A 114,323-nucleotide genomic window follows, 5' to 3' on the forward strand; every position below is an offset into this window, starting at 1 on the left:
GGCAGAGATGCATTCGGCGGTTGAGACGGAATCGGAGGTCAAAAAATGCTCGCTGACGGCGATAGGGAAAGTGTCGACGCCGGCATCACGGATTCAGGAAATCGTCAGCGCTTCTCAGGTAGTGGCATCTCACTCTTCCACCAGCCTGTCCAGTTTCGAGACCAAGTCCTCAGCTCGCAGATGGGTATACCGCCGCAGCATCTGCATGGACTTGTGGCCACTGATCGCGGCGACTTCCTGATCGGATAGCCCAGCTTCCACCAACCGACTGACGGCCTCATGGCGTAGGTCGTGAAAGCGAAAGTCATCGAGCCCTGCTTGCTTCTTCGCCTGGTTCCAGAGCTTGGTGTAGGCATAGGGGCCGCGCTTGCCGTCCTTTCCAGGCTCACCGAAGAACACCAGGTCACAGTCAAGCGGGCGCACAGGGTTGTTCAGCGCCTGCTTGAAAACCTCGGCGGCGGCTTGGGTCAGCGGCACCAGGCGGGCTTCGTTGTTCTTGGTGTCCGTGAGGCGCACCACGCGGCGTTTCACGTCGACCTGTGAGCGAGTAAGGGTCAGGATCTCCGACGAGCGCATGCCCGTCTCCAGGGCGATTCTGGCGATCCAGGGCAGCATGGGGTTGCTGTGCTGTCGCAGCACGGCGAATAGTCGCTTCTCCTCGTCGACACTCAGGCGCCGGTCACGCCCCTCTCCCGGGCTGGGCTTGCGGATATTCTGGACGGGGTTGTAGGTCAGGCCCAGGCCCCATTCCTGGATGGCCACGGTGTAGAGGTGGCCAAGCAGGGCGAGCTCCAGGCGCACGGTATTGGGGCTGATGGGCTTCCCGCGGCGTCCCAGGCTGTTGAGCCGCGTGTCGCGGTAGTTGGCGATCAGTTCCGGCGTCAGGGCCGCGAGGGAATACTTGCCAAGGTGCTGGGTCAGCGTGCTTGCCTTGTGGCGCTCGCTCTTCCGGGTACTGGGCTTCTTGGTGGGAGTGACATCGGCCAGATAACGCTTGAGCGCGGCTTCGAGCGTCATGCGCTCCGAGGCGCTGCGCTGGATATAGACGCCACGCACCATTTCATCTTCGGTGCGGCGGCTCCAGTCCTGGGCGTCACGTTTGGTACGAAAGGTCTTGGCGGTAGTGGGCCAGCCGGTCTTGCGGATGACGGCCTTCCAGCTACCAGAGGGGGTCTTGACGATGGTGGCCATGAAAATCTCCAGGGGGCTGAAGGATCGGCACTGTACCGAAACTGTACCCTTGGACTATGGGACTCACCAAGCCAGACTCGTAAGATGCTGATTTTACTGGTGGGCCCAGCAGGATTCGAACCTGCGACCAAGGGATTATGAGTCCCCTGCTCTAACCGCTGAGCTATAGGCCCGGCAAACGCGCGGCGTATGATAGCGAATGCCAATGGCTGAGACCAGCGCCCCGCTGGTATTCTCGGCCCTTACCTGTTCAGGAGGCTTCGGCATGGACGTCCGCTTCGATCAACCGTGTTCCGCACGATCCCGCCGCGGGTGGGTGGCGGCCGGCGTCGCCGGCCTGCTGCTGGCGGCATCGCCCGTGCAGGCAGCCTGGCAACTGCTGGCGCCCGAATCCCGGGTGACCGCGACGCTGACCGAGATCACCGCCGAGGGCAGGCAGCCGCATACCCATCACATCGACCATCTGCAGGGCACGCTCGGCACGGACGGTACCCTGCGCCTGCCGCTGCGTCTGTCGCAGACCGATGTCATGAAGCGCATCGGTCCGTTGCCGGCGTGGCTTCAGGAGATGGCGACCACCCCGCTGGTCACCGTGGTCACCGAGTTCGATCCGCAGCGCCTGGACGCCCTGAAGGTCGGCGAGTCGCTGACCGACACGCTCACGCTGCGCATCGACGGCAACGGCGAGCCGCGCCGCGAGAGCCTGCCGGTGCATTTCACCCGCAAGAGCCGGGACCGTATCCGGCTCACCAATGCCGAGCCGGTGACGCTGGACGGTCAGGCGCTGATGGACAACAGCGTCGCCCGGCTGGTACTGCAGATGCTCGGCTACCAGCGCATCGACGACGCGGTGCCCGTCGCCCTCGACGCCGTTCTGGTGGACGCGCCCGCCGGCCCATGAGCCTCGGCGAGTCGCTCCCCCAGGGTCTCGGCCCCTGGCATGTCGACTGGCCCTGGCCCGCGCCGCTGGCGGGGGTCATCTGGCGCGGCATCGCCCTGGATCGCCATGCCTTCGACGGCGGGGCCTGGGAAGCGGTACCGGTCACACCCCCGGAATCCGTGCACCGAGCGGCACCCAAGCGCCAGCTCGAGTATCTGGGCGGTCGCCTGGCCGCCCGCGCCGCCCTGGCCATGCTCACCGGCACCCCGGCGGTGCCCGGCATTGCCCCCAGCCGGGCGCCACTATGGCCCGCCGGTATCGTCGGCTCGATCACCCACAGCGGCCGTCTCGCCGCCGGCGTGGTGGCCTGCGCCGAACGCTGGCAGGGGCTGGGCGTGGATGCCGAAGCGATATTGCCCGTCGCACGCGCCGAGCGGCTGGCCCGGCAGATCCTCACTCCGGGGGAACAGGCCCTCATGGATGCCCTGCCCCGCGACGTCCGCGGCGTCTTCGCCACCCGGGTTTTCTCGCTCAAGGAAAGCCTGTTCAAGGCGCTGTTTCCGCTCACCGGGGTGCGCTTCTACTTCCAGGATGCCCACCTCGTCGCCGATGCGCACGACCCGCTGGATGCCACCACCCTGGAACTCGACCGCACGCTGTCGCCCGCCTGGTCCGCCGGGCGGCGCCTGACCGGCCAGGTCGGCCAGGTCGACGCCTGCCTGGTGAGCCTGATCGCGGTGCCGGCGGCGACCGGCTGATCACCACGGGGCCTCTCAGTAGCGCCAGGTCAAGGCTGGCCATCATGTCGACCCGTGCCAGGCGCCCTGCCCGCTCCTCCCGTCAGCGTAATCACGCTCGCGGGAAATGGCGCCTCGCCAGCGCCGCCGACCTGCTTGCCGTGGAGACTGCGCAAGCGGCAGGCACTCACCCGCGCACAACAGACTGCAAAGAATGAATACCAAAGTTCACTAAAAAATCTCGCCGGCGCGCCGATAACCCATTCGGTTGCGAGGTAAGCATTCCACGGACGTTCCCTCCGGGCGACTGACCGCCCCACTGCCGCTGCTTCTTCTCCGCCATCACGGCGCCAGCGACAGCACCTCACCGGTAACCACACCCCGATTCCGCGCGACGACCCCAGGGCCGCCGGCGGTTTGTCGAACCCTTGATTTCGAACAGGTGGTCACCTTGCGCTCACTCATCGACCTGACTCTCGGCAGCCAATGGAATGGCGGTTACGTCATGGAAGTCTTCATCACCAACCTGGGCAGCGACCCGATCACGGACTACCGGATCGGCTTCACGACCCGCGGCACGCTCAGCGACGTCTGGGGCGGCAGCCTGCTGACCGCCGACGCCGGCTACTACGAAATCGGCGACGACGATGCCAAGAACGACATCGCGCCCGGCGAAACCGCCCGCTTCAAGATCAAGGTGGTCGGTGACGGCACCGAGTTCCCGGCCGGTTTCACCGTCAACGGCGAGACGCCGGACTTGACCGATGCCGCCGCCGCGCTCGTCACCCCCGTCGACCCGCTGGCCGACCTGCCCGAGGCCTATGCCTTCGTCGACGGCGTGTCCAGCGTCGACACGAACATCACTGCCGACCAGCTGCAGACGCTGATCGACAACGCGCCCGACGGCGCCAGCATCCACTTCGCCGCCGGCGAGTATCATTTCGACGCGGCGCTGGCCATCGAGCGCAGCGACCTGTCGCTGGTGGGTGCCGGCTCGGCCGAGACCCGCTTCCTCTTCAGCGAGGCGGCGCTGGCCGACGGCGCGAGCCAGGCGATCCGCGTCCAGGGCGGCGATGCCGTGGCCGTCGGCACCCTGCAGGACGCCGTCGGCGAAGGCAGCGACACCCTGGTGCTCGGCGACGGCCACGGCCTGGCGGCGGGCGACACGATTCGTCTCTACCAGAACAACGATGCCGCCTTCCTCGATGCCATCGGTGACAGCCAGTGGCGCGAGACCGATTCGCCGCTGCGCACCAGCATGGCCCGGGTGGTCGCCGTGGATGGCGACACCGTCACCCTCGACCGCGGCGTTCACTTCAACTTCGCCGCCGGCGACACCCACGTCGAGCGCATCGACGCCCTCGACAACGTCTCGCTGTCCGGCTTCGGTGTGAATTTCACCCTCGGCGAGCCCGACGCCGGCGACTTCGTCAACCAGCGTACGGACCTGCTGCGCTACCACGCCATCGAGTTCGACGCCACGGTCGGCGCCGAGATCCACGACGTGGCGGTGACCAACGGCCCTTCGACCGCCTTCGAGTTCACCCGCTCTCTCGACATGAGCGCCGGCAGCCTGAGCGCCCAGGGCAGCTTCAACAAGGGTGGCGGCGGCAACGGCTACGGGTTCGAGCTGCGCGAGAGCTACGACGGCCAGTACGACGACCTGACCAGCCTGGGCATGCGTCATGGCGTACTGTTCGCCTCCTGGAGTTCCTCGGTGGGCAACGCCATCAACGTCGCGCTCACCGATCGCGACATCAACTTCCACGGCGGCCGCGACCACGACAACACGGTGCACGTCGAGCAGTCGCTGCGCGATGCCGACCATGACGAGATCTCGACCACGCTGTGGGTCAACGACGGCGAGAGCTTCGGCGCCCCGACCGACGGCGACGCCAACACCGTGACCTTCGACTACGTGATCGGCTCGCGTCGCGACGACACCATCCACGGCACCGACGAGGGGGTCTATCTGGATGGCGCTCTCGGGCACGATCACCTGTATGGCGGCGCCGGCGACGACATCCTGCGCGGCGGCGACGGCTGGGGCGACGACGTCCTCGACGGCGGCGACGGCTTCGACATCGCCCTCTTCGATCAGGCATTCGGCGACTACCACATCGCCAATCTCGGCAACGGCCGCTGGTACCTGGACGGCCCCGGCGACGACGACACCCTGATCGACATGGAAGAAGCCCACTTCGCCGACGGCCGGATCCTCGATCTGCGCACCGGCGAAGTGCGCCAGGGCGAGGTCTTTCAGGTGCCCTCGGCGGAAACGATTCTGGGCGACGGCGATACCACGGTCGATCTCTCCTCGTCCCTGACGCTGACCGGTGGTGACGCGCTGCAGACCGGCACGACGGTCACCGACACCGGCAGCGAGGCATTGAGCTACACCCTGACGCCGGTCAGCCGCTGGTCGAGCGGCTATGTCATGCGAGTCACCCTGAGCAACCACGGCGACCACGCCGTCGACGCCTCGGACGTCGCCTTCGACCTGAACGCCGACCTGACCCAACTGTATAGCGCCACCCTGACGAGCCAGGACGCGGGCCACTACACGGTGACCCCGGACGGGGATGGCATGCTGGCCGCCGGCGACAGCCTGAGCTTCTCGTTCAAGGCCTATGCCGACGAGTCGGAGCTGCCGGAATCCCTGACCCTCGGTGGCCAGGCCGTCACGCTGGACGACACCGGCCTCTTCGCCACCACGGCGGTGGGCACGGTGGATGCCGACGCCCTGACCCGCGTTACCACACAGATCAAGAGCGAATGGTCGAGCGGCTACGTCGGCGAGGTCATCGTCGAGAACACCAGCGATGCCACGCTCGACGACATCTCCCTGGGCTTCGACCTGCCCAGCGGCTTGAGCGCGCTGTGGAACGCCCAGGTCGTCGACACGGACGGCAGCGGCCATTACGTCGTTACCGACGATACCCCGCTCAGCCTGGCCCCCGGCGAGACCTGGCGCTTCAGCTACAAGACCTACGACGCGGCCAAGTCACTGCCGACACAGCTGGATGTCGACGGCACGGCCACGGCTACGCTGGCGACCACGGCAGGCGGCGACGAATGGGTCGGCACCGACGGCGCCGACACTTTCGCCTTCCGGGCCACGCAGGCCTCGAACCCGGAGGCGCCGGACCGCATCCTCGACTTTCTGCCTTCCCAGGGGGACGTCATCGACCTGTCCGCCATCGATGCCGACCCGGCACAGGACGGTGATCAGGGTTTCATCTGGCGCGGCACCGACAGCTTCACCGGCCAGGCCGGCGAGCTGCGCCTGGCCGACGGCATGCTGCGGGGCGACGTCAACGGCGACGGCGTGGCGGATCTGGCCATCGAACTGACCGGAATCGGCGGCTGTCAGGACGACCAGGGGCTGATTCTGTAACGGGGAGTCTGTAACGAGAATGTGGCCGAGCGGTTGAAATTCGTCACTCACTTCCTATGGTGAAGGGGCGACGCGGTAACACGGCACCGGAGCCGGGACGGCTCCGGTCGCCACACCGAGCACCGGCCCGCTCGCCACCTCGGGAATGGGGTGACCCCACAGAAACGGATTTTGCACAAGGAGCGACACATGGATATGCGCCCGACTTTTACCCAGCCTGCTGGCAAAGCCCTTCTCGCCGCCCTGATCGCCGGCGGCCTGACGCTGGGCACCAGTGCCATGGCCGCCCCGCAGGGCCTGTATTCCGCCGACGAACTGACCGATGCCGAGGTCTACAGCAAGAGTAACCCGTCCGAGGACATCGGTGACGTCGAGGATGTGCTGCTCGACGACAACATGCAGGTGCGTGCGCTGGTGATCGACACCGGCAACCTGCTCGACCTGGGCGCCAAGCAGTACGTGATCGAGACCGGAGACTTCACCGTCGAGACCGTCAACGGCAATGATCTCGAGAACATCGCCTACAAGGTCCACGTCGACATGACCGAGAAGGAGATCACCCAGCAGCCCGAGTACACCAACGACTGGTGGACCCAGACCAAACAGGCCACCGCCAACGCCTGGGAAAACACCAAGCAAACTGCCCAGAGCGCCTGGCAGAGCACCAAGTCGGCCACCGCCTCGGCGCTGACCAATGCCGGCCAGGCACTCGACACGGCCGGCGAGAAGACCCAGCAGGCTGCCGAGGACACCGCGGACAACATGGACGGCGACAAGACGCAGTAAACGCTCGCCGACCTGCTTCTGCTCTAGAAAACGGAGCAAACAAGCAGCTCATAGAGAAGCACCGGGCCCGGCCACCGACCGGGCCTTTTCGTGTCCGCAGGCCTCGCCGGTGAGAGACGGTCACGTCAGGCGAGCGAGCGCATCCCGACCGGCCTTCTCGCGCTGGGCACCGGTAAGCTCGACGAGCCGGCCCTCGCGCATTTCCAGCAGGCGATCGGCATGCCCGAAGTAGCTGTCGTCGTGGCTGATCGCGAACACCGTGAGCCCCTGCGCGCGCAGGGCCGGCAGCAGGTCCCGGTAGAACACGCGACGAAACTGCGGATCCTGATCGGCGGCCCATTCGTCGAGCAGCAGGATCTGGCGTTGCTCGCAGACTGCCAGCAGCAGCGCCAGTCGCTTGCGCTGGCCCTGCGAGAGCCGGGTGGAGGTCACGCGCTGGTCGACGAACGCCAGCTTCTCGCGCATGCCCAGCCGGTCGAGCCAGGCATCGAGCAACTCGGGGTCCGCCGCGTTGCCTTCCGGCCCCAGCAGCCGGTCAAACAGATGGAAGTCGGTGAAGACGCTGGCGAAGCGCTGGCGGTAGGCCGTCCACTGCGACGCCGTCACGGCCACGCCGTCGAGGCGGATCTCGCCACCCTGCGGCCGGTAAAGCCCGGTCAACAGCCGGGCCAGCGTCGACTTGCCGCTGCCGTTGCCGCCGATCAGGAAGACCTGCTCGCCGCGCTGGAGGGTCAGGTTGATCGGCCCCACCGTGAACCCCGGCGTTGCACCCCCGTCGGGATAGCGAAAGGTCACGTCGCGCAGCTCCAGGGTCTGCCACTCGGCGTCCGGCTCTCGCGCGTCGAAGCCCTCGCGACGCTCGGCCAGCGCCAGCGATTCCAGCTTTTCAAAGGCTACCTGGGCGCTGAGCAGCGTGGGCAGCGCCCCCACCGCCTGGATCAACGGCGTGCGCAGAAACAGCAGGGTCAGCGAGTAGGTCGCGGCGACCGCCGTGTTCGCCCAGCCCAGGCCATTGGCCAGGTAGAACACCACGCCGATGGCACCGAGCATCATGATGTTGGCCCAGTTGTTGGCGCCGAGATGGAACGTATCGGCACGAATCACGTGATGGCGATACAGCCGGGCATCGCGATCGTAGGCCTCGTGGTAGAGCCGGCGGGCGCGGTGGCGGTTGAGGGCGAGCTCCTTGCGCCCCTCGATGACCGCCTCGTAGTCCTGTTGGAGCCGATCCTCGGCCTCGCGCACCGCCCGCAGATGCGCATATACCCGCGACACCAGCAGCCAGCCGACCAGCAGCGTCCCGGCGATCCAGGCCCCGGTGACGGCGAGCATCGGCCCCGAGAGATAGCCGAGATAGCCGATCGCGGTCAGCGACAGAACCACCCCCTGGACCAGTTCCGGCAGGCGCACGAAGGCGATGGTGACATTGCGCACGTCGCTCGCCAGGCTGGCCAGCAGTGAGGCACTGCCCAGCGCCTCGAGGCGTTCGATGTCGGTATCGAGGATGCGCTTGATCAAGCGTCCGCGCAGGCGATGCACGAAGTGATGGCCGAGCGTGGTCAGCGCCAGCTGGGCCGCCAGCGACACGCCCAGCAGCAGGGCCAGCAGCCCCAGGAACGCCGGCAGAGCGGATAGCGCCTCGGCGCTGGCGGCGATCAGCCGCTGGTTGATGAAGGCGATGATGCCGATGCCCAGCCCGGCGCTGGCCAGGCTGAGCAGCATCACGCCGATGAACGACCCGCGATACTCACGAAAGACGACACGCAGCAGCTCCATGGGACCCCCAATGATGTGACGCGCACACCATTGGGGAAAACACCACTCGCGTCAACGAATAATTCTCATTTGCAAAACAGGCACGCTGTTGTCATCTGTCCCGCCAGCGTGTCCTGCAGGCCAGATACGCCTGCCGTGCCTGTGCAGCCGTGGTCGGTGTCAGCCACAGCGACTCGCCCGGTGCCAGCTGGGCCAGCCGGGCACAGGCCAGCGGGGTCAGCGCCCCCAGCCGCGGATAGCCACCGATGGTCTGGCGGTCGTTGAGCAGCACGATGGGCTGGCCGTCCGCCGGCACCTGGATGGCGCCGAGCGGGATGCCCTCGGATACCATCCCCGACAGCCGGCAGTGCAGTTCGGGGCCGAGCAGGCGCACACCCATGCGATCGGCGCGGTCATCCACTCGCCATTCGCGGTTGAAGGCGGCGAACACGCTGTCGCCGCTGAAGTGGGCGATCTGCGCGCCGGGCACCAGCGCCAGAGTCGCCTCGGCCTCGGGCGGCAGCACCACGTCGCCGGGCAGCACGCGATCGGCGCGTCCCTGCCCTCGCCAGCCCAGGGTGTCGCCCGCAGCGAGCGCCCGGCCGTGGCCGTCCAGGCCGCCCAGCCCCTCGCGGGTCACGGTGGCGACACTGCCCATCACCGGCTCGGCGTCGATGCCGCCCGGCACCGCCAGATAGGCGCGCAGCCCGCGCACCGGTGCCGCGAAGGCCAGCCGCTGGCCTGCCTCGACGGCGAAACTGGTGTTGTTCGCCAGCGGGCGGCCGTCGAGCGTCGCCCCTAGGTCGGCCCCGGCCAGCGCCAGCGTGGCGGCGGCTTCGATGCGCAACTCCAGATCACCGATGGCGATTTCCAGCCCCGGCGCCTCGGGCGGGTTGCCCAGCAGCCAGTTGGCCCAGCCCAGCGATACCCAGTCCAGCGCGCCGCCCTGGGTCACCCCCAGGTGGCGCACGCCGAAGCGCCCGGCATCCTGGATCAGCGCCTGGGGACCGGCCCGTTCGACCCGCAGCCCCGGTGTTGTCGCGGCGGTCATGGACGCTCCTCCAATGGGGTCGGGTCGCCGCCCTGGGCGATGAAGGTCTCGCGATCGACAGCCTCGAAGCGCACCCGGTCGCCGGGACGCAGCAGGCTGTAGCCCTCGCGATCGCGGTCGAACAGCGTCACGGCGGTGCGGCCGAGAATGTTCCAGCCGCCGGGCGAACGCAGCGGATAGACGGCGGTCTGCCGATCGGCGATACCCACGCTGCCGGCGGCGACCTTCTGGCGCGGCGTCTTGAGCCGTGGCGTGGCCAGCGCCTCCTCGACCAGTCCCATGAAGCCGTAGCCGGGGGCAAACCCCAGCGCGAAGACGCCGTAATCCCGGGCGCAGTGGCGCTCGACCACGTCCGCCACTGTGGTGCCCAGCCGCTCGGCGATGCGCGGCAGTTCGGGTCCCACGCTCTCGTCGTACCAGACCGGGATCACGTGATGTTGGCCCTGATCCGCCGACGCCGGGGCCAGGTCGGCCAGCGCCGTGTGGATGCGCTCCCGGGCCTCGGCCGGGGTGAGCGCGGTGACATCGAAGTGAACCAGCAGCGTGGTATAGGACGGTACCAGATCGATCAGCGGCGGGCCGAATGCCTTGCGCAGCGCGCTATCCGCGGCGGCCAGCCAGGGCATGTTGGCCTCGTCGATGGCGTCGAAGAGCCGCACGATCAGAGAGTCCATGCCCACCGTCTCGAGTCGCGGCGTCATGCGGTCTCCAGCGCCTGGAAGGCCTCGCGGATGGCACGCACCGCGGCGATCGACTCGGCGTTGTCGCCGTGCACGCAGAGCGTGTCGGCGGACAGTCGCAGCTGGCTGCCGTCCTCGGCGGTCAGCGGCTCGCCACGGGCCAGCGTCACCGCCTGGGCGACGATCACCTCCGGGTCGTGGTGCACGGCGCCGGGACGCCGCCGCGAGACCAGATGGCCGTTGGCGTCGTAGGCACGATCGGCGAAGGCCTCGAACCACAGCGTGACGCCCATCTCCTCGGCCAGCGCCCGGGTCGGGGCGGGATCGGCGGTGGCCATCACCAGCAGCGGCAGTGCCGGGTCGTAGGCGCGGACCGCGCGCATCACGCCGCGCAGCAGTGCGGGGTCGCGGGCCATGTCGTTGTAGAGTGCGCCGTGGGGCTTGACGTAGGCGACCCGGCCGCCCTCGGCGCGACAGAGGCCGTCCAGCGCGCCGATCTGGTAGAGCAGCATCGCCTCGACCTCCTCGGGCGAGCAGGCCAGCGAGCGGCGGCCGAACCCCTGCAGGTCGGGATAGGCGGGATGCGCGCCGATGCGCACGCCGCTGGCCACCGCCAGGGCCACGGTGCGGCGCATGATGTCGGGGTCGGAGGCATGGAAGCCGCAGGCGATGTTGGCGCAGTCCACATAGGGCATGACCTCCTCGTCGAGCCCCATCGTCCAGTTGCCGAAGCTCTCCCCCATGTCGCAGTTGAGTAGCGGGACGGGCATGCGGTGTCCTCACGTGATTGTTGTATCGAAACCCGGCCGGGAGCGTCCATGCCGGGATTTCCACTGTAGAAATCCCGGCATGGGCGGGTCCAATCGTTTTTCGTGATGCCGAGTATCGAGGGAATTTTTCATTCCCGCGGACAGGACAAAAATCGTTGACGCCATGGAACGCCCGGGGGAAGAATTCCTGACATACGTATCCCCACCCGTCACCAGCAAGGAGCCGACCATGCCCGTCAGCGATCCGTTCCACCTGGCCGTTCAGGTCCACGATATCGACGAAGCCCGCCGCTTCTACGGCGAGTTTCTGGGCTGCCCCGAGGGCCGCTCCTCGGAGCGCTGGGTCGACTTCGACCTGTATGGGCACCAGTTCGTCTGCCATCTCAACCCGGCGATGAAGGACGCCCGCGAGAGCAGCCACAAGAACCCGGTCGACGGCCACGGCGTGCCGGTGCCGCACTTCGGCATCGTGCTGGAAATGGACGCCTGGCAGACACTGGCCGACAAGCTGCGCGCCCACGGCGTCGAATTCGAGATCGAGCCCTATGTGCGCTTCCAGGGCGAGCCCGGCGAGCAGGCCACCATGTTCTTCTACGATCCCTCCGGCAACGCCCTGGAGTTCAAGGCCTTCAAGGACCGCGACGGTCAGCTGTTCAGCAAGGCCTGACCGGGCGTCGCATGGTCGACTTCAAGGAACTCGAGGCCTTCGTCTGGGTCGTGCGGCTGGGCTCGTTCCGCAAGGTGGCCGCCCGGCTGCACCTCACCCAGCCGTCGATCTCCGATCGCATCAATCGCCTGGAGGCGGCGGTCGGCGAGACCCTGCTCGAGCGCAGTGCCCGCCCCATCCAGCCCACGCTGCGCGGTCGCGAATTCTTCACCCATGCCGAGCGCCTGCTGGAAAGCCGCGAGGAGGCCCTGCGGCTGTTCCAGAACGAGGAGACGTTTTCCGGCACGTTGCGCCTGGGCATCATCGAGACCATTGCCAACAGCTGGTTTCCCGAGTTCATGCGCCGGCTCGCCCAACGCTACCCGCAGCTGACGCTGGAACTGACCGTCGACATTTCCCCGCAGCTCCATCAGCGCCTGGCCGACAACGATCTCGACATGCTGTTCGCCATGGACGGGGCGGCGCCGGGCCTGGCCGTGGAGGAGACGCCGCTGTGTACCTACGCGATGGGCATGTTCATCGCGCCCCAGCATGTCGACCGGCTGCGCAACGAAGGGCCGGGGTCCCTGCCGTTCATCTCCTTTTCCAAGCAGGCCAGACCTTACACGGAACTGGTCACCTACCTGACCGAGCAGGGCCTGGATGCCCCCCGGATTCACTGTGCCAGCACGCTGATGACCATTGCGCGGATGAGCATCGAGGGATTGGGGATTGGCGTGCTGCCGGTCTCCACGGTCGCCGACAGCATCCGCCGGGGCGAGCTCGTGCGTCTGGGCTTGCCGCGCCCGCTGCCGGCCATGATCTACGAGGTCATCTGGCGCAGCACGAACTACCCCCGCTTCAGCCGCAGCGTGGCCGACCTGGCTCGACAATGCGCCGACCGTTACGACCGCGACCATGCCGATGACAGCACGTTGCCGCAGGTGAAAGTCTGGGCCGATACCGGGAATAAGAATTAACGATTTGACGCTCGACCGCGGGCGCCGGAAGAATGAATCGGCACCGTTATCAACAACAACATGAGGTTTCTGCCATGCGCTATTCGCTGTCTCCGCTGGCCGTTGTGCTGGCCGCCGGCGCCCTGTCCGCCACGACATCCGCCCTCGCCGCCGATCAATGGAACCTGGCCACGCCCTACGGCGATGCCAGTTTTCACACCCAGAACACCAAACAGTTCGCCGAGGACGTCAGAAAGGCCACCGATGGCGAACTGGACATCACCGTGCACAGCGGCGGCTCGCTGATTTCGCATGCCGAGATCAAGCCTTCGGTCCGCCGAGGCACCGTCCAGGCCGGGGAAATCTTCCTCTCCACGCTGTCCAACGAATCGCCGATCTACGAAGTCGACACCCTGCCGGGCCTGGCCAACAGCTACGACGACGCCTACGCCCTGTGGCAGGCGTCCAAGCCGATCATCACCAAGCTGTTCGCCGAGCAGGGACTGATGCCCCTGTACGCCGTGCCCTGGCCGTCGCAGGGCATCTACACCGACTTCAAGCTGACCGACGCCGACCAGTTCCAGGGGCTGCGCGTGCGGGCGCCGAACATCAACACCCAGCGCTTCGTCGAGAACCTCGGCGGCATCCCCACCGAGACCGAGGAAGCCGACATCCCCACCGCCTTCAGCACCGGCCGCGTCGACGCCATGATCACCTCGGTCTCCACCGGCAAGTCGATGGCCGCCTGGGACTACGTCTCGAACTTCAGCGACGCCAACCTGTGGTTCCCCAAGAACATCGTCTTCGTCAACAAGCGGGCCTTCGACCGGCTCGACGATGCCGAGCAGAAGGCCGTGCTCGCTGCCGCCAAGCAGGCGGAACGCCGCGGCTGGCAGATGAGCCGCGACGACCGCGCCGAGAGCGTCAAGGCGCTCGAGGCCCACGGCATCACCATCAGCAAGCCGCAGGGCGAGCTCAAGAAGCAGCTTCAGGCCGCCGGCGACAAGCTCTTCAAGAGCTGGCAGGAACGCGCCGGCGAGCAGGCCAAGCAGCTGGTCGCCGACTACCGCCAGCGCCAGCAGCCCTCCGAGTGATACCCCGGGGCGGCGCCCGGCGCCGCCCTTGCCCTCGCACGACGCATTCCGTGTCGTCCTGTCTGCCATCGACACGAGGCCTTCGTCATGACGTTTCGACTTGCCAAACTCTACAAGCTGGGCGCCTGGGGAGCCGCGCTCTGCATGCTGGCCATCTGTGGGCTGGTCACCTTCCAGGTCGTGCTGCGCTGCATGGACGGGCTACTGGTGCTCGCCGGTGCCGAGCGGACCGGCTGGGAAATCGGCGGGGTCTCGGAGATCGCCGCCTACCTGCTGGTCGGCGCCACCTTCCTGAGCCTGGCCTACACCTTCGTTCACCATGCCCACATCCGCGTCACGCTGGTCATTTCGCGCCTGCCGGCAACCGTGCGCGTCTGGGTCGAGGCGGCCTGCCTGGCCGTGGCCCTGGCACTGACCGTCGTCCTCGGCCGCGGTTTGATCACGCTGATCGGCGAGAGCCTGGAGTACGGCGACCTCTCCTCCGGCCTGCTGGCCATCCCCTTGTGGATTCCGCAGTCCGTACTCGCCATCGGCGTCGGCCTGCTGTGCCTGGCGCTGATCGAAGCGCTCATCGCCACGCTGCATACGGCGTTCACCGCCCCGAGTCACTACATCGCACCCGAGCAGCACGAAGAGGTCGGCGGCGAATAGCCTGCAACCTCACCACACCCACGGCTCGCTCCCACGCCAACCCACAACGAGGAGACCGCTTCCGTGCTGACCCTCAGCCTTGCCACGATCGCCGCCCTGGCCCTGCTGCTGGGAGGTGGCGTGTGGATCGCCTTCGCCCTGCTGGGCACCGGCTGGATCGCGCTGTCGTTCTTTTCCAGCTTCGACCCGGGGCCGATCCTGGCCTCCGACTTCTGGGGCGCCAGCTACGGCTGGGATCTCACCGCCCTGCCGATGTTCGTGTGGATGGGCGAAATCCTCTTCCGCTCGGGGCTTGCCGACAACATGTTCCGGGCCTTGGCCCCCTGGCTGAACCGCATTCCCGGCCGCCTGCTGCATTCCAACATCATCGGCAGCGGCCTGTTCGCCGCGGTGTGCGGCTCCTCGGCGGCGACCTGCGCCACCGTCGGCAAGATGACCCTGCCGGAACTCGAGCGCCGCGGCTACGACCCCAACCTAGCGATCGGCACTCTGGCCAGCGCCTCGACGCTGGGCCTTTTGATCCCGCCGTCGATCATGATGATTGTCTACGGCGTGGTCACCGAGCAGTCGATCTCGCGGCTGTTCATCGCCGGCATCGGCCCGGGGTTGCTGCTGCTCGGCCTGTTCATGACCTATCTGGTTGGCTGGTCGCTGCTGGTCGGCGAGCGTCAGGGCCGCGCCGGCCGGCGCGAGGCCGCCACCACCTTCGGCGAGAAGCTGCGCGGCAGCCTCCAGCTGATACCGCTGCTGATCCTGATCGGCGGCATCCTCGGCAGCATCTACGGCGGCTTCGCCTCGCCCACCGAGGCGGCCTCCGCCGGCGTGGTGCTGTCGATGCTGATCGCCCGCGCCAACGGCCACTTCGACAGGGCGATCTTCCTCGATTCACTGTTCGCGGCGATCCGCACCGCCTGCATGATCGCCTTCATCATCGCCGGTGCGTCCTTCCTTTCCTCGGCGATGAGCTTCACCCAACTGCCGATGAACCTGGCCAACGCCATCGCCACCCTGGGGCTCTCGCCCACCGCGCTGCTGGTGATCCTGACCCTGTTCCTGCTGGTGCTGGGCTGCTTCCTCGACGGCATCTCGCTGATCCTGCTGGTGACCTCGATCATCATGCCGCTGATCGAGGCCGCCGGCTTCGACCTGATCTGGTTCGGCATCTACCTGGTGATCGTCGTCGAGATGTCGCAGATCACCCCGCCGGTGGGCTTCAACCTGTTCGTCATCCAGGGCATGACCGGCAAGGACATCCTCACCATCACCCGGGCCACGATCCCCTTCTTCCTGCTGATGATCGTCGCTATCGCGCTGATGCGACTCTTCCCGGGGATCGCGCTCTACCTGCCCCAGGCGATGAACTGAACCGTTCCCGGCCCCCGGCGGGCATCAGCCGGGGGAACCGGCGACGCTCAGTCTTGCTCGACGACTCAGCGCGCAAACACCACCGTGCGCCCCTGGTGCAGGAATACCCGTCGCTCGATGTGATAGTCGATCGCCCGCGCCAGCGTCAGGCACTCGATGTCGCGACCCTTGGCGACCAGGTCTTCCGGATAGTGGGTGTGATCGACCGACGCGACGTCCTGGGTGATGATCGGCCCCTCGTCGAGGTCGTTGTTGATGTAGTGGGCGGTGGCGCCGACCAGCTTGACGCCCTTCTCGTAGGCCTGGTGGTAGGGCCTCGCCCCCTTGAAGCCGGGCAGCAGCGAGTGGTGAATGTTGATCGCCCGGCCGCTGAGCAGCTCGCACATCTCGGGCGAGAGCACCTGCATGTAGCGGGCCAGGATCACCAGTTCGGCGCCGGTCTCCTCGATCACCGCGCGGATCTGCGCCTCCTGCTGCGGCTTGGTGTCGGCGGTGATCGGGAAGTGGTGATACGGCAGATCGTGCCAGGCGGCGAGCGGTTCGAGATCGGGATGGTTGGAGACCACCGCGCGGATGTCGATCGGCAGCTGCCCGATGCGATAGCGGTAAAGCAGGTCGTTGAGGCAGTGGTCGGCCTTGGAAACCAGAATCACCGTGCGCGGCCGGGTGCCGGGCGCGGTGAGCTCGAACGTCATGTCGAATTCGGCGGCCCGCGTCGCGAAGGCCGCCTCGAAGGCGTCGGCATCGAAGCCGTCATGCTCGGGGCGGAATTCGGCGCGAATGAAGAAACGCTCGCCCAGACGCTCGTCGAAGGATTGCAGCTCGGTGATATAGCAGCGCTGTTCCTTGAGAAAGCGCGTGACCACATCCACGGTGCCCAGCCGGCTGGGGCACTGGGCGGCAAGGATCCAGGTATCGGGGGTGCGGCTCATGACGCCTCCTGCTTGTGATTGTTGATGGTCCGTCGTGCGACGGTACGCCAGTGCCGGCCGCCGTTGCCGGCAACCCGACGAAAGAACAAGAGGGCGCCGTGGCGCCCTCTCGAGGTGCTGCCTGGCGGGCTGGTGCGTCAGCGACCGGATGCCTCGACCGCCAGGCCGTACTCCTCGCCGGCATCCACCAGCCAGCGGTAGCAGTAGTCGGCGAAGCTGCGACGCAGGACCAGTTCCCAGCGGTCCTCGTCCGGCCGCCGCAGGATGGCGGTGGCCTTGCCGAAGATCGTGGTCACGCCCTTGCCGGCCGGGAAATGCCGAGGATGGACGTCATACGGCGTGGACTTCATCAGCACCTCGCGGGCCCGCGGCCCGGAGAGCTCGACGAGCGTCTGCCCGCCGCTGACGTCGACGATGGCGAAGTGGGCATCGCCCAGGGCATCACGCAGACGCTTCTCCAGGGAGTACGCCTCACCCTCGGGGACGATGACCAGCCACTCGTCCGGCGACAGCCACTGGATCGAACGTTCGCCGTCGGCATCGTGGACCAGCGCGCCGGGGCGTGCCGGCAGGCTGACACCCAGCACCTCGCGCACCGCCTCGTCGAGGACGATGGCCCCGCCGCGCAGGATCAGATGGCCGAGGAAGGCCCGCTCGCGCAGTGTCACCCCGGGGTCGGCGGCCGAGCGCCGGGCGCGCTCGGCCAGGTTGCTGACGGCCAGCGGCGACTCGGCGTCGACGGCAGTGGCCGGGCGGCTGTCGAACATACGCACATCAGACATGCTGGCGCTCTCCCTTGGGATCATAGAACACGGTGCTGACAATCTCGGCGGCATGGACCTTGCCGTCGACCATCGGCAGATAGACGGTCTCGCCCATGCGATGGTGGCCTCCCTTGACCACCGCCAGCGCAAAGCCGCTGTCGAGTATCGGGCTGTAGTAGCTGGAGGTGACGTGGCCGACCATGGTCATGGGGATCGACTGCTCGGGATCGAAGACGATCTGCGCGCCCTCTTCCAGCACCACCTTGGGATCGTGCGGACGCAGGCCGACCAGCTGCTTGCGATCGACACGCCGCGTGTCGGGGCGACTCAGCGCCCGCTTGCCGATCCACGGGAACGGCTTGTCGTAGCCGATCGCCCAGTACATGTTCAGGTCTTCGGGGGTCACCGAGCCGTCGGTGTCCTGACCGACGATGATCAGTCCCTTCTCGGCACGCAGCACGTGCATGGTCTCGGTGCCGTAGGGTGTCAGGTCGTATTTCTCGCCGTGCGCGAACAGCGTCTTCCAGACGTGCATGGCGTAGTTGGCCTGGACGTTGATCTCGTAGGCCAGCTCGCCGGTGAACGAGATGCGGAAGACCCGCGCCGGCACACCGGCCACGTTGCCTTCCTTCCAGTCCATGAATTTGAAGGCTTCCTTGTCGAGATCGATGTCGGTGATCTCGGCCAGCAGCTTGCGCGCCTCGGGACCGGTGACGGTCATGGTCGCCCAGTGGTCGGTCACCGAATTGAAGTAGACCTCGAGTTCCGGCCACTCGGTCTGATGCCAGATCTCCAGCCACTCCAGCACGCCCGCGGCGCCGCCGGTGGTGGTGGTCATCAGGAAGTGGTTGTCGCCCAGGCAGCTGGTGGTGCCATCGTCCATCAGCATGCCGTCGTCCTTGCACATCAGGCCGTAGCGGACGCGGCCCGGGGCCAGCTTGGCCCACTTGTTGGTGTAGACCCGACCCAGGAACTCGCGGGCGTCCGGCCCCTGGATGTCGATCTTGCCCAGCGTCGAGGCATCGAGGATGCCCACGCCCTGACGCACCGCCAGACACTCGCGGGCCACCGCCTCGTGCATGCTCTCCTTCTTGCCGTTGACCGTGCGCGGGAAGTACCAGGGGCGCTTCCACTGGCCGACGTCCTCGAACTCGGCGCCGTGCTCGACGTGCCACTCGTGCAAGGCGGTATAGCGCTCGGGATCGAACAGCTCGCGGCAGTGGCGGCCGACGATGGCCCCGAAGGTCACCGGCGTGTAGTTGGGACGGAACACCGTGGTGCCGGTCTCGGGGATGGTCTGGCCGAGACAGCGCGCGGCGATCGCCATGCCGTTGATGTTGCCCAGCTTGCCCTGATCGGTACCGAAGCCCATGGCGGTGTAGCGCTTGACGTGCTCGATCGACTCGAAACCCTCGCGGGTGGCGACATCGATGCCCGCCGCGGTGACGTCGTTCTGCAGGTCGACGAACTGCTTGGGCGCGCGCAGCGTGGGCTTCTCGTGGGGCACCTGGTAGAGCGCCACGGCCGGCGACTCGCGATGGGCACTCGCCCGGGGCAGGTTGACCGACGCCGCCGGGAAGCCACCCGCTTCGGCGGCACGGTTGCCGGCAGCGACGCCGTCCTCGAGTACCGCGTCCAGCGCGTAGACGCCATGGGCCCCGCCCGCCGGCGTCATGCCCGTCACGTCGCCGGGCACGAAGCCGAGGATGTCGTCGCGCCACACGGGCCGCGTGCCGGTGTGCGAGGACAGGTGGATCACCGGGCTGTAGCCACCGGAGCTGGCGATGGTGTCGCAGGCCAGCTCCTCGGCCTTGCCGGCGACGCGGAAGCCGTCGATGTCGATCTGTGCCACGCGGGCGCCGCTGACGCGCTTGTCGCCCTTGGCCTCGATCACCGCGCTGCCGGTGATGATGCGGATGCCGGCGGCCCGGGCCTGTTCGACCAGCTCGCCGTCGGGGTTGTCGCGGGCATCGGCGATCGCCACCACCTCGCGGCCGGCTTCCTGCCAGTCGAGCGCGGCACGATAGCCGTGGTCGTTGCTGGTGGAGAGCACCAGCTTCTGGCCCGGGGCCACGCCGTAGCGGCGGATATAGGTGGATACCGCACCGGCCAGCAGATTGCCCGGCACGTCGTTGTTGCCGTAGACCAGCGGCCGCTCGTGGGCGCCGGTGGCCAGCACCACCTGGGCGGCACGCACCCGGTGCAGGCGCGAGCGCGACTGGCGGCGACCGTCGACACGCGGCGCGACGTCGGCGAGATGCTCGGTGCGCCGCTCGTGCAGCGTCACGAAGTTGTGGTCGTGATAGCCGTTGGCGGTGGTGCGGGCCAGCAATGTGACGTTGTCCAGCGAGGCCAGCTCGTCGATCGCGGCATCCACCCAGCGGGTGGCCGTGTCGCCGTCGAGGGTCTCGCGGCTATCGAGCAGCGAACCACCCATCGCCTCCTGCTCGTCGCAGAGGATCACCCGCGCGCCGCTGTAGGCCGCGGCCAGCGCCGCCGACAGCCCGGCCGGGCCGGCACCGATCACCAGCACGTCGCAGTGCTGATTCATGTGATCATAGATGTCCGGATCGGACTCGACGGGGCTGCGCCCCAGCCCGGCCGACTTGCGGATGTATTTCTCGTAGGTCATCCACATCGACGCCGGCGCCATGAACGTCTTGTAGTAGAAGCCCGGCGGCATGAAGGACCCGCCCAGCTTGCCGACCGAGCCCATCAGGTCGCGCTGAACGTTGGGCCAGCCGTTGGTGCTGCGCGCTTCCAGGCCATCGTAGAGGGCCTGCTGGGTAGCACGCACGTTGGGCACCTGCGCCGCTTCGCTGGATCCCAGCTGGACCACGGCGTTGGGCTCCTCGGCGCCGGCGGCGACGATGCCGCGCGGCCGCGAGTACTTGAAGCTGCGGTTGACCACGTCGACGCCGTTGGCGAGCAGCGCCGAGGCCAGGGTGTCACCGGGATGGCCGGTATAGCGCTTGCCATTGAAGGTGAAGGTCAGCTTGCGCGTACGGTCGACCCGACCGCCCTGCGCCAGACGATTGGGCTGTGATGATGACTGGCTCATGCCTGCGCTCCCTTGACTGAGGCCACGGCGGCGTCACTGGCGCCCACGGTCTGCTGGCCACCGCTGGCGGCCTGCACGTTGCCGGCTTTCTCCCCACGCGCCAGGCTCTCGGCGGTGATCGTCGGCTGCTCGCCCATCTTGTAGGTCTCGAGGATGGCGTAGGTCACCGTGTGACGGGTGATGTTGAAGAACTTGCGGCAGCCCACCGCATGCACCCACAGCTCGTGGTGGATGCCGCGCGGGTTGTCGCGGAAGAACAGGTAGTCGCCCCACTCGGCGTCCGAGCAGGCGTCCGGGTCCGCGGGGCGGGCGATGTGCGCCTGGCCCTTGGCATGGAACTCCTCTTCCTCGCGGTGCTCCTCGCAGTAGGGGCAGTAGATATGAAACATGGTGATCTCCCTTAGTGCGCTACGCCCGCGGCGCCATGCTCGTCGATCAGTGCACCGGTACGGAACCGGTCGATGGAAAACGGCGCGGCCAGCTTGTGCATCTGGCCCTTGGCCAGCGACCAGGCGAACACGTGCCCGGAACCCGGCGTGGCCTTGAAGCCGCCGGTGCCCCAGCCGCAGTTGAAGTAGAGGCCCTTGACCGGCGTCCGCGAGAGGATCGGACAGGCATCCGGGCAGGTGTCGACGATGCCGCCCCACTGGCGGTTCATGCGCACCCGCGAGAACATCGGGAACATCTCGACGATCGCCTGCAGGGTGTGCTCGACGGTCGGGTAGCTGCCGCGCTGGCCGTAGCCGTTGTAGCCGTCGATGCCGGCGCCGATCACCAGGTCGCCCTTGTCGGACTGGCTGATGTAGCCATGGACGTGGTTGGACATCACCACGGTGTCGAGAACCGGCTTGAGCGGCTCGGAGACCAGCGCCTGCAGCGGGTGCGATTCCAGCGGCAGCTGGAAGCCGGCCATCTTGGCCATCACCCCGGAGTTGCCGGCGGTGACGCAGCCCACGGTCTTGGCGCCGATATCGCCGCGGTTGGTATGCACGCCGACCACCCGGCCGTCGAGGATCTTGAAGCCGGTGACCTCGGTGTTCTGCAGCAGGTCGACCCCCAGGCTGTCGGCACCCCGGGCATAGCCCCAGGCCACGGCATCGTGACGCGCCACCCCGGCACGCGGCTGCCAGGAGGCGCCCATGACCGGATAGCGGGCGTTCTTCGAGCAGTCCATGATCGGCACCAGCTCCTGCACGCCCCTGGCATCCAGTACCTCGCTGTCGATGCCGTTCAGGCGGTTGGCGTTGACCCGGCGCTGGATGTCGCGCATGTCCTGCAGGGTGTGGCCGAGGTTGAGCACGCCGCGCTGCGAGAACATCACGTTGTAGTTGATGTCCTGGGAGAGCCCTTCCCACAGCTTCATGGCGTGCTCGTAGAGCGCCGCGGACTCGTCCCACAGGTAGTTGGAACGCACGATGGTGGTGTTGCGCGCGGTGTTGCCGCCGCCCAGCCAGCCCTTCTCGATCACCGCGACATTGGTGATGCCGTGCTCCTTGGCCAGGTAGTAGGCGGTCGCCAGGCCGTGCCCGCCGCCGCCGACGATGATCACGTCGTATTCCTTCTTGGGCGTGGGGTTGCGCCACTGGCGCTGCCAGTTCTCGTGGTGGCTGAGCGCGTGCTTGACCAGCCCGAAACCCGAATAGCGTTGCATGGATTCTACTCCTGCTGGTGAAGGCGGTTAGAGAGCCGACTCGGTCTCGCGCGGCGCCGCGGCGACCGGGGCGTCGTAGACCGGATGCCGCGCGCACACGGCGGCAACCTTGTCGCGCACTTCGGCTTCCACGGCCTGGGTGTTGCCGCGCTCGGCCAGCACGTCGAGGATGTCGCAGATCCAGTCGGCCAGCTCGGCGCACTCCGACTCGTCGAAGCCGCGGCTGGTCACCGCCGGCGTGCCGATGCGCAGCCCCGAGGTCACGAACGGACTTTCCGGGTCGTTGGGCACGGCATTCTTGTTGACGGTGATGTGGGCGCGGCCCAGCGCGGCGTCGGCGTCCTTGCCGGTGACGCCCTGCTTGATCAGCGACACCAGGAACAGGTGGTCGTCGGTGCCGCCCGAGACCACGTCGTAGCCGCGCTCGAGGAACACCGCGGCCATGGCGCGGGCGTTGTCGAGCACGCGCTGCTGGTACTGGACGAACGCCTGGCTCATCGCCTCCTTGAAGGCCACCGCCTTGGCGGCGATCACGTGCATCAGCGGTCCGCCCTGCTGGCCGGGGAACACCGCCGCGTTGAGCTTCTTGACCAGCGCCTCGTCGGCGTTGGCGGACAGGATCAGGCCGCCGCGCGGGCCGCGCAGCGTCTTGTGGGTGGTGGTGGTCACCACATGGGCATGGGGCAGCGGGCTCGGATAGAGGCCGGCGGCGACCAGGCCGGCGACGTGGGCCATGTCGACCAGCAGGTAGGCCCCCACCTCGTCGGCGATGCTGCGGAAGCGCCGCCAGTCCACCACCCGCGCGTAGGCCGAGAAGCCGGCGATGATCAGCTTCGGCTTGTGGCTGCGTGCCAGGCGCTCGACCTCGTCGTAGTCGATCTCGCCGGTCTCCGGGTTCAGGCCGTACTGCACGGCGTGGTAGTGCTTGCCGGAGAAGTTCGGCGCGGCGCCGTGAGTCAGGTGGCCGCCATGGGCCAGGCTCATGCCCAGCACGGTGTCGCCCGGCTTGACCAGCGCCATGAAGGCCGCCGCGTTGGCCTGGGCGCCGGAGTGCGGCTGCACGTTGGCGTAATCGGCGCCGAACAGGTCGCAGGCGCGGTCGATGGCCAGCTGCTCGACCACATCGACATGCTCGCAGCCGCCGTAGTAGCGCCGGCCCGGATAGCCTTCGGCATACTTGTTGGTCAGCTGCGTGCCCTGGGCTTCCATCACGGCCCGGCTGGCGTAGTTTTCGGAAGCGATCAGCTCGATGTGCGCTTCCTGGCGCGCCACTTCATCGGCGATGGCGGCGGCGATCTGGGAATCGAAAGCGGCAAGACCCACCTGGTTCATGACGGACTCCTCATTGTTGTGGTGGTCAGACGGTCTCTTGAATCTATCGGCAAGCGGCAGGCGGTAAAAATTTGAAATCCTTATGCTCGGATAACCGCTGCCCGGCTTGGCCGGTCCATGCCTCGATTAAAGGGGAGCCGGCCCCGCGAGGATTGAATAAATGCGACAGGCTTGCTGAATATCCAGACCGCTTCGGCATCGGCGCATGATGGCGACCGACCGCCGACGCCGGGCCGGCGCCGATGCGCTATGGGCCGCATGAGCCGTGATGAAGAGGCGATACGCCTTAGAGCGCCGGGCGGCCCTCGACGTGCAGGAAGAAGGGATCGACTCGATCGCGGCCGGTCTCGCTGGCACGCTTGCGCATTTCCGACGGGGTCGCGCCGAACGTACTACGAAAGTGGCGGGAAAAATGCGCGGTATCGGCGAAGCCGCAGCGCTCGCCGATCTCGGTGATGCTCTTGCCGGTGTAGTGCAGCAGCCAGAGGCCGTAGCGCAGGCGCAGGTCGCGGGCGAACTTCTGCGGGCCGACACCCAGCGTCTCGCGGAAGCGGCGCTCCAGGTTGCGCCGCGAGGTGCCCACCCGCTCGGCCAGCACATCCATCGACATGGCCTCCCCCAAATGCTGTTCGAGCACCGCGAGAGCGCGACGCACCAGGCGGTCCTCGACCTTGCCGAAGACCACCGGCTGGGGCTGAGGCTGAGCGCCGGCCCGCGCCTCCTCGAGCAGCATGATGTGCAGGCTCTTCATGGCCCACGCCTTGCCCAGGTGGCGCTCGATCAGGTAGGCCGCCAGATCCGCCGACGCCGCCCCCCCGGCACAGGTGATGCGGTCGCCGTCGTCGACGAACAGCCGATCGGCCACCGGCTCGATGGCGGGAAAGCGCTGGATCATGTCACGGTGGTGATACCAGCTGACGCAGCAGCGCTGCCCGGTCATCAGGCCGGCCTGAATCAGGGCGAAGACCCCGGTGCACACCCCCACCAGCGGAACCCGGGCCGCCGCCGCCCGGCGCAGATAGGCCAGTGCCGTGGTATCCGTGCGGGCCTTCTCGTCCTGCACGCCGCCGATGACCACGATATAGTCGAACTCGGCCGGGTCGCGGAACGTCTCGCAGGGCGAGACGGCCGCACCGCAGCTGGACACGGCCGGCCCGCCGGTGCTGGTCATGAAGGTCCAGTGGCAGCGCAGCTGGCGCGAGCGGTCGCCCTCGTCGGCGGCCAGGCGCAGGCAGTCGACGAAGGCGGCGAAGGGCATCAGCGTGAAGCGGTGCAGCAGGACGAAGCCAACCGACAGGGGTTCATCCCGGGAAGAGAGGCTCATCGTCGCTCCTGGCAGCATGGTGCGGTGTCCCGCGGCCCGAGGCGGGCCGACCGATCGCCCTATCCTGCCATCCGGCCGCGTGGCACGGAAGCACACGACAGGACAGCACCGAACGACATGCCGTGCGGAAGGCGACTTCCAACAATGACACTCAGTATTCGCGTGGTCGAAAGATGACAAACATACCCACCGACCTGCTAAGGACCTTTGTCACGATAAAGGACCTGGGCGGGTTCACCAGCGCCGGCGAGTTGCTGGGCCGCTCCCAGCCCGCCATCAGCCTTCAGATCAAGAAGCTGGAGGAACTCCTCGACACCCGGATATTCCTGCGTGGCTCCAGCCTCGAGCTGACCGAGGACGGGGAGTATCTGTATCGGGCGGCCCGACAAATCCTGGAAATCAATGACCAGGTCATCGCCAAGGTCAGAGGGGAAAGCATCTCGGGGAAGGTCCGTCTGGGCATACCCAACGACTTCGAACTGGCCTTTCTGCCCAAGGCGCTGAGGAACCTCTCGAGGGTCTATCCCAATATCGTCATCGAAGTGGACTGCGAGATCAGCAAGGTCATCCTGCAGCGATACCAGAAGGGCTACTATGATATTGCCCTGGCCATGGAGCGGGTACGGGAGGACGAGGACCGGGATTCTCGAGACTACCGGGTGGACAAGCTCGAATGGGTCTACAAGGAGCGCCAGCTTCTCGACCCGCATGAAGGGCCGCTACCCCTGATCGCCTATCCCCAGGGGTGCATCTATCGCGCCATCATGGAAGAAGGGCTACAGCGCCAGCAGGCCCCGTATCGGTTCACCTACACCAGCACCAGCCTTCTCGGCATCTTCTCGGCCATCGAGGAGGGGCTGGGGATTTCGGCCATGGCCAGCTCGGTCATCCCCGACCACCTGAAACAGGCCAGAAGCAACTGCCTCCCCGACCTGGGCCAGGTATGCATCGGGCTCTACTACAAGGAACGGGAAATGAGTGTGGCGAGCCGCCATGTCCTCGACTTCCTGCGCTCCGGCCTTGGCAACATGTAGCCCTGGCAGGGCCTTTCCACGCCGTCGGGCGTCCGGAAAGGCCCGCCGTGTCAGCTGAAGGTGGCGGCTATCCGGCTGATGCATTCCTCCAGGATCCACTCCCCCTTCTCGGCGGAGGCCTTGAGCGGTGACGACAGGGTCCCCGACTCCGGCACCCAGCTGGGATCGGGCGGGAAGACATCGTAGGGCGGAAATTCCGCCGGCGGGATATCCAGGGCCCGGGACATGTCCACGAGCTCCGGATGAATCTTGAGCATGATCGAGGTTTCCAGCACCCCGCCATGCTCCACGGCCCATCCCGAAAACCCGTCGGGAAAGACCTTGCCGATCGTTTCCTCGCTGATGAAGTCCCAGTAGGAAAGCAGGATCACCTTGATGTCGATTCCCGCGAGCCTGGCCTGCCGGACGGCTCTATCGGCGGCCTCGACCAGGCACATGGAGTTCTCGAAATGCCCGTTGATCAACAGGAACTCCCGATTCCCGTGCTCGACGAAGGCCAGGATGACGTCATGAACGTAATTCTCGAGCGACTGGCTGCTGACACAGGTGGTTCCCGGGAAGAAGTTGCCGCCACCCGATTTCACCTGGGACTTGTACCCATAGGCGATCGGCGGCGACACCAGCATGTTCTGCGCGCTCTCGGCGACCCGGCAGGCAATGTAGTCAGGTATCAGCACGTCCGGGTTGAGCGACATGTGGGGGCCATGCTGCTCGATGGCCCCCACGGGGATGATGATTTTCCTGTCACCGTTCGACACCAGTCTTTCGTAGGAAACCCAATCCAGGTTCTCGACCTTGCACTTCATTGTTTTCGCCTCCGGCATACCCCATGCATTGAACGATCAGGTCATGCTTCCCTCCATGGGGCCGCGTGTTCACTGGCCCCATGGAGACAAGCACCACGGCCACGGATTCCTCAGACCTTCGACAGCGCCGCCCGACTTTCCACCGGATTCACCCGTGAATTTCCCAGCAGGTAATATGCCACACCGGAGACCAGGATGGTCGGCAGACTGGCCGTCGTGACCGCCGCAATCCCGGGGAAGCCGTAGGACAGGCCAAAGTACACGCACAGCCCCAGTGCCAGGCTGGTCACGCCGACCATGTTCCATCCATTGCCGTAGCTGTAGACGCCACCCTGCTCCCTGAACAGATCCTGTTCGTTGAGTCGCCCCCTGCGGATCAGAAGGTAGTCGACCAGGATCACCGTCCACAGGGGAATGAACAGTCCACCGATGACATTCAGGAAGGCCTCGAAGTACCCCAGGAAGGACGAGTAGAAGATGGGCGCAAAGCAGAGCGCCAGCTGAACCAGAGCCACGAACAGCAGGGCCTTCTTGGGGTTCCTGACGTTAAGGCTGCCCACGACCCCCATGCCGGCACCGTAGAGAACGGTCACATTCGTACTGATGGTGGCGAAGATGAGCACCAGGAAGGAGACCAGGCCCAGGCCCAGGGCGGCCATGGTCGAGCTGGGATCCGAGTTGTTGGGGTCGAAGTTGCCCGTCTGCAGGGCTACCCCGATCACCCCCAGGGCACCGATCACCATGAACCAGCCCTGGCCGATGTTGATCCCCAGCCAAGTGCCCACGGTCGCGCCCTTCGACGTCTTCGAGAAGCGCGAGAAGTCGGCGATCTGCGCCCAGGTCCAGCTGAAACCGAAGGCCAGGTCGATATAGAAGGCCCACGTATGACCGGGGTCGTCGATGGAGAATGCCATGACGTCGCCGAGATCCCACTGCGTGAACACGATATAGGTTTCCCAACTCCCCAGGATGAGAAGCAGGATGCCCGAGATCCGCTCGAGATAGCGGATGGCCTCATGCCCCACCAGGGTGATGACGCCCTGCACGACCGCGGTCAGCAGGATGCCGATCACCAGCGGCCAGGTATCACCCGGCTCGCCATAGGCGGGCCACCCCCAGGCGTGTGAAAACACGAATGTCAGCGAAATGGCAGCAATATAGCTGTTAACGCTGGGCCAGCCGATCAGCACCATGAACTGGGCCAGGCCGGTCATCCTGCCGCCTTTTGCCCCCAGACACGGCCTGGAGACCGCCACGGTAGTGGCCCCGTAGCGATACCCGATATAACCGATTGCCGCCCAGGGGATCATCATCAGCGGCAGCCAGAGCAGGCTGTACTGAAGCACGAAGCTCATGCCCAGCGCGGCGGCCATCCCGCCAAAAAACCAGGAACCGGTATTGATCCCTGAACCGAACCATGTCCAGACGGTATCCACGAATCCATAGGTTCTTTTATCGGTACTTATTTTTTCCAACCCATATTCACTATATTTCTTGTTATCACTCATGGCTTTCACTCCAACACCATTGGAAAAAAGGGGAGCCCGGCTCCCCTTTTAATCGTTCACTTGATGATATTGTGCTCCGGACCGTACGGGAATCCGGTGATATTCTCGGCCCCGTGCTCGTTGACCACCAGGATGTCGTGCTCGCGGTAGCCGCCGGCACCGGGCTGGCCTTCCGGGATCATGATCATCGGCTCCATGGACACTACCATGTTGGGCTCGAGCACGGTCTCGATATCCTCGCGCAGCTCGAGGCCCGCCTCGCGGCCGTAGTAGTGGCTCAGCGTACCGAAGGAGTGGCCGTAGCCGAAGGTGCGATACTTGAGCAGGCCATGTCGGGCGAAGATCTCGTTGAGCTCGTGGGCGATGTCGCAGCAGCGCACGCCGGGCTTGATCAGCTCCTGACCGCGGCGATGGACCTCGCAGTTGGCCTGCCAGAGCCGCAGGTGCTCGTCGGAGGCATGCTCGCAGAACAGGGTGCGCTCCAGCGCCGTGTAGTAGCCGGAGATCATCGGGAAGGTATTGAGACTCAGGATGTCGCCGGGCTGGACACGGCGGCTGGTGACCGGGTTGTGAGCCCCGTCGGTATTGATCCCGGACTGGAACCACACCCAGGTGTCCATCAGCTCGCTGTTCGGGTAGGTCCTGGCGATCTCGCGCACCATGGCGGCCTGCCCGGCCAGGGAAACTTCATACTCAGGAACCCCGGCGGCGATGGCATCACGCACGGCCACGCCCCCCACATCGGCGATACGCGCGCCCTGGCGAATCAGCGCGATCTCCTCGGCGGACTTGATCATGCGCATCTTCATCGTCGGCACGCCGATATCGACCAGTTCGACATCGCCCAACGCATCCAGCAGCTTCTGCTTGTTCTGCAGGGTCAGGTGGTCGAATTCGACACCGATTCGCCGGCGGCCTTCGCACAGTTGTTTGACGGCCTTAAAGAAGTTGTCCTTCTGCCAGTCGGTGTAGACGATGTTGTCGCCCAGGCGATTGCGGCGATAGGGCTGGCCGCCATCGATGTTGGCGGTGACGGTGGTGAAGGTGTCCTGAGTCACCACCAGGCCGTAATCACGACCGAACTTGCAATAGACGAAGTCACTGAAGTAGTTGATGTTGTGATAGGAGGTCAGTACCACCGCATCGACGGACTGCTGGGCCATGTAATCCCGCAGACGGCTCAGGCGCCCCTGCATCTCCTCGTCGGAAAAGGTGGGAACGACCTTGTCACCATTGGGGATGGAAATCAGCGAAGGGAGTTGCATCTTGTTCTCCTTGGGTCTTTCAAGCGACTTTCAGGGTGGGTCGGCTGTCGATCTTCACCAGCAGGTCATCGTCTTGCGGTGAAGAGGACTTTTCCGAAAACTCGAAGACACGCATCGTGTAACGCGCCTCGAGAATCTTGATCAGGCGACAGATATGGTTGAAATCCTCGCTGTCCGTCTCGAACTCGAATCCCAGAAACCGGGTCCCGAAGACGTCGACGACATAACAGCGAGTGAGCTTGCCGATCAGGGCCATGTCCTTGCGCAGACCTGCCGGTATCAGGTCCGCCTGCGGGGTGGCTTTCGCCCTGAACATGAGTTTCCAGACTTTCATCTCGGCCGCCTCGCCATGCGTGTATTACGACTATCGGCAGCCCGGGCAAAGCCGGCAAATGACTAGTCCAAATATGCTCATTTGCGTTCGCAAATGGGCCGCTTGCGGCCCATCCGGGGTGGCCCGCAAGCGGCTGAAATCGTGGTGGAAACGACGCGTTCATGAGGACAGGCGGGAGGCGCCGACCCAGGCTCGAAAGAGGACCGGGCCGGCAAGCGTCGGAATGGCGTGAGAGACAGGGGGCACAGCGCCCGCCATCGTGCCGAGGAATGCAAGTTGCGGCCGGGGCACCCGGTTGCCGACAATGGCTTCTCTCGCGGGCTGCGCCAGCCGCCCGCGCCCGCCTCGTCACGACACAGGAAGAAAAGGATCACGCATGCTCGGCGAACTCTTCGCGGTGATGGCCCCCGTCTTCTTCGGCGCCAGCCTGGGCTTCGGCTGGGTACGGCTGGGCCACGACTACCCGGTCGAGTTCGTCACCCGGCTGGTCTTCAACATCGGCACGCCGACGCTGATCCTGGCCTCGCTCAACGGCGCCGACATCGACCCCGGCAGCTTCGGTCGCACCCTGCTCGGCACGCTGCTGGTCATCGCCGCCATGGGGCTGGCCAGCCTGGCGATCGCCCGGATGCTGGGCAAACCGTGGCGCACCGTGATCCTGCCGACGATGTTTCCCAACACCGGCAACATGGGTCTGCCGGTCACCCTTTATGCCTTCGGCCATGCCGGCTTCGCCTACGCCATCACGGTGATGGTCTCGGTCTCGCTGGTCCAGTTCACCTTCGGTACTCTGCTGTCGAGCCGCAGCGGCCGCCCGCTGCGCTCGCTGGCCCGCACGCCGGTGGTCTACGCCATCCTGATCGCCACGGCAATGCTGCTCACCGGCACCACCCTGCCGGCCTGGCTGGCCAACACCGTGGAGCTGATCTCCGGCTTCAGCGTGCCGCTGATGCTGATCACCCTCGGCGTCTCGCTGGGGCGGATCCGTGTTCGCAACCTGGCCGCCGGCGTCCACTTCAGCCTGCTGCGCATCCCGGCGGCGGCGCTGCTGGCCTATGCCGTCGGCCACCTGCTGGGCCTGCCGCCCCTGGCCCAGAGCGTGCTGGTGCTGCAGATGAGCATGCCGGTGGCGGTGTTCAACTACCTGTTCGCCCAGCGTGCCCGCCGTGAACCCGAGTTCGTCGCCGGCCTGGTGCTATGCTCAACACTGTTGTCGTTTGTCTATCTGCCGGTGCTGCTGGCGGTGATGATGTGACGGCCGGCTCGGCGGCGTGGCATCCAGGCACCACCGGCGCGCTGTCGTGGAGTGTGCCGCCATGTCGCTTTCCCCTGCCCCGTTCGACGAGACGTCCGCCCCGAGGTTGACTCGCCGTCGTCTGCTGGCCGCCCTGCTCGCCCTCGGCCTGCTTCCCGTGTTCGGCCCGCCGGGGCGATCCGCGACGACCAATGCCATGCCGGTGCGGCTTGACGGCTGGCTGCTCGCCCCCGGGGATCGCTGATGCACATCGACCTGGCGAGCTACGCCGCCCGGGATCCGCTGGCGGATGTCTGCATCATCGGCAGCGGCGCGGCGGGGCTGACCCTGGCCACCCGGCTGGCCCGGCGCGGGCGGCACGTGCTGCTGTGCGAGGGCGGCGATCAGGTGTTCACCGAGCGCTCCCAGGCGCTCTATCGCGGCGAGAGCGTCGGCGATCCCTACATTCCGCTGGATGCCGCGCGACTGCGCTTCTTCGGCGGCTCGACCAACCACTGGGGCGGCATGTGCCGGCCCCTGGATGCCTACGACTTCACCGCCAAGCCGGCGGACCCGCGCACCGCCTGGCCGATCGGCCATGACGACCTGGCCCCGGCCTACCCGGCGGCCGCCGAGATCCTCGAGGTCTCGCCGATTCCGCCGGACACGCGCATCCCGGGACTGGCGCTCAAGCGCGTGCACTTCTCGATCGGCCCCGCCACCCGGCTCAAGGACAAGTACGCCGACGAGGTCGCCCGCTCACCGCACCTGCACTACAGCCGGAACACCAACCTGTTCGGCCTGGAGACCCGCGACGGCCGCATCACCGGTGCTGTGGTCAGGAACTACACGGGCGGCACGTATCGCCTCCGGGCGCGATACGTCGTGCTCGCCTGCGGCGGCATCGAGAACTCGCGGCTGCTGCTGTGGTGCAATCGGCAAAGCGGCGGCCGGGTGATCCGGCAAGCCGCGACGCTGGGTCGCTACTGGATGGATCACCCGCACGCCACCCTGGGCCGGGCCCTCGTCTTCGCGCCGGCGGCCCTGGGGCTCGACGCCAGCCAGAGCGTGTTCCTGGCCCCCACCCCGGCGATGCTCGCCACCCGGGGCGTTCTCAACTGCGGCCTGCGCCTGCACCGCATGAGCCCCGAGGACGGCGAGGCGCTGGCCACCCATCTGGCCCTCATCGCGCCCCGCCTCGGCGAGCGAATGCGCCGGCAGCCACCCGGCTCGCGCTGCGGCGTGGTGCTGCGCGCCGCCTGGGAGCAACAACCGCATCCCGAGAGCCGGGTCGAGCTCGACGACGATGACCGCGACGCCCTGGGCATGCCGCGCTCGAGCCTGGTCTGGCGCAAGACCGCCCTGGACCATCACACCGTGCGCGAATGCGTGCTGACCCTGAACGACTACCTGCGTCGCCGCGACATCGGCCGTGTCCAGCTCGAACCGTGGCTGGCCGACGACACCCTGCAGTTCCCCGAGGACGGCGAACTGGCCGGGCGTCACCACATGGGCGGCACGCGCATGGCCGACACCCCCGAGCAGGGCATCGTCGACCGCGACTGCCGGGTGTTCAGTCAGGACAACCTCTACATCGGCGGCTCCAGCGTCTTCCCGTCGAGCGGCCACGCCAACCCCACCCTGACCCTGGTGCAGCTGGCGGTACGCCTGGCCGATCATCTCGACGCCCGGCTGGGCTGACCCCGCCCCCCAACGACAAAGGGCCACGCGATGGCGTGGCCCGTGGCTCGGGAAACGGACGCTTATCTCAGCTCTCGCTTTCGGTCTCGTCCAGCACGTAGTCGGCCTTCACCGGACGGCGGATCCACAGCGGATCGCTCCAGGCAGTGTCGCCGTCGGCGTCGTCGACCTCCAGCGCCACCCAGCCGTCGGCATCGCCGGGGATGGTGAAGTCCAGGGTCGCCTTGTGACCGTCGAGCTGGCGGGTCTCGAGCACCTTGCCGCCCCGGCCGATCAGCCGCGCCTCGGCCAGACCGTCGACCGCCTGTACCTTGACCGACCAGTGGCCCTCGGCATCGCCGGCCAGGCGCAGGGTGTCGCCGAACAGCCGCTCGACGGGGAACAGCAGCGGCCCCTGAGTGGCGTAGGCATGGCCGTCCTTCAGCGCCCGCGCGAAGCCGTCGACGCTCAGCTCGCCCGGCACGTGCGCCATCATCCGCATGCGCCCGGTCAGCTGGTTCCAGACGTCATGGGTGTCGGTGCCGGCGGTCAGGTACATTTGCAGCCCCTGGTCCCACAGCTGGTGGACGCTCTCGAGCGTCCTGGCGTTGTCGACCTCGGCGTTGAGCTCGACCAGATCGAAGGCCGGCGTGAAGCCGCCGGGCACCTTGTCCTCGGCCAGGTTGCCCAGGTAGCCGTAGCCGTTGTAGGGATGGTTGGTGGGCACCACCTCGGCGCCCATGCGCCGTGCATCGGCGATGATCGTCTGGACGTCGGCGGTGCCGGGGTCGACCTCGAGCCGGCTGTCGAGCGCGATCGGGAAGGGGTTCATATGCCCCCACGACGGCGAGATCTCGATCGACGGAATGAACGGCACTCCACGCTGCTTCGACAGCGTCGCCATGGTGTCGAGGTTGGCGGTCGAGTCGTGGTCGCTGACGAAGGTCAGGTCGAGGTCGGTGGCCAGCTGCGCGCGCACCACCATCTCGGGCGGCGTCACCCCCTCGAGCATGTTGGCGTGATGGTGCAGGTCGGCGCCGTACCAGTGGCGCTGGTTGGGCTCGGCCAGGCGCTCGATCCCGACGTTCCGCTCGAGCGTCTGGCCGGCGTCGAGGCTCACGGCCAGAGTCTGCGAGCGAGCGGTGAAGCCCGCACCGGCGTTGACCGCCAGCCGATAGTCGCCGGGGGCCAGCGACAGCTCGGCATGGCCGACCGGGTCGAGCCGGGTGAAGAAGGTCTGCTTGCCGAGGAACTCCACCGGCGGCTGATGGCCCTCCTCGATCGTGATGCGCGCATCGCGCGGCGTGCCGCTGCCCGTTTCCGCCACGTCGAGCGACAGCGTGCCCGGCCCGGCCAGGGCGTCGAAGGTCAGCGAGCGCTGCGCCCCCTTGGCCAGCGAGACCTCGACCCTGTCGCTGTTGGCATAGCCTTCGCCCGTCGCATAGAGCGCGTAGTCGCCGACCGGCAGGTCGATGGCGAAATGCCCCGTGTCGTCGGCGAGCGTCCAGGCATAGGGGCTGCCGGCCTTCTCGACCATCACCAGGCCGCTGGCCGGCACCTCGCCGTCACGCCCCTCGAGGGTGCCCGCGACATGACCGCTGTCGTGCCCCTTGCGGGCGATCTCGCTGGCCACCACCGGTGCCAGGTCGCCCTCGGGCACCACCTGCAGCCCGCCCTCGAAGGTCCGCGACTCGCCCGGCGCCAGGCCGTGCTCGAGATACAGATCGCGCCCGCCGTAGTTGATGCGGTCGAAATAGGGCGCGTGCAGGGCGATCGCCCAGTCACGGTCATACCCCACGAAGCGGTCGGTCAGGGCGTCGTCGGCCGGGGTTTCCTTGGCATCGCCGAGGCCCGGCACGCCGAAGCGATAGCCGGTATCCGGCCACAGGGTGAAGCCCGAACGCAGCTTTTCCAGTGGCGTGTCGCCACGGTTGTCGAGGGTCGTCTCGAGATGCACCCGGTCGCTGCCCGCTTCCAGGGTGTAAGTGGTGGTGACCATCGCCTCGCCGAAGTTGCGGGCGATCTCGATCACCGCCCGCTCGGGGGAGCGCTCGACGACCCTGATCGTCTTGCCGTCGTTGGGCCACGCCGACCAGTTGTTGGGGATGAAGTCGGCGAAGGCGATGCGATCGAGGTCGATCTTGCCGCCCTTGACCGCCGCCAGGTCGACCAGGGTGCCGCGCGGCACGCCCCAGGGCGGCTGGGAGGCCACGGCGATCGAGAAGGCCAGATGATCGTTGGCCACGGTGATGTCCTCGGCGGCAGTCGCCTCGCCGTCGGGAATCGGCGTGGCGCCGCGGGTCACGCTGACCTGCGCCTGGGCACTCGCGGCAAGCAGGCCCAGGGCCAGCCCGACCCACACCGGGCGGGAAAGCATCGAAAAGCGTCCGTTCATGGCAGGACTCCCTTGCATATTGGTTTTTTATGGAAATCGTCGCCATTTATCATGCTGTATTTTGATCGAACGTTCAAATTACCCCGCGACGACGAGTCTCCCGCCCCACGTGCGCTTCCCGCGCCAAACGGGTAGCCTCGAGTAACGGCCCCGGAACACCCCGGGGCAGTACGCCAAGCCGTCACGACAAGGACAAGGAAGCGCCGCGATGGACCCGATGCTCTGGTTGACCTATGTGGGCGTGATCACCGCGCTGATCGCCTTTCCCGGGCCGGTGGCCCTGCTCTGCACCAGTCAGGGGCTGCGTCACGGCCGACGCCGGGCCCTGTTCACCATTGCCGGCGGCATCGTCGCGGCGCTGGTGATGATGTCGCTCTCGGCGATGGGGCTGGGGGCAGTGCTGGCCACTTCGGAAACCGCCTTCACGCTGCTCAAGTACCTGGGCGCAGCCTACCTGATCTACCTGGGCGTGCAGGCCTGGCGCGCACCCCCGGAGCCCCAGACCCTGGCGGCGCACGAGGCGGAAGACGCCACACCGGTCAGCGCCTGGCAGCTGTTCCGGCGCGGCTTCACGGTGGGTATCAGCAACCCCAAGGATCTGCTGTTCTTTGCCGCCCTGTTTCCGGGTTTCATCGATCTCGGCGCGCCCCAGGCGCCGCAGTTCGCGATCCTCGCACTGACCTGGCTGGTCATCGACGGTGGCCTGATGACGCTCTACTCCTCCCTCGGCGAGCGCCTGGGCCGCTGGCTGGGTACCCGCCGCCGGGTGCGCCGCTTCAACCGCCTCACCGGCGGGCTGTTCGTGGTGGCCGGCGGTTCGCTGGCCGGCACCCACTGAGAGGGTGCTTAAAAATTACTGCGCTAGCCCATACTGCGTTGAAATCAGTCTCGAAATGCTCATTTACCCGCTCGCAAACTCCGCGTTCTCGACTGATTTCGTCTTGTCTGGCCGTCGCTCGTGACTTTTGTAAACACCCTCTACGCATCCTGTACCCATGAAAAAACCCCCGGCCGAATGGCACGGGGGTTTCTGGCTGCCCGGAGGCCGGGCCGGCAAGTCCGCTTACTTGCGGCTGAGCGCGGCACCGAAGCGCTTGTTGAAGCGCTCGACGCGGCCACCGGTGGTCGCCTGCTTCTGCTTGCCGGTGTAGAACGGGTGGCAGTTGGAGCAGACGTCCAGGGAGAAGTCCTCGCCGGAGGTGGAGCCGAAGGTGTGAGTGGCACCGCAGGAGCAGGTCGCGGTAACCGTCTTGTATTCCGGGTGGATACCTTGTTTCATCGTGAGCCTCGTTAAACGGTGTGCCGCCACCCGATCCGGGAAACCGGCCCCGATCTGCTTTACTCGGCGAAGCGTCGTTGGAATCCCTCTCAGAATGCTCATTTACTTCATGTAAACTGCGCGTCTTCGAGGTATTCCGCCTAGCCGCGCCATCGTCAGCAACGATCGTGGCTCGGTTTCCAGCCCGTCGGGCACCGCACACGGGTTGAGATAACCGGTTATCGTTCTCGCCACCCCGGATGCGTCGACGGTCGACGACGGGGCGCAAGAAGGCGACGCATCATAGCAGAGACATCAGTGGAGGCCAATTGTCCAGCCCTTCTCCCGGCAGCGGCGTCGCCGTGCTCGGCGTGGCCGTGCCCACGCCGTTGCGCCGCCTGTTCGACTACCGCCCCGGTGCGGCGGCCCCCGAGGGCGGCTGGCAGCCGGGGCTGCGCGTACGGGTGCCGCTGGGACGCCGCGAGGTGGTAGGGGTCGTCGTGGAATGTCGCGCCCACAGCGAGCTGCCGCTCGACACCCTCAAGCCGATCGTCGCCTGCCTGGACACCCAACCGCTGCCCGCCGACTGGCTGTGGTTGTGCCGCTTCACCGCCCGCTATTACCAGCACGCGCTGGGCGACACCCTGCATCAGGCCATGCCGGTACTGCTGCGCCAGGGACGGCCGCTGGAAGCCCGCACCCGCGAGCGCTGGCAGCTGACCGCCGCCGGCCGCGACACGACCGCCACGCAGCTCGGCCGGGCCCGCCGTCAGGCCGAGCTGCTCGAACTGCTGCGCCAGCATCCACGCGGCGTGGTGCACTCGGTGATCAGCGCCCAGGGGTTCAGCCGGGCCCAGCTGCAGGGCCTGGCCGACAAGGGGCTGGCCGCCGCCACCGAGGAGCCGCTGACCGCCGCGCCGGCCCCGCGCCAGGGCGGCCTGCTCGCCGAGCCGGCACTGACCCTGAACCGCGAGCAGGCCGCGGCATTGGCGGCGCTCCATGACGGACTCGAGCGCTACCACCCTTGCCTGCTGCAGGGCGTCACCGGCAGCGGCAAGACCGAGGTCTACCTGCAGCTGATCGAGGCCGTGGTGGCCCACGACCGTCAGGCGCTGGTGCTGGTGCCCGAGATCGGCCTGACCCCGCAGACCCTGGCCCGCTTCCGGCGGCGCTTTCGGGTGCCGGTGGTGGCGCTGCACTCGCAGCTCACCGACGCCGAACGCCTGGATGCCTGGGAAGCCGCCCGCGCCGGGCGTGCGCCGATCGTCATCGGCACCCGCTCGGCGATCTTCACCCCGCTGGCCCGGCCCGGGGCGATCATCGTCGACGAGGAGCACGACGGCTCATTCAAGCAGCAGGACGGCCTGCGCTATCACGCCCGCGACCTGGCGATCATTCGCGCCCACCGCGAGGGCATTCCGGTGGTGCTGGGCAGCGCCACGCCCTCGCTCGAGAGTCTGGTCCAGGCCCGCGCCGGCCACTATCGTCACCTGCAGCTGACCCGCCGCGCCAGCCACCACGCGCCGGCCCGGCTGGAGCTCGTCGACCTGCGCGGTCGCCGCCGCCAGGGCGGCCTGGTCCCGCCGGTGATTGACGCCATCCGCCAGACACTCGCCGGCGGCAACCAGGTGCTGGTGTTCATCAACCGCCGTGGCTTCGCCCCCACCCTGGCCTGCCACGCCTGCGGCTGGCTGGCCGAATGCGACCACTGCGACGCACGACTGACCCTGCATCGCCAGCCACCGCAGCTGACCTGCCATCACTGCGAGCGCCAGCGCCCGCTGCCGGATGCCTGCCCCGACTGCGGTAGCGCTGACCTGCGCCCGCTGGGCACCGGCACCGAACGCAGCGAGGAGACTCTGGCGGCGCTGTTTCCCGAGGTCGCCGTGCACCGCATCGACCGCGACAGCACCCGGCGCAAGGATGCCCTCGAGCAGACCCTGGCGGAGATCCGCCGCGGCGAGCCGGCCCTGCTGGTAGGCACGCAGATGATCGCCAAGGGCCATCACCTGCCCCACGTCACCCTAGTGGTGGTGGTCAACGCCGACGCCGGGCTCTACGCCAGCGACTTCCGCGCCCTGGAGCACAGCGCCCAGCTGCTGGTGCAGGTGGCCGGGCGCGCCGGGCGCGCCGAACGCCCGGGCCGGGTTCTGGTCCAGACCCTGCACCCGGAGAACCCGCACCTGCGCCTGCTCGCCGAAAGCGGCTACGACGCCCTGGCCGAACAGCTGCTGGAAGAGCGCCGCGCGGCCGGCCTGCCGCCCTACCGCCACCTGGCCCTGCTGCGCCTGGAGAGCCCCCGCGAGGCCGACGCCACGCAGCTCGCCGGCGAGGCCGCCGCGGCGCTGCGCGACTGGCTGGCGTCGCACGCCCTGGCAGTGGACTGCCTGGGCCCGGTGCCGGCGCCCATGGAGCGACGCCAGAACCGCTACCATGTGCAGACAATGCTGCGCAGCGAACGCCGCGGTCCCCTGCACGATGCCTGCGCCTGGCTGGCCCGCTGGCTCGAAGCGCAGCCCGGCGCGCGCCGGGTGCGCTGGTCGCTGGACGTGGATCCGCAGACGCTGGCCTGAGCGCCGCGCGCATCAGGCCGGCCCGAAGCCAATGTTGTGGGTTTAAAGCCGGCCCGCAATTGCCGATAATGAGCGCCCATGCTCCAGGGCTCCCCCTGCAAGAGCGACGCTTTCCACGCCGGTGCCGCGCGTCACGTCCATGCTGTCGACCGCGCCGCTGACCCGGGCCACAGGACACTGCACGCAAGCCACATGAAAGAGACCATCATCGCGCTGCTCGACGAGGCGCTGGCCGCGCTCAAGCAGCAGGGCCTCGTGCCCGCCGACACCGCTCCCCGCTACAAGGTCGATCCCACCAAGGACAAGGCCCACGGCGACTACGCCAGCAATCTGGCGATGACCCTCGCCAAGCCGGCGGGCAAGCCGCCCCGCGAGATCGCCCAGGCGCTCGTCGACGCCCTGCCGGACAGCCCGGCGGTGCGCCACGTGGAAATCGCTGGCCCCGGCTTCCTCAACTTCTTCGCCGCCACCGACGCCGTGGCTCAGGTGGTGAAGGCGGTACTCGAGACCGGCGACACCTTCGGTCGCAGCCTGACCGGCGCCGGCGAGAAGGTGCAGGTCGAGTTCGTCTCCGCCAACCCCACCGGTCCCCTGCACGTGGGCCACGGTCGCGGCGCGGCGATCGGCGACTGCCTGTGCCGCCTGCTCGAGGCCACCGGCTACGACGTGACCCGCGAGTTCTACTACAACGACGCCGGCGCCCAGATCCAGAACCTGGCGCTCTCGGTCCAGGCCCGCGCCCGGGGGCTCACCCCCGATGACCCGAGCTGGCCCGAGGACGGTTATCGCGGCGGCTACATCGTCGACGTGGCCGAAAGCTACCTGGCCGGCGAGACTGTCGACGCCGACGACCAGCACGTCACCGCCGCCGCCGACCCGGATGACCTCGACGCCATCCGCCGCTTCGCGGTGGCCTATCTGCGTCGCGAACAGGACCTGGACCTCAAGGCCTTCGGCGTCGAGTTCGACGTCTACTTCCTCGAGTCCTCGCTGTACCGCGACGGCAAGGTCGCGGCCACCGCCGAGCGCCTTACCGACAAGGGCCACACCTACGAGCGGGACGGCGCCACCTGGCTGCGCACCACCGAGTTCGGTGACGACAAGGACCGGGTGATGCGCAAGACCGACGGCGACTACACCTACTTCCTGCCCGACGTGGCCTATCACCTGGACAAGTGGCAGCGCGGCTTTACCACCGTGATCAACGAGCAGGGCGCCGACCACCACTCCACGGTGACCCGCGTGCGGGCCGGGCTGCAGGCGCTGGAAGCCGGCATCCCCCAGGGCTGGCCCGACTACGTGCTGCACCAGATGGTGCTGGTCACCCGCTCCGGGGAAGAGGTCAAGCTCTCCAAGCGCGCCGGCAGCTACGTCACCCTGCGCGATTTGATCGACGAGGTCGGCCGCGACGCCACTCGCTACTTCCTCGCCGCGCGGCGTGCCGATTCGCAGCTGACCTTCGACATCGACCTGGCCCGCTCGCAGTCCAACGACAACCCGGTCTACTACGTGCAGTACGCCCACGCGCGCCTGTGCAGCGTGATGCGCAAGGCCGAGGCCGACGGGCGGCCCTTCGACCACGCCGAGGCCATGGACAGCCTGGCGAGGCTCGAGAGCGATCAGGAAAAGGCGCTGATGAACCGGCTGGCACGCTACCCGGAAGTAGTCGAGCATGCCGCCGCCAACCGCGAACCGCAGCAGATCGCCCAGTACCTGCAGGATCTCGCCGCCGATTTCCACACCTGCTACAACGCCGTCAAGGTCATGGTCAACGATGCACCGCTGCGCAACGCGCGCCTGGCGCTGGGGCTGGCGACGCGCCAGGTACTGCGCAACGGCCTCGACCTGCTGGGCGTGAGTGCACCCGAGGAGATGTAAGCCATGGCTCGCAGCGCCGCCGCCGGCAGCAATCGCCGCCGCAACGCCACGCCCCGCAAGGGCGCGACGACACGCAGCAAGAAGCCGGCGTCCTCGGCACCGTCACGAGGGCTGCGTGTGCCCGGCTGGCTGTGCGGCCTGATCGGCCTGGTCGCCGGTTTCGCGCTCGCGCAGTACTTTCAGCAGAGCGCTCCACCGGTGGCGGCGCTGATGCCCAAGCCGGCGACCCAGCAGGCCAGTGGCACGGCAGCCGCACCGGCCGGGAGCAAGGCCGCCGACAAGAGCGCGGCCGAGGCCGGCAGCAACGAACCGGCCATGCCGACCTTCGAGTTCTACACCCTGCTGCCGGAATCCGAGGTCGTGGCGCCCAAGGTCGAGGCCTACCAGTCCACGCCTCGCCCCGGAACCTCGACGACGACGAAGAAGGGCGACAAGGCCGCCAAGGCGGCCAGCTACATGCTCCAGGCCGCCTCCTTCCGCGACATGCCCGACGCCAAGCGGCTCGCCGGGCGCCTCAGCGACCTGGGCCTCAAGGCCAAGATCTCCGACGTCAAGGCCAACGGCAACCAGACCTGGCATCGCGTGCAGGTCGGCCCCTATGACGACACCCGCGAGCTCAGCCGCGCCAAGGACCTGATGGTCACCCAGGGCATCGAGCCGCTGATGATCCGCCTGCAGCAGTGACCCGGCCAGGCACCGTCCGCCCGTCTCGGCGGGCGGCCGCCGGATACTCCCCGATAGCGCGGCCCGGTGGCCGATTCCTCGCGACTGAAGTCGCTCCCACGGCCAGGCTCGGGATGACCAGCCTGCCGAAGAGATCGCGGCTGGCCAGCCGTGCCTGGCCGGCCGCACCTAACCGGCCGTGCTTGACCAGCCGTGCTTGATTTCAGGCCCTGCCGCCCGCATCTCCCCTGCTATCCATTTGAGCGAGCATCGGCCCGGCCCGATGCACCATTCGTCATCGGGCGACCCGTCGGCGTCGCCCAGCAACGGAGCTTCCCGCGCTATGACCACTATCGTTTCCGTGCGTCGCAACGACCAGGTCGCCCTGGCCGGCGACGGCCAGGTGTCCCTGGGCAACACGGTACTCAAGGGCAATGCCAGCAAGGTGCGCCGCCTTTACCGCGGCCAGGTGCTGGCCGGCTTTGCCGGCGGCACCGCCGACGCCTTCACGCTGTTCGAGCGCTTCGAGGCCCAGCTGGAGAAGTACCAGGGCCACCTCACCAAGGCCGCGGTCGAGCTGGCCAAGGAGTGGCGTACCGACCGCGCCCTGCGCCGCCTCGAGGCGATGCTGGTGGTGGCCGACAGGACCGCCTCGCTGATCATCACCGGCAACGGCGACGTGGTGGAGCCGGAGTACGGCGTGATCGCCATCGGCTCCGGCGGCAACTACGCCCTGGCCGCCGCCCGCGCGATGCTCGACAACACCGAGCTCTCGGCGAAGGAGATCACCGCCAAGTCACTGGATATCGCCGCCGACATCTGCGTCTTCACCAACCACAACGTCGTCCTCGAGGAGCTCGCCTGACCATGTCCCAGATGACCCCCCGCGAGATCGTTCACGCGCTCGACCAGTTCATCATCGGCCAGCACGACGCCAAGCGGGCGGTGGCGATCGCCCTACGCAACCGCTGGCGGCGCATGCAGCTCGACGACGAGCTGCGTCCCGAGGTCACGCCCAAGAACATCCTGATGATCGGCCCCACCGGGGTGGGCAAGACCGAGATCGCCCGCCGTCTGGCCAAGCTGGCCCGGGCGCCGTTCATCAAGGTCGAGGCGACCAAGTTCACCGAGGTCGGCTACGTCGGCCGCGATGTCGAGTCGATCATCCGCGACCTGGTCGAGATGGCGATCAAGATGGTCCGCGAACAGGCCAAGGAAGAGGTCGGCCACCGCGCCGAGGACGCCGCCGAGGACCGCATCCTCGACGCCCTGCTGCCGCGCCCGCGGGGCAGCGAGTACGACCACGGTCGCGACGACTCCGCCGCCCGCCAGGCCTTCCGCAAGAAGCTGCGCGAGGGCCAGCTCGACGACAAGGAGATCGACATCGAGGTCACGCCCCAGGGCGCCGGCGTCGACATCATGACCCCGCCGGGCATGGAGGAGATGACCAGCCAGCTGCAGAACCTCTTCTCGAGCATGAACAAGCAGAAGACCGAGACCAAGCGGGTCAAGGTCAAGGATGCCTGGCAGCTGCTGCGCGACGAGGAGGCCGCCAAGCTGGTCAACGAGGAGGACATCAAGCGTCGCGCCGTCGAGGCGGTGGAGCAGAACGGCATCGTCTTCCTCGACGAGATCGACAAGGTCGCCAAGGGCAGTGGCCAGTCCAGCGGTGGCGAGGTCTCCCGCGAGGGCGTGCAGCGCGACCTGCTGCCGCTGATCGAGGGCTCGACGGTCTCCACCAAGCACGGCATGGTGCGTACCGACCACATCCTGTTCGTCGCCTCGGGCGCCTTCCACCTGTCCAAGCCCTCGGACCTGATTCCCGAGCTGCAGGGTCGCCTGCCGATCCGGGTCGAACTCTCGGCGCTCTCCCCCGAGGACTTCAAGCGCATCCTCACCGAGCCCTCCGCCTCGCTGACCAAGCAGTACCAGGCGCTGATGGCCACCGAGGGGCTGGAGATCCGGTTCGCCGAGGACGGCATCGCGCGCATCGCCGAGATCGCCTGGCAGGTCAACGAGGGCACCGAGAACATCGGCGCGCGCCGCCTGCACACGGTGATGGAGCGTCTGCTCGAGGAAGCCTCCTACCAGGGCGGCGACCTGCAGGGGCCGCTGGTCATCGACGCCACCTACGTCGACTCGCAGCTCGGCGAGCTGGCCAAGGACGAGGATCTGTCGCGGTATATCCTCTAAGCCTGGCAGCGCGCCACAAGCGGCACGTTCCAGAATGCGGACCGCGCGGCGCCGGGGACAGGTCAAAGTGGAGGTCCGATGCCATGGATGGCATCGGTAACGCCCAGGGACGGGTTCACAGTGCCTCCACGACGACCTGTCACCGGGATAGCCGCGCTCCTCCATCACGCCAGAAGCGGAGGCATACCATGACCGCCCCGATCCCCACCCGCGTGCACTACCACCGTCAGACGCGCGAACTCGAGCTCGGCTACGCCGACGGCACCACCTATCGCCTGTCCGCCGAGTACCTGCGCGTCTACTCCCCCTCGGCCGAGGTGCGCGGCCACGGCCCCGACACCGCCAAGCTGCAGACCGGCATGAAGCACGTGGGCCTGACGAACATCACCCAGGCCGGGCGCTACGCCCTCAAGCTGCACTTCGACGACGGCCACGACACCGGCCTCTACAGCTGGGACTATCTCCACGACCTGGCCATCCGTCAGGAGGCCAACTGGGCCGACTACCTGAAGCGGCTCGAGGCCGCCGGCGCCTCGCGCGAACCACTGGGCATCCCCGTCCGGCAGCTGTAAGGCGGCGGCAAGGCGACGCAGACAAGCCACGCCCGGCGACGCTACAATGGCGCCCACTTCGCAACGACAGCGGCCCGCACGGCCGTCCCCCGCCGGGCCCGGTGCACCATGCCGGGCCCGGCGGGCGGTTCGCCGCCACAGACAAGGGAAGCCCATGACCAAGCGCACGACCCACTTCGGCTATCAGGAAGTGCCCGTGGAGGAAAAAGCCGCCCGGGTGGCCGATGTCTTTCACTCCGTGGCCAGCCGCTACGACCTGATGAACGACCTGATGTCGCTGGGTATCCACCGGCTGTGGAAGCGCCTGACCCTGGAGCGTGCCGGGGTGCGTCGCGGCCAGTCGGTCCTCGACATCGCCGGCGGCACCGGCGACCTGACCCTCAAGTTCTCCCGTCTGGTGGGCCCCAGCGGCCGCGTGGTGCTCGCCGACATCAACGCCTCGATGCTCAACGTGGGCCGCGACAAGCTGCTCGACCACGGCGTCGGCGGCAACGTCGAATACGTGCAGGCCAACGCCGAGTGCCTGCCGTTCGCCGACAACACCTTCGACTGCATCACCATCGCCTTCGGGCTGCGCAACGTCACCGACAAGGATGCCGCCCTGGCCTCCATGGCCCGGGTGCTCAAGCCCGGCGGCCGGCTGCTGGTGCTGGAGTTCTCCAAGCCCACCCATCAGCTGCTGTCGAAGGCCTACGACGAGTATTCCTTCCGCCTGCTGCCCAGGATGGGCGAGCTCGTCGCCAACGACGCCGACAGCTACCGCTACCTGGCCGAATCCATCCGCATGCATCCCGACCAGGAAACCCTCAAGGGGATGATGGAACGAGCCGGGCTGGAGCGTGTCGAGTACACCAACCTGACCGGCGGCATCGTCGCCCTGCATCGCGGCATCAAGCTCTGAGGTTCCGATGGCACTGACCCCCGTCCTGCTGCTGGCCTGCGCGGAAAAGACCTTCAATTCCCTGCTGGCCCGCGACCCCGCCGCGCCCGGCCGCCTGCGCCGGCTTGCCGGCAAGCGCCTGCTGCTGCGCCTGGAGCGCCCGAGCCTGGCCCTGCTGGTGACCTTCCACACCCAGGGCCTCGGCCTGCTTCACGCCCCCCAGGCCGAGGAGGCCGACGCCGACGCGGTCGTCGAGGCCGACTGCGAGGCGCTGGGCTCGCTGCTCGCCGGCGAATCCCTGGAACACCTGATGTTCAGCGGCCGGCTGTCGCTGCGCGGCCAGACCCACCTGCTCGAGGCGACCCGAGAGCTGCTGATGGATCTCGATCTCGACTGGGAGGCGGCGCTGGCCGAGTGGTTCGGCGACGTGCCCGCCCACAGCCTCGCCGAGGGCCTGCGGCGCTTCGCCCGCTTCGGCCTGCGCAGCCAGCACGAGCTGCGCACCGACCTGGCCGAGTATGTCTTCGAGGAAGCCCGGCTGCTGCCCGGCCAGGCCCAGCGCGAGGTGCTGCGCGACCATCTCACCGAGCTGGAAGTCGCCACCGACCGGCTCGAGGCTCGCCTGGCGCGCCTGCAGCGCAAGCTGGATGCCCGACGCCGGGAGCCGATGACGTGAACCTGCGAGCGCTGCGGATTCTCTGGGTCGTCGCCCGCTACCGCCTGGACACCCTGATTCCGCTCGACCGCCTGCCGCCCCTGCTGCGGCTGGCGGTCAGGCTGTCGCCGCTGCGCCTGCTGCCCACCGGCTCCCACTCGCGGGCACGGCGACTGCGGCTGGCGCTGGAATCGCTGGGCCCGATCTTCGTCAAGTTCGGCCAGATGCTCTCGACCCGCCGCGACCTGCTGCCGCCGGACATCGCCGACGAGCTCCGGCGCCTGCAGGACCAGGTACCGCCCTTTCCCGGCGAGCGGGCGCGCGCGGTGATCGAGGAAGAGCTCGAGTGCAGCGTGCAGACCGCCTTCGCGCACTTCGACGCCACCCCCATGGCCTCCGCCTCGGTGGCCCAGGTCCATGCCGCCCGGCTGCACAGCGGCGAGGACGTGGTGGTCAAGGTGATCCGCCCGGGCATCGACCGCGTGATGCGCCAGGACATCGCCCTGATGTACGCCCTGGCGCGGCTGCTGCGGCGCGTGCCCGAGGCGCGCCGGCTGCGTCCGGTGGAGGTGGTCTCCGACTACGAGGCGACGCTGTTCGACGAGCTCGACCTGCACAAGGAAGCCGCCAACACCTCGCAGCTCAAGCGCAACTTCAAGAACTCGCCGCTGCTCTACGTGCCGTCGATCCACTGGCCGCTGACCCGTCGGCGGATGCTGGTTCAGGAACGCATCCACGGCATCCCGGTGGCCGACCTGGAGGCGCTTCAGGCCCAGGGCACCGACCTGAAGCGGCTCGCCGAACGTGGCGTGGAGATCTTCTTCACCCAGGTGTTCCGCGACAACTTCTTCCATGCCGACATGCACCCGGGCAACATCTTCGTCGCCCGCGGCAAGCCCCGCGACCCGCAGTACATCGCCATCGACTGCGGCATCGTCGGCAGCCTGACCCGCGAGGACCAGGACTATCTGGCGCGCAACCTGCTGGCCTTCTTCCATCAGGACTACTATGAAGTCGCCGTGCTGCACATCGAGTCCGGCTGGGTCGGCGAGGGCACCCGCGCCAACGAGTTCGCCGCGGCGATCCGCGCGGTGTGCGAGCCGATCCTCGAGCGGCCGCTCAAGGACATCTCTTTCGGCCAGGTGCTGCTGGGGCTGTTCCAGACCGCCCGGCGCTTCAACATGGAGGTCCAGCCGCAGCTGGTGCTGCTGCAGAAGACCCTGCTCAACATCGAGGGGCTGGGCCGCCAGCTCTACCCCGATCTCGACCTGTGGCAGACCGCCAAGCCCTATCTCGAGCGCTGGATGAAGGAACGCGCCGGCCCGCGCGGGCTGTGGGCCTCGCTGCAGAAGCAGGCCCCCGAGCTGAGCCGCCAGCTGCCGGAGCTGCCGGTACTGGCCCACCAGGCGCTGGCCCGGGTGGAAAGCGAGCAGCGCCAGCGGCGCCAGCAGGTCGACTCGCTGACCCGCATCCACGACGACATGGCCCAGGAGACACGCCGCTCGCGGCGGCTGCGCGTCGGGGCGCTGGTGCTGGCCCTGGCGCTGGCCTGGCAGCCCCTGCAGGCCTGGGCCCTGGAGCAGCCCTGGCCGGTGCTGACCGCCGCGGCGCTCGGCGCCGTGCTGCTGGCCTGGCGCTAGGCAACTGATTTATCAGGCCCTTTCGACCACTGACTCAGGATTGTCATCGATGAGCGATATTCTCCAACAGCTCGATGCGGTACTCGCGCAACGCCGGCAGGCCGCCCCCGACTCCTCCTATGTGGCATCCCTGCATCACAAGGGGCTCAACAAGATTCTCGAGAAGGTCGGCGAGGAGGCCACCGAGACCATCATCGCCGCCAAGGACGCCGCGGATGGCGTTGACACGCAGCGTCAGGCAGTAGTCGCCGAAACCGCCGACCTGTGGTTTCATAGTCTGGTGATGCTGTCGCACCTGGGCATCGAGTCGCAGGCGGTGCTCGATGAACTGGCACGCCGCTTCGGCATCTCCGGGCTGGACGAGAAGGCCGCCCGCAGCAACGAATAAATCCGGGCGAGACCCGAGGGGAGAAAGTTCATGTTAGGTGGAATCAGTATCTGGCAACTGCTGATCGTTCTCGGCATCATCATCCTGATCTTCGGCACCAAGAAGCTGCGCAACATCGGCGGCGACCTCGGCGGGGCCGTCAAGGGCTTCAAGAAGGCCATGCACGAGGAGGACGGCGCCGACAAGGACAAGCCCGACGACAGCCAGCGTCAGGTGCGTCATGACGACGACGGCAACACCTATGACGTCAAGGCCGAGCAGCACGGCGACGCCCGGCGCGACAGCCACAAGGAAGAGCAGAAGTAAGCGCCCATGTTCGACATCGGCTTTCTCGAACTGCTGCTGATCGGCGTGGTCGGCCTGCTGGTGCTGGGCCCGGAGCGCTTGCCCCGGGCGGCCCGCACGGTGGGCCTGTGGGTGGGTCGCATCAAGCGCAGCGTGTCCGGCATGCAGCGCGAGATCAGCGCCCAGCTCGAGGCCGAGGAGCTGCGCCAGAAGCTCGCCGAGCAGGACCGCAAGCTCAACGCGGGGCTCGACAAGGCGCGGCGCGATGTCGAGCGCAGCGTCGAGGGCGAGCCGTCGCGTCGTGAGGCCGCCTCGCCGTCACCCGCTGACACCGCCGACCCGGCCGCCCACGAGCCGGTCGAGGCGTCGACCGCCCCCGAGTCGGCGCCGCCCGCTTCCGCCGACAAGGATTCCACGCCGCGATGAGCGAAACCTCTTCCCCGCGTGACGACGACAAGCGCCAGGACGACACGCCCCAGGCCCCGCTGATCGAGCACCTGATCGAGCTGCGCTCGCGGCTGATGCGGTCGGTGATCGCCATCGGCGTGATCTTCCTGGCGCTGTACGCCTTTTCCAACGACATCTACACCTTCGTCGCCGACCCGCTGATGGCGCTGCTGCCCGAAGGGTCGCAGATGATCGCCACCGAGGTGGCCTCGCCCTTCCTGGCGCCCTTCAAGCTGACCCTGGTGGTGGCGGTGTTCGTCGCCATCCCCTTCGTCCTGCACCAGATCTGGGCCTTCGTGGCGCCCGGCCTCTACGAGAACGAGAAGGTGCTGGCGGTGCCGCTGCTGGTCTCCAGCGTGGCGCTGTTCTACGGCGGCGCGGCCTTCGCCTACTACGTGGTCTTCCCGCTGCTGTTCGACTTCTTCGTCCACACCGGGCCGCAGAACGTGGCGGTGATGACCGACATCAACCAGTATCTCAACTTCGTGCTGAAGCTGTTCTTCGCCTTCGGCGTGGCGTTCGAGATTCCCATCGCCACCTTCCTGCTGATCTGGACCGGCGCCACCAGCGTCGAGAGCCTGTCGAAGAAGCGCCCCTACGTGGTGCTGGGCTGCTTCGTGATCGGCATGCTGATGACCCCGCCGGACGTGATTTCGCAGAGCCTGCTGGCCGTGCCGATGTGGCTGCTCTACGAGATCGGCATCCTGTTCGGCCGCCTGGTGCGTCGCCGCCGCGCGACCGATGGCGACGACACCCCCGACGACGCGGCCTGAGTCGCGCCCGGCCCTCGGCCGGGTGCGACAGGCGGTGGCATCCCCGGCGTTCACGGCCTTGTTATACTCGGGGGATGCCCGCCATCGTCACGTTCCTGTCATCGCTTTCGGGCAGGCTGCTTCCCTTGGCGGACGCGATCCCATCACCACTGGAGAATTCCGTTGAGTCAGCTAACGTCACGCCAGTACCCGACCACCCGCATGCGCCGCATGCGCAAGGACGCCTTCTCGCGGCGCCTGATGCGCGAGTCGACCCTGACCCCGGACGACCTGATCCTGCCGGTGTTCGTGCTCGAGGGCGAGGGCCGGCGCGAGGCCGTGCCCTCGATGCCCGGCGTCGAGCGCCTGTCGCTGGACCTGCTGATCGAGGAGGCCCGCGAGGTCGCGGCGCTGGGCGTTCCGGCCCTGGCGCTGTTCCCCGTGGTCGACCCGGCGCTGAAGAGCGAGTTCGCCGAGGAGGCCTTCAACGCCGGCGGCCTAGTCCAGCGCAGCGTGCGCGCCCTCAAGGACGCCTGCCCCGAGCTGGGCCTGATCACCGACGTGGCGCTCGACCCCTACACCAGCCACGGCCAGGACGGCATCCTCGACGCGCACGGCTACGTGCTCAACGACCGCACCGTCGAGACCCTGCTCAAGCAGGCGCTCTCCCACGCCGAGGCCGGCGCCGACGTGGTCGCGCCCTCGGACATGATGGACGGGCGGATCGGCGCGATCCGTGACGTGCTGGAACGCGAGGCGCTGCACAACACCCGCATCATGGCCTATTCCGCCAAGTACGCCTCGCGCTACTACGGCCCCTTCCGCGACGCCGTGGGCTCGGCGGGCAACCTCGGCAAGGCCGACAAGACCACCTACCAGATGGACCCGGCCAACAGCGACGAGGCCCTGCACGAGGCCGCCATGGACATCGCCGAAGGTGCGGACATGGTGATGGTCAAGCCGGGCATGCCCTATCTGGACGTGGTGCAGCGCGTCAAGCAGGAACTGCGGGTGCCGACCTTCGCCTACCAGGTCAGCGGCGAGTACGCCATGCACATGGCGGCCTTCGAGAACGGCTGGCTGGAGGCCGATGCCGTGATCCTGGAGTCGCTGATGTGCTTCAAGCGCGCCGGCGCCGACGGCATCCTCACCTACTTCGCCAAGCGCGCCGCCCAGTTGCTCAATCAATAATCGCGGAGGGCTGCCGGCCCTCCCGTCGCGCAGGAGTCTTGCGATGGATGCACCGCGCCGCCAACCCTCACCCCCCGAAGCGCTCACCGACGAGGCCCCGAGCGACGCCGGCGAGGCGCCGCCGCTGCGGGTCAACCGCACCCGCACCGGCATCCACGCCAAGCCCACGCCCTCGCCGGAGACCGAGCTCGACGATCCCTCGCTGTACTTCAATCGCGAGCTCTCCAACCTGCAGTTCAATATCCGCGTGCTCGAGCAGGCGCTGGACCCGTCGCATCCGCTGCTCAACCGGCTGACGTTCTTGCTGATCTTCTCGTCGAACATCGACGAGTTCTTCGAGATCCGTGTCGCCGGCCTCAAGCACCAGGTGATGCTGGGCAACGAGGACACCGGTGCCGACGGCATGGCCCCGCGCCGGGTGCTGGCGGAGATCTCGCGCATCGCCCACGAGCAGGTCGATCGCCAGTATCACATCCTCAACGACGTGCTCATCCCCGCGCTCGAGGAGCAGCGCATCCGCTACCGGCGCCGCGCGCAGTGGACCGAGGCCCAGCGCGACTGGGTCCGCGGGTACTTCGACGAGGAGATCATGCCGGTCATCAGCCCCATCGGGCTGGACCCCTCGCACCCCTTCCCGCGGCTGGTCAACAAGAGCCTCAACTTCATCGTCGAGCTCGAGGGCAAGGACGCCTTCGGCCGCGAGGGCGGGCTGGCCATCCTGCCGGCGCCGCGCTCGCTGCCGCGGGTGATCCGCTTGCCCGAGCCCCTGACCGAGGCGGGCTACACCGAGTACGTGTTCCTGTCGTCGATGATCCACGCCCATGCCCAGGAGGTGTTCCCGGGCATGGAGGTACGCGGCTGCTACCAGTTCCGCCTGACCCGCAATGCCGACCTGTCGGTCGACCCCGAGGAAGTCTCGGACCTGGCCTCGGCGCTGCGCGGCGAGCTGCTGGCCCGGCGCTACGGCGACGGCGTGCGCCTCGAGGTCGCCGACAACTGCCCGGACGAGCTGGCGAGCTTCCTGCTCACCCAGTTCGAGCTCGAACCGCAGGATCTCTATCGGGTCAACGGCCCGGTCAACCTCACGCGCATGATGTCGGTGATCGGCGATATCGACCGGCCGGACCTGCTCTACCGCCCCTTCACGCCGGGGCTGCCCAAGAACCTCAAGTCCGACACCAGCCTGTTCGAGGTCATTCGCCAGGGCGACGTGCTGCTGCACCATCCCTTCCAGTCGTTCACGCCGATCGAGGACCTGCTGCGCGAGGCGGCCCGGGACGCCGACGTGCTGGCGATCAAGCAGACGCTCTATCGCACCGGCGCCGACTCGCCGATCGTCGGCGCGCTGGTCGAGGCGGCGCGCAACGGCAAGGAAGTCACGGTGGTGATCGAACTGCGTGCGCGCTTCGACGAGGCCGACAACCTGGCGCTGGCCTCGCGGCTGCAGGAGGCCGGGGCGATCGTCATCTACGGCGTGATGGCCTACAAGACCCACGCCAAGATGCTGCACATCGTGCGCCGCGAGAAGGGCGAGCTGCGCTACTACGCCCACCTGGGCACCGGCAACTATCACGCCAAGACCGCCCGGCTCTACACCGACTACAGCCTGCTGACCGCCAACGAAACGCTCTGCGAGGACGTCCACATGGTCTTCCAGCAGCTCACCGGGATGGGCAAGCCGCGCCGCATCGAACGCCTGTTGCACGCCCCCTTCGTGCTCCACGAGCGGCTGGTGGCGATGATCGACCGCGAGGCGAAGGTCGCCGAGAAGGGCCGGAAGGCCCACCTGATCATCAAGTGCAACTCGCTGACCGAGCCGAAGCTGATTCGCGCCCTGTATCGCGCCTCGCGCGCCGGGGTACAGTGCGACCTGATCATCCGCGGCATGTGCTGCCTGCGTCCCGGGGTGCCCGGCATCTCGGAGAACATCCGCGTGCGCTCGATCATCGGTCGCTTCCTCGAACACACCCGCGTATTCCACTTCCACAACGACGGCAAGCCCGAGACCTGGGCATCGAGCGCCGACTTCATGGAGCGCAACATGTTCCACCGGGTCGAGACCGGCTTTCCCATCCTCGACAAGAAACTGGCCCAGCGGGTCCGCAAGGACCTGGAAACCTACCTGGTGGACAACTGCCAGAGCTGGGTGCTGCAGGAGGACGGCAGCTACCGCCAGCAGCAGCCGGGCGAGGCCGCACCGATCAGCGCCCAGGAAACCCTGCTCTACGCCTACGCGGCCCGCGCCTGATTCCCTGCACGGGGCGTTTGAGTCCGCCCCGTTCATCCTCTACGTTTAAAGACACTTCGAGACAAGTCCGATGGCCGCCGGTCATTCGGGCACGACGCGCCGGCATGGAAAGGTCGGCCCGGACCGCGCCGCCGCCTCATGGTCGGCCGGAGCATCGATACCGTCACGTGTCCAGACCGACAGGGATGTAGGGAGGCCCCCGTGACCGACACCACCCCGCCGTTCCCACGGCGGTTCGGCCGTTTCGCTGCCGGGCTCGCCGTCATGCCGGCCCTGGCCGGATGCAGCTATGCCAACCTGAGCTTTCTCGCCCCCCAGGGGCCGATCGCCGCGGCCCAGCGCGACCACTTCTGGCTGGTCATCGCCATTACCCTGGTGGTGGTGTTGCCGGTCTTCGTGCTCACGCCGGTCATCGTGTGGCGCTATCGCTATGGCCGCCGCGCCACCTACCGGCCACGCTGGAGCTTCTCGCGGCGGCTGGAATACCTCATCTGGGGGGTTCCCTTCCTGATCGTGGCGATCCTCGCGGTCTTTCTCTGGCGGCAGACCTACGCGCTGGATCCCTACAATCCCTTGCCGTCGGACAACGAGCCACTGCATGTGCAGGTCGTGGGCTATGACTGGAAATGGCTGTTCATCTATCCCGACCAGCACATCGCCACCGTCGACGAGCTGGTCTTTCCCGCCGACCGGCCGCTGGCGCTCGAGTTGACCTCCGATACTGTGATGCAGTCGTTCTTCATTCCCTCGCTGGGCAGCCAGGTCTATGCCATGAACGGCATGGTCACGCGGCTGCACCTGGCCGCCGACGGCCCCGGCCGCTTTCGCGGCGAGAACTCGCAGTACAACGGCAAGGGCTTCCACACGCAGCGCTTCTCCGCTCGGGCGGTGTCGCCAGCGGCATTCTCCGACTTCGTCGAGCGCGTACGCCGGCAAGGCCGTGCACTTGACCGCCCGACCTACCAGATCCTGGACGGGCGCAATACCGTGCCCGAGCTGACCCGGGCGCTGGATGGCATGGGCGACGACGCCCTGCGCTTCTCGGCCATCCCGGACGGCCTGTTCTCGGCGATCGTCGCGGGGGGGCCGGTGCAGGCCCTGCTGCCCGGCCCCGTGGTCACGAGTGCTCGCCAGACACCGCTTCATCAGCCGCAGGGAGGCACGCCGTGACGCTGAATCACTTCCTCGACCTCGCGCTGGGTCGCCTCGACTGGCATGCCCTGCCCTTCTGGGAGATGGTCGAGCAACCCACCCTCTCGCACATCGTCAACGGCTCGATCGTCACCGCCGCCGCCTCGCTGGTGGTGCTGGGGGCCCTGGCCACGGTGGTGCTGATCACCCGCTACGGCAAATGGAAGGCACTGTGGTCGGACTGGCTGACCAGCGTCGACCACAAGCGCATCGGCATCATGTTCATCGTCGTGGCCCTGGTCATGCTGGCGCGGGCGATCATCGAGGCGGCGTTCATGCGCGCCCAGCAGGCGGTCGGCCTGGACGGCGGCTTCCTCTCGGCCGAGCACTTCGGCGAGTTCTTCACCACCCACGGCACCATCATGATCTTCTTCATGGCCATGCCGTTTCTCACCGGGGTGATCAACTACGTGATGCCGCTGCAGATCGGCGCCCGGGACCTGTCCTTTCCGGTGATGAACTCGATCAGCCTGGGCCTGACCGCGGCCGGCGCGGCGCTGATCATGGTCTCGCTGGTGCTCACGCCGTTCTCCACCGGTGGCTGGAGCGGCTATCCACCCTTCACCGAGGCCTCCTTCAACCCCGGCGCCGGGGTCGACTACTGGATCTGGGCGGTGACGCTGTCGTCGCTGGGCTCGACGATGACCGGCATCAACTTCGCGGTGACGATCTACAAGGAGCGCGCCCCGGGCATGCACCTGTTCCGCATGCCGCTGTTCTGCTGGACGGCGCTGTGCACCTCGATCCTGATGATCTTCGCCATGCCGCCGCTGACCGTGGCCACGGCCATGCTGGCGCTCGACCGCTACCTGGACTTCCACTTCTTCACCCAGGACCTCGGCGGCGACATGATGAACTACGTCAACCTGTTCTGGCTGTTCGGCCACCCCGAGGTCTATATCCTGATCCTGCCCGCCTTCGGGGTCTTCTCGGAGGTGTTCTCGACCTTCTCGGGCAAGCGCCTGTACGGCTACAAGGGACTGGTCATCGCCACGATGTGCATCGCCGTGCTGTCGTTCACGGTGTGGCTGCACCACTTCTTCACCATGGGCCAGTCGCCCAGCATCAACGCCGCCTTCGGCATCGCCACCATGCTGATCGGCGTACCCACCGGAGTGAAGATCTACGACTGGATGCTGACCATGTTCCGGGGCCGGGTGCGCCTGACGATCCCCATGGTCTATGCGCTGGGCTTTCTCATCCTGTTCGTGATCGGCGGGATGACGGGCATCCTGCTGGCCAATCCGTCCATCGACTACCAGGTGCACAATACCCTGTTCCTGGTCGCCCACTTCCACAACATGCTGGTGCCGGGCCTGCTGTTCGGCATGCTCGCCGGCTACCAGATGTGGTTCCCCAAGGCCTTCGGCTTCCGCCTCGAACAGCGCTGGGGCTATCGCGCCGCCTATGCCTGGATCGCCGGCTTCATGCTGGCCTTCTTCCCGCTCTATGCCCTGGGGCTGCTGGGCATGCCGCGCCGGGCCGTGGGCTTCATCGAGCCGGCCTATCTGCCCTGGACGATCGTCGCCGGCATCGGTGCCCTGGTGGTGCTCTTCGCCCTGTTCAGCCTGGTCATGCAGTTCTGGCTGAGCCTGCGCCAGCGCCACGCCAATCGCGTGCCCGTGGGCGACCCCTGGGACGGTCGCAGCCTCGAGTGGGCGACCCCGGCGCCGGTGCCGGAGTACAACTTCCCGGTGATTCCCGAGGTCTCCAGCCGTGATGCCTTCATGCGCGAGAAGGACCTCGGCCAGGCCTACCAGCGCCCCGCCGAATACCGCGACATCACGATGCCGGCCAACAGCGCCCTGGGGCCGATCCTCACCGTGACCGGCTTCCTGATGGCCTTCGGCCTGGTGTGGTACCTGTGGTGGCTGGTAATTCTTGCCGGCGTGGCCTCCCTGGGCGCGCTGATCGCGCGCAGCTTCGTACGCCGGACTACCAAGGTCATCCGCGCCGAGGAGGTGCGCGAGACGCACGAGGCGTGGCTGCGGCAGGTCGCCGAGACCCCCGCCGTCACGCGTGACCGGGAGCAGGAAACCAGCAACCGCGGGCGGCCCGCCGCCCCCGTGTCGGGAGCCGTGCAATGACCGCGACGCCGTCCAGACATCCGGGCCTCAACCTGGGCCGTGCCCATCAGGAAGCCCATGACGCCTGCGAGGTGCTGGTGTTCGGCTTCTGGGTGTTCATGATGAGCGATCTGATCGTCTTCGGACTGCTCTTCGCCAACTATGTCACCCAGCTCGATGCCCTGGCCGGCGGCCCCGGGCCCGGCGAGCTCTTCACGATGAAGAGCGCCTTCATCGAGACGCTGCTGCTACTGACCAGCAGCTTCACCTACGGCCTGGCGTCCTACTGCCTCAAGTATCGCCATGGCCGCGGCTGGCTGACGGCCTGGCTGGGCGTGACCCTGCTGCTGGGGCTGGCCTTCATCGGCTTCGAACTGCATGACTTTCACAAGATGGCCGGCGAAGGCGGCGTGCCCAGCCGCAGCGGCTTCCTCTCGGCCTTCTTCGCCCTGGTGCCGCTGCACGGCCTGCACGTCGCCAGCGCCTGCCTGTGGATGGTGGTACTGATGGTGCAGATGTGCGTCCACGGCCTGGATACCGGGGTCAAGACCGGGCTGGTGCGCCTGGGGCTGCTGTGGCACTTCCTGGACATCGTCTGGGTGGGCATCTTCTCGCTGGTCTATCTGGGAGGCCTGGCATGAGCGACTCGCAACGCCAATCCGACACGATCGACGAGAACGAGCGCAGGCACGAACTGGGCAGCTACCTGTGGGGCTACGGCCTAGCGCTGGCGCTGACCCTGGTGCCCTTCGCCCTGGTCGCCTGGAGCGGCTGGCCGCGGGTGACGCTGCTCTGGGCGATCGGCGGCTTCGCGCTGGTTCAGTTCGTCGTCCACTTCCGCTTCTTCCTGCATATCTCGCTGGCCCGACAGAAGCGCGAGGACCTGCACCTGATTCTGTTCTCGACGCTGATCCTGATCCTGATGGCCGGCGGTACGCTGTGGATCATCTTCAACCTGTACGGACGCATGATGCCGGCCATGCTGCCCTGAACGGGGCGCGGTACAGGGCGCGAGGGCATGACAGCGCCAATGGGCGCTGTCGTTCCCCCCGGTTCAGCCGCTCAGCTGGCGGGCGGCCTCCTCGAGCAGCGCGGCGGTATCCTCCCAGCCCAGGCAGGCATCGGTGATCGACACCCCGTAACGCAGCGCGCCGGACACCAGCGGCTGCTTGCCCTCGGCGAGATGGCCCTCGAGCATCACGCCGATCAGGCCGCTCTCGCCGGCCAGGCGCTGGGCCAGCACGTCGCGCAGTACCTCGGGCTGACGGCGATGATCCTTGGACGAGTTGGCGTGGCTGCAATCCACCAGCATTCTCGCCGGCAGCCCGGCGTCCTCCAGCGCCCGGCGGCTGGCGGCGACGCTGTCGGCCGCATAGTTGGGCCCGTCGTGGCCGCCGCGCAGCACCAGATGAGTGTAGGGATTGCCGGCGGTCTCGCGCATCACCGGGCCACCGTGGGCGTCCATAGCGAAGTGGCGATGGGCATGGGCGGCGGAGCGCATGGCGTCGATCGCCACCCCGATGCCGCCGTCGGTGGCGTTCTTGAAGCCCACCGCCGCCTCGAGGCCGCTGGCCAGCTCACGATGAATCTGCGATTCGGTGGTGCGAGCACCGATCGCCGCCCAGGCGATCAGGTCATCGAAGTAGGCGGCCGCCATCGGCTGCAAAAGCTCCGTGGCCACCGGCAGGCCCAGCGCGGCGATGTCACGCATCAGCCGCCGCGAGATGGCGAGCCCGCCGGCCATGTCGTCACTGCCGTCCAGATGCGGGTCATAGGCGAGCCCCTTCCAGCCCACGGTGGTACGCGGCTTTTCGACGTAGACACGCATCACCAGCAGCAGGCGGTCCTCGACGCGGCGGTTGAGGGCTACCAGATGCTCGGCATAGGCCAGGGCAGCATCCGGATCGTGGATCGAGCAGGGGCCGACCACCACCAGCAGGCGGTCGTCACGGCCTTCGAGGATATCGCGGATCGCCTGGCGCTGCGTGGCGATACGCTCGGCCAGGGGCGGCTCGACGGGCAGCTCGCGACGCAGATCGGCGGGCGTGGGCAAGGCCAGGTGAGACCGGCTCTCGGTAGGGTTGGCGGTGTTCAGGGTCATGGGGGCGTTCATGGCGCTCTCTTGCAGTGGCGCCGCCTCACGGGCGGGCATGGGTACATCGGGACGGTCGTTGGCCACCCATGCTTGCCCGGTCAGAGGTGGCCGACTGCACTGACCGAGCGCCGCTAAATCGCCAATAGCCCCCGCTGCAATAACCGGCCTGGAACGCGTGGTCAGCAAAGGGCTTGCGGGTCATGAGTCAGTCTCCTCGTGAACATGTCGCGGCACCGAGGTGCCAATAAAAAACCCCCGCCGGGTTGCCGACGGGGGTTCTAGGGAGGCAACCCTGGCAGTTCAGGGTGCGCTCGCGGCTCGGCCTACAGGGCCGCGCCGGCGGGCGCACCGCCGGTAAACCAGTACCAATAACCGTAGCCACCACCCACGCGCGCGAACTCGCCGGCGGCCGAAGGCCGGGCAGTCGCAGTAATGCGGGTCAGGTGGCTGGGGGTCATGGTCGTCTCCGAAATCTGGTGAATTCATCCTACACGTTCAGCCGGCGTTGGCAACCCCGGCACACCGCTCACCCCTGTCGCTGCTTCACGGCTCTCTCAGGGGCAGCCGACGCAGCGGCGCCCGACGCACCGGCGCCCGACGCACCGGCGCCCGACGGAAACAACGGATCACGCGGTGCATAGGCGAAGACGTCGGAGTAGACGTGCGCCGGGTCGAGACCGAGCGGGGCCAGGGTGTCGATGCAGGCATAGACCATGCCCGGCGAGCCCGAGAGGTAGACATCGTGGCCGGAGACATCGTCGAGCGAGGCGGCCAGCGCCTCGTCGATGCGCCCGCGGTGGGCGAAGACGCGTTCGCTCTCGAATCCGGGCTCGAGCGGCTCCTCGGTCACGGCATGGAAGGTGAAGTTGGGATAGCGTTCGGCCCACTCGCGGGCCAGGCTCTCGAGGTAGAAATCGCGGCGCTCGCGCACCGCCCACCAGAACTGCACCGGCAGGGCGTCGTCGGCGGCAAAGACCGCCTCGAGCAGCGCCTTCATCTGGGCGAAGCCGGTGCCGGCGGCGATCAACAGCAGCGGCCGGCGGCTGTCGGCGTCGAGCACGCACTCCCCGCCCGGCAGGCGCACGGTGAGCGTGGCGAGGTGCTGCATCAGCTCGCGCAGGCGACGCGAATTGCTGCGCTCCGGCCAGTGCTGGATGTGCAGCTCGATGCTGCCGTCGCCGCGGTGGGCGTTGGCGATCGAGAACGGCACCCAGGTGTCGTCGTCGAGCTTGAGCTCGAGGTACTGCCCCGGCGCGTGGGCCACGGCCTCGGCACGGCCCTCGAGCCGCACACGGAAGACATCGGGAGTGAGATCCTCCACCGATGCCACCTGGAAGGTCAGGGTCCTTGCCGTCATGCTGTCCTCATGTCGATGGAATTCGGGCGCCGGCATTCAGCGGCCCTCATCGGGCAGCGGGATGCCCAGCTCGTTCCAGCGCGCGTCGACCCGGGCCTTGACGCCCGCGTCCATGACGATCGGCTGTCCCCACTCGCGCGTGGTCTCGCCCGGCCACTTGTTGGTCGCGTCGAGCCCCATCTTCGAGCCCAGCCCGGCCACCGGCGAGGCGAAGTCGAGATAGTCGATGGGGGTGTTCTCGACCATCACCGTATCACGCACCGGGTCCATGCGCGTGGTGATCGCCCAGATCACGTCCTCCCAGCGGCGCGCGTCGACATCGTCGTCGAGCACCACCACGAACTTGGTGTACATGAACTGACGCAGGAAGCTCCACACGCCCATCATCACGCGCTTGGCATGCCCCGGATACTGCTTCTTCATGGTCACCACCGCCATGCGGTAGGAGCACCCTTCCGGCGGCAGGTAGAAGTCGACGATCTCCGGGAACTGCTTGCGCAGGATGGGCACGAACACCTCGTTGAGCGCCAGCCCCAGCACCGCCGGCTCGTCGGGCGGCCGGCCGGTGTAGGTCGAGTGATAGATCGGCTCGCGGCGGTGGGTGATGCGCTCGACGGTGAACACCGGGAAGGTCTCGACCTCGTTGTAGTAGCCGGTGTGATCGCCGTAGGGGCCCTCCTCGGCAACATCGTCGGGATAGATGAAGCCCTCCAGGACGATCTCGCTTGAGGCCGGCACCTGCAGGTCCGCATGGCCGCACTTGACCAGCTCGGTGCGCGAGCCTCTCAGCAGCCCGGCGAAGGCGTACTCGGAGAGCGTGTCCGGTACCGGGGTCACCGCGCCGAGGATGGTCGCCGGGTCGGCGCCCAGCGCCACGGCCACCGGGAAGGGCTCGCCGGGATGCGCCTGCTGGAATTCCTGGAAGTCCAGGGCCCCGCCGCGATGGGAGAGCCAGCGCATGATCAGGCGGTTCTTGCCGAGCTTCTGCTGGCGGTAGATGCCCAGGTTCTGGCGCGACTTCTGGGGGCCCCGGGTGACCACCAGCGCCCAGGTCACCAGCGGCGCGGCGTCGCCGGGCCAGCAATGCTGGATGGGGATGCGGTCGAGATCGACGGCCTCGCCCTCGAGCACCACCTCCTGGACCGGCGCGGAGCGCAGCGTCTTGGGCCCCATGCTCATCACCTGACGGAACACCGGCAGCTTGTCGAGGGCATCGCGAAAGCCCCTGGGCGGCTCGGGCTCCTTGAGAAAGGCCAGCAGCTCGCCGACCTCGCGCAGCGCCGCCACACTGTCCTGACCCATGCCCAGCGCCACCCGCCGCGGCGTGCCGAACAGGTTGCCGAGCACCGGCATGGCGTGCCCCTTGACGTTCTCGAACAGCAGCGCCGGCCCGACGGCCCGCAGCGTGCGGTCGCAGATCTCGGTGATCTCCAGGTAGGGGTCGACCTCGGCGGTGACGCGATGCAGTTCGCCCTGTGCCTCGAGGGCCGCGATGAATTCGCGCAAGTCCCTATACTTCATGGGGTTTCTCGTATCCCGAACGACGAAAGGGGCAGCATAGCATGCCGCCCCTCCGCGATGCTGCGCCAGGCCGCCATGAACTCGAACACTCCGTGCATCCGATAAACCGCCACGGCGCCACGCCGAGCGAAACCCTGAGACTTCACTCGCGGCCTGCGCGTCGCGGTACAACATAATCCCTCACGGGTACCGCTCGCCCGCCATCCCTGGCGGGCGCCGCGCGCCGGCTTCGCTCAGTCGCAGCGCTCGGCTAGAGGCTTCTGTGGCGGCTTACCGGGCTTTCGAATACATGGGTGTTGCGAGCAGGCAGAATCAGCGCCGCTTCATGGCCTCGAAGAACTCGATATTGGTCTTGGTATCCTTCAGGCGATCGATCAGGAACTCGGTGGCCGCGGTGTCCTCCATCGGGTTGAGCAGCTTGCGCAGGATCCACATGCGCTGCATCTCGTCCTCGGAGGCGATCAGGTCCTCGCGACGGGTGCCGGAGCGGCGGATGTTGATCGCCGGATAGACGCGCTTCTCGGCCAGCTTGCGGTCGAGGTGCGCCTCCATGTTGCCGGTGCCCTTGAACTCCTCGAAGATCACCTCGTCCATCTTCGAGCCGGTATCGACCAGCGCGGTGGCGATGATGGTCAGGCTGCCGCCCTCCTCGATGTTGCGCGCCGCGCCGAAGAAGCGCTTGGGCTTCTCCAGGGCGTGGGCGTCGACACCGCCGGTGAGCACCTTGCCGGAGGACGGCACCACGGTGTTGTAGGCACGCGCCAGGCGGGTGATGGAGTCGAGCAGGATCACCACGTCCTTCTTGTGCTCGACCAGGCGCTTGGCCTTCTCGATCACCATCTCGGCGACCTGGACGTGGCGCGCGGGCGGCTCGTCGAAGGTCGAGGCCACCACCTCGCCGCGCACCGTGCGCGACATCTCGGTCACCTCTTCCGGACGCTCGTCGATCAGCAGCACGATCAGGTGGCATTCGGGATTGTTGCGGGTGATGGAGGTGGCGATGTTCTGCAGCATCAGCGTCTTGCCGGCCTTGGGGGGCGAGACGATCAGGCCGCGCTGGCCCTTGCCGATGGGCGCGGTCAGGTCGATGATGCGGGCGGTGAGATCCTCGGTGGAGCCGTTGCCCATCTCCATCACCAGGCGTTCCTGGGGGAACAGCGGCGTGAGGTTCTCGAAGAGGATCTTGTGCTTGGCGTTTTCCGGCTTGTCGAAGTTGATCTGGTTGACCTTCAACAGCGCGAAGTAACGCTCGCCTTCCTTGGGCGGACGAATCTTGCCCGAGATCGAGTCGCCCTTGCGCAGGTTGAAGCGGCGAATCTGCGAGGGCGAGACGTAGATGTCGTCGGGCCCGGCCAGATAGGAGCTGTCGGCGCTGCGCAGGAAGCCGAAACCGTCCTGGAGGATTTCCAGGACACCATCGCCGTAGATGTCCTCGCCGCTCTTGGCGTGCTTCTTGAGGATGGCGAAGATGATGTCCTGCTTGCGGGAGCGGGCCAGATTGTCGATGCCCATCTGCTGGGCGATCTCCAGCAGCTCCGGAACGGTCTTTTGCTTGAGTTCGGTTAGATTCATCGTTTGTTCAGAAGTAGCTCGTGTCAGCGTGGCCGCTTGCGGGCCGATGGGACAGGAGGCGGAGACAGTGCGCCGCGCGGTGCGTTCAGTGCCCGTCGAGCCTCTCGCGGATAGGACCCTCGCATGGCGGCTCCTGGCGGAGAACCATGGACACTATCGATATCGAGGGAGGCGCTGTTCCCTTCGCCTGGTTGATGTTCCTGACTTTCCTTGGTCCCTGACGTTGCCTGGCAACCGGGATCGTCCCGGGATCTACACAACCGATGACAGGGGATGAACAGCGGGCTTTCTGACGACTTGGCATGACCGCGTCGGTGGCACCGGGCGACGGTCGGGAAGCTTTCGGAACAGGCGAACGACTCGATGTTAGTGAAGCCCGGCGGTAAACGCAAGTCCCGCCAGGGCCGGATTCATCGCTCCCGGGCGCTGTCGAGCAGCTGCCGGAGCTGATCGTCGTCGAGTGCTCCGACCCGGGTGGCCACCAGGTCACCGTCGACGAAGAGCATCAGCGTGGGCATGCCGCGCACGCCGTACTTGCGCGCCAGCTCCGGTGCCTCGTCGACCTCCACCTGATAGGTCGCGAGAGGCGTCGGCTGGCGCTCGAGGGCCCGCGCCAGACGCGGCAGCAGGATCGAGCAGGGTTCGCACCAGTCGGCGACGAACACCACCAGCAGGGTGTCATGATCGGCGAGGCGCGCCTCGAGCGTGTCGCCGGAGATCGTTTCGAACGTGGTTTCGGCCATGGCCCATCCTTGTTGACGCATGCCGTCACGCGACGGCGGTTTTCCCTATTGGACGTCCCCGGCCGGCGATTGACAAGCCATGAGCGCCCCCGCAACCTTGCGCTAATCGTGCATCGACAGGGAAATCCCATGAGCAGGACGCCCGCCGCCCAGGCCCCGCAGCGCCTGGCCGCCATCGACCTGGGATCCAACAGCTTCCACCTGCTGGTGGCCAACCGGCTCGGCGATCACCTGCAGGTGGTCGCCAAGCAGGGTGAAAAGGTCCAGCTGGCCGCCGGCCTCGGCGACGACGATCACCTCGACGAGCCGGCCATCCAGCGCGCGCTGGACTGTCTGGCCCGCTTCGCCCCCTTCGTCGAGGGCATCCCGGCCGACGCCATGCGCGTCGTGGGCACCAACGCCCTGCGCGCCGCCGCCAACAGCCGCGACTTCATCGAACGCGCCGAACGCGTGCTGGGCCACGAGATCGAGATCATCGCCGGCCGCGAGGAGGCCCGACTGATCTACCTGGGGGCCGCCCACGCCCTGGCCGACGTCCACGGCCGGCGGCTGATCGTCGACATCGGTGGCGGCTCCACGGAGTTCATCATCGGTGAACGCTTCGAGCCCGAGGCCCTGGAAAGCCTGCACATGGGCTGCGTGGCCTACACCCGACGCTTCTTCGCCGACGACCAGATCACCGAGAAACGCTTCCGCCAGGCCGAACTGGCGGCACTCTCGGAACTGGCCAACATCCGCCGCCACTACCTCGCCCTGGGCTGGTCGGACCCGATCGGCTCGAGCGGCACCATCAAGGCGGCGGCCGCGGTGATCGCCGCCGCCGGCGACGCACCCGAGGGCACCATCACCCGTGAGGGCCTGGCGCGGTTGCGCAAGCGCCTGATCAAGTGCAAGCACCTCGACCGCGTCGAGATGGCCGGCCTCAAGGCCGACCGGGCCCGAGTCTTCCCGGCGGGCATCGCCATTCTCTGCGCGATTTTCGAAGCCTTCGAGCTCGAGCACATGCGCTTCGCCGACGGCGCCCTGCGCGAAGGCGTGCTCTACGACCTGATCGGCCGCAACAGCGCCGAGGACCCGCGCCTGCCGGCCCTGAACGGCCTGACCCGCCGTTACGGGGTGGACCATCGTCAGGCCACCAACGTCGCCGCCAGCGCCGCCAGCGCCTTCGATCAGGTCCGTGACGCCTGGCAGCTCAGCGAGACGATACGCCCCTTCCTGCTGTGGGCCGCCGAGCTTCACGAGATCGGCCTGGCGGTCTCCCACAGCCAGTTCCATCGCCACGGCGCCTACCTGCTGGAAAACGCCGACCTGCCCGGCTTCTCGCGCCCCGAGCAGCAGCTGCTGGCGTTTCTGGTCCGCGCCCATCGCCGCAAGTTCGCAGTCAAGGAGCTCGAGGCCCTGCCACCGGCCTATCAGCGCCGCGCCACGCGTCTGGCAAGGCTGCTGAGGCTCGCCGTGGTGCTCAATCACTCGCGCCCGGAACACCCGCCGACGACCTTCCAGCTGCAGGCGGAAGGCGACGCCCTGCTGATGATGCTGCCGGATGCACTGGCCGAACAGTCGCTGCTGCTGACCGACCTCGAGCAGGAGATCGCCTACCAGCGCGCCGTCGGCTTTCGCCTGGCCGTGGATCCGCTCACCCTCGAGATCTAGACTCCAGGACCCTGGCGCCAGCCTTCCGCCACGGCCACCCCCAGCACGGCGACCAGGGTGTCGCCGTGCCAGGCCAGCAATTGGCGCTCACGCCGCCAGGGCGGTACTCCGGCCTCCTGGAGCAGCCGCTTGACGTCGCGCCGCCCACGTCCGGCAACACGCAGACTCTCACCGCCCCGGCGCACGGTAAGCGTCAGCGCGACCGGCTCCCCCGTCTCGCAGGCCAGCCTCCAGTCGACGTACACCCCGGGCTGCGCTTCCGTCGCGCCCACCCGGCCCGGCTGGCCGTTCCAGGACGCACTCCAACCCGCCGGCAGCGGCTCGATGGGAGTCTGGAGATAGAGCGCCCCACGCCAGCGCCGCCCCTCGCCACCTGCCCAGCTCACGTGCACGGCGGCATCTTCCCGCGCCGCGAGCTGCCCGAGCAGCGTTTCGAGACGTACCGCCGGTGGCGTGGGCAGCGCCAGGCGCCGGCAGGCGTGGCGCACCAGCAGCCGCTGGCGCGGACGCGACAGGGCGACCAGCGCGGCGACGTCGAGTCGCGCCGGGTCACCGCCGGCAGCGGCCAGGTCGATCGCGGCCAGGTCGTCGAGCAGGGCATCGGCCTCCCCGGCGCGACGTGCCGCTTCGCCCAGCGAGCGCGCGGCACCGGGCCAGCGCGCCGCCAGCACGGGCAGCACGCAATGCCGCAGATAGTTGCGGTCGAGCGAGGTATCCGTGTTGGAGGGGTCATCGCACCAGCTCAGACCCAACTCGGCAGCGGCCGCCTCGAGCCGAGCCCGGCCAAGCCCCAGCAGTGGCCGCACCAAGTGTCGCCCTCGCCAGTCGCGACACTCGGGCATCGCCCCCAGCCCGCGTACCCCGCTGCCGCGCAACGCGGCGAGCAGGAAGGTCTCGGCCTGGTCGTCGGCGTGCTGGGCCAGCCACAGCGTCTCGCCCGGCGCCACCCGCTTGGCGAACGCCGCATAGCGCGCCTCGCGGGCCGCCGCCTCCAGCCCCCGGCCCACGGATTCGACCGCGACCGACTCGACGAACAGCGGGATGCCGTGGCGCGAGCAGGACCACCGGCAGTGACGCACGAAATCGGCGGCGGCGGACTGCAGCCCGTGGTCGACGTGCAGGGCATGGATGGGGCGCGGATGACGCCGCGCGGCATCGGCGACGAGCGCCAGCAGCAGGCAGGAATCGAGACCGCCGGACAGCGCCACCCAGACGACACGCCCCGGCGGGGTCTCCGCCAGGGCGTCATCGATCACGGCTTGCAGCGACATGAGGCCCTTATGCTGGCGCCCCATAGCTCATGAGCCTTTCATACCGCCGCGCCAGCAGCGCCTCGGTGTCCATGCTGCCCAGCCGGTCGAGACTCCCGAGCAACGATTCCTTGAGCCGGTCGGCGGTGGTCTGCGGATGGCGATGCGCCCCGCCCAGCGGTTCCCCGACCAGGTTGTCGACGAAGCCCAGTTCCTTGAGACGCTCGGCGGTGATGCCCATGGCCTGGGCTGCCTCGGAGGCCTTCTCGGCGCTCTTCCACAGAATCGAGGCACAACCCTCGGGCGAGATCACCGAGTAGGTGGAATACTGCAGCATGGTCAGCTCGTCGCACACGCCGATCGCCAGCGCGCCGCCGGAGCCACCCTCGCCGACCACGGTGGCAACGATCGGTGTCTTCAGGCGCGACATCACCGCCAGGTTGTAGGCGATCGCCTCGCTCTGGCCGCGTTCCTCGGCGTCGATGCCCGGATAGGCTCCCGGGGTGTCGATGAAGGTCAGCACCGGCATCCTGAAACGCTCGGCCATCTCCATCAGGCGACAGGCCTTGCGGTAGCCTTCGGGGCGCGGCATGCCGAAGTTGCGACGCACCTTTTCCTTGACGTCGCGGCCCTTCTGGTGACCGATGATCATCACCGGCTTGTCGTCGAGCCGGGCGACACCGCCGACGATCGCCGCGTCGTCGGCGAAGTGGCGATCGCCGTGCAGCTCGTCGAAGTCGCTGAAGATCATCTCGAGGTAGTCGAGGGTGTAAGGGCGCTGCGGGTGACGGGAAAGCTGCGAGACCTGCCAGGCGGACAGGTCGCGGAAGATCGACTCGGTGAGCTTCTTGCTCTTCTCCTCGAGCTTGGCGATCTCGTCGCTGATGTTGATCTTGCTGTCGTTGCCGACCAGCCGCAGCTCCTCGATCTTGGCCTGCAGTTCGGCAATCGGCTGTTCGAAGTCCAGATAGTTGGGATTCATAGCGCTTCAGCTTCTTGAAGTAGGCACGGCCAGCCTGGCGGCACGGCTGTCATGCGACGATGGGCGTGCAATGACCGGGCATTATCGCAGCTTGACGAGCGCACGCAAGACAACCGCTCGGCCGGACCCGGCTAAGGATGAATAGTGACCAGAAGGCAAACACCCTGCTCGGAGGGTGTTTGCCAATTCGGGGAGCGCAGGCATGGTGTAAATACCCTCTCAGCCACGGTACTTGAGCCGGATGCCATCCTGCCCCTCGACATCGCGCAGCGCGGCGAGCAGCTCGTCGGCGGGCGCCACCTTCCACTCGCTGCCCAGCTCCAGCCAGCCGCTGGCGGCGGCGTTGCGATAACGCACGCGCACCGGCAGGCCGGCCTCGTTGCGCCACGGCGTGAGACTGTCGCGCAGGGTGGCGATGAAGCGGCCGTTGCAGCTCGAGCCGTCGACCGACAGCTCCACGGCCTCGCCGTAGCGGCTGCGCGCGTCGACCATGGCGGTCACCTCCTTGCCGCGCAGGCGCAGGCCGCCGGAGTAGTCGTCGCTCTGCACCTCGCCCTCGACGATCAGCACCTGGTCGGTATCCAGACGGCCGCGGACCTGGTCGAACAGCTCGCCGAACAGCGAGGCCTCGATGCGCCCGGTGCGATCATCCAGGGTGACGAAGGCCATGGTGTCGCCGCGCTTGGACTTCATGGTGCGCATGGCCACCACCAGCCCGGCGACCCGCTGCGGCTCACGTGACGGCTTGAGGTCGCGGACCCGTGTCGACACGAAGCGCGCCAGTTCCTGCTCGTACTCGTCGATCGGATGCCCGGTCAGGTAGAGCCCCAGGGTGTCCTTCTCGCCGGCCAGGCGCTCCTTGTCGCTCCAGTCGCGGACCCGATGGTAGTCGGCATAGACATCGCCGGCCTCGGGTTCGCTGAACGCCTCGCCGAACATGTCCATCATGCCCAGGTTGGCGTTGGTGGTGCTCTGCTGCGCCGCCTTGATGGCGTCGTCCAGCGCGGCGGCCAGCACCGCCCGGCTCGGCCCCAGGGTGTCCACGGCGCCGGACCGGATCAGTGCCTCCAGGGTACGCTTGTTCATGCGCTTGGCGTCGACCCGACGGCAGAAGTCGAACAGGTCGGCGAAGGCGCCGCCCTCGGTGCGCGCCTCGACGATCGCCTCGATCGGCCCCTCGCCGACGCCGCGGATCGCCCCCAGGCCATAGACCACGCGCCCCTGTTCGTCGACGGTGAACTTGTAGCCACCGACGTTGACGTCGGGCGGGGTCACCGTCAGGCCCAGGTTGCGGCATTCCTCGATCAGCGGCACCACCTTGTCGAGGTTGTCCATGTCGGTGGACAGCACCGCGGCCATGAAGGGCCCGGGGTAATGCGCCTTGAGCCAGGCGGTCTGGTACGAGACCAGGCCGTAGGCCGCCGAGTGCGACTTGTTGAAGCCGTAGCCGGCAAACTTCTCCACTAGGTCGAAGAGGTTGCCCGCCAGATCCTTGTCGATGCCGTTGGCCGCGCAGCCCTCCATGAAACCGACGCGCTGCTTGGCCATCTCCTCGGGCTTCTTCTTGCCCATCGCGCGGCGCAGCATGTCGGCCTGCCCCAGGCTGTAGCCGGCCAGCACCTGGGCGATCTGCATGACCTGCTCCTGGTAGAGGATCACGCCGTAGGTGGGCTCGAGGACCGGCTTGAGCAGCTCATGCTGGTAGTCGGGATGCGGGAAGGCCAGCTCGGCGCGGCCGTGCTTGCGGTTGATGAAGTCATCGACCATCCCCGACTGCAGCGGCCCCGGACGGAACAGCGCCACCAGGGCGATCATGTCCTCCAGCGAGTCGGGCTGCAGGCGCTTGATCAGCTCCTTCATGCCGCGGGATTCGAGCTGGAACACCGCCGTGGTCTCGGCCTTCTTGAGCATGTCGAAGGTCGGCACGTCGTCGAGCGGGATGGTGTTGATGTCGAGCGGGCCCTGCCCCTGGCGCGCACGCACGGCATCGACCATCTCCAGCGCCCAGTCGATGATGGTCAGGGTGCGCAGGCCGAGGAAGTCGAACTTGACCAGCCCGGCATCCTCGATGTCGTTCTTGTCGAACTGCACCACCAGGCCGCTGCCGTCCGGCTCGCAGAGCAGCGGCGAGAAGTCGGTGAGCCGGGTCGGCGCGATCACCACCCCGCCGGCGTGCTTGCCGGTGCCGCGGGTGATGCCCTCGAGCTTGAGCGCCATGTCCCAGATCTCCTGGGCCTCCTCGTCACCGGCGAGGAAGTCGCGCAGCGCCTCCTCCTGCTCGTGGGCCTTGGCCAGCGTCATGCCGACCTCGAAGGGAATCAGCTTGGAGAGCTTGTCGCCCAGCGAGTAGGGCTTGCCCTGGGCACGCGCCACGTCGCGCACCACCGCCTTGGCGGCCATGGTGCCGAAGGTGACGATCTGCGAGACGGCGTCGCGGCCGTAGCGCTCGGCGACGTAGTCGATCACCCGGTCGCGCTTCTCCATGCAGAAGTCGACGTCGAAGTCGGGCATCGACACGCGCTCGGGATTGAGGAAGCGCTCGAACAGCAGGTCGTATTCCAGCGGGTCCAGATCGGTGATCTTGAGCGCATAGGCGACCAGCGAGCCGGCCCCCGAGCCACGCCCCGGCCCCACCGGGATGTCGTTGTCCTTGGCCCACTGGATGAAGTCCATCACGATCAGGAAGTAGCCGGGAAAGCCCATCTTGATGATGATGTCGAGCTCGAAGTCGAGGCGCTCGCGGTAGGCCGCCTCGTGATCGGCGCGGCGGCGATCCGGATAGATGGCGTCGTCGCCGTCGAACAGCTGGGTCAGGCGCTCGCCGAGGCCGTCGTGGGAGAGCTGGCGGAAGAACTCGTCGAGGGTCATGCCCTCGGGTACCGGGAACTCGGGCAGGAAGATCTCGCCGAGGCGCACGTCGACGCTGCAGCGCGCGGCGATCATCACCGTGTTCTCGAGCGCCTCGGGGATGTCGGCGAACAGCTCGGCCATCTCCTGGGGGCTCTTGAGGTACTGCTCCTCGCTGTACTTGCGCTCGCGGCGCGGGTCGTCGAGCGCCTTGCCCTCGCCGATCGACACCCGGGTCTCGTGGGCCCAGAAGTCCTCGCGGGTCAGAAAGCGCACGTCGTTGGTCGCCACCACCGGCGTGCCGGTCTCGGCGGCGAGGTCGACCGACAGGTGAACACATTCCTCGTCGTACTGGCGACCGGTGCGCTGCAGCTCGAGATAGAAGCGCCCGGGGAAGTGGCGCTGCCACTCGGCGAGCAGTTCGCGGGCCTCGTCGCCGTGCTCGGCGAGCAGGAAGCGGCCGACCTCCCCCTCCCGGGCGCCGGACAGCGCGATCAGCCCGTCGCTCTGGGCGAAGATCCAGGCCTTCTTGAGCAGCGCGCTGCCCTGGCGCTGGCCTTCCTGCCAGCCCCGCGAGATCAGCTCGGTGAGGTTGCGATAGCCGACGTCGTTCATCGCCAGCAGCGTCAGCCGGTAGGGATGGCTCTCGTCGAACGGGTTCTCGAGCCACAGGTCGGCGCCGATGACCGGCTTGAGACCGGCGCCCAGCGCCGCCTTGTAGCTCTTGACCAGGCCGAACAGGTTGGCCTCGTCGGTCACCGCCAGGGCCGGCATGCCCGCCTCGGCGGTCGCGCTCACCAACGGCTTGAGGCGCACCAGGCCATCGACGAGGGAGTATTCGCTGTGCACGCGCAGATGAACGAAGGGAGTCGTCATGTCGCTCTCGTGATGGTTGTCGGGCGGCAGCGGCCGCCGCGTCAGAAGAGATCCAGCTGGCGTTTCACCGGAGCGAAGGAGCGGCGGTGCTCGGGCAGCGGCCCGAGGCGCTCCAGCGCCGCCAGGTGTTCCGGGGTCGGGTAGCCCTTGTGGCGGGCGAAACCGTACTCGGGGAAGCGCGCATCGAGGGCGACCATCTGCGCATCGCGAGCCACCTTGGCGAGGATCGATGCGGCACCGATGGCCGGATGACGGGCGTCGCCCTTGACCACCGCCTGGCCGGGAACATGATGCCCGGGCAGGCGATTGCCGTCCACCAGCAGGTATTCGGCCGCCGGCGTCAGGGCGTCGATCGCCCGGCGCATCGCCAGGTGGGTGGCATGGTAGATGTTGAACTCGTCGACCTCGGCCGGCGTGGCCTCGGCCACGGCGAAGGCCAGCGCCCGCTCGCGGATCGCCGCGTCCAGCGCCCGGCGACGCGTCTCGCTGAGCGCCTTGGAGTCGCCCAGCCCGTCGATCGGCCGCTGCGGGTCGAGGATCACCGCGGCGGCGACCACCGCGCCCGCCAGCGGGCCGCGCCCCACTTCGTCGACCCCGGCCAGCCGCTCGCCGGTGTAGTCGAGGACGATCTCGGCACTGCCCCGATAACCGGCGATGACATGGCGTCCTGCGACCGTGCTCATGAGGTCTCCCCGGGCAGCGCCACCGGCGCCTCGGGCAGCGGCCGGCGCTCAGCCACCGCCAGTACCGCCTCGGCGGCGCGCTCGCTGGCGCCGCGCTGCAGCCCGGCGTGCAGGGTGGCAAAGCGCTGCTCCAGCGCCGCGCGCGAGGCCGGCTCGCACAGCCAGGGACGCAGGTGCTCGCCGATCGCCGTCGGCGTGGCGGCCTCCTGGATCAGCTCGGGCACCAGCGTCTCGCGGGCGATCAGGTTGGGCAGCGAGATCCACGTCGTCCTGACCAGCCGACGGGCCAGCCAGTGGGTGGTCGGCGCCATGCGGTAGGCGACCACCATCGGCCGGTGACAGAGCATCGCCTCCAGGGCCGCGGTCCCCGAGGTCAGCAGTACCGCATCGCTGGCCACCATCGCCTCCCGCGAGCGGCCGTCGAGCAGCCGGGTTCGTGCCTGCAGGCCGGGATGGGCCGCGAGCAGCGCCTCGAGCTCGCGCCGGCGTTCCGGCGAGGCCGCGGGAATCACCAGTTCGAGCCCGTCGACCGTGGCCAGCAGCCGTTCGGCGGCCGCCAGGAAGGTCGGGCCCATGAAGCGGATCTCGTTGCCGCGCGAGCCAGGAAGAATGGCCAGCACCGGCGTCTCGGTGGGCAGCTCCAGCGCCGCACGGGCCGCGGCCCGGTCGTTGACCAGCGGCAGCTCGTCGGCCAGCGGATGACCGACGAAGGCCACCGGCACCCGATGCTGGCGGTAGAAGCTCGCCTCGAACGGCAGGAAGGTGAGCATGGCGTCCACCGCCCGGGCGATACCCTTGATCCGCCCCTGCCGCCAGGCCCACACCGAGGGGCTGACGTAATGCACGGTGGGCACCCCCGCCTCGCGCAGCTGACGCTCGAGGCCCAGGTTGAAGTCGGGGGCGTCGATGCCGACCATCACGTCGGGTCGCCAGGCCAGGGCGTCGTGGCGCAGGTGGCGACGGACCTTCACCAGCCCGGGCAGGTGCCTGAGCACCTCGACCAGCCCCATCACCGACAGCGTCTCCAGCGGGTAGAGGCTCTCCAGGCCCTCGGCGATCATGCGAGGGCCGCCGATGCCGCGGAACTCGGCCTCGGGATGGCGGGCCTTGAGCGCGCGCATCAGCCCGGCGCCGAGCAGGTCCCCGGAGAGTTCGCCGGCGATCAGGTAGACGCGCATCGGCTCAACGGATGATGCCGCGGGTGGAAGCCTCGAGGGAGGCGATGAACACCGCCACCTCGGGCATCTCGCCGTAGCGCTCGTGCAGGTTCTCGAGCGCCTGCTCGACGGTCAGCCCCTGGCGATAGACGATGCGGTAGGCCTCGCTCAAGGCCTTGATCGCCTCGCGGGAGAAGCCGCGCCGCTTGAGCCCCACCAGGTTGAGGCCATGCGCCTCGCCCGGATTGCCGTTGACCATCAGGTAGGCGGGAATGTCCTTGGTGACGATCGAGCCACCGCCGCACATGGCATGCTCGCCGACATGACAGAACTGGTGGATGGCGGCCAGCCCGCCGAGGATCGCGAAGTTGCCCAGGGTGACGTGGCCGCCGAGGGTCGCCTGGTTGGCGAGGATGCAGTCGTCGCCGATCACGCAGTCATGGCCGACATGGGAATAGGCCATGAACAGGTTGCGGCTGCCGATGGTGGTCTCGCCGCGATCCTGGACGGTGCCGCGGTGCAGGGTCACGCCCTCGCGCACCACGTTGTCGTCGCCCATTTCCAGCCGGGTCGGCTCGCCGGCGTACTTCTTGTCCTGGCAGGCCTCGCCCACCGAGGCGAACTGGAAGATGCGATTGCGTCGCCCCAGCCGCGTCGGCCCGTTCACCACGACGTGCGGACCGATCCGGCACCCCTCGCCGATTTCCACATCGGCGCCGATGATGCTGAACGGCCCCACCTCGACGTCATCGGCGAGACGCGCGCTGGGGTCGACGATGGCGGTTGGATGAATCAAGCGACCTTCCTCTCGGCACAGATGATCTCGGCCTCGCAGGCCACTTCACCGTCGACGGTGGCGGAGCACTCGAACTTCCAGATGCCGCGCTTGGCACGAACCACCCGGGCTTCCAGGCGCAGCTGGTCGCCGGGCATCACCGGACGCTTGAAACGCACGTTGTCGCTGCCGACCAGGTAGTAGACGTAGCCGTCGGCCGGCAGCTTGTTGACGGTCTTGAAACCGAGAATGCCGCAGGCCTGAGCCATGGCCTCGATGATCAACACGCCCGGCATGATCGGATGATGGGGGAAGTGGCCGTTGAAGAATGGCTCGTTGATGCTGACGTTCTTGCGGGCAACGATGGATTCGCCGAGCTCGAGCTCCACCACCCGGTCGACCAGCAGGAAGGGATAGCGGTGGGGCAGATACTCTCGAATTTCGTTGATGTCCATTACCATCGATGCGACCTCTGAAAGTACGTATGCCTGCACGGAAGGCAGGCATCTCAGGCGGGGCATCCCGCCACGTTGATGTTGGCGCGGGATTATACGTTTCCGCGCGCCGTCAGTCCCGTGTCAGGCGCTCGAATCCCGCTCGAGGCGCGACAGGCGCTTGGCGATGTCGTCGAGCTGCTTGAAGCGCACCGCGTTCTTGCGCCACAGCGCGTTGCTCATGGCACCGGTTCCCGACGAATAGACGCCCGGCTCGGTGATCGAGTTGGTCACCAGGCTCATGCCGGTCACCTGCACGCCGTCACAGATCGTCAGGTGCCCGGAGAGCCCCACGCCGCCACCGAGCAGACAGTGGCGGCCCACCTTGGTGGAGCCGGCGATACCTACGCAACCGGCCAGTGCGCTGTGATCACCCACCTGCACGTTGTGGGCGATCTGCACCTGGCTATCGATCTTGACGTCGTCGCCGATCACGGTGTCGCCCAGCGCGCCGCGGTCGATGCTCGAGCAGCTGCCCACCTCGACGTCGTCGCCCAGCACCACGCCGCCGAGCTGGGCGATCTTGTGCCAGCCGCCGCCGTCATGGGCGAAGCCGAAGCCGTCGGCCCCGATCACGCAACCGCTGTGCAGGATTGCCCGCTTGCCGACTACCACCCCGTGATAGAGCGTGACATTGGCATGCAGGCGCGAGCCGGCGCCGATGACTGAATCCGCGCCGACCACGCAACCGGGTCCGATGCGCACGCCGTCACCCAGCTCGACCCCGCTCTCGACCACCGCGTTCGCCGCAATGGTCACGTCACGGCCCAGTACGGCGTCTCCGGCCACGACCGCGGAGGGGTGCACGCCGCCGGCATCCCGGCCGGCCATGGGGTCGAACAGGCGCGACAGCTCGGCGTAGGCCAAATAGGGATTGTCCAGCTCGAGGCGCGCCACCGGGCATTCGCCGCCATGAGCGGGGTGAATCAGCACGGCGGCGGCCCGGGTCTGCGTCAGGTACTTCAGGTAGGCCTTGTTGGCCAGGAAGCTGACGTCATCCGGGCCGGCGTCGGAGAGGGTCGCCAGGCCACTGACCCGGCGTTCGCCGTCGCCGACGAGGGTGGCGCCCAGGCGGTCAGCCAGCTCGGCCAGGGAGCAGGAAAAGGGCTCGGATTGTTTCATGGCATCGACGAGACGGGCGCCCGGCGCCCGATCCCTCACTTGGCGTTGAGAATCTTGGTGACTTCCTGGGTGATATCCAGACCGTCATTCATGTGAACGACCGCATCGCGGTCGATGACCAGGTCGGCACCGTGGCGATCGGCCGCCTGCTGGATCGCCTTGTCCAGCCGCGGCTTGGCGGTCTTGAGGAAGGCCTGCTGCTTCTTCTGCTGCACCTGCTTGAGCTGGGCACGCAGCCGCTGGAACTGACCGCCCTTCTGACGCAGTTCCTGCTGGACCTTCTTGCGCTCGGCATCGGACATCACCGCGCCATCCTTCTGCAGACGCTGCTGAAGCTTCTGCAGCTCCTCGCTCAGGGACTTCGCCTGCTGGCGCTGCTCGCTGGTCTGGTTACGCAGCTCGTTCATCGACCGCTGAGCGGCGTCGGACTGCATCAGGGCGGCACGCCAGTCGAGCACCACGACATCCGTGGCGTAGGCGGGGGCGGCGGCGAGCGCGCCCAGCAGGCACAGCGCTCCGGTCAGTTTGCGCATGAATCACTCCTTTGCCGATCTCGGCGCCTCAGAAGGTCTGGCCGAGGGAGAACTGGAAGAACTGGGTGTCGTCACCCGACTTGTCGTTGAGCGGCTGGGCGACGCTGAAGGTCAGCGGCCCCACCGGGGTCAACCACGACAGACCGAGGCCGGCGCTGTAGCGCAGTTGATCGAGCTGTACGCCGCTTTCGCAGCTGGAATCGTAGCCCGGCGGCACATCGTAACAGTCGGTGAGATAGGTGTTGCCGGCATCGAGGAACACGCTGGTCTGCAGGGTCCGGTGGTCATCGACGAACGGGAACGGGTAGATCAGCTCGGCCGAGCCCTCGACCAGCACGTTGCCGCCCAGGGTATCGTTGTTGCCGGAACCGCGTTGCGTGGTCTTCGGCCCCAGGGTGTTGCCGGAGAAGCCGCGCACCGAGCCCAGGCCCCCAGCGTAGAAGTTCTCGTAGAACGGATAGGGGTCGTTGCCGACGGTGTCCGCGTAGCCGAGCGTCGACGAGAACTTGAGCGACCAGTCGGTGGCAAGCTCGAAGAGTTTCTGGCCGCGATAGCGCAGCTTGTAGTACTGGGCGTCGGACCCGGGCACGGCGGTTTCCAGCGAAACCCGCTGATAGCTACCGTCAGTGGGCAGGATGCCGCGGTCGAGGTTGTTGCGCGTCCAGCTGGCGGTCAGCTTGTAGGCCAGCGCATCCTTGCCCTGGCCGTCGACGTACTCGATGATCTCGGCCGGGGTGTCGCTGTAGGTATTGATGCTCAGGCTCTCGAGGCCCACCCCGAAGTTCAGTCGGGTGATGTCGTTGACCGGATAGCCGAAGTTGATGTTGCCGCCGTAGGCATCGGTCGAATAGGTCGAGATGTCCGAGTTTTCGTAGTCGGTCTTGCGATAGAAGACGTTGAAGCCGCGGGAGATGCCGTCCAGCGTCCAGTACGGGTCGGTGTAGCCGAAGTTGAGCTTGGTATAGGTGTCGCTGCGCTGTGCACCGATGTCCACCTTGTTGCCGGTGCCCAGGAAGTTCTTCTGCGACAGCGAGGCACCATAGATCACCCCGGCGGTCTGCGAGAAACCGACGCTGGCCGAGATCGAGCCGGAGGGCTGTTCCTCGACGTTGTAGGTGACGTCGACCTGATCGGGCTCGCCCGGCACCGGGCGCGTTTCGACATCGACCTGCTTGAAGAAACCGAGGCGCTCGAGGCGCTGCTTGGACTGGCTGATCTTGTCGGTGGAGGCCGGCGCGCCCTCCATCTGGGTCATCTCGCGGCGCAGCACCTCGTCCTGAGTGGTGGTGTTGCCCTCGAAGTTGATGCGCCGCACATAGGCGCGCCGCCCCGGCTCGACCCGGAAGGTCACGTCGACGGTATCACCGTTCTCGTCAACCTCGGGCACGCTGTCCACGTTGGCGAAGGCGAATCCCTCGGCGCCGAGCTTCTGGCGCAGCGCCTCGGCGGAAGCCGTCAGCGTGCTGCGCGAATAGATGTCGCCGGACTTGGCGGTGATCAGCTTGCGGGCCTGCGATTCGCTGATCTTGAGATCACCGGCGAACTTGATCTGGTCGATGCGGTAGCGTTTGCCTTCGTTGACGTTGATGGTCACGAAGATCTTCGACTTGTCGGGGCTGAGCGCCACCTGGGTGGAAGTGATGGCGAAGTTCACGTAGCCGCGATCGAGATACCAGGAGCGCAGGCTCTCGAGGTCGCCGGACAGCTTCTCGCGGGAATACTCGTCGTCGGAGAACCAGCCGAAGAACCAGCCGGGGCGGTCCTCGAGCTGCAGCAGGCCGCGCAGGGTGTCGTCGGAGAAGGCCTCGTTGCCGACGATGTTGATCTGGCGGATCTTGGCGACGGCGCCCTCGTTGACCTTGATGTTCACCTTGACCCGGTTGCGCTCCATCGGCTCCACCGAGGTCTCGATGCGGGCGCTGTAACGCCCCTGGGCGTGATAGAGCTGCTCGAGCTGGCGCTGCACGTCCTCGAGCGTGGCACGCTGCAGCACCTGCCCCTCGGCCAGGCCGGCGTCCTTCATCCCCTTGCGCAGATCGTCGTCGGAAATCTGCGAGTTGCCTTCGATGTCGATCCCGGCGATCGAGGGCCGTTCGACGACGTGAATGACCAGCACATCGCCGTCGCGTCCCAGCCGTACGTCCTCGAACAGGCCGGTGTCGAACAGCTTCTTGGCAGCGTCGGCCAGCTCCCGGTCGTCGACACGCTCGCTGGCGGAAACCGGGAAGGCGTTGAAGACCGAGGCGGCGGAGACGCGCTGAAGGCCCTCCACGCGAATGTCGGAAACCGTGAAGGGGGCCGCGAAGGCCGTCGGGGTGCCGCACAGCAGCAGTGCCGCCAATCCTAGGGTCTTGAGTTTCATGCAGTCGCTTCGCTCGAGTTGTTTCCGCCAGCTCGCTGAACAGGCACCTTATACATTTACTCGGCCCGCTGACAAGGCTGGCGCACCGTGCGCCGGCACCGGCCGACGCTACAGCCGCATTAGATCGAAGTACAGCGCCATCAGCATCAGGGTGCCGACCAGCGCCATGCCGATCCGCAACCCCGCCGCCTGGGCGGCTTCCGAAACCGGGCGACCGCGCGCCGCCTCGATGAGGTAATAGAGCAGGTGGCCACCATCGAGCACCGGAATCGGCAACAGGTTGAGCACGCCGAGGCTGATCGACAGGTACGCCATGAAGGACACGAAACTTTCCAGCCCGCTGCGCGCGGTATCACCGGCGATGCGGGCGATGGTGATCGGCCCCGACAGGTTGCTCGGCGAGATCAGCCCGAGCAGCATCTTGCGGATCGAATCCAGGGTCAGCACGGTCATCTCGGTGGTGCGCGACACCGCCTGCCCCACCGCCGCCAGCGGCCCGTAGCGGATCTCGCGGCGATAGGCGTCGGGCCAGGTGACCGGCGCCACGCCGGCGCCGATGTAGCCGATGCGCTCGCCGTCCTGCTCGTGAACCGCCGGGGTCAGCGATACCTCCCGCGTCTGCCCGTCGCGGGCCACCGTCAGGGTCATGGCCTGACCGGGGTGCGCGCGCACCGCCTCGACGAAGGCCATCCAGTCGTCGATGGCCCGACCGTCGACCGCGACGATGCGATCCCCGGAGGTCAGCCCGGCACCGGCCGCCGCGCCGCCCTCGAGCACCTCGCCCAGTACCGCGGGCGTCGCCGGCCGCCACGGGGTGACCCCCAGCGTCTCCAGCGGTTGCGGCGGGTCCTGGCCGACCAGCCAGCGGTCGACCGGCACCGCGTGGCGCTGGGCGGGACCGCCCTGCTCGGCATCACGGGTCTCGATCTGCAGCGGCTGGCGAGTGCCGATGGCCGACAGCAGGCGCAGGTTGACCGCTTCCCAGGACGGCGTGTTCTCGCCCTCCACGGCGACGATCTCCTGGCCTGCCGCCAGCCCGCCTTGTGCCGCCGGCGAGTCGGGCGCCACCGTGCCGATTACCGGCGCCACCGTAGAGGTGCCGGCCACGAACAAGCCCCAGTAGACCACCAGGGCGAGCAGAAAGTTGGCCAGCGGCCCGGCGGCGACGATGGCGATGCGCTTGCCGACCGACTGCCGATTGAAGGCACGCGGCAACTCCTCGGAGGGCACCTCGCCCTCGCGCTCGTCGAGCATCTTGACGTAGCCGCCCAGCGGGATCGCGGCGATGGCGTACTCGGTGCCGTGGCGGTCGAAACGCGACCACAGCGGCTTGCCGAAGCCCACCGAGAAGCGCAGCACCTTGACGCCGCAACGACGCGCGACCCAGAAATGTCCGAATTCGTGGAAGGTGATCAACAGCCCCAGCACCACGACGGCCGCCAGGATATTCTGAATCGCGTCCATCTCGTCCCTCCTCGATCAACGCAACAGCGACAATCGCTGGTCGGCCAGCCGCCGGGCGCGGGCGTCCTCGGCGAGAACCTGCTCCAGGCTGTCGGCGGGCACCGCCGGGCAGGCCTCGAGCACCGCCTCGACGACCTCGGCGATGGCCGTGAAGCCCAGCCGCCCGTCCAGAAACGCGGCCACCGCCACCTCGTTGGCGGCGTTGAGCACCGCCGGCGCCGTGCCGCCCGCACGCATCGCCTCGCGGGCCAGGCGCAGGCAGGGAAAGGCTCGTTCGTCGGCCGGCTCGAAGTCGAGCCGGGCCACCTGGAACAGGTCGAGCAGCTCGACACCGGCGTCGATGCGCTCCGGCCAGGCCAGGCCGTAGGCGATCGGCGTGCGCATGTCGGGGTTGCCCAGCTGGGCGATCACCGAGCCGTCGCTGTAGGCGGCCATGGAATGCACCACGCTCTGCGGATGCACCACCACCTGAATCTGCTCGGGACGCGCGGCGAACAGCCAGCAGGCCTCGATCAGCTCGAGCCCCTTGTTCATCAGTGTGGCACTGTCCACGGAAATCTTGCGGCCCATCGACCAGTTGGGGTGGGCGCAGGCCTGCTCGGGGGTGACGCCGGCCAGCGCGTCCGGCGTCCAGCCGCGGAAGGGCCCGCCCGAGGCGGTCAGCAGCAGCTGCGTCACGCCGGCCCCGGCCAGGCCGTCGTCGCGGTCGGGCGGCAGGCACTGGTAGATGGCATTGTGCTCGGAGTCGATGGGCAGCAGCACGGCATCATGGCGCGCCACCGCGTCCATGAACAGCGCCCCGGACATCACCAGCGCCTCCTTGTTGGCCAGCAGCACGCGCTTGCCGGCGCGCACCGCCGCCAGGGTCGGCAGCAGCCCCGCTGCACCGACGATGGCCGCCATCACCACCTCGACCTCGCCGGCCTCGGCCACCTCGACCAGCGCCGCCTCGCCGGCGCGCACCTCGGTGGCGATGTCCGCCGCGGCCAGCCGCTCGCGCAGCCAGGCCGCATCGGCCTCGCGGGCGAGGACCGCCACGGCCGGCCGATGTACCCGGCACTGCTCGAGGAGCGACTCGCGCCGGCTGCCGGCGGTCAGGGCGTGAACCCGATAGCGCTCGGGATGCCGGGCGATGACATCCAGGGTGCTGGTGCCGATGGAGCCCGTGGCCCCCAGCACGGTGACGCGCTGCGGAGTACGGACGGGGGAAGGTGCAGTCATCAGGGCCTCCTCACTGCCACAGCTTGAGCAGCGCGAACAGCGGCACGGCCGCGGTGAGGCTGTCGATGCGATCGAGAATGCCGCCATGCCCCGGCAGCAGGCGCCCGGAATCCTTGATGCCCCGCCAGCGCTTGAACAGGCTCTCGAGCAGATCGCCGAGTACCGAGGCCAGGGTCACCACCAGGGTGATCAGCATCAGCCACAGGCTCTCGCCGAGCGGCAGACCCAGGCCCAGCGCGTAGCCCAGGGCCAGCAGCGCGGTCACCGCCATGCCGCCGTAGACCCCCTCCCACGACTTGCCGGGACTCACCCGCGGCGCCAGCTTGTGGCGACCGAAGCGCCGCCCGGCGAAGTAGGCACCGATGTCCGCCAGCCACACCAGCAGCAGCACGTAGAGCAGCCACTCGGCCCCGCTGGCGCGCAGCTGCACGAGCCCCGCCCAGCAGGGCACCAGCACCCAGAGCCCGGTCAGCAGGCGAGCCGGCGACGAGCGCCACTGCCAGCCGCGCTCGGGATACCCGGCGACCCAGTAGAAGCTCAGCAGCCAGCCGCCGAGCGCCAGCCACAGCGGCCAGGCCGCCGCCACCGCGCCGCTCTGCCAGCCGGCCAGCATCAGCACGGCGATCACCGCCAGGTAGGCCAGCCGCCCCAGCGGGGCGGCGACGCCGGAGAGGTTGGCCCATTCCCAGCCGGCGAGCAGCACGACGGCGCCGGTGAACAGCGCGAAGGGCGTGCCGGACAAGCCGAACAGGCCGGCCAGCATCAGCGGAGCGAGAATGACGGCGGTGAGGATCCGTTGCTTAAGCACCCTGTGCCTCGATCTGTTCCTGGGTCATGCCGAAGCGCCGCTGGCGATGCGCGAAATCATCGAGCGCCTCGTCGAGGGCATCCCCCCCGAAGTCGGGCCACAGACGCGGCGAGAAGAAAAGCTCGGCGTAGGCCAGTTGCCAGAGCAGGAAGTTGGAGATCCGCTGTTCGCCGCTGGTGCGGATGCACAGGTCGACCGGCGGCGCGCTGACCCGGGCGATCTCCTCGCCGAGCGCGTGCTCGTCGATCTCCCCGGCCTTGAGCTCGCCGGCCTCGACCCGTTCGGCCAGGCGCCGCGCCGCCAGGGCGATGTCGCGCTGCCCGCCATAGTTGGCGGCGATGATCAGGTGCAGCCCCTGATTGTCGCGGGTCAGCGACTCGGCCCGGGCGATGTACTGCTGGATGGTGTTCGAGAAGCGCTCCCGCTCGCCGATCACGCTCAACCGGATGCCATGCTCGTGCAGCTTGCCGACCTCGCGCTTGAGCACCATCAGGAACAGCTCCATCAGCGCGCGCACCTCGGCGGGCGGGCGCTTCCAGTTCTCGCTGGAGAAGGCGAACAGGGTCAGCGTCTCGACACCGCGTTCGGCGGCGCGCCGGATCACCGCCCGGACCGACTCGACGCCGGCCCGGTGCCCGCGCACGCCGGACAGGCCCCGCGCGCGTGCCCAGCGGTTGTTGCCGTCCATGATGATCGCCACGTGGCGCGGCAGATTGGATGACTGCGGTGAACTCATGGTCTCTCACGCGGGAGGAAAGGGGCTCCCGGGCGGCACGCCGCCCGGGCACGGCTCACACCTGCAGCAGGTCGTGTTCCTTGGTTTCCAGCAGCTTGTCGATCTCGGCGACGTACTTGTCGGTCAGCTTCTGGATGGCGTCCTCGCCCTGATGCTCTTCATCCTCGGTGATTTCCTTTTCCTTGAGCAGCGCCTTGATGTCGGCGTTGGCATCGCGGCGCACGTTGCGCACCGCCACGCGGGCGGTCTCGGCCTCGCCACGCGCCTGCTTGATGTAGTTGCGGCGCGTCTCCTCGGTCAGCGGCGGCATCGGCACGCGGATCACCGTGCCGGCCGTGGCCGGGTTGAGACCCAGGTCGGCGGTCATGATCGCCTTCTCGACCTTGGGCACCATGCTCTTCTCCCAGGGCACGACGGCCAGGGTCCGGGCATCCTCGACGTTGACGTTGGCCACCTGATTGATCGGCATCTGCGAGCCGTAGTACTCCACGGTCACCGCGTCCAGGATGCTCGGGTGGGCGCGCCCGGTACGAATCTTGTGGAAGTTGGCCTGCAGCGATTCCAGGCTCTTCTTCATGCGGGTTTCCGCATCCTGCTTGATCTCGTTGATCACGGTTTCAACCTCTGTCTATCAGCGTTCCTTCCTTACCACCCACGACCAGGTTGAGCAACGCTCCGGGCTTGGTCATGTCGAACACGCGAACCGGCATGTCATGGTCCCGTACCAGACAGATGGCGGTCAAATCCATCACGCCCAGCTTGCGGTCGAGGGCCTCGTCGTATGCCAGGCGCTCGTACTTGACGGCATCGGGATGCAGCACCGGATCCTTGTCGTAGACGCCGTCGACCTTGGTGGCCTTGACCACCACGTCGGCATCGATCTCGATACCGCGCAGGCAGGCCGCGGAGTCGGTGGTGAAGAACGGGTTGCCGGTACCGGCGGAGAAGATCACCACATCGCCCGACGTCAGGTAACGAATCGCCGTACGACGGTCATAATGCTCGACCACGCCGCTCATGGGAATCGCCGACATCACCCGCGAACGGATGTTGGAGCGCTCCAGGGCGTCGCGCATCGCCAGGGCGTTCATCACCGTGGCGAGCATGCCCATGTGGTCACCGGTCACCCGCTCCATGCCGGCCGCATGCAGGGCCGCGCCACGGAACAGGTTGCCACCGCCGATCACCATGCCGATCTGAACGCCGATGCCGACCAGCTGGCCGATCTCCAGCGCCATGCGATCGAGCACCTTGGGGTCGATGCCGAACTCGCCGTCGCCCATCAGCGCCTCGCCGGAGAGCTTGAGCAGGATACGCTTGTACTTCGACTTCTCGTTGCGTTCCGGTGACGGGGTGTTGCGATCGGAAATGACAGGCATGCGGGAATCTCCTGGTAACGGCGGGATGTGGCTTGCCGGTGACATCCACCGGCCGGATACACGATGGCGTGCGCCTGGGCGCACGCCATGCGACAACCAGAAGCTAGGACCTCAGCTACGGCGAGCCTGTTCCATCACTTCCTTGGCGAAGTCGACTTCTTCCTTCTCGATGCCCTCGCCCACCTCGAAACGGGTGAAGCCGACCACCTCGCCACCCTGCGACTTGGCGTAGTCGGCCACGGTGACGTTGGGGTCCTTGACGAAGGGCTGCTCGGTCAGGCTGTTCTCGGCCAGGTACTTCTTGAGACGGCCCTGGACCATCTTCTCGGCGATGTTCTCCGGCTTGCCGGCCATGTCCGGCTGGGCCAGGATGATCGCCTTTTCCTTGTCGAGCTCTTCCTGCGGCATGTCCTCGGGATGGGCCACGACCGGGTTGATCGCCGCGACATGCATGGCGACGTCCTTGGCCGCCTCGGCGTTGCCGCCCTTGAGCACGGTCAGCACGCCGATGCGGCTGCCGTGGACGTAGGCGCCGACCACGCCGTCGGCCGGGGCCTCGACGACCACCGCACGACGCACGCTGATGTTCTCGCCGATCTTCTGGACCAGCTGCTCGCGGGCTTCCTCGAGCTCGCCGTCCATCAGGGCGGCGACGTCTTCGCTCTTGCTCTCGAAGACCTTGCCGACCACGCGCTCGGCGAAGGCGCGGAAGTTGTCGTCGCGGGCCACGAAGTCGGTCTCGGAGTTGACCTCGAGCATCACGCCGTAGCTGCCGTCCTCGGCGACACGGGTGATGACCGCGCCCTCGGCGGCGGTACGGCCGGCCTTCTTGGCGGCCTTGAGACCGGAGTTCTTGCGCAGGTTCTCGATGGCCTGCTCGATGTCACCGTCCGCCTCGGAGAGTGCCTTCTTGCACTCCATCATGCCGAGCCCGGTGCGCTCACGCAGTTCCTTGACCAGAGATGCGCTGATAGCTGCCATGGTGGTAAACCTCTGAAAAATTCGACGTCGGATAATACGAAGGGCAGAAGCTCTGCCGGAAGCGAAACGCCTGGCTGCGGCGCGACGAAGGGGGCCGAGGCCCCCTTCGCGCGCCCTGGCTGTCCGCGCTGCCAGTCTGGCCGACAGGGATGACAGTCAGGATAGGCGCGTCGCGATCACTCGGCGACTTCGTTGTTCTCGGTCACCTCGACGAACTCGTCGGGACGGCCTTCCTTCGCCTTGGCGCAGGCGTCGGCGATCGCCTGGACGTAGATCTGGATGGCGCGGATGGAGTCGTCGTTGCCCGGGATGACGTAGTCGACGCCGTCCGGGTCGGAGTTGGTGTCGACGACACCGATGACCGGGATGCCCAGCTTGTTGGCTTCGTTGATGGCAATCCGCTCATGGTCGACATCGACCACGAACAGCGCATCCGGCAGGCCGCCCATGTCCTTGATGCCGCCGATGGCCCGCTCGAGCTTGTCCTGCTCGCGGGTGGCCATCAGGACTTCCTTCTTGGTCAGCTTCTCGAAGGTGCCGTCCTCGCGCATCGCTTCCAGTTCGCGCAGCCGCTTGATGGACACGCGAATGGTCTTGTAGTTGGTCAGCATGCCGCCGAGCCAGCGGTGGTTGACGAACGGCTGACCGGCGCGGGTGGCCTCTTCCTTGATGATCTTGCTGGCGGCGCGCTTGGTGCCGACGAACAGGATCTTGTTGTTGGCGGCCGCCATCTTCTCGACCACGCCGATGGCATCGTTCAGCGCCGGCAGGGTGTGCTCGAGGTTGATGATGTGGATCTTGTTGCGCGCACCGAAGATGAACTTGCTCATCTTCGGGTTCCAGTACTTGGTCTGGTGGCCGAAGTGGGCGCCCGCCTTGAGCAGGTCGCGCATGTTGACTTGCGCCATGGGATGTCTCCTGATGAATCGGGTTAGGCCTCCATGTACCCCATGGATCCGACCGCGGCACGCATCGGCGTCGACCTCGGCACCCGGGACCATGTGACGGTACATGTGTGTTTTCAGGCAGTTGATGGACTTGCCGCTTGCCGCCGCCCGCCGGCGGGCGGATTGCAGTCAAGCGCGCGGCTTTATACCATAGAATGATGCCAGAATGAAGCCGATGCCCCGCGCCGCGCGGGCTTCCCACGCTCCCGATTCGAGACCCCATGAACGCTCCCATCAAGACTCCCGACGAAATCATCAAGATGCGCGAGGCCGGCCGGCAGGCCGTCGCCGTCTTCGCGCTGCTCGACCAGCACGTGCGTGCCGGCGTCAGCACCGGCGAGCTCGACCGCCTGTGCCACGACTTCATCGTCAACGAACTGGGCTCGGTGCCCGCCCCGCTCAACTACCACGGCTTTCCCAAGTCGATCTGCACCTCGATCAACCATGTGGTGTGCCACGGCATCCCCGACGACGGCAAGACCCTCCGGAAGGGCGACATCATGAATGTCGACATCACCGTCAAGACCGCCGACGGCTACCACGGCGACTCCAGCAAGATGTACGTGATCGGCGAGAGCATCCAGGGCGAGCGGCTGTGTCGCGTCACCCAGGAATGCCTGTACAAGGGCATGGCGCTGGTGCGCCCCGGCACCCGGCTCTCCGAGATCGGCCGCGTCATCCAGCAGCATGCCGAGGCCAACGGCTACTCGGTGGTCCGCGACTTCTGCGGCCACGGCATCGGCAACGTCTTCCACGAGGAGCCGCAGGTGCTGCACTACGACGGCTACGCCCCCGAGGCCGACATCGCGCTGGCCGAGGGCATGTGCTTCACCATCGAGCCGATGATCAACGCCGGCGGCTACCGCACCAAGGTGCTGCGCGACGGCTGGACGGCGGTGACCCGCGACAAGAGCCTCTCCGCGCAGTGGGAACACACCCTGGCGGTCACCGCCACCGGCGTCGAGGTGCTGACCGCCCGCCCCGAGGAAGACCTGTCCTTCCTGCAGGGCTGATCGCCACACGCCGCGCCGCCCGTTTCGGAGAGCCATCGCGCATGCTGCTGCACCACTACCGCTTCGTCCCGGACGAGACGCTGTTCGACGCCACGGCGTTCCGCGCCGCGCTCGACACCAGCCGCTCGCCGATCCCGGTCTACAAGCAGGCGCTGCGCGAGATCCAGGAACGCCTCGATGCCCGCTTCCGGGCCGGCGCCGACATCCGTGACCTGGTCCACGGGCGCGCCTGGTGCCTGGACCGGCTGCTGGCCATCGCCTGGGAACGCCACGCCTGGCCCGACGACGGCGTGGCCCTGCTCGCGGTGGGCGGCTACGGCCGCGGCGAACTGCACCCGCACTCCGACATCGACCTTCTGCTGCTGCTCGAGCGCGACGACGACACCCCCTACCGCGAACCGCTGACCGCCTTCATCACCTTCCTCTGGGACATCGGCCTGGAGATCGGCCACAGCGTGCGCTCGCTGGCCGACTGCGAGCGCGAGGCCCGCAACGACGTCACGGTGATCACCAACCTGCTCGAGACGCGCACCCTGGCCGGTCCCGAGCGGCTACGCGAGGCGATGGGCGAGCGCCTGTCGAGTGCACGCATGTGGCCGCCGGACCAGTTCTTCGAGGCCAAGTGGCAGGAGCAGATCGCCCGCCACTACAAGCACAACAACTCCGAGTACCAGCTCGAGCCCAACATCAAGAGCTCCCCCGGCGGGCTGCGCGACATCCAGATGATCGGCTGGGTCGCCAAGCGCTACTTCGGCCCGCTGCGCTACGAGGAGGTGGTCGCCCAGGGCTTCATGAACGACGCCGAGCTGCGCATCCTCAGCCAGGGCCAGGCCTTCCTGTGGCAGGTGCGCTACGCCCTGCACATGCTCACCGGACGCGCCGAGGACCGCCTGCTGTTCGACCACCAGCGGGCCATCGCCGAACTGTTCGGCTACCACGACTCGCCGGGGCGGCTGGGCGTCGAGCAGTTCATGAAGCGCTACTACCGTCACGTCACCGCCCTGGCCGGGCTCAACGACATGCTGCTGCAGCATTTCGACGAGATGATCCTGCGCGCCGACGAGGTGCTCGAGACCCGTCCGCTCAACGCCCGCTTCGAGGTCAAGGGCGGCTATATCCAGGCGCGCCATCCCCGCGTCTTCCTGCGCCGCCCCGGGGCGCTGCTCGAGCTGTTCCTGCTGATGGCCCAGCATCCCGAGATCGAGGGCGTGCGCGCCACGACCATCCGCCTGATCCGCGATCACCGTCACCTGATCGACGAGGGCTTCCGCGACGACCTGCGCCACCAGAGCCTGTTCATGGAGCTGCTGCGCAGCGGCGGCAACGTGGCCCGCCAGCTGCGGCGCATGAACCGCTACGGCATCCTCGGCAAGTACCTGCCCGAGTTCGGCCAGGCGGTGGGCCTGATGCAGCACGACCTCTTCCACCTCTACACGGTGGACGCCCACACCCTGCGCCTTTTGACCTTCATTCAGCGCTTCCGCGAGCCCGAGGGCCGCCAGGACTTCCCGGTCGCGGCCACCCTGGTCCATCAGTTGCCCAAGCTGGAGCTGCTGTGGATCGCCGGGCTCTTCCACGACATCGGCAAGGGCCAGGGCGGCGATCACTCGCACATCGGTGCCGGCCTGGTCACCGCCTTCGCCGAGCGCCACGGCCTGTCGCCCCGCGACACCCGGCTGGTCGCCTGGCTGGTCGAGCACCACCTGCTGATGTCGAAGACCGCGCAGAAGCGCGACATCTCCGACCCGGACGTGATCCGCGAGTTCGCCGGCCAGATGCGCGACGAGGTGCACCTCGACTACCTCTACGTGCTCACCGTCGCCGACATCACCGCCACCAACCCCTCGCTGTGGAACGGCTGGCGGGCCGCCCTGCTGCGCCAGCTGCACAGCGAGACCAAGCGCGCCCTGCGCCGCGGCCTGGAAAACCCCATCGACCGCGACGACTGGATCCGCGAGACGCGCACCGAGGCCCTGGCCCTGCTGCGCACCCTGGGCGTCGACGCGGAGCGCGTCGAGGCGCTCTGGGACACCCTCGGCGACGACTACTTCGTGCAGTACGCCCCCAGCGAGATCGCCTGGCACACCCAGGGCATTCTCGCCCACGGCGGCTCCGAGCTGCCCATGGTGCTGGTCAGCGCGCCGGCCGAGGGCACCAGCGAGGGCGGCACCAAGGTGTTCATCCACACCCCCTCGGTGGATGACCTGTTCGCCGCCACCGCCGCGGCGCTCGACCAGCTCGACCTGTCGATTCACGACGCGCGCATCGCCACCTCGAGCAACAACCGCACGCTCAACACCTTCATCGTGCTCGACGACAACAACGAGCCGATCCGCGAGCCCGCCCGGCTCGAGCGCATCCGCGAGCACCTGATCGAGGAGCTCGACGACCCGGACGACTACCCGCAGATCGTCAACCGCCACACGCCGCGTCAGCTCAAGCACTTTCGCGTGCCCACCCAGGTGCTGATCGAGCCCGACGGCGCCAACGCCCGCACCATGCTGGAGCTGATCGCCCCCGACCGGCCGGGACTGCTGGCCCGCGTGGGGCGAATCTTCATGGAGCAGCACATCGCGCTGTCGGCGGCCAAGATCGCCACCCTCGGCGAGCGCGTCGAGGACGTGTTCTTCATCACCGACAAGAACGGCGAGCCGCTCACCGACCCCGAGCGCCAGGCCGAGCTGCGCCGCCGGCTGTGCGAGACCCTCGACGTGTGACGCGTCGGGCCAATCCTGAGTATTTGAGGGGGTCTCCTGGCTTCCCTATAATCGGTGGCTTCGCGCCGTACGGCACTCATAACGACATTCGCCCGCTCGCCGGGCCGCTGGCACCCCATGAATCCCAATCTCGACGCGCTCAAGCCCTACCCCTTCGAGAAGCTCGCCGCGCTCAAGGCCGGCCTGACGCCCCCCGACCGCTCGCCGATTCCGCTGACCATCGGCGAACCCCAGCACGCGCCGCCCGCGGCGGTGCTCGAGGCGCTCGCCCGCCACGAGGGCGACGTCGCCCGCTACCCGGCCACCGCCGGGCTGCCCGAGCTGCGCGAGACCCTCGCCGGCTGGGCGACCCGGCGCTTCGGCCTCGCGCCGGCCAGCCTCGACCCGGAACGCCACGTGTTGCCGGTCAACGGCACCCGCGAGGCGATCTTCGCCTTCGTTCAGGCCGCCCTCGATCGCAGCCGTCCGGCGAAGGTGGCGATGCCCAACCCCTTCTACCAGATCTACGAGGGCGCCACCCTGCTGGCCGGCGGCACGCCGCTGTATCTCGACTGCACCGCCGCCAATGACTTCCGCCCCGATCTCGATGCCGTGCCGGCCGAGGTCTGGCGCGAGGTGCAGCTGGTCTTCGTCTGCTCGCCGGGCAATCCCACCGGGGCGGTGACGCCGCTGGACGACTTCCGGCGGCTGATCGAACTCGCCGACGAGCACGACTTCCTGATCGCCTCCGACGAGTGCTACTCGGAGCTCTACCTGGACGAGGCCGCGCCACCGCCGGGGCTGCTCGAGGCCTGCCGGACGCTGGGCCGCGACGACTACCGGCGCTGCATCGTCTTCCATTCGCTGTCCAAGCGCTCCAACCTGCCGGGGCTGCGCTCCGGCTTCGTCGCCGGCGACGCCGCACTGATCGCGCCCTTCAAGCGCTACCGCACCTACCACGGCTGTGCCATGCCGCTGCACGTGCAGAAGGCCTCGATCGTCGCCTGGAGCGACGAAGCCCACGTGCGCGCCAATCGCGATGCCTACCGCGAGAAGTTCGCCGCCGTCACCGCGATCCTCGCGCCGGTACTGGACTTCCCAGCCCCGCAGGCGAGCTTCTACCTGTGGCCGGCGGTGCCGGGCGGCGACGACGAGGCCTTCACCCGCGCGCTGTTCGCCGAGGAGCACGTCAGCGTGCTGCCCGGGCGCTACATGTCCCGCGACACCCGGGACGGCAATCCCGGCGCCGGGCGCATCCGCCTGGCGCTGGTCGCCGAGGTCGAGGCCACGGCCGAGGCCGCCCGGCGCCTCCGCGCCTTCATCGAACGCCGCCAGTGAGAGGAAACCCCGCCCCGATGATGACGCTCTACGGCATCAAGAGCTGCGATACCTGCCGCAAGGCCCGCAAGGCGCTCGACGCCCGCGGCATCGCCCATGGCTACCACGACCTGCGCGCCGACGGGCTCGACGCCGCGACGCTGGATCGCTTCATCGCGCTGGCCGGCCTCGAGACGCTGCTCAACACCCGCAGCACCACCTGGCGCGGGCTCGACGAGGCCGAGCGCCAGGCCGCCCGGGACGACGCCGGGCGCGCCCGGGCACTGATCCTGGCGCAGCCGACCCTGCTCAAGCGCCCGCTGCTCGACACCGGCGAGACGCTGATCGTCGGCCGAGCGCGCGACGACTATGCCGACCTGACTTGAACCTGCCCTTCATCCACGTTTCAGGAGACTGCACATGCTGAGTTTCGCCCTCGGAATCGGCCATCAGAACACCCAAGGCGACTGGCTGGACGTCTACTACCCGGCACCGCTGTTCCAGCCCGACGCCGCGCTGATCGATGCCGCCCGCCAGGCGCTCGACGCCCCGGCCGGCAACGCCGCGGTGAGCTTCCTGCCCGAGCACTGCGCGGCACTCGCCGAGGCGCTCAAGGCCGCCGGCCAGGCCGAACAGGCCGAGCTGGCCGCCAGCCTCGCCGCCAGCCAGCGTCCGCTGGTCGCCACCTTCCTCGAGGTGGACCAGCCGCCGCAGAGCGTCCCGGAGGTCTATCTCAAGCTGCACCTGCTCTCGCACCGCCTGGTCAAGCCTCATGGCGTCGACCTCACCGGCATGTTCGGCCTGCTGCGCAACACCGCCTGGACCAGCGAAGGCCCGATCGACGTCGAGGAGCTGCCGGAGCGCCGCCTCAGGGCCCGCCTCGAAGGCCGCGTGCTGTCGGTGGACTGCGTCGACAAGTTCCCCAAGATGACCGACTACGTGGTCCCCCGCGGCGTGCGCATCGGCGACACCGCCCGCGTGCGCCTCGGCGCTCATCTCGGCGAAGGCACCACGGTCATGCACGAGGGCTTCGTCAACTTCAACGCCGGCACCGAAGGCCCGGGCATGATCGAGGGTCGCATCTCTGCCGGCGTGATGGTCGGCAAGGGCTCGGACCTGGGCGGCGGCTGCTCGACCATGGGCACCCTCTCCGGTGGCGGCAACATCGTCATCAAGGTCGGCGAGGGCTGCCTGATCGGCGCCAACGCCGGGATCGGCATTCCGCTGGGCGATCGCTGCACCGTCGAGGCCGGCCTCTACCTCACCGCCGGCGCCAAGGTCGTGGTGCTCGACGACCAGGGCCAGGAAGTGCGTACCGTGGCGGCCCGCGAGCTGGCCAACCAGAACGACCTGCTGCTGCGCCGCAACTCGCTCAACGGGCGCATCGAGTGCCTGACCAACAAGAGCGCCGTCGCGCTGAACGAAGCGCTGCACGCCCACAACTGAGATGGCGGCGCCCGCCCACGCGGGCGCCCCACCGGCCGACTACCAGGAATCCGCATGTCTTCGTCCGACTCCCCCGCGTCGCTGTCGCCGACGCTCGAACTGGCCATGGCGCTGATGCGCCGCCCGTCGGTGACGCCCGACGACGCCGGCTGCCAGGCGCTGATGATCGAGCGCCTCGAGCGCCTGGGCTTTCGCGTCCAGCGTCTGCCATTCGGCGAGGTCGAGAACTTCTGGGCGGTGCGCGGGCATCACGGCCCGGTGCTGGCCTTCGCCGGCCATACCGACGTGGTGCCCAGCGGTCCCGCGGCGCAGTGGGACGCCCCGCCCTTCGAGCCGTGCATCAATGCCGTCGGCGAGCTGTGCGGGCGCGGTGCGGCCGACATGAAGGGCAGCCTGGCGGCGATGGTCACCGCCGTCGAGCGCTTCGTCGCGGCGCACCCGGACCACCCCGGCCAGCTCGCCTTTTTGATCACCGCCGACGAGGAAGGCCCCGCGGTCGACGGCACCCGCGCGGTGGTCGAGCACCTGCGCGAGGCCCACGAGCGGCTCGACTACTGCATCGTCGGCGAGCCCTCGTCGAGCGAGCGCCTCGGCGACACCATCAAGAATGGCCGCCGCGGCTCACTGGGCGGCGTGCTTCATGTGCACGGCGTGCAGGGGCACGTGGCCTACCCGCACATGGCGCGCAATCCCATCCACGAGGCGGCCCCGGCGCTCGACGCCCTGTGCCGCGAGCACTGGGACGACGGCAACGCCTTCTTCCCGGCGACCAGCTTCCAGATCTCCAACATCCGCTCGGGCACCGGCGCCACCAACGTGATCCCCGGCGAGCTGGAGGTGGTGTTCAACTTCCGCTACTCCACCGAGCTCACCCACGAGACGCTGCGCCGGCGCACCGAGGCGATCCTCGACGCCCACGGGCTCGACTACCGCCTCGACTGGACGCTCAACGGCGAGCCCTTCCTCACCGACCATGGCCCGCTCATCGACGCCACCGTGGCCGGGGTCGAGGCGGTGACCGGCCTGACGCCGACCCTGTCCACCGCCGGCGGCACCTCGGACGGGCGCTTCATCGCCACCCTCGGCTGCCAGGTGGTGGAACTCGGCCCGCTCAACGCCACCATCCACAAGGTGAACGAGCGCGTGCGCGCGGCGGATCTCGACACACTGAGCCGGGTCTACGAGTCGATTCTCGTCCGGCTGTTCACCTGAGGCTGCCATGGAACGCTACCCCGATATCGAAATCTATCTGGCCGGCGCCGACCTCGAGGCCCTCAACGCCTGGCTGGGGGAGCGCCTCGATGCCGCCCCGCTGCAGCCGGCCGGCAAGCGCAAGTGGCGCGGTCGCGGCTACTGCGCGGGAGAAGCGATCCCGGTGCTGCTGGTCGAGGGCGTGGCCGACGGCTTCGCCAGCCTGTGGCTCGACAGCCCCGCCACGCCCTGGCCGCGGGACATCGACCTCGCCCGCGAGGCCGTGCAGCGCCTGGGCTGCGAGGTGCGCTGCTCGCTGGGCGGCTGGCAGCCCGGCGACGACCCCGACCGCTTCTGGCAGGTCTGCCCGAACGGCCACGAAGGCCCCATCGACTGGCCGGACTCGGGCCAATAGGCCATGCTGCGGGCACGTTGCTCGCTCTTCACTCTCCCCATGCCGACAAGGATGCGATGCCATGGCGGAATCCAAGCCGGTCATCTATGCCGCCATGGGCGGCAATCTGCTGATCGCGATCACCAAGTTCGTTGCCGCCGCTTTCACCGGAAGCTCGGCGATGCTCTCCGAAGGCATTCACTCGGTGGTCGACACCGGCAACCAGGGCCTGCTGCTGCTGGGCCTGAAGCGCGCCAGTCGACCACCCAGCGCGCAGTTTCCCTTCGGCCACGGCAAGGAGGTCTATTTCTGGAGCTTCGTGGTCGCGCTGCTGATCTTCGCCGTGGGCGCCGGCGTCTCGATCTACGAGGGCATCAACCACATCCTTCACCCCGAGCCGATGCAGTCGCCGTTGATCAACTACATCGTGCTGGGACTGGGGATTCTCTTCGAGGGGGCGTCCTGGGCCTTCGCACTGAACGCCTTTCGCAAGACCAAGGGCAAGTGGGGCTATGTGCAGGCGGTGCGCCGTGGCAAGGACCCGACCATGTTCATGGTGGTGTTCGAGGACTCCGCCGCCCTGCTCGGTCTCCTGGTGGCGCTCGGCGGCATCTGGCTGAGCGAGTGGACCCACAACCCAATCTTCGATGGCATCGCCTCGGTGATTATCGGCCTGATCCTCGGCGGCACGGCGATCTGGCTTGCGGTCGAGACCAAGGGGTTGCTGATCGGTGAAAGTGCCAATCGCGGTGTGGTCGATGCCATTCGCCACCTGGCCGGCAACGCCGATGCCGTGGAATCGGTCAACGAGGTGCTGACCATGCACATGGGGCCGGACTTCGTCCTCGCCACGCTCAGCATCCGTTTCCGGCGCGGCACGCCCGCCGAGCGCATCGAGCGGGCCATCGCCACGCTGGACCGGGACATCAAGGCCGAGGTGCCGACGGTCAAGCGGGTGTTCGTCGAGGCCGAGGCCCGCGCCGATGTGGACGAACGCCCGGATCACGGCGAGGAGCCGGCCAACGCCCCGGCCTGAACGACATCGCCCCGGCGAGGGCCGGGGCGATGGCGTTTCGGGAAGCGCGGGTGGGACTCAGGTGATGACGGTGACGTCGTCGGCCTGCAATCCGCGCTCGTTCTGGACCACGTGGTAGCGCACCTTCTGCCCCTCGGCCAGGGTACGATGCCCCTTGCCGCGGATGGCGCGAAAGTGCACGAATACATCCTCACCGCTCTCGCGAGTGATGAAGCCGTAGCCCTTGTTGACGTTGAACCACTTGACCTCGCCGGTCTCGCGATCATCGCTTTCGATGTCCGCCAGGTTGGCCAGCTGTGGGGTGAGAATGTTAACGGCCAGCGTCGCCACCAGTAGAATCACGAAGATCGCCACGGCGCTGGCCACGTAGATACGCTCGATACCATCGAGCTCCAGGGCCTTTTCCAGCTCGCCGGTCAATGCGCCATCGGCCAGCGAGGCAAACAGGGCGATCAGCAGCGGTGCGGGAGCGGCCAGCAGGAGACTGATGATACTGCAACGCAGTAATACCTTTCGATTCATGGACCTCGGGTTCTCTTGTTGTCAACCAAAAACGGCCCGATCGCCGAGGCGACGGGCGATGTCATGAAAAATCAAGGTGTCGCGATGAACGGCAACACACAGCGCAGCGATTCTAGCATGATCGAAAATGGCACGCTTATCAGCCGCCTGGAGGCACACATCGAGGCGCTGGAGAGCCGGCTGGCCTATCAGGAGCACTGGCTGGACACGCTGGACCGCGCCGCCGTGCAGCAGGAACAGCGCCTGAGCCAGCTCGAGCGCATGAACGAACTGATGCAGCAGCGCCTGCGCGATCAGAACCAGGCTCTGGAAAGCCTGTCTCCGGAGCCCGGGGCATCGGACGAGCGCCCGCCCCATTACTGAGGCCCACAAGGCGCGACGTGCCGACCGGACTCGAGGCGGCCGGCAAGGGCCGGGGGGACAGCGAAGGCGAAAACGAAAAGGAGCGCCGCATGGCGCTCCCTGAGTCGATCAGACTGCTGTCAGGCGCAGCCAGCCCGGCCAGCGATCACTCCAGACCGTCGAGGTAGCGCTCGGCGTCAAGCGCGGCCATGCAGCCGCTGCCGGCGGAGGTAATGGCCTGGCGATAGACGTGGTCCATGACGTCCCCGGCGGCGAACACGCCCGGTACGCTGGTGGCGGTGGCATTGCCGTCGAGCCCGGAACGCACCGTGATGTAGCCGCCGTTCATCTCCAGCTGGCCCTCGAAGAGGCCGGTATTGGGCGTATGGCCGATGGCAATGAACACGCCCGGGGCCGACAGCTCGCGGGTACTGTCATCCAGCATGGAGCGCAGCCGCACGCCGGTGACGCCGGAGCCGTCGCCAAGCACCTCGTCGACGGTCTGGTTCCACTCGACGGCGATATTGCCGTTGTCGACCTTCTCGAAGAACTTGTCCTGCAGGATCTTCTCGGCGCGCAGGCTGTCGCGGCGATGCACCAGCGTCACCCGCGAGGCGATGTTGGACAGATACAGCGCCTCCTCGACGGCGGTGTTGCCCCCGCCGACCACCACGACCTCCTGGTTGCGGTAGAAGAAGCCGTCGCAGGTCGCACAGGCGGACACCCCCTGGCCCATGAACTGCTGCTCGGAAGGCAGGCCCAGATAGCGCGCGCTGGCGCCGGTGGCGATGATCAGCGCGTCGCAGGTGTAGAGGCCGTTGCTGCCCTTGAGGGTGAAGGGCCGGCTGCCCAGCACCACCTCGTCGATGTGGTCGAAGAGGACCTCGGTGTTGAAGCGCTCGGCGTGACGCTTCATGCGTTCCATCAGCTCCGGGCCCTGCACCCCGGCATCGTCGCCCGGCCAGTTATCGACATCGGTGGTGGTAGTCAGCTGGCCGCCGGCCTGCATGCCGGTGATCAGCAGCGGGCTCAGGTTGGCCCGGGCCGCGTAGACCGCCGCCGTGTAGCCCGCCGGACCGGAGCCCAGGATGATCAACCGCTGATGACGCGCTTCACTCATGAAAAAATCCTCTTCGGCAAGGACGCCGTCGGGAAACAACAGCGGCCGTTGAAGTCTCGAGGTGGACTGGGAGCTGGACTCGACGCCGACCACCTCATCGAATGCAGATCGCAGTCTACCGTGTTTTCCCTGTCCCAGACGACGAAGGGCGGCCCGCAGGCCGCCCCGTCACACCCGGGAACCGTTACAGTTCCTTGGAGTGCTCGCCGAGGTACTTGGCGACACCTTCGGCGGTATCCTTCATGCCTTCCTGGCCTTCGTCCCAGCCGGCCGGGCAGACTTCGCCATGCGTCTGGTGATGCTTGAGCGCCTTGACCATGCGCAGCATCTCGTCGACGTTGCGGCCCAGCGGCAGGTTGTTGACGGTCTGGTGCTGGACCACGCCGTCCTCGTCGATCAGGAAGGAGGCGCGCAGGGCGACACCCGCTTCCGGATGCTCGATGCCGTAGGCCTGGACGATCTCGTGCTTGACGTCCGCCACGACCGGGAAGCCGACTTCACCGATGCCACCGTTGTCCGGCGAGGTCTTGCGCCAGGCGTAGTGGGTGAACTGGGAGTCGATGGAAGCGCCGATGACCTCCACACCCAGCTCCTTGAACTGCGCCAGACGGTTGTCGTGGGCGATGATCTCGGAGGGGCAGACGAAGGTGAAGTCCAGCGGCCAGAAGAACAGCACGCGCAGCTTGCCGTTGCTGTCGGACAGCTTGAAGTTGTCGACGATGGTGCCATCGCCCAGAACGGCGGCCGCTTCGAAATCCGGTGCCTGACGTCCAACCAGTACGCTCATGTAACGCTCCTTGAGAGTTGAGTGTGGTCGCTTGTGAATGATGACGAGGACGAGGTTACGATCGCCCCCGCGATCTGCCAATTTGATAACCCCAATGATCGATATAGGGCATGCCTATCGGCCGTGCCCTACACGATGTCGTCGTCGCGCGCCACCGTCACCCGTTCGATGTCGCCGAGCACGCAAGAAACCTCCACGCCGACCTGCATCGGGGCACAGCAGCGCGGACAATCCTCCCAGGTCACGTGACTGCCCTGGCTGGCATCGACCAGCAGGTCGAAGGCAGCCCCGCAATAGGGGCAGTGGGTCGCATGCGAGGTGAGCATCTCTTCATTCATGATCGGCTCCCACCCTGCGCGTCGATGCCATCTCTGAGATCAGGATTTGGGGGCATCGGCGCCAGCTTTCAAGGGGCGAATTGACGGTCCTGTTCAGGATAGTCGAGCCGGCGCCGAACACCCATCGCCGATTGGGCCCGCTTGAATTCTCGACCTATCATTGCCATGTGATGGATAAAGGCAATGCGGGCCAAGTGTCGACAATCCCGCCCCTGGGCGTAGTATCGTAGCCCTAGTCAATCAGGAACCTGACCACTCGGGAGACGGTGACCGGCACCACCGGCAGGCCGTTGAAGCCGGCAGTTCCGCCGCCCGAGTCGACGCCCAAGCAAGGCATGAGGAGGAGTCCATGAGCGCTGACGAAACGCCGACCACCCTGAGCACTCTCGAGGCCGGGGGCTCGACCTACCACTACTACAGCCTGCCCAGGGCCGCCGAGGCACTGGGCAACATCGACCGGCTGCCCTTCACCCTCAAGGTGCTGCTCGAGAATCAGCTGCGCTTCGCCGACGACGAGACGGTCTCTCGCGAGGACATGCAGGCGCTGGTGGACTGGCAGAAGGAAGGCCGCTCGAGCCGCGAGATCGGCTACCGCCCCGCCCGCGTGCTGATGCAGGACTTCACCGGCGTGCCCGGCGTGGTGGACCTGGCCTCGATGCGCGACGCTGTGGCCCGGCTCGGCGACGACCCGGCGCGTATCAACCCGCTGTCGCCGGTGGACCTGGTCATCGACCATTCGGTGATGGTCGACCACTTCGGCGACCCGTCGGCGTTCAAGGACAACGTCGCCATCGAGATGGAGCGCAACCGCGAACGCTACGAGTTCCTGCGCTGGGGCCAGCAGGCCTTCGACAACTTCCGCGTGGTGCCGCCGGGCACCGGCATCTGCCACCAGGTCAACCTGGAGTACCTGGGCAAGGCGGTCTGGACCAAGGAGCAGGACGGCAAGACCTTCGCCTACCCTGATACCCTGGTGGGCACCGACTCCCACACCACCATGATCAACGGCCTGGGCGTACTCGGCTGGGGCGTCGGCGGCATCGAGGCGGAGGCCGCCATGCTCGGCCAGCCGGTATCGATGCTGATTCCCGAGGTGATCGGCTTCAAGATCACCGGCAAGCTGCGCGAGGGCATCACCGCCACCGACCTGGTGCTGACGGTGACCCAGATGCTGCGTCAGAAGGGCGTGGTCGGCAAGTTCGTCGAGTTCTACGGCGACGGCCTCAAGGACATGCCGGTGGCAGATCGCGCCACCATCGCCAACATGGCGCCCGAATACGGTGCCACCTGCGGCTTCTTCCCGGTCGACGAGCAGACCCTCGACTACCTGCGCCTCTCCGGGCGCGACGAGGCGCAGATCGCCCTGGTCGAGACCTACGCCAGGGAACAGGGCCTGTGGCGCGAACCCGGGCACGAGCCGATCTATTCAGACACCCTGGAACTCGACATGGGTGATGTCGTGGCCAGCCTGGCCGGGCCCAAGCGCCCGCAGGACCGGGTGGCACTGACCGACATGAAGACCACCTTCGAAAAGCTGATGAACGGCGACGCGCCGGATGCCCCTCCCGAGGAGCAGGGCAAGTGGCAGTCCGAGGGCGGCCACGCGGTGGACGACGTCGAGCTGCACGACCGTCATCGCCACTACGAGCACACCGACAGCCAGGACGTCGAGTTCGACGGCGAGTCGTTCAAGCTCAACCCGGGCGCGGTGGTGATCGCCGCCATCACTTCCTGCACCAACACCTCCAACCCCAGCGTGATGCTGGCCGCCGGCCTGCTGGCCCGCAAGGCCGTGGAGAAGGGCCTGACCACCAAGCCGTGGGTCAAGACCTCGCTGGCGCCGGGCTCCAAGGTGGTGACCGACTACCTCGCCGCCGGCGGCGTGCAGGACGACCTGAACGAACTCGGTTTCAACCTGGTCGGCTACGGCTGCACCACCTGCATCGGCAACTCCGGCCCGCTGCCCGAGCCGATCGAGAAAGCGATCGACGATGGCGACCTGACCGTGGCTTCCGTGCTCTCGGGCAACCGCAACTTCGAGGGGCGCGTGCACCCGCTGGTCCGCACCAACTGGCTGGCCTCGCCGCCCCTGGTAGTGGCCTACGCCCTGGCCGGCAACGTGCGTGTCGATCTCTCCAGGGAACCGCTGGGCACCGGCAAGGATGGCCAGCCGGTCTATCTCAAGGACATCTGGCCCAGCCAGGCCGAGATCGCCAAGGCCGTGGAGCAGGTCAAGACCGACATGTTCCGCAAGGAATACGCCGAGGTCTTCGACGGCGACGAGACGTGGCGCTCGATCAAGGTGCCGGAAAGCAAGGTCTACGAATGGTCGAAGGATTCCACCTACATCCAGCACCCGCCGTTCTTCGAGGGCATGGGCAAGCAGCCCGAGCCGGTCGAGGACGTCAAGGGCGCGCGCGTGCTGGCGATGCTCGGCGACTCGGTGACCACCGACCACATCTCGCCGGCCGGCGCGATCAAGCCGGACAGCCCCGCCGGGCGCTACCTGCAGGAACACGGGGTGGCGGTGAAGGATTTCAACTCCTACGGCTCGCGGCGCGGCAATCATGAGGTGATGATGCGCGGCACCTTCGCCAACGTGCGCATCAAGAACGAGATGCTCGACGGCGTCGAGGGCGGCTACACCCGCCACGTGCCCTCCGGCGAGCAGCTGTCGATCTACGACGCAGCGATGAAGTATGTCGAGGACGACACGCCGCTGGTAGTGGTCGCCGGCAAGGAGTACGGCACCGGCTCGTCACGCGACTGGGCCGCCAAAGGCACGCGGCTGCTGGGTGTGCGCGCGGTGATCGCCGAGTCCTACGAGCGCATCCACCGCTCCAACCTGATCGGCATGGGTGTGCTGCCGCTGCAGTTCCCCGAGGGCGAGGACCGCAAGTCGCTGGGGCTGACCGGCGACGAAACCTTCTCCATCGAAGGGCTCAAGGACCTCGAGCCGGGCAGCACCGTCAAGGTGACCATCGGCACCGACAAGGGCGAGAAGACGCTCGACGCCAAGTGCCGCATCGACACCGCCAACGAGCTGGAATACTACCGCCACGGCGGCATCCTGCACTTCGTGCTGCGCAACATGCTCCAGTGAAGCCGTGCCGGGGAAGCGCCCCGGGCATCACTCGGCGCAAACGGAAACGCCCTGCCAGCGAGGCAGGGCGTTTTCACGTCATGGCATAGTCGGCCGAGACAAGGCTATGCGAGGGCGCTGTAGACCCTTCCCTGGGCGCTACTTTTGCCATCTGACCGCCATGGATGGCGGAAATGCCGAAATGGAAGGGATCATTTTTCGGCCATGGCAAAAGACCCTCGCGTCGACTTGTCACTGCCTGCCATGACCCGCTTTTTAGAAAAGCGCTTAGAACGCGCGACGCCGATAACGCCGATAACGCGGATACCAGAAGTTGTGCTCGATCGCCTCCCACAGCACTTCATCGCTGGAGGACAGCGCCACGCCTTCCTCCTGGGCCTGCTTGGCGACATCGAAAGCGATCGACTTGCTGATCTCGCGGATATCCTTGAGTGACGGCAGCAGCGCGCCCTCGCCCTTCCTGACGATCGGCGCGCCGTTGGCCAGGGCGTTGGAAGCCGCCATCAGCATGCCGTCGGTGACCCGCGAGGCGTTGGACGCGACCACGCCGAGCCCCACGCCGGGGAAGATGTAGGCGTTGTTGCACTGGGCGATGGCGATCTCGCGCTCGCCGACCTTGACCGCCGGGAAGGGGCTGCCGGTCGCGACCAGCGCCTGGCCGTCGGTCCAGTCGGCGATTTCCTGGGGCGTCGCCTCGACCCGCGAGGTGGGGTTGGACAGCGGCATCACCACCGGGTTGGGGCAGTTCTCGTGCAACGTGCGGATCACCTCTTCGGTGAACAGGCCGCGTTGACCGGATACCCCGATCAGGATGGTCGGCCTGGCCGAGGCGATCACGTCGAGCAGCGAGCGACCCGGCCAGTCGGCCAGCTCCGCGGGGTCATGGGCCAGGCGCTGCTGGAAGTCGCGCAGGCCGTCCATGTCGCTGGTCAGCAGGCCGTGGCGATCCACCATGTAGACCCGCCGGCGTGCCTCGTCCTCGCTCAGCCCCTCGGCCTGCATGGCGACGATGATCTGCTCGGCGATGCCGCAGCCGGCGGAACCGGCGCCGACGAAGGCCACCCGCTGGTCGCCGAGCCGGGCATCGCGCGACTTGCAGGCCGCCAGCAGGGTGCCCACGCAGACCGCGGCAGTGCCCTGGATGTCGTCGTTGAAGCAGCACAGCTCGTCGCGGTAGCGTTCGAGCAGCGGCATGGCGTTGGTCTGGGCGAAGTCCTCGAACTGCACCAGGGCGTTGGGCCAGCGACGCTTGACCGCCTGCATGAACATGTCGATGAACTCGGCGTACTCCTCGTCGCCGATGCGCTTGTGGCGCCAGCCCATGTACATCGGATCATCGAGCAGCTGCTGGTTGTTGGTGCCCACGTCGAGCATGATCGGCAGCGTGTAGGCCGGGCTGATGCCGCCACAGGCGGTATACAGCGAGAGCTTGCCGATGGGAATGCCCATGCCGCCGATGCCCTGGTCGCCGAGCCCCAGGATCCGCTCGCCGTCGGTGACCACGATCACCTTGACCCGGTCCTTGGTGGCGCTGCGCAGGATATCGTCCATGTGCTCCCGGTCGGGATAGGAGACGAAGATCCCGCGGTGGTTGCGATAGATATTGGAGAACTCCTCGCACGCCTCGCCCACCGTCGGCGTGTAGATGATCGGCATCATCTCCTCGAGATGCTCTTCCAGCAGGCGGAAGAACAGCGTCTCGTTGTCGTCCTGGATCGAGCGCAGGTAGATGTGCTTGTCCAGATCGGTCTTGCACAGGCGGTACTGACGGTAGGCGCGCTCCGCCTGCTCCTCGATGGTCTCGACATTCTGGGGCAGCAGCCCGATAAGATTGAAGTCGATGCGCTCCTTCAGGGTGAAGGCGCTGCCCTTGTTCAGCAGCGGCATCTCCAGCAGCGACGGACCGGCATAGGGGGTATAGAGGGGGCGCTTGGCGTTCTCGCTCATCTCTCGACTCGAGGTTGGTGTGACGACGTTCGCGCGGGCTGCGATGACGTTCAGCAAACGACGCGGCGAACACGGAAAAGCGACAGATACGATAACACAGCCGCCCGTTCGACCGCCTCGAAAGCACGGCGCTTTCCTGCGCTTCGACAGGAAGTGCATTGACCGGGGCATCGGGCTTTGCTCAACTGATGGCTCGCGATCGACGGCAAGAGACACAGCATGGCAGCCCTTCCCCCGGTCCGGCGCAGCGCCGAGACGTCGGCCGCCGGAACGCCGGCCGCCGGATTCGCCTTCAACGGGCAGGAGATCAACGGCGCCCTGGGGGATCTGGGCACCCTGCTGCCGCTGACGCTGGGCATCCTGGCCCTGGGCGTCCTGCCCCCGGGGCCGGTGCTGTTCGGGTTTGCGGCATTCTATCTCGCCACCGCCTGCTGCTACCGTCTGCCGCTTCCCGTGCAGCCCATGAAGGCCGTGGCGGCGATGCTGCTGGCCACGGGCATGACGGCCCAGGCGGTGGCCCTGAGCGGCGTGATGATCGGGGGAGTGATGCTGATGCTCGGGCTGACGGGGTGGATCAATCGCCTGAGCCGCCCGATACCGCAGTCCGTGCTCGCCGGGCTGCAGCTCGGCCTGGGCGTGATGCTGGCCCGGGCCAGCCTGGCGCTGATGGCCGAGGCGCCCTGGCTGGGAGGCGTGACGCTGGCGGTTCTGCTGGTGAGCATGCGCCGGCCGCGCTGCCCCTCGGTGCTGATCACCCTGCTGGTCGCGGTGGGGCTGGGCCTGATGCAGGGCGGCGACAGCCCGATCGCCATGCCCGATTCCCACCCCCTGCTGGCGCTGGCCGCCTGGCCGGACCTCGGCACCATCGAGCACTCCCTGACGACGCTGGTGCTGCCCCAGCTGTCGCTGACGGTGACCAATGCCGTGGTGCTGACCGCCCTGGTGGCCGGCGACTACTTCGGCGAACGCGCGGCGCATGTCACGCCCGCGCGCCTGTCGATCACCACCGGCCTCGCCAACCTGGTGCTCGCGCCGTTCGGCGCCCTGCCGATGTGCCACGGCGCGGGCGGACTGGCGGCCCACTACCGCTTCGGCGCACGCACCGGTACGGCCCCCCTGCTGCTGGGCCTGGCCCTGCTCGTCATGGCCTGCCTGCCGGCACAGTGGGGGCTGGCGATGCTGGCCGCCATCCCCGCCGCCGGGCTGGGCGCCCTGCTGCTGGTGGCCGCCTGGCAGCTGGCCGTCACCCGGCGGCTGTTCGACAGCCGGCCCGACTGCTGGCCGGTGATCGCCGCGACCGCCGCGGTGACGGTCGCGGTGAATCCCTTCTGGGGGCTGGTCGCCGGTGCCGCCGCCGAATGGGGACGGGTCAGATGGACCCGGTACCGTCGCGCTCGCGACGCCTCAGCGCGGTGACGCCGCGAAGAACCACGGGCGCAGCCTGACACCCAGCATGTTGCCGGCGAAGGCGGCCAGCGAGGCCGCGAGGACCAGGCAGCCGGGCGCCCCGTCGTCGAAGCCGGCCCTGTGTGCGCTACCGGCCGCTAGATGAAGCGCCCCAGACCGACGGCGTGACGCAGCCTGTCCATCAGCGGCGCGGCTTCCGCCCGGGCTCGATCGGCCCCCTTGCGCAGCACGGCCTCGATATGGCCCGGGTCCTCCATCAGCGCCTGATAGCGCTCGCGAGGCTCGCGCAGGTGGGCGTTGAGGTACTCGAACAACTCGTTCTTGGCCTCGCCCCAGCCGATGCCCTCGGCGTAGCGCTGGCGCATCGCCGCACTCTCCTCGGCGCTGGCGAAGGCCGAGTAGATCTGGAACAGGGTGCAGCTATCCGGATCCTTGGGCTCGCCCGGCTCCAGGGAGTTGGTCTTGATCTTGCGCACCAGCTTGAGCAGCTTTTTCTCGGAGACGAACAGCGGAATGGTGTTGTTGTAGCTCTTGGACATCTTGCGTCCGTCGAGCCCGCCGAGCACTTCCACCTTCTCGTCGACCACCGCCTCGGGCAGCGTGAAGTACTGGCTCTTGTAGAGATGATTGAAGCGCCCGGCCATGTCGCGGGCCATCTCGATGTGCTGGATCTGGTCGCGCCCCACCGGCACCTTGTTGGCGTTGAACATCAGGATGTCGGCGGCCATCAGCACCGGGTAGCCGAACAGCCCCATGGTGATGCCGCGATCGAGGTCCTGGCTGCCGGCCGCCTCGTTCTCGGCGACCGCGGCCTTGTAGGCATGGGCCCGGTTCATCAGCCCCTTGGCGCAGACGCAGGACAGCATCCAGGTCAGCTCGGGAATCTCGGGGATGTCCGACTGGCGGTAGAAGATCGCATTGTCGGTATCCAGCCCCAGCGCCAGCCAGGTGGCGGCGATCTCCAGGCGCGACTGCTGGACACGCTTGGGATCCTGACACTTGATCAGGGCATGCAGGTCGGCGAGGAAGTAGAACGACTGGACATCGGGGTTCTGGCTCTCGGCGATCGCCGGCTTGATCGCGCCGACGTAGTTGCCGAGGTGGGGCGTGCCGGTCGTGGTGATGCCGGTGAGCACGCGGGTCGTCTTGGCGGCTGTACTCATGGAAAGCGGACTCTGCTGTCGGAAATGCCCGCTATGGTAACGCGCGCCCCCGATCAAGGCGACCGACGCCCGACGGTCACGCCGGGCGTTCGGCGGGAAGGCCCCGGCCCGTCAGCTCGCGACCAGGCTGGCCGGGTCGACGCTGTCGAGGCCGAAGGCCTGAGCCACGGCACGGTAGGTGATCTTGCCGTCGTGGACGTTGAGGCCGGGCAGGAAGTGCGGGTCATCGGCCAGCGCCTGCTTCCAGCCCTTGTCCGCCAGGGCGATGATGAACGGCAGGGTGGCGTTGGTCAGCGCCTGGGTGGAGGTGCGCGCCACGGCACCCGGCATGTTGGCCACGCAGTAGTGCACCACGCCGTCGACCACGTAGGTGGGCTCGGCATGGGTGGTCGCCTTGCTGGTCTCGAAACAGCCGCCCTGATCGATGGCGACGTCGACCAGCACGCTGCCCGGCTGCATGTCGGCCAGCTGGGCGCGGGTGATCAGCTTGGGCGCGGCGGCCCCCGGCACCAGCACCGCGCCGATGATCAGGTCGGACTCGCGAATCGCCTCTTCCAGGGAGTCGGCGGTGGAATAGACGGTACGCACCCGCCCTTGGTAGCGATGATCGAGCACCTCCAGGCGCGGCAGCGACTTGTCCAGCACGGTCACCTCGGCACCCAGACCCAGCGCCATGCGCGCCGCGTTCTCGCCGACCACGCCGCCGCCGATTACCGTGACCTTGGCCGGCGCCACGCCGGGCACACCCGGCAGCAGCACGCCGGAACCGCCCTGGGCCTTCTCGAGGCTGTGCGCCCCGGCCTGCACGGCCATGCGACCGGCCACACGACTCATCGGCGCCAGCAGCGGCAGGCCGCCCTGGGCATCGGTGATGGTCTCGTAGGCGATACAGGTCGCCCCGGAAGCCATCAGGCCCTTGGTCAGCGATTCCTCGGCCGCCAGGTGCAGGTAGGTGAACAGGGTCTGGCCCGACGAGAGACGCGCGACTTCCTCGCGCTGCGGCTCCTTGACCTTGAGAATCAGCTCGGCCGCGCTCCACAGCACCTCGACATCGGACTCCAGGCTCGCCCCGGCCGCCTCGAAGGCGCTGTCGGCGAAACCGGAACCGTCGCCGGCCCCGGTCTGCACGATGACCTGATGACCGCGCTCGACCAGTTCACGCACCCCGGTCGGGGTCAGCGCGACGCGATACTCGTGGTTCTTGATTTCCTTGGGAACGGCAATCTTCATGACACCCTCCTGCGATGGACGTGTTGGACAGGGCGAGCCCGTGGATTCACACGCCATTAGTACAGCAGCTTTGGGGGATCACGATAGGCAGCCGGCGCAAAACAAAAACTTCGCCCGGACAGCGGTTTTCTGCCAGAAAAAACCGCGGCAAGAGCGCATGACACGAAAAACTTTCGTGACCTAGGCGGGCTCCATTACCAGGGCGCCGCCATAGGTGTCGCGAAAGGCGGCCGGCAGGCGCCGGGGGCGGCCGCTGGACAGCGCGACGCAAGCGAAGCGGGTGCGGGCCCGCAACAGCGTCGCGCCGTCACTCGGGCGGATCAGCTGGAAGCGCCGCGTCAGCGTCAGCCGGCCGTCGCAGGCCACGATCCAGGTCGCCAGGCGCAGCGCATCGCCGGCGAAGGCCGGCGCCAGGTAGTCCAGCTCATGGCGATGCACCACCATGCCGCGGTCCAGCGCCCGATAATCGTCGAGGCTCAGCCCCAGCGAGCGGGAGTGCGCCCAGCTGGCCTGCTCGACCCAGCGCAGGTATTCGGCATTGTTGACGTGGCCGTAGTGATCGATTGCCGCCTCGTCGACGACAATCGTGATCGTGAAGGGGGCCGCCAGATCCCAGTCCATGCCTTGCCTCCCGGCCGTCTCGGCTAGTCGCGGAACACGCGCACGCCCAGCGCCTTGAGGTAGGCCGTCTCGGGAATCGACGGGTGCACCGGGTGGTCCGGTCCCTGTCCGCCCTGATAGAGGATCTGACCGTGCCGGTCCTGGTGACGCACCGCACCGCGCACGCACTCCACCAGCCGCTCGGTAGCCAGATGCATCGAGCAGGAGGCGGAGAGCAGCAGGCCGTCGCGTCCCAGCAGGCGCATCGCCTCGCGGTTGAGACGCGCGTAGGCGCGCTCGCCGTTGGCGATGTCCTTGCGCCGCTTGATGAACGCCGGCGGATCGAGAATCACCACGTCGAAATGCTCACCGTCGGCCTTGAGCGCGGCCAGGGCCTCGAAGGCATCGGCCTCGCCTACCGCCACCCGGTCGTCCACCCCGTTGAGCGTGGCGTTTTCGGCCACACGCTCCAGCGCCTCGGCGGAACGGTCCACGCACAGTACCTCGCTGGCGCCGTGCGCCGCCGCCTGCACACCCCAGCCACCGATGTAGCTGAACAGGTCCAGCACCCGCTTGCCCTCCACCAAGGCGTTGAGCCAGGCCCGGTTGGGGCGATGATCGTAGAACCAGCCGGTCTTCTGGCCGTCGAGCACCGGCGCGACGAAGCGCACACCGTTCTCCTCGAGCAGTACCTGCTCGGGCAGTTCGCCGTGGACCACCGCCACCTCGCTCTCGAGCTGCTCCTGGCGGCGCCCGGAGGTATCGTTCTTGAACACGATCGCCCGCGGCGAGAGCACCTTGTCCAGCGCCGCGATCACTTCCTCGGCCAGCCGCTCCATGCCCAGAGTATTGAGCTGGACCACCAGCACGTCCCCGAAGCGATCGACCACCAGCCCCGGCAGCAAATCGCCCTCGCCGTGCACCAGGCGATAGAACGGCTTGTCGAACAGCCGCTCGCGCAGCGCCAGCGCCTGGTTGAAGCGGTGCACCAGCAGCGAGCGATCCAGCCTCACGTTGACATCGCGGGATACCACGCGGGCGCAGATCAGCGAGTGCGGATTGACATAGGCGATGCCCATCGGCTTGCCGTTGGCGGCCTCGATGATCGCCTGGCTACCCGGCTCCACCGTCTTGAGCGGCGTGGCCTGGATGTCGATCTCGTTGGAATAGAGCCAGAGATGACCGGCCTTGAGGCGGCGATCGGCGTTCTTCTTCAGGCGCAGGCGTTCGGTCACGGTAACTCCGGTTCAGATCATCGGGAATTGGCGGCATTTTAACGCGCTTGCAGGCCCCCGAGAAAAGTCCACGGGTCTTCATGCGCGGAGAAACGCTGAACAAATCGCCGAGCAGTGTAAAGCGCAAGGCGCACGGAGCACAGAAACCGGAGCCTATGAGTTATAGGTGAGGATTTCGAGCACCGCGCAACGCAGCGATTTGCCTGCGCAGGCATTTGCGTTGTTACTCAACTCTGGCAGCGCGGACAGAACACGCTGGCCCGCTGCCCCAGGGTGACGTTGCGCAGTTCACCGCCACAGCGGCGGCAGGGTTCGCCGGCGCGCCCGTAGACATTGAGGCGCTGGGCGAAGTAGCCGGGCTCGCCCACGCCGCTGACGAAGTCACGCAGCGTGGTGCCGCCCTGGGTGATGGCCGCGGCGAGCACCTCGCGGACGGCCTCGGCCAGTCGCGCGTAGCGCTCCCCCGCGATACGCCCGGCCGGTCGGCGCGGATCGATGCCGGCCAGAAACAGTGCCTCGGCGGCATAGATATTGCCCACGCCCACCACCACGGCGTTGTCCATCAGAAACGGCTTGACCGCCAGGCGCCGGCCGCGGGACAGCCGATACAGACGTTCGCCGTCGAAGTCCGGCGACAGCGGTTCCGGCCCCAGCCTGGCCAGGCGCGGGTCATCGCTCACCCCGCCGCGCAACCAGTCGACGAAGCCGAAGCGGCGCGGGTCGTGATAGCGCAGGATGACCCCGTCATCGACCACCAGGTCGACATGGTCGTGCTTCTTCGGCAGCTCGCCCAGCCGGGCGATGCGCAGGCTGCCCGACATGCCCAGATGCCACAGCAGGGTGCGCGTGCCCACGGGGATCGTCAGATACTTGGCGCGGCGACCCGGCTCGCCGATTTGGCGGCCGACGAGTGCGTCCTCGAGATCCACCGGCACCGGGGTGCGCAGACGGCGCTCGCGCACGATCACCTCGCGGATCTCGCGGCCTTGCAGGTACGGCGCGATGCCGCGGCGGGTAGTCTCGACTTCGGGCAACTCGGGCATGGAGAGACTCCGTCACGAACCGAGGAGAGGGCAAGTCATATAGCGAGCAGAGACGAAAAGACCCGGCAAGGCCGGGTCTTTCTCGGCAGGCGCAACACGCCTGCGGCGGAAGCACAGCTTCACGTGCCGGATCGCGCCACCGCAAAAGGCGCCGCGTTCGACGGCAACGCGTTACTTGATCTTGGCTTCCTTGTACATCACGTGCTTGCGGACCACCGGATCGTACTTCTTGAATTCGAGCTTGTCCGGGGTGTTCCGCTTGTTCTTGTCGGTGGTGTAGAAGTGGCCGGTACCGGCGCTGGACACCAACTTGATCTTGTCACGCATGAGTCTCGTCTCCCCTTAGATGCGCTCGCCGCGCTTGCGAATATCGGTCAGCACCGCCTCGATGCCCTTCTTGTCGATGATGCGCATGCCCTTGGAGGAAACACGCAGCTTGACGAAGCGCTTCTCGGCTTCCACCCAGAAACGGTGGGTGTGCAGGTTCGGCACGAAACGACGACGCGTCTTGCGCTGGGAGTGGGATACGTTGTTACCAGTCACCGGACGCTTGCCGGTAACCTGACATACTTTGGACATGAGAGCCTCCAACCGCTGGGCGAGTTGTTCAAAACCTGTCGGGCAAACCGGGAAGAGAGAATGGCAGGTAACCGCCTTCCGCCCCTTAATTAACCCAAGGAAGTCAAAGGGCGTACTTTATACCAGAGACCCCGTCTTCCGGCAACCGGAAATGGCGACGAAAACGTCTGCCGGCTTCCCCTCGACGCCGACGCTACAGCCAGCCGCGCTCGGCGAACGACACCACCTCGCCGTCGCCGATCACGAAATGATCGAGTACGCGGATCTCGAACAGCGCCAGCGCCTCCTGCAGCCGGGTGGTGATGCGCCGGTCGGCGTCGCTGGGCTCGGCCACCCCCGAGGGATGATTGTGGGCGAAGATCAGGGCGCCGGCCCCCAGCGCCAAGGCCCGTTTGGCGACTTCGCGCGGATAGACCGAGGCACTGTCCAGCGTGCCGCGGGACAGCGACTCGAAACGGATCACCCGATGCTGAGTATCCAGAAACAGGGCGGCGAACTCCTCGTGCCCGAGATGACGCAACTGCGACGCCAGGTAGCTGCGCACCAGCGACGGCGAGGTTAGCGCCCCGCCACGCTCGAGCTGACTGGCCAGGTGCCGGCGGGACAGTTCGAGTACCGCCTGGAGCTGCACGTACTTGGCCTCGCCCAGGCCGTGCTCGGCGCAGAAACGCTGGCGATCGGCTTCCAGCAGCGGCCGCAGGCCACCGAAGGCGCCGAGCAGATCCCGCGCCAGATCCACCGCCGAACGCCCCTTCACCCCCACCCGCAGGAAGATGGCCAGCAGTTCGGCATCGCTGAGCGCATCCGCCCCCAGGCTCAGCAGCTTCTCGCGAGGGCGCTCGCCCTCCGGCCAGTCACGAATCCCCATCGGCTCCCTCCACTCCAGCTCCGGGTGTGTTCACGGCATCCTCACGCAGAATATCAGCAATGATGCATAAATAAATACACACCTCACCCAGGTGGCGTTGTCGGCGCTTCCGGCACGACAGGCCTGCTCCCGGGCAAGCGGCCTCTATACTGAGGCCGCCCACGGCCATCGCCTGGCATGGGATACGCGGCGACCAGCGCGACAAGGAGTCAGGAGATGGCACTTCACAGGGTGGGCAGCCAGTATGCAGACGCCCGGTCGGGTATCGTCCACCTCGGCCTGGGTGCCTTCCACCGCGCCCACCAGGCGGTCTACGTCGAGCGCAACCTGGCGCGCCACGGCGGCGGGGACTGGGGCATCATCAGCGCCAACATCCGTTCCAACCGCCGGCTCGTCGAACTGATGCGCCAGCGCGACCGGCGCTACCACGTCGCCGAATACGCCGACCGCGCGCATGTCACGCTGCGCGAGATCGGCGCGATCCGCGAGACGCTCTACGCCGGTCCCGACGGCGCCGACCTCGAGGCCCTGCTGGCCCGCATGAGCGAACCGGGCGTGCGCATCGTCACCCTGACCGTCACCGAGAAGGGCTACCATCTGAGTCCCGCCGACGGCCGTCTGCTCGTCGACGCCCCGCCGATCGCCCACGACATCGCCGAGCCCGCCATACCGCACAGCGCCCCGGGGATGCTCGTCGAGGCGCTGGCCCGCCGCCGTGCCGCCGGCACGCCGGCCTTCACGGTACTCAGCTGCGACAACATACCGGACAACGGCAGGCGCGTTCGCCGCGCGGTGATCGAGCTGGCGCGCCATCGCGACGAAGGCCTCGCCGAGTGGATCGCCGAGCACGTCGCCTTTCCCTGCAGCATGGTCGACCGCATCGTACCGGCGATGACCGACGACGACGTCGCGCGCCTCGCGGCGCTGGGCGCAGACGACCCGGCGGCGGTGGTCTGCGAGGCCTTCAGCCAATGGGTGATCGAGGACGACTTCCCGCAGGGCCGTCCCGACTGGGAGCATGACGGCGTGCAGATGGTCGCCGACGTCGCGCCCTTCGAAGCCATGAAGCTGCGCCTGCTCAACGGCAGTCACTCGCTGCTCGCCTACCTGGGGGCGCTGGCGGGTATCGAGACCGTCAGCGAGGCCGTGGGTCGTCACCAGTTCGTCGGGCTGCTGCACCGCTACATGGGTGAGGAAGCCGCGCCGACGCTGACCCTGCCGGCGGGCACCGACCTCGATGCCTACGCGGCGAACCTGCTCGCGCGCTTCGCCAACGACAGCCTTCATCACCGCCTGCAGCAGATCGCCATGGACGGCTCGCAGAAGCTGCACCAGCGCTGGCTCGCCGGTGCCCGGGCAAGGATCGACGCCGGCGGCGACGTCGCCTGCACGGCGCTCGGCGTGGCGGCCTGGATTCGCTACACCGCCGGCAACAACCTGGCGGGCGAGAGCCACCCGGTGAACGACCCCATGGCCGAGACCTTCGCCGCCCTGCACGAGGCACACCAGGAACCGGCCGCATTGGTCGCGGCCTTTCTCGCCCTCGATGCCATCGTCCCGCGCGAGCTGGCCGGGAATACCCGCTTCTCCGGGGCGGTGCTCGATGCCTACCGCGCACTGAACGAGAGCGGCGTGGAGGCCGCGATCCGCCGGCTGGGCTGACGCCGACATTACGCACCGCGCCCCGCGAAATGGTAAAGTTGCCCTTTCATTCTCGAAGGTGAACCGTCATGTCGGGTTTCGGGCCGCCCCTGGCCGGAAAGCGTATCCTGCTGGGCATCAGCGGCGGCATCGCCGCCTACAAGAGCGCCGTGCTCGCGCGCCTGCTCAAGAAGGCGGGCGCCGAGGTGCGCGTGGTGATGACCGAGGGCGCCCAGGCCTTCATCGCGCCGCTGACCCTCCAGGCGCTGACCGGCGAGGCGGTGCGCACCTCGCTGCTCGACCCCGAGGCGGAAGCCGGGATGGGCCACATCGAGCTGGCCCGCTGGGCGGAGCTGGTGCTGATCGCACCCGCCACGGCCGACCTGATGGCGCGCCTGGCCCACGGCCACGCCGACGACCTGCTCACCACCCTGTGCCTGGCCACCGGCGCCGACTGCGTGATGGCCCCGGCGATGAATCAGGCGATGTGGGCACACCCGGCGACCCGCGACAACGCCCGTCGCCTCGCGGGCTACGGCTGGCGCCTGCTGGGCCCCGACAGCGGCGACCAGGCCTGCGGTGACGTCGGCGCCGGGCGCATGCTCGAGCCCGAGACGATCGTCGAGCGGCTCCTTTCGACGCCCGACGACGTGCCTGACGTGTCGCCCGATGCCGTACCCACCGATCCGGCAGCCGGCGATACCGACGCGGCCGACCTGACCATCACCCTCACCGCCGGCCCGACCCGCGAGGCGCTCGACCCGGTGCGTTACCTCTCGAACCACAGTTCCGGCAAGATGGGCTATGCGCTGGCCGCCGCGGCGGCCGCCCGCGGCGCCCGGGTGCGCCTGATCAGTGGCCCGGTGGCCCTGGGAACGCCCGCCGGGGTCGAGCGCGTCGACGTCACCTCGGCCGAGGAGATGCTCGAGGCCACCCGCGAGGCCGTCGCCGACAGCGATGTCTTCATCGGCTGCGCGGCGGTTGCCGACTACCGTGCCGCCCGCCCCGCCGAGCACAAGATCAAGAAGACCGACGGCCAGGACACCCTGACCCTGGAACTGGTCAAGAACCCCGACATCATCGCCACGATCGCCGCCGAGACCCCACGCCCCTTCGTGGTCGGTTTCGCCGCCGAGACCCGCGACCTCGAGGCCTATGCCCGTGACAAGCTCGCCCGCAAGAACCTCGACATGATCGTCGCCAACGACGTCTCGCGCGCCGGACTGGGCTTCGGTTCGGACCGCAACGCCGCGCTGATGCTGTGGCGCGGGGCTCAGGGCAGCGAGGGGCGTCGCGAGCTGCCGGCCCAGTCCAAGGCCGCGCTGGCCGAGGCCGTGATCGACCAGGTCATCGCACGCTTTCGCGAGCGTGCTTCCACGAATGCTTCCGCGTCCCGACAGGACTCCCCATGAACGACACCGTTTCCCCGCCCCCGCAAGCCACCCGCCCGCAACTGGCCGTGAAGGTACTCGACGAGCGCGTCCACGCCTACCCGCTGCCGCACTACGCCACCACCGGCAGCGCCGGCATGGACCTGCGCGCCCTGCTCGACGCGCCTCTCGAGCTCGCGCCGGGCGACTGCGAA

102 protein-coding genes and 1 tRNA gene (1 of these 103 running past the window's edge) are annotated in these 114,323 nt (G+C 67.6%); 48 read left to right on the forward strand and 55 right to left on the reverse strand.

Annotated features, from left to right (window positions below):
* Positions 1-129: 129 nt before the first annotated feature.
* Together ACTCB7_RS00005 and ACTCB7_RS00010 are read right to left on the reverse strand one after the other, a co-directional pair.
* A complete protein-coding gene (locus ACTCB7_RS00005) occupies positions 130-1,191 on the reverse strand; it encodes a tyrosine-type recombinase/integrase (RefSeq protein WP_163650074.1) in 1,062 nt (353 codons plus the stop codon).
* Between the two features lie 97 nt (positions 1,192-1,288).
* Positions 1,289-1,364: transfer RNA gene (locus tag ACTCB7_RS00010), tRNA-Ile, on the reverse strand.
* A gap of 92 nt (positions 1,365-1,456) precedes the next feature.
* Between ACTCB7_RS00010 and ACTCB7_RS00015 the strand changes: the two genes are divergently transcribed.
* From ACTCB7_RS00015 to ACTCB7_RS00030, 4 genes are all read left to right on the forward strand, one after another.
* On the forward strand, positions 1,457-2,092 hold the full coding sequence (locus ACTCB7_RS00015; protein WP_163650073.1) for a hypothetical protein: 636 nt from the start codon (positions 1,457-1,459) through the stop codon (positions 2,090-2,092).
* Positions 2,089-2,829 carry a 4'-phosphopantetheinyl transferase family protein gene (locus tag ACTCB7_RS00020; protein WP_163650072.1) on the forward strand — a complete coding sequence of 247 codons (741 nt, stop codon included), beginning with the start codon at positions 2,089-2,091 and terminating at the stop codon, positions 2,827-2,829. Before ACTCB7_RS00015 ends, ACTCB7_RS00020 begins: the two co-directional genes overlap by 4 nt.
* A gap of 430 nt (positions 2,830-3,259) precedes the next feature.
* On the forward strand, positions 3,260-6,205 hold the full coding sequence (locus ACTCB7_RS00025) for a cellulose binding domain-containing protein (protein ID WP_463005113.1): 2,946 nt from the start codon (positions 3,260-3,262) through the stop codon (positions 6,203-6,205).
* Positions 6,206-6,394: 189 nt separating this feature from the next.
* Positions 6,395-6,991 (forward strand): PRC-barrel domain-containing protein, encoded by a 597-nt coding sequence (locus ACTCB7_RS00030; RefSeq protein ID WP_463005114.1) that lies wholly within the window; start codon positions 6,395-6,397, stop codon positions 6,989-6,991.
* A gap of 120 nt (positions 6,992-7,111) precedes the next feature.
* Here ACTCB7_RS00030 and ACTCB7_RS00035 read toward each other — a convergent pair whose 3' ends face one another.
* The 4 genes from ACTCB7_RS00035 to ACTCB7_RS00050 form a co-directional block, all read right to left on the reverse strand.
* Positions 7,112-8,767: a multidrug ABC transporter permease/ATP-binding protein gene (locus tag ACTCB7_RS00035; RefSeq protein ID WP_463005115.1), complete on the reverse strand. Its 1,656-nt coding sequence runs from the start codon at positions 8,765-8,767 to the stop codon at positions 7,112-7,114.
* Positions 8,768-8,858: 91 nt separating this feature from the next.
* On the reverse strand, positions 8,859-9,797 hold the full coding sequence (locus tag ACTCB7_RS00040) for a 5-oxoprolinase subunit C family protein (RefSeq protein WP_463005116.1): 939 nt from the start codon (positions 9,795-9,797) through the stop codon (positions 8,859-8,861).
* Positions 9,794-10,498: a 5-oxoprolinase subunit B family protein gene (locus ACTCB7_RS00045; protein ID WP_463005117.1), complete on the reverse strand. Its 705-nt coding sequence runs from the start codon at positions 10,496-10,498 to the stop codon at positions 9,794-9,796. The genes ACTCB7_RS00040 and ACTCB7_RS00045 overlap by 4 nt, the downstream gene beginning before the upstream one ends.
* Positions 10,495-11,247, reverse strand: a complete 753-nt coding sequence (locus ACTCB7_RS00050) for a 5-oxoprolinase subunit PxpA (protein WP_463005118.1) — start codon at positions 11,245-11,247, stop codon at positions 10,495-10,497. The genes ACTCB7_RS00045 and ACTCB7_RS00050 overlap by 4 nt, the downstream gene beginning before the upstream one ends.
* Before the next feature lie 229 nt (positions 11,248-11,476).
* Here ACTCB7_RS00050 and ACTCB7_RS00055 point away from each other — a divergent pair, with 229 nt between their 5' ends.
* From ACTCB7_RS00055 to ACTCB7_RS00075, 5 genes are all read left to right on the forward strand, one after another.
* Positions 11,477-11,914: a VOC family protein gene (locus ACTCB7_RS00055; protein WP_463005119.1), complete on the forward strand. Its 438-nt coding sequence runs from the start codon at positions 11,477-11,479 to the stop codon at positions 11,912-11,914.
* Between the two features lie 11 nt (positions 11,915-11,925).
* The gene (locus tag ACTCB7_RS00060) at positions 11,926-12,873 is read left to right on the forward strand and encodes a LysR family transcriptional regulator (RefSeq protein ID WP_463005120.1); all 948 of its coding nucleotides are present in this window, start codon (positions 11,926-11,928) and stop codon (positions 12,871-12,873) included.
* 74 nt (positions 12,874-12,947) lie between these two features.
* The gene (locus ACTCB7_RS00065; RefSeq protein ID WP_463005121.1) at positions 12,948-13,946 is read left to right on the forward strand and encodes a TRAP transporter substrate-binding protein; all 999 of its coding nucleotides are present in this window, start codon (positions 12,948-12,950) and stop codon (positions 13,944-13,946) included.
* Positions 13,947-14,033: 87 nt separating this feature from the next.
* Entirely contained in the window at positions 14,034-14,597 is a 564-nt protein-coding gene (locus ACTCB7_RS00070) for a TRAP transporter small permease (RefSeq protein ID WP_463005122.1), read from the forward strand.
* A gap of 63 nt (positions 14,598-14,660) precedes the next feature.
* A complete protein-coding gene (locus ACTCB7_RS00075; RefSeq protein ID WP_463005123.1) occupies positions 14,661-15,962 on the forward strand; it encodes a TRAP transporter large permease in 1,302 nt (433 codons plus the stop codon).
* Positions 15,963-16,027: 65 nt separating this feature from the next.
* On the opposite strand, the gene purU is transcribed toward ACTCB7_RS00075, so the two are convergent.
* From purU to ACTCB7_RS00110, 7 genes are all read right to left on the reverse strand, one after another.
* A complete protein-coding gene (gene purU, locus ACTCB7_RS00080) occupies positions 16,028-16,894 on the reverse strand; it encodes a formyltetrahydrofolate deformylase (RefSeq protein ID WP_463005124.1) in 867 nt (288 codons plus the stop codon).
* 137 nt (positions 16,895-17,031) lie between these two features.
* Positions 17,032-17,676, reverse strand: a complete 645-nt coding sequence (locus ACTCB7_RS00085) for a sarcosine oxidase subunit gamma (protein WP_463005125.1) — start codon at positions 17,674-17,676, stop codon at positions 17,032-17,034.
* Entirely contained in the window at positions 17,669-20,719 is a 3,051-nt protein-coding gene (locus ACTCB7_RS00090) for a sarcosine oxidase subunit alpha (protein ID WP_463005126.1), read from the reverse strand. Before ACTCB7_RS00090 ends, ACTCB7_RS00085 begins: the two co-directional genes overlap by 8 nt.
* Positions 20,716-21,108: a sarcosine oxidase subunit delta gene (locus ACTCB7_RS00095; protein WP_224415669.1), complete on the reverse strand. Its 393-nt coding sequence runs from the start codon at positions 21,106-21,108 to the stop codon at positions 20,716-20,718. Before ACTCB7_RS00095 ends, ACTCB7_RS00090 begins: the two co-directional genes overlap by 4 nt.
* Before the next feature lie 11 nt (positions 21,109-21,119).
* Positions 21,120-22,370, reverse strand: a complete 1,251-nt coding sequence (locus ACTCB7_RS00100; protein WP_463005127.1) for a sarcosine oxidase subunit beta family protein — start codon at positions 22,368-22,370, stop codon at positions 21,120-21,122.
* Between the two features lie 27 nt (positions 22,371-22,397).
* On the reverse strand, positions 22,398-23,702 hold the full coding sequence (glyA, locus tag ACTCB7_RS00105; RefSeq protein ID WP_463005128.1) for a serine hydroxymethyltransferase: 1,305 nt from the start codon (positions 23,700-23,702) through the stop codon (positions 22,398-22,400).
* Positions 23,703-23,988: 286 nt separating this feature from the next.
* Positions 23,989-25,026: a GlxA family transcriptional regulator gene (locus tag ACTCB7_RS00110; protein ID WP_463005129.1), complete on the reverse strand. Its 1,038-nt coding sequence runs from the start codon at positions 25,024-25,026 to the stop codon at positions 23,989-23,991.
* Between the two features lie 173 nt (positions 25,027-25,199).
* Between ACTCB7_RS00110 and ACTCB7_RS00115 the strand changes: the two genes are divergently transcribed.
* Positions 25,200-26,060 carry a LysR family transcriptional regulator gene (locus ACTCB7_RS00115; RefSeq protein WP_463005130.1) on the forward strand — a complete coding sequence of 287 codons (861 nt, stop codon included), beginning with the start codon at positions 25,200-25,202 and terminating at the stop codon, positions 26,058-26,060.
* A gap of 50 nt (positions 26,061-26,110) precedes the next feature.
* Here ACTCB7_RS00115 and ACTCB7_RS00120 read toward each other — a convergent pair whose 3' ends face one another.
* The 4 genes from ACTCB7_RS00120 to ACTCB7_RS00135 form a co-directional block, all read right to left on the reverse strand.
* The gene (locus ACTCB7_RS00120) at positions 26,111-26,866 is read right to left on the reverse strand and encodes a creatininase (RefSeq protein WP_463005131.1); all 756 of its coding nucleotides are present in this window, start codon (positions 26,864-26,866) and stop codon (positions 26,111-26,113) included.
* Positions 26,867-26,976: 110 nt separating this feature from the next.
* Entirely contained in the window at positions 26,977-28,374 is a 1,398-nt protein-coding gene (locus tag ACTCB7_RS00125) for a purine-cytosine permease family protein (protein ID WP_463005132.1), read from the reverse strand.
* 56 nt (positions 28,375-28,430) lie between these two features.
* Entirely contained in the window at positions 28,431-29,639 is a 1,209-nt protein-coding gene (locus ACTCB7_RS00130; protein WP_463005133.1) for a M24 family metallopeptidase, read from the reverse strand.
* A 19-nt stretch (positions 29,640-29,658) separates the two neighbouring features.
* Positions 29,659-29,973 (reverse strand): hypothetical protein, encoded by a 315-nt coding sequence (locus tag ACTCB7_RS00135; protein WP_463005134.1) that lies wholly within the window; start codon positions 29,971-29,973, stop codon positions 29,659-29,661.
* A gap of 376 nt (positions 29,974-30,349) precedes the next feature.
* On the opposite strand from ACTCB7_RS00135, the gene ACTCB7_RS00140 reads away from it, so the two are divergent.
* The 3 genes from ACTCB7_RS00140 to ACTCB7_RS00150 all read left to right on the forward strand — a co-directional run bounded on the left by ACTCB7_RS00140 (position 30,350) and on the right by ACTCB7_RS00150 (position 32,908).
* Complete coding sequence (locus tag ACTCB7_RS00140) at positions 30,350-31,228, forward strand: AEC family transporter (RefSeq protein WP_463005135.1); 879 nt, start codon at positions 30,350-30,352, stop codon at positions 31,226-31,228.
* A gap of 61 nt (positions 31,229-31,289) precedes the next feature.
* Positions 31,290-31,472, forward strand: a complete 183-nt coding sequence (locus ACTCB7_RS00145) for a hypothetical protein (protein ID WP_463005136.1) — start codon at positions 31,290-31,292, stop codon at positions 31,470-31,472.
* Complete coding sequence (locus tag ACTCB7_RS00150; RefSeq protein WP_463005137.1) at positions 31,472-32,908, forward strand: GMC oxidoreductase; 1,437 nt, start codon at positions 31,472-31,474, stop codon at positions 32,906-32,908. Before ACTCB7_RS00145 ends, ACTCB7_RS00150 begins: the two co-directional genes overlap by 1 nt.
* A 67-nt stretch (positions 32,909-32,975) precedes the next feature.
* Here the strand turns inward: ACTCB7_RS00150 and ACTCB7_RS00155 are convergent, their stop codons facing one another.
* Positions 32,976-35,282: a CehA/McbA family metallohydrolase gene (locus ACTCB7_RS00155; RefSeq protein ID WP_463005138.1), complete on the reverse strand. Its 2,307-nt coding sequence runs from the start codon at positions 35,280-35,282 to the stop codon at positions 32,976-32,978.
* 208 nt (positions 35,283-35,490) lie between these two features.
* On the opposite strand from ACTCB7_RS00155, the gene ACTCB7_RS00160 reads away from it, so the two are divergent.
* Positions 35,491-36,120 carry a LysE family translocator gene (locus ACTCB7_RS00160; protein ID WP_463005139.1) on the forward strand — a complete coding sequence of 210 codons (630 nt, stop codon included), beginning with the start codon at positions 35,491-35,493 and terminating at the stop codon, positions 36,118-36,120.
* Positions 36,121-36,345: 225 nt separating this feature from the next.
* Here the strand turns inward: ACTCB7_RS00160 and rpmE are convergent, their stop codons facing one another.
* Positions 36,346-36,561, reverse strand: a complete 216-nt coding sequence (gene rpmE, locus ACTCB7_RS00165; protein WP_463005140.1) for a 50S ribosomal protein L31 — start codon at positions 36,559-36,561, stop codon at positions 36,346-36,348.
* A 239-nt stretch (positions 36,562-36,800) separates the two neighbouring features.
* Here rpmE and ACTCB7_RS00170 point away from each other — a divergent pair, with 239 nt between their 5' ends.
* The 19 genes from ACTCB7_RS00170 (at position 36,801) to ACTCB7_RS00260 (ending at position 57,153) form a co-directional block, all read left to right on the forward strand.
* Positions 36,801-39,113, forward strand: a complete 2,313-nt coding sequence (locus ACTCB7_RS00170; protein ID WP_463005141.1) for a primosomal protein N' — start codon at positions 36,801-36,803, stop codon at positions 39,111-39,113.
* A gap of 192 nt (positions 39,114-39,305) precedes the next feature.
* Positions 39,306-40,991, forward strand: coding sequence for an arginine--tRNA ligase (argS, locus tag ACTCB7_RS00175; RefSeq protein WP_163650041.1), 1,686 nt, complete (start codon positions 39,306-39,308; stop codon positions 40,989-40,991).
* A 3-nt stretch (positions 40,992-40,994) separates the two neighbouring features.
* Positions 40,995-41,675 (forward strand): SPOR domain-containing protein, encoded by a 681-nt coding sequence (locus ACTCB7_RS00180; protein ID WP_463005142.1) that lies wholly within the window; start codon positions 40,995-40,997, stop codon positions 41,673-41,675.
* Between the two features lie 322 nt (positions 41,676-41,997).
* On the forward strand, positions 41,998-42,519 hold the full coding sequence (gene hslV / locus ACTCB7_RS00185; RefSeq protein ID WP_163650039.1) for an ATP-dependent protease subunit HslV: 522 nt from the start codon (positions 41,998-42,000) through the stop codon (positions 42,517-42,519).
* 2 nt (positions 42,520-42,521) lie between these two features.
* A complete protein-coding gene (gene hslU / locus ACTCB7_RS00190) occupies positions 42,522-43,847 on the forward strand; it encodes an ATP-dependent protease ATPase subunit HslU (protein ID WP_163650038.1) in 1,326 nt (441 codons plus the stop codon).
* Positions 43,848-44,035: 188 nt separating this feature from the next.
* Positions 44,036-44,419, forward strand: a complete 384-nt coding sequence (locus ACTCB7_RS00195; protein ID WP_463005143.1) for a gamma-butyrobetaine hydroxylase family protein — start codon at positions 44,036-44,038, stop codon at positions 44,417-44,419.
* Between the two features lie 154 nt (positions 44,420-44,573).
* Positions 44,574-45,320 (forward strand): bifunctional demethylmenaquinone methyltransferase/2-methoxy-6-polyprenyl-1,4-benzoquinol methylase UbiE, encoded by a 747-nt coding sequence (gene ubiE, locus ACTCB7_RS00200; protein WP_463005144.1) that lies wholly within the window; start codon positions 44,574-44,576, stop codon positions 45,318-45,320.
* Between the two features lie 7 nt (positions 45,321-45,327).
* Positions 45,328-45,975, forward strand: coding sequence for a ubiquinone biosynthesis accessory factor UbiJ (locus tag ACTCB7_RS00205; RefSeq protein ID WP_463005145.1), 648 nt, complete (start codon positions 45,328-45,330; stop codon positions 45,973-45,975).
* Positions 45,972-47,594: a ubiquinone biosynthesis regulatory protein kinase UbiB gene (gene ubiB / locus ACTCB7_RS00210; RefSeq protein ID WP_463005146.1), complete on the forward strand. Its 1,623-nt coding sequence runs from the start codon at positions 45,972-45,974 to the stop codon at positions 47,592-47,594. Before ACTCB7_RS00205 ends, ubiB begins: the two co-directional genes overlap by 4 nt.
* Before the next feature lie 49 nt (positions 47,595-47,643).
* The gene (locus ACTCB7_RS00215; RefSeq protein ID WP_163650033.1) at positions 47,644-47,982 is read left to right on the forward strand and encodes a phosphoribosyl-ATP diphosphatase; all 339 of its coding nucleotides are present in this window, start codon (positions 47,644-47,646) and stop codon (positions 47,980-47,982) included.
* A 30-nt stretch (positions 47,983-48,012) separates the two neighbouring features.
* The gene (tatA, locus tag ACTCB7_RS00220) at positions 48,013-48,288 is read left to right on the forward strand and encodes a Sec-independent protein translocase subunit TatA (protein WP_163650032.1); all 276 of its coding nucleotides are present in this window, start codon (positions 48,013-48,015) and stop codon (positions 48,286-48,288) included.
* Between the two features lie 6 nt (positions 48,289-48,294).
* Entirely contained in the window at positions 48,295-48,693 is a 399-nt protein-coding gene (tatB, locus tag ACTCB7_RS00225; RefSeq protein WP_163650031.1) for a Sec-independent protein translocase protein TatB, read from the forward strand.
* Positions 48,690-49,487: a twin-arginine translocase subunit TatC gene (gene tatC / locus ACTCB7_RS00230; RefSeq protein ID WP_163650030.1), complete on the forward strand. Its 798-nt coding sequence runs from the start codon at positions 48,690-48,692 to the stop codon at positions 49,485-49,487. The genes tatB and tatC overlap by 4 nt, the downstream gene beginning before the upstream one ends.
* A 162-nt stretch (positions 49,488-49,649) precedes the next feature.
* On the forward strand, positions 49,650-50,657 hold the full coding sequence (hemB, locus tag ACTCB7_RS00235) for a porphobilinogen synthase (protein ID WP_463005147.1): 1,008 nt from the start codon (positions 49,650-49,652) through the stop codon (positions 50,655-50,657).
* Between the two features lie 43 nt (positions 50,658-50,700).
* Positions 50,701-52,905 (forward strand): polyphosphate kinase 1, encoded by a 2,205-nt coding sequence (ppk1, locus tag ACTCB7_RS00240; protein WP_463005148.1) that lies wholly within the window; start codon positions 50,701-50,703, stop codon positions 52,903-52,905.
* A 201-nt stretch (positions 52,906-53,106) separates the two neighbouring features.
* Positions 53,107-54,075 (forward strand): cytochrome ubiquinol oxidase subunit II family protein, encoded by a 969-nt coding sequence (locus tag ACTCB7_RS00245; RefSeq protein WP_463005149.1) that lies wholly within the window; start codon positions 53,107-53,109, stop codon positions 54,073-54,075.
* Positions 54,072-56,183: a cbb3-type cytochrome c oxidase subunit I gene (locus ACTCB7_RS00250; RefSeq protein WP_463005150.1), complete on the forward strand. Its 2,112-nt coding sequence runs from the start codon at positions 54,072-54,074 to the stop codon at positions 56,181-56,183. The genes ACTCB7_RS00245 and ACTCB7_RS00250 overlap by 4 nt, the downstream gene beginning before the upstream one ends.
* Positions 56,180-56,803, forward strand: a complete 624-nt coding sequence (locus ACTCB7_RS00255; protein WP_463005151.1) for a cytochrome c oxidase subunit 3 — start codon at positions 56,180-56,182, stop codon at positions 56,801-56,803. The genes ACTCB7_RS00250 and ACTCB7_RS00255 overlap by 4 nt, the downstream gene beginning before the upstream one ends.
* The gene (locus ACTCB7_RS00260; protein WP_463005152.1) at positions 56,800-57,153 is read left to right on the forward strand and encodes a cytochrome o ubiquinol oxidase subunit IV; all 354 of its coding nucleotides are present in this window, start codon (positions 56,800-56,802) and stop codon (positions 57,151-57,153) included. Before ACTCB7_RS00255 ends, ACTCB7_RS00260 begins: the two co-directional genes overlap by 4 nt.
* 63 nt (positions 57,154-57,216) lie before the next feature.
* On the opposite strand, the gene ACTCB7_RS00265 is transcribed toward ACTCB7_RS00260, so the two are convergent.
* The 5 genes from ACTCB7_RS00265 to ACTCB7_RS00285 all read right to left on the reverse strand — a co-directional run bounded on the left by ACTCB7_RS00265 (position 57,217) and on the right by ACTCB7_RS00285 (position 63,450).
* Positions 57,217-58,275 (reverse strand): 3-deoxy-7-phosphoheptulonate synthase, encoded by a 1,059-nt coding sequence (locus tag ACTCB7_RS00265; protein WP_463005153.1) that lies wholly within the window; start codon positions 58,273-58,275, stop codon positions 57,217-57,219.
* A 508-nt stretch (positions 58,276-58,783) separates the two neighbouring features.
* A complete protein-coding gene (locus tag ACTCB7_RS00270) occupies positions 58,784-59,614 on the reverse strand; it encodes an NAD(P)H-flavin reductase (protein ID WP_463005154.1) in 831 nt (276 codons plus the stop codon).
* Positions 59,615-59,650: 36 nt separating this feature from the next.
* On the reverse strand, positions 59,651-61,135 hold the full coding sequence (gene ubiD / locus ACTCB7_RS00275) for a 4-hydroxy-3-polyprenylbenzoate decarboxylase (protein WP_463005155.1): 1,485 nt from the start codon (positions 61,133-61,135) through the stop codon (positions 59,651-59,653).
* A gap of 312 nt (positions 61,136-61,447) precedes the next feature.
* Positions 61,448-62,707: a transcription termination factor Rho gene (gene rho / locus ACTCB7_RS00280; RefSeq protein ID WP_224420646.1), complete on the reverse strand. Its 1,260-nt coding sequence runs from the start codon at positions 62,705-62,707 to the stop codon at positions 61,448-61,450.
* Positions 62,708-63,117: 410 nt separating this feature from the next.
* On the reverse strand, positions 63,118-63,450 hold the full coding sequence (locus ACTCB7_RS00285) for a thioredoxin family protein (protein WP_463005156.1): 333 nt from the start codon (positions 63,448-63,450) through the stop codon (positions 63,118-63,120).
* 129 nt (positions 63,451-63,579) lie between these two features.
* Here ACTCB7_RS00285 and ppx point away from each other — a divergent pair, with 129 nt between their 5' ends.
* Positions 63,580-65,103: an exopolyphosphatase gene (gene ppx / locus ACTCB7_RS00290; protein ID WP_224415707.1), complete on the forward strand. Its 1,524-nt coding sequence runs from the start codon at positions 63,580-63,582 to the stop codon at positions 65,101-65,103.
* Here the strand turns inward: ppx and tilS are convergent.
* From tilS to rpsB, 18 genes are all read right to left on the reverse strand, one after another.
* Positions 65,100-66,374 carry a tRNA lysidine(34) synthetase TilS gene (tilS, locus tag ACTCB7_RS00295; protein WP_240464746.1) on the reverse strand — a complete coding sequence of 425 codons (1,275 nt, stop codon included), beginning with the start codon at positions 66,372-66,374 and terminating at the stop codon, positions 65,100-65,102. The two genes, ppx and tilS, sit on opposite strands and share 4 nt — an antisense overlap.
* Before the next feature lie 7 nt (positions 66,375-66,381).
* Positions 66,382-67,335, reverse strand: coding sequence for an acetyl-CoA carboxylase carboxyl transferase subunit alpha (gene accA / locus ACTCB7_RS00300; protein WP_163650017.1), 954 nt, complete (start codon positions 67,333-67,335; stop codon positions 66,382-66,384).
* Positions 67,336-67,554: 219 nt separating this feature from the next.
* Positions 67,555-71,058 (reverse strand): DNA polymerase III subunit alpha, encoded by a 3,504-nt coding sequence (gene dnaE, locus ACTCB7_RS00305; protein WP_463005157.1) that lies wholly within the window; start codon positions 71,056-71,058, stop codon positions 67,555-67,557.
* A 41-nt stretch (positions 71,059-71,099) separates the two neighbouring features.
* A complete protein-coding gene (gene rnhB, locus ACTCB7_RS00310) occupies positions 71,100-71,741 on the reverse strand; it encodes a ribonuclease HII (protein WP_224415711.1) in 642 nt (213 codons plus the stop codon).
* Complete coding sequence (gene lpxB, locus ACTCB7_RS00315; RefSeq protein ID WP_463005158.1) at positions 71,738-72,919, reverse strand: lipid-A-disaccharide synthase; 1,182 nt, start codon at positions 72,917-72,919, stop codon at positions 71,738-71,740. Before lpxB ends, rnhB begins: the two co-directional genes overlap by 4 nt.
* Before the next feature lie 4 nt (positions 72,920-72,923).
* Positions 72,924-73,694, reverse strand: coding sequence for an acyl-ACP--UDP-N-acetylglucosamine O-acyltransferase (gene lpxA / locus ACTCB7_RS00320; protein WP_463005159.1), 771 nt, complete (start codon positions 73,692-73,694; stop codon positions 72,924-72,926).
* A complete protein-coding gene (gene fabZ, locus ACTCB7_RS00325; protein WP_224415714.1) occupies positions 73,691-74,134 on the reverse strand; it encodes a 3-hydroxyacyl-ACP dehydratase FabZ in 444 nt (147 codons plus the stop codon). Before fabZ ends, lpxA begins: the two co-directional genes overlap by 4 nt.
* Positions 74,135-74,251: 117 nt before the next feature.
* The gene (lpxD, locus tag ACTCB7_RS00330; protein ID WP_224415715.1) at positions 74,252-75,289 is read right to left on the reverse strand and encodes a UDP-3-O-(3-hydroxymyristoyl)glucosamine N-acyltransferase; all 1,038 of its coding nucleotides are present in this window, start codon (positions 75,287-75,289) and stop codon (positions 74,252-74,254) included.
* A 35-nt stretch (positions 75,290-75,324) separates the two neighbouring features.
* A complete protein-coding gene (locus tag ACTCB7_RS00335) occupies positions 75,325-75,822 on the reverse strand; it encodes an OmpH/Skp family outer membrane protein (RefSeq protein WP_224415716.1) in 498 nt (165 codons plus the stop codon).
* A 28-nt stretch (positions 75,823-75,850) separates the two neighbouring features.
* A complete protein-coding gene (bamA, locus tag ACTCB7_RS00340; protein ID WP_463005160.1) occupies positions 75,851-78,184 on the reverse strand; it encodes an outer membrane protein assembly factor BamA in 2,334 nt (777 codons plus the stop codon).
* 108 nt (positions 78,185-78,292) lie between these two features.
* Positions 78,293-79,648 (reverse strand): RIP metalloprotease RseP, encoded by a 1,356-nt coding sequence (gene rseP / locus ACTCB7_RS00345; RefSeq protein WP_463005161.1) that lies wholly within the window; start codon positions 79,646-79,648, stop codon positions 78,293-78,295.
* 15 nt (positions 79,649-79,663) lie between these two features.
* On the reverse strand, positions 79,664-80,869 hold the full coding sequence (ispC, locus tag ACTCB7_RS00350; protein WP_463005162.1) for a 1-deoxy-D-xylulose-5-phosphate reductoisomerase: 1,206 nt from the start codon (positions 80,867-80,869) through the stop codon (positions 79,664-79,666).
* A gap of 10 nt (positions 80,870-80,879) precedes the next feature.
* Positions 80,880-81,677 carry a phosphatidate cytidylyltransferase gene (locus ACTCB7_RS00355; RefSeq protein WP_463005163.1) on the reverse strand — a complete coding sequence of 266 codons (798 nt, stop codon included), beginning with the start codon at positions 81,675-81,677 and terminating at the stop codon, positions 80,880-80,882.
* The gene (uppS, locus tag ACTCB7_RS00360) at positions 81,670-82,413 is read right to left on the reverse strand and encodes a polyprenyl diphosphate synthase (protein WP_463005164.1); all 744 of its coding nucleotides are present in this window, start codon (positions 82,411-82,413) and stop codon (positions 81,670-81,672) included. Before uppS ends, ACTCB7_RS00355 begins: the two co-directional genes overlap by 8 nt.
* Positions 82,414-82,468: 55 nt before the next feature.
* Positions 82,469-83,026, reverse strand: coding sequence for a ribosome recycling factor (gene frr / locus ACTCB7_RS00365; RefSeq protein WP_224415721.1), 558 nt, complete (start codon positions 83,024-83,026; stop codon positions 82,469-82,471).
* Between the two features lie 4 nt (positions 83,027-83,030).
* Positions 83,031-83,792 carry a UMP kinase gene (pyrH, locus tag ACTCB7_RS00370; RefSeq protein WP_224415722.1) on the reverse strand — a complete coding sequence of 254 codons (762 nt, stop codon included), beginning with the start codon at positions 83,790-83,792 and terminating at the stop codon, positions 83,031-83,033.
* Positions 83,793-83,903: 111 nt separating this feature from the next.
* A complete protein-coding gene (gene tsf, locus ACTCB7_RS00375; protein WP_463005165.1) occupies positions 83,904-84,773 on the reverse strand; it encodes a translation elongation factor Ts in 870 nt (289 codons plus the stop codon).
* A 176-nt stretch (positions 84,774-84,949) separates the two neighbouring features.
* Positions 84,950-85,681 carry a 30S ribosomal protein S2 gene (rpsB, locus tag ACTCB7_RS00380; RefSeq protein ID WP_463005166.1) on the reverse strand — a complete coding sequence of 244 codons (732 nt, stop codon included), beginning with the start codon at positions 85,679-85,681 and terminating at the stop codon, positions 84,950-84,952.
* Between the two features lie 260 nt (positions 85,682-85,941).
* Here rpsB and map point away from each other — a divergent pair, with 260 nt between their 5' ends.
* From map to ACTCB7_RS00420, 8 genes are all read left to right on the forward strand, one after another.
* The gene (gene map, locus ACTCB7_RS00385) at positions 85,942-86,733 is read left to right on the forward strand and encodes a type I methionyl aminopeptidase (protein ID WP_463005167.1); all 792 of its coding nucleotides are present in this window, start codon (positions 85,942-85,944) and stop codon (positions 86,731-86,733) included.
* 41 nt (positions 86,734-86,774) lie between these two features.
* Positions 86,775-89,450: a [protein-PII] uridylyltransferase gene (locus ACTCB7_RS00390; protein ID WP_463005168.1), complete on the forward strand. Its 2,676-nt coding sequence runs from the start codon at positions 86,775-86,777 to the stop codon at positions 89,448-89,450.
* A gap of 117 nt (positions 89,451-89,567) precedes the next feature.
* A complete protein-coding gene (gene dapC, locus ACTCB7_RS00395; protein WP_463005169.1) occupies positions 89,568-90,767 on the forward strand; it encodes a succinyldiaminopimelate transaminase in 1,200 nt (399 codons plus the stop codon).
* Between the two features lie 17 nt (positions 90,768-90,784).
* On the forward strand, positions 90,785-91,132 hold the full coding sequence (locus tag ACTCB7_RS00400; RefSeq protein ID WP_463005170.1) for an ArsC family reductase: 348 nt from the start codon (positions 90,785-90,787) through the stop codon (positions 91,130-91,132).
* A 34-nt stretch (positions 91,133-91,166) separates the two neighbouring features.
* On the forward strand, positions 91,167-92,192 hold the full coding sequence (dapD, locus tag ACTCB7_RS00405) for a 2,3,4,5-tetrahydropyridine-2,6-dicarboxylate N-succinyltransferase (RefSeq protein ID WP_463005171.1): 1,026 nt from the start codon (positions 91,167-91,169) through the stop codon (positions 92,190-92,192).
* Between the two features lie 54 nt (positions 92,193-92,246).
* A complete protein-coding gene (dapE, locus tag ACTCB7_RS00410; protein WP_463005172.1) occupies positions 92,247-93,404 on the forward strand; it encodes a succinyl-diaminopimelate desuccinylase in 1,158 nt (385 codons plus the stop codon).
* A gap of 7 nt (positions 93,405-93,411) precedes the next feature.
* On the forward strand, positions 93,412-93,798 hold the full coding sequence (locus ACTCB7_RS00415) for a hypothetical protein (protein WP_224415731.1): 387 nt from the start codon (positions 93,412-93,414) through the stop codon (positions 93,796-93,798).
* 61 nt (positions 93,799-93,859) lie between these two features.
* Positions 93,860-94,813: a cation diffusion facilitator family transporter gene (locus ACTCB7_RS00420; protein ID WP_463005173.1), complete on the forward strand. Its 954-nt coding sequence runs from the start codon at positions 93,860-93,862 to the stop codon at positions 94,811-94,813.
* 57 nt (positions 94,814-94,870) lie between these two features.
* Here ACTCB7_RS00420 and ACTCB7_RS00425 read toward each other — a convergent pair whose 3' ends face one another.
* Complete coding sequence (locus ACTCB7_RS00425) at positions 94,871-95,335, reverse strand: cold-shock protein (protein WP_463005174.1); 465 nt, start codon at positions 95,333-95,335, stop codon at positions 94,871-94,873.
* Between the two features lie 84 nt (positions 95,336-95,419).
* Between ACTCB7_RS00425 and ACTCB7_RS00430 the strand changes: the two genes are divergently transcribed.
* The gene (locus ACTCB7_RS00430; RefSeq protein ID WP_463005175.1) at positions 95,420-95,698 is read left to right on the forward strand and encodes a SlyX family protein; all 279 of its coding nucleotides are present in this window, start codon (positions 95,420-95,422) and stop codon (positions 95,696-95,698) included.
* A gap of 145 nt (positions 95,699-95,843) precedes the next feature.
* Here the strand turns inward: ACTCB7_RS00430 and trxB are convergent, their stop codons facing one another.
* From trxB to ACTCB7_RS00445, 3 genes are all read right to left on the reverse strand, one after another.
* Positions 95,844-96,797, reverse strand: a complete 954-nt coding sequence (gene trxB, locus ACTCB7_RS00435; protein ID WP_463005176.1) for a thioredoxin-disulfide reductase — start codon at positions 96,795-96,797, stop codon at positions 95,844-95,846.
* A gap of 184 nt (positions 96,798-96,981) precedes the next feature.
* Positions 96,982-97,584: a peroxiredoxin gene (locus tag ACTCB7_RS00440; protein WP_163649990.1), complete on the reverse strand. Its 603-nt coding sequence runs from the start codon at positions 97,582-97,584 to the stop codon at positions 96,982-96,984.
* 128 nt (positions 97,585-97,712) lie between these two features.
* On the reverse strand, positions 97,713-97,922 hold the full coding sequence (locus ACTCB7_RS00445) for a zinc ribbon domain-containing protein (protein WP_163649989.1): 210 nt from the start codon (positions 97,920-97,922) through the stop codon (positions 97,713-97,715).
* A 349-nt stretch (positions 97,923-98,271) separates the two neighbouring features.
* Between ACTCB7_RS00445 and acnA the strand changes: the two genes are divergently transcribed.
* Positions 98,272-101,025 carry an aconitate hydratase AcnA gene (gene acnA / locus ACTCB7_RS00450; protein WP_463005177.1) on the forward strand — a complete coding sequence of 918 codons (2,754 nt, stop codon included), beginning with the start codon at positions 98,272-98,274 and terminating at the stop codon, positions 101,023-101,025.
* 267 nt (positions 101,026-101,292) lie between these two features.
* Here acnA and ACTCB7_RS00455 read toward each other — a convergent pair whose 3' ends face one another.
* Entirely contained in the window at positions 101,293-102,972 is a 1,680-nt protein-coding gene (locus ACTCB7_RS00455) for an NAD-dependent malic enzyme (protein ID WP_224415736.1), read from the reverse strand.
* A 219-nt stretch (positions 102,973-103,191) separates the two neighbouring features.
* Between ACTCB7_RS00455 and ACTCB7_RS00460 the strand changes: the two genes are divergently transcribed.
* Positions 103,192-104,388 (forward strand): putative sulfate/molybdate transporter, encoded by a 1,197-nt coding sequence (locus ACTCB7_RS00460; protein WP_224415737.1) that lies wholly within the window; start codon positions 103,192-103,194, stop codon positions 104,386-104,388.
* A gap of 128 nt (positions 104,389-104,516) precedes the next feature.
* On the opposite strand, the gene ACTCB7_RS00465 is transcribed toward ACTCB7_RS00460, so the two are convergent.
* From ACTCB7_RS00465 to radC, 8 genes are all read right to left on the reverse strand, one after another.
* Positions 104,517-105,542: a tryptophan--tRNA ligase gene (locus ACTCB7_RS00465; protein WP_463005178.1), complete on the reverse strand. Its 1,026-nt coding sequence runs from the start codon at positions 105,540-105,542 to the stop codon at positions 104,517-104,519.
* Positions 105,543-105,653: 111 nt separating this feature from the next.
* Complete coding sequence (gene ald / locus ACTCB7_RS00470) at positions 105,654-106,772, reverse strand: alanine dehydrogenase (protein ID WP_224415739.1); 1,119 nt, start codon at positions 106,770-106,772, stop codon at positions 105,654-105,656.
* Between the two features lie 180 nt (positions 106,773-106,952).
* The gene (locus tag ACTCB7_RS00475) at positions 106,953-107,393 is read right to left on the reverse strand and encodes an acyl-CoA thioesterase (protein WP_224415740.1); all 441 of its coding nucleotides are present in this window, start codon (positions 107,391-107,393) and stop codon (positions 106,953-106,955) included.
* A 23-nt stretch (positions 107,394-107,416) separates the two neighbouring features.
* Positions 107,417-108,607: a class I SAM-dependent rRNA methyltransferase gene (locus ACTCB7_RS00480; RefSeq protein ID WP_224415741.1), complete on the reverse strand. Its 1,191-nt coding sequence runs from the start codon at positions 108,605-108,607 to the stop codon at positions 107,417-107,419.
* Positions 108,608-108,834: 227 nt separating this feature from the next.
* Positions 108,835-109,650 carry a bifunctional DNA-formamidopyrimidine glycosylase/DNA-(apurinic or apyrimidinic site) lyase gene (mutM, locus tag ACTCB7_RS00485; protein ID WP_463005179.1) on the reverse strand — a complete coding sequence of 272 codons (816 nt, stop codon included), beginning with the start codon at positions 109,648-109,650 and terminating at the stop codon, positions 108,835-108,837.
* Positions 109,651-109,821: 171 nt separating this feature from the next.
* Entirely contained in the window at positions 109,822-109,977 is a 156-nt protein-coding gene (gene rpmG, locus ACTCB7_RS00490; RefSeq protein WP_016417370.1) for a 50S ribosomal protein L33, read from the reverse strand.
* Positions 109,978-109,992: 15 nt separating this feature from the next.
* On the reverse strand, positions 109,993-110,229 hold the full coding sequence (gene rpmB / locus ACTCB7_RS00495) for a 50S ribosomal protein L28 (protein WP_163649979.1): 237 nt from the start codon (positions 110,227-110,229) through the stop codon (positions 109,993-109,995).
* 193 nt (positions 110,230-110,422) lie between these two features.
* A complete protein-coding gene (radC, locus tag ACTCB7_RS00500) occupies positions 110,423-111,097 on the reverse strand; it encodes a RadC family protein (RefSeq protein ID WP_463005180.1) in 675 nt (224 codons plus the stop codon).
* 216 nt (positions 111,098-111,313) lie between these two features.
* Here radC and ACTCB7_RS00505 point away from each other — a divergent pair, with 216 nt between their 5' ends.
* The 3 genes from ACTCB7_RS00505 to dut form a co-directional block, all read left to right on the forward strand.
* Entirely contained in the window at positions 111,314-112,759 is a 1,446-nt protein-coding gene (locus ACTCB7_RS00505; protein ID WP_463005181.1) for a mannitol dehydrogenase family protein, read from the forward strand.
* 68 nt (positions 112,760-112,827) lie between these two features.
* Positions 112,828-114,150 carry a bifunctional phosphopantothenoylcysteine decarboxylase/phosphopantothenate--cysteine ligase CoaBC gene (gene coaBC, locus ACTCB7_RS00510; protein WP_463005182.1) on the forward strand — a complete coding sequence of 441 codons (1,323 nt, stop codon included), beginning with the start codon at positions 112,828-112,830 and terminating at the stop codon, positions 114,148-114,150.
* Positions 114,147-114,323 carry the 5' portion of a dUTP diphosphatase gene (gene dut / locus ACTCB7_RS00515; protein ID WP_463005183.1) on the forward strand. The gene runs 312 nt beyond the window's last position, so only the first 177 of its 489 coding nucleotides appear in the window; it begins with the start codon at positions 114,147-114,149; the stop codon falls past the right edge of the window. Before coaBC ends, dut begins: the two co-directional genes overlap by 4 nt.

This window comes from Modicisalibacter sp. (assembly GCF_055145905.1).

Coding starts and splice junctions, on each gene's coding strand:
- radC (WP_463005180.1), bottom strand. CDS start 111,097: ATGGGGATTCGTGACTGGCCGGAGGGCGAGCGCCCTCGCGAGAAGCTG.
- ACTCB7_RS00430 (WP_463005175.1), top strand. CDS start 95,420: ATGAACGGCAACACACAGCGCAGCGATTCTAGCATGATCGAAAATGGC.
- ACTCB7_RS00045 (WP_463005117.1), bottom strand. CDS start 10,498: ATGACGCCGCGACTCGAGACGGTGGGCATGGACTCTCTGATCGTGCGG.
- hslU (WP_163650038.1), top strand. CDS start 42,522: ATGTCCCAGATGACCCCCCGCGAGATCGTTCACGCGCTCGACCAGTTC.
- ppx (WP_224415707.1), top strand. CDS start 63,580: ATGAGCAGGACGCCCGCCGCCCAGGCCCCGCAGCGCCTGGCCGCCATC.
- uppS (WP_463005164.1), bottom strand. CDS start 82,413: ATGAGTTCACCGCAGTCATCCAATCTGCCGCGCCACGTGGCGATCATC.
- ACTCB7_RS00090 (WP_463005126.1), bottom strand. CDS start 20,719: ATGAGCCAGTCATCATCACAGCCCAATCGTCTGGCGCAGGGCGGTCGG.
- tsf (WP_463005165.1), bottom strand. CDS start 84,773: ATGGCAGCTATCAGCGCATCTCTGGTCAAGGAACTGCGTGAGCGCACC.
- ACTCB7_RS00120 (WP_463005131.1), bottom strand. CDS start 26,866: ATGAAGTGCAAGGTCGAGAACCTGGATTGGGTTTCCTACGAAAGACTG.
- ACTCB7_RS00030 (WP_463005114.1), top strand. CDS start 6,395: ATGGATATGCGCCCGACTTTTACCCAGCCTGCTGGCAAAGCCCTTCTC.
- ACTCB7_RS00125 (WP_463005132.1), bottom strand. CDS start 28,374: ATGAGTGATAACAAGAAATATAGTGAATATGGGTTGGAAAAAATAAGT.
- ACTCB7_RS00040 (WP_463005116.1), bottom strand. CDS start 9,797: ATGACCGCCGCGACAACACCGGGGCTGCGGGTCGAACGGGCCGGTCCC.
- ACTCB7_RS00465 (WP_463005178.1), bottom strand. CDS start 105,542: ATGAGTACAGCCGCCAAGACGACCCGCGTGCTCACCGGCATCACCACG.
- rho (WP_224420646.1), bottom strand. CDS start 62,707: ATGAATCTAACCGAACTCAAGCAAAAGACCGTTCCGGAGCTGCTGGAG.
- ACTCB7_RS00285 (WP_463005156.1), bottom strand. CDS start 63,450: ATGGCCGAAACCACGTTCGAAACGATCTCCGGCGACACGCTCGAGGCG.
- ACTCB7_RS00455 (WP_224415736.1), bottom strand. CDS start 102,972: ATGAGCGAGAACGCCAAGCGCCCCCTCTATACCCCCTATGCCGGTCCG.
- ACTCB7_RS00050 (WP_463005118.1), bottom strand. CDS start 11,247: ATGCCCGTCCCGCTACTCAACTGCGACATGGGGGAGAGCTTCGGCAAC.
- lpxB (WP_463005158.1), bottom strand. CDS start 72,919: ATGCGCGTCTACCTGATCGCCGGCGAACTCTCCGGGGACCTGCTCGGC.
- ubiE (WP_463005144.1), top strand. CDS start 44,574: ATGACCAAGCGCACGACCCACTTCGGCTATCAGGAAGTGCCCGTGGAG.
- ACTCB7_RS00390 (WP_463005168.1), top strand. CDS start 86,775: ATGCTGCTGCACCACTACCGCTTCGTCCCGGACGAGACGCTGTTCGAC.
- ACTCB7_RS00195 (WP_463005143.1), top strand. CDS start 44,036: ATGACCGCCCCGATCCCCACCCGCGTGCACTACCACCGTCAGACGCGC.
- ACTCB7_RS00265 (WP_463005153.1), bottom strand. CDS start 58,275: ATGAACGCCCCCATGACCCTGAACACCGCCAACCCTACCGAGAGCCGG.
- ACTCB7_RS00135 (WP_463005134.1), bottom strand. CDS start 29,973: ATGAAAGTCTGGAAACTCATGTTCAGGGCGAAAGCCACCCCGCAGGCG.
- ACTCB7_RS00170 (WP_463005141.1), top strand. CDS start 36,801: ATGCGTCGACGGTCGACGACGGGGCGCAAGAAGGCGACGCATCATAGC.
- ACTCB7_RS00060 (WP_463005120.1), top strand. CDS start 11,926: ATGGTCGACTTCAAGGAACTCGAGGCCTTCGTCTGGGTCGTGCGGCTG.
- ACTCB7_RS00335 (WP_224415716.1), bottom strand. CDS start 75,822: ATGCGCAAACTGACCGGAGCGCTGTGCCTGCTGGGCGCGCTCGCCGCC.
- ACTCB7_RS00035 (WP_463005115.1), bottom strand. CDS start 8,767: ATGGAGCTGCTGCGTGTCGTCTTTCGTGAGTATCGCGGGTCGTTCATC.
- ACTCB7_RS00505 (WP_463005181.1), top strand. CDS start 111,314: ATGGCACTTCACAGGGTGGGCAGCCAGTATGCAGACGCCCGGTCGGGT.
- ACTCB7_RS00115 (WP_463005130.1), top strand. CDS start 25,200: ATGACAAACATACCCACCGACCTGCTAAGGACCTTTGTCACGATAAAG.
- pyrH (WP_224415722.1), bottom strand. CDS start 83,792: ATGCCTGTCATTTCCGATCGCAACACCCCGTCACCGGAACGCAACGAG.
- ACTCB7_RS00160 (WP_463005139.1), top strand. CDS start 35,491: ATGGACCCGATGCTCTGGTTGACCTATGTGGGCGTGATCACCGCGCTG.
- rnhB (WP_224415711.1), bottom strand. CDS start 71,741: ATGAGCACGGTCGCAGGACGCCATGTCATCGCCGGTTATCGGGGCAGT.
- ACTCB7_RS00180 (WP_463005142.1), top strand. CDS start 40,995: ATGGCTCGCAGCGCCGCCGCCGGCAGCAATCGCCGCCGCAACGCCACG.
- ACTCB7_RS00145 (WP_463005136.1), top strand. CDS start 31,290: ATGTCGCTTTCCCCTGCCCCGTTCGACGAGACGTCCGCCCCGAGGTTG.
- ACTCB7_RS00140 (WP_463005135.1), top strand. CDS start 30,350: ATGCTCGGCGAACTCTTCGCGGTGATGGCCCCCGTCTTCTTCGGCGCC.
- ACTCB7_RS00005 (WP_163650074.1), bottom strand. CDS start 1,191: ATGGCCACCATCGTCAAGACCCCCTCTGGTAGCTGGAAGGCCGTCATC.
- ACTCB7_RS00260 (WP_463005152.1), top strand. CDS start 56,800: ATGAGCGACTCGCAACGCCAATCCGACACGATCGACGAGAACGAGCGC.
- dapC (WP_463005169.1), top strand. CDS start 89,568: ATGAATCCCAATCTCGACGCGCTCAAGCCCTACCCCTTCGAGAAGCTC.
- trxB (WP_463005176.1), bottom strand. CDS start 96,797: ATGAGTGAAGCGCGTCATCAGCGGTTGATCATCCTGGGCTCCGGTCCG.
- ACTCB7_RS00085 (WP_463005125.1), bottom strand. CDS start 17,676: ATGTCTGATGTGCGTATGTTCGACAGCCGCCCGGCCACTGCCGTCGAC.
- dapE (WP_463005172.1), top strand. CDS start 92,247: ATGTCTTCGTCCGACTCCCCCGCGTCGCTGTCGCCGACGCTCGAACTG.
- ACTCB7_RS00460 (WP_224415737.1), top strand. CDS start 103,192: ATGGCAGCCCTTCCCCCGGTCCGGCGCAGCGCCGAGACGTCGGCCGCC.
- ald (WP_224415739.1), bottom strand. CDS start 106,772: ATGAAGATTGCCGTTCCCAAGGAAATCAAGAACCACGAGTATCGCGTC.
- ACTCB7_RS00155 (WP_463005138.1), bottom strand. CDS start 35,282: ATGAACGGACGCTTTTCGATGCTTTCCCGCCCGGTGTGGGTCGGGCTG.
- rseP (WP_463005161.1), bottom strand. CDS start 79,648: ATGGACGCGATTCAGAATATCCTGGCGGCCGTCGTGGTGCTGGGGCTG.
- map (WP_463005167.1), top strand. CDS start 85,942: ATGAACGCTCCCATCAAGACTCCCGACGAAATCATCAAGATGCGCGAG.
- ACTCB7_RS00020 (WP_163650072.1), top strand. CDS start 2,089: ATGAGCCTCGGCGAGTCGCTCCCCCAGGGTCTCGGCCCCTGGCATGTC.
- accA (WP_163650017.1), bottom strand. CDS start 67,335: ATGAATCCCAACTATCTGGACTTCGAACAGCCGATTGCCGAACTGCAG.
- tatB (WP_163650031.1), top strand. CDS start 48,295: ATGTTCGACATCGGCTTTCTCGAACTGCTGCTGATCGGCGTGGTCGGC.
- ACTCB7_RS00445 (WP_163649989.1), bottom strand. CDS start 97,922: ATGAATGAAGAGATGCTCACCTCGCATGCGACCCACTGCCCCTATTGC.
- rpmE (WP_463005140.1), bottom strand. CDS start 36,561: ATGAAACAAGGTATCCACCCGGAATACAAGACGGTTACCGCGACCTGC.
- ACTCB7_RS00440 (WP_163649990.1), bottom strand. CDS start 97,584: ATGAGCGTACTGGTTGGACGTCAGGCACCGGATTTCGAAGCGGCCGCC.
- ACTCB7_RS00110 (WP_463005129.1), bottom strand. CDS start 25,026: ATGAGCCTCTCTTCCCGGGATGAACCCCTGTCGGTTGGCTTCGTCCTG.
- rpsB (WP_463005166.1), bottom strand. CDS start 85,681: ATGGCGCAAGTCAACATGCGCGACCTGCTCAAGGCGGGCGCCCACTTC.
- acnA (WP_463005177.1), top strand. CDS start 98,272: ATGAGCGCTGACGAAACGCCGACCACCCTGAGCACTCTCGAGGCCGGG.
- ACTCB7_RS00095 (WP_224415669.1), bottom strand. CDS start 21,108: ATGTTTCATATCTACTGCCCCTACTGCGAGGAGCACCGCGAGGAAGAG.
- ACTCB7_RS00070 (WP_463005122.1), top strand. CDS start 14,034: ATGACGTTTCGACTTGCCAAACTCTACAAGCTGGGCGCCTGGGGAGCC.
- ubiD (WP_463005155.1), bottom strand. CDS start 61,135: ATGAAGTATAGGGACTTGCGCGAATTCATCGCGGCCCTCGAGGCACAG.
- ACTCB7_RS00255 (WP_463005151.1), top strand. CDS start 56,180: ATGACCGCGACGCCGTCCAGACATCCGGGCCTCAACCTGGGCCGTGCC.
- ACTCB7_RS00150 (WP_463005137.1), top strand. CDS start 31,472: ATGCACATCGACCTGGCGAGCTACGCCGCCCGGGATCCGCTGGCGGAT.
- ACTCB7_RS00130 (WP_463005133.1), bottom strand. CDS start 29,639: ATGCAACTCCCTTCGCTGATTTCCATCCCCAATGGTGACAAGGTCGTT.
- ppk1 (WP_463005148.1), top strand. CDS start 50,701: ATGGATGCACCGCGCCGCCAACCCTCACCCCCCGAAGCGCTCACCGAC.
- ACTCB7_RS00420 (WP_463005173.1), top strand. CDS start 93,860: ATGGCGGAATCCAAGCCGGTCATCTATGCCGCCATGGGCGGCAATCTG.
- glyA (WP_463005128.1), bottom strand. CDS start 23,702: ATGAACCAGGTGGGTCTTGCCGCTTTCGATTCCCAGATCGCCGCCGCC.
- ACTCB7_RS00425 (WP_463005174.1), bottom strand. CDS start 95,335: ATGAATCGAAAGGTATTACTGCGTTGCAGTATCATCAGTCTCCTGCTG.
- purU (WP_463005124.1), bottom strand. CDS start 16,894: ATGAGCCGCACCCCCGATACCTGGATCCTTGCCGCCCAGTGCCCCAGC.
- ACTCB7_RS00205 (WP_463005145.1), top strand. CDS start 45,328: ATGGCACTGACCCCCGTCCTGCTGCTGGCCTGCGCGGAAAAGACCTTC.
- tatA (WP_163650032.1), top strand. CDS start 48,013: ATGTTAGGTGGAATCAGTATCTGGCAACTGCTGATCGTTCTCGGCATC.
- rpmG (WP_016417370.1), bottom strand. CDS start 109,977: ATGCGTGACAAGATCAAGTTGGTGTCCAGCGCCGGTACCGGCCACTTC.
- bamA (WP_463005160.1), bottom strand. CDS start 78,184: ATGAAACTCAAGACCCTAGGATTGGCGGCACTGCTGCTGTGCGGCACC.
- mutM (WP_463005179.1), bottom strand. CDS start 109,650: ATGCCCGAGTTGCCCGAAGTCGAGACTACCCGCCGCGGCATCGCGCCG.
- dnaE (WP_463005157.1), bottom strand. CDS start 71,058: ATGACGACTCCCTTCGTTCATCTGCGCGTGCACAGCGAATACTCCCTC.
- ACTCB7_RS00100 (WP_463005127.1), bottom strand. CDS start 22,370: ATGCAACGCTATTCGGGTTTCGGGCTGGTCAAGCACGCGCTCAGCCAC.
- hslV (WP_163650039.1), top strand. CDS start 41,998: ATGACCACTATCGTTTCCGTGCGTCGCAACGACCAGGTCGCCCTGGCC.
- ACTCB7_RS00015 (WP_163650073.1), top strand. CDS start 1,457: ATGGACGTCCGCTTCGATCAACCGTGTTCCGCACGATCCCGCCGCGGG.
- lpxD (WP_224415715.1), bottom strand. CDS start 75,289: ATGAAACAATCCGAGCCCTTTTCCTGCTCCCTGGCCGAGCTGGCTGAC.
- ispC (WP_463005162.1), bottom strand. CDS start 80,869: ATGACTGCACCTTCCCCCGTCCGTACTCCGCAGCGCGTCACCGTGCTG.
- ACTCB7_RS00065 (WP_463005121.1), top strand. CDS start 12,948: ATGCGCTATTCGCTGTCTCCGCTGGCCGTTGTGCTGGCCGCCGGCGCC.
- ACTCB7_RS00215 (WP_163650033.1), top strand. CDS start 47,644: ATGAGCGATATTCTCCAACAGCTCGATGCGGTACTCGCGCAACGCCGG.
- coaBC (WP_463005182.1), top strand. CDS start 112,828: ATGTCGGGTTTCGGGCCGCCCCTGGCCGGAAAGCGTATCCTGCTGGGC.
- fabZ (WP_224415714.1), bottom strand. CDS start 74,134: ATGGTAATGGACATCAACGAAATTCGAGAGTATCTGCCCCACCGCTAT.
- argS (WP_163650041.1), top strand. CDS start 39,306: ATGAAAGAGACCATCATCGCGCTGCTCGACGAGGCGCTGGCCGCGCTC.
- ACTCB7_RS00055 (WP_463005119.1), top strand. CDS start 11,477: ATGCCCGTCAGCGATCCGTTCCACCTGGCCGTTCAGGTCCACGATATC.
- ACTCB7_RS00475 (WP_224415740.1), bottom strand. CDS start 107,393: ATGGACTGGGATCTGGCGGCCCCCTTCACGATCACGATTGTCGTCGAC.
- dapD (WP_463005171.1), top strand. CDS start 91,167: ATGCTGAGTTTCGCCCTCGGAATCGGCCATCAGAACACCCAAGGCGAC.
- tilS (WP_240464746.1), bottom strand. CDS start 66,374: ATGTCGCTGCAAGCCGTGATCGATGACGCCCTGGCGGAGACCCCGCCG.
- ACTCB7_RS00415 (WP_224415731.1), top strand. CDS start 93,412: ATGGAACGCTACCCCGATATCGAAATCTATCTGGCCGGCGCCGACCTC.
- ACTCB7_RS00270 (WP_463005154.1), bottom strand. CDS start 59,614: ATGACGGCAAGGACCCTGACCTTCCAGGTGGCATCGGTGGAGGATCTC.
- rpmB (WP_163649979.1), bottom strand. CDS start 110,229: ATGTCCAAAGTATGTCAGGTTACCGGCAAGCGTCCGGTGACTGGTAAC.
- tatC (WP_163650030.1), top strand. CDS start 48,690: ATGAGCGAAACCTCTTCCCCGCGTGACGACGACAAGCGCCAGGACGAC.
- ACTCB7_RS00400 (WP_463005170.1), top strand. CDS start 90,785: ATGATGACGCTCTACGGCATCAAGAGCTGCGATACCTGCCGCAAGGCC.